This is a genomic window from Collinsella sp. AF05-9, assembly GCF_003465595.1.
GTDB lineage: Bacteria > Actinomycetota > Coriobacteriia > Coriobacteriales > Coriobacteriaceae > Collinsella.
In genome coordinates, this window is sequence record NZ_QSBB01000005.1 from 15,096 (window position 1) to 105,009 (window position 89,914).

The 89,914-nt window shown below is 60.7% G+C and carries 74 protein-coding genes, 1 tRNA gene, 1 other RNA gene and 1 pseudogene; 59 read left to right on the plus strand and 18 right to left on the minus strand.

All coding sequences use genetic code 11. The features are described 5' to 3' along the window. Positions 1-393: 393 nt before the first annotated feature. The gene (locus DWV43_RS02685) at positions 394-945 is read right to left on the minus strand and encodes a LemA family protein (RefSeq protein WP_082421874.1); all 552 of its coding nucleotides are present in this window, start codon (positions 943-945) and stop codon (positions 394-396) included. Between the two features lie 211 nt (positions 946-1,156). Between DWV43_RS02685 and DWV43_RS02690 the strand changes: the two genes are divergently transcribed. Continuing rightward, positions 1,157-1,741 (plus strand): TetR/AcrR family transcriptional regulator, encoded by a 585-nt coding sequence (locus DWV43_RS02690; protein ID WP_158558641.1) that lies wholly within the window; start codon positions 1,157-1,159, stop codon positions 1,739-1,741. A gap of 3 nt (positions 1,742-1,744) precedes the next feature. Here DWV43_RS02690 and DWV43_RS02695 read toward each other — a convergent pair. Continuing rightward, positions 1,745-1,834, minus strand: a tRNA-Ser gene (locus tag DWV43_RS02695). A 51-nt stretch (positions 1,835-1,885) separates the two neighbouring features. Between DWV43_RS02695 and tadA the strand changes: the two genes are divergently transcribed. The 11 genes from tadA (at position 1,886) to DWV43_RS02750 (ending at position 18,526) form a co-directional block, all read left to right on the plus strand. Further along, complete coding sequence (gene tadA, locus DWV43_RS02700) at positions 1,886-3,667, plus strand: tRNA adenosine(34) deaminase TadA (RefSeq protein WP_117817025.1); 1,782 nt, start codon at positions 1,886-1,888, stop codon at positions 3,665-3,667. 453 nt (positions 3,668-4,120) lie between these two features. After that, positions 4,121-4,216: signal recognition particle sRNA small type (gene ffs / locus DWV43_RS02705), an RNA gene on the plus strand. Positions 4,217-4,454: 238 nt separating this feature from the next. Then, on the plus strand, positions 4,455-6,317 hold the full coding sequence (locus DWV43_RS02710; RefSeq protein ID WP_117629833.1) for an ABC transporter ATP-binding protein: 1,863 nt from the start codon (positions 4,455-4,457) through the stop codon (positions 6,315-6,317). Then, positions 6,318-8,177: an ABC transporter ATP-binding protein gene (locus DWV43_RS02715; protein ID WP_117629832.1), complete on the plus strand. Its 1,860-nt coding sequence runs from the start codon at positions 6,318-6,320 to the stop codon at positions 8,175-8,177. It begins immediately after the preceding gene. A gap of 111 nt (positions 8,178-8,288) precedes the next feature. Then, on the plus strand, positions 8,289-8,840 hold the full coding sequence (bilS, locus tag DWV43_RS02720; protein WP_117629831.1) for a flavodoxin family protein BilS: 552 nt from the start codon (positions 8,289-8,291) through the stop codon (positions 8,838-8,840). Between the two features lie 846 nt (positions 8,841-9,686). After that, complete coding sequence (locus DWV43_RS02725) at positions 9,687-10,208, plus strand: signal peptidase I (RefSeq protein WP_158571976.1); 522 nt, start codon at positions 9,687-9,689, stop codon at positions 10,206-10,208. Positions 10,209-10,279: 71 nt separating this feature from the next. Next, entirely contained in the window at positions 10,280-11,044 is a 765-nt protein-coding gene (locus DWV43_RS02730; protein ID WP_117629829.1) for a SipW-dependent-type signal peptide-containing protein, read from the plus strand. An 87-nt stretch (positions 11,045-11,131) separates the two neighbouring features. Then, positions 11,132-11,779 (plus strand): hypothetical protein, encoded by a 648-nt coding sequence (locus DWV43_RS02735; RefSeq protein WP_117629828.1) that lies wholly within the window; start codon positions 11,132-11,134, stop codon positions 11,777-11,779. A 3-nt stretch (positions 11,780-11,782) separates the two neighbouring features. Next, a complete protein-coding gene (locus DWV43_RS02740; protein WP_117817026.1) occupies positions 11,783-17,254 on the plus strand; it encodes a hypothetical protein in 5,472 nt (1,823 codons plus the stop codon). A gap of 1 nt (position 17,255) precedes the next feature. Next, the gene (locus DWV43_RS02745; RefSeq protein WP_117582958.1) at positions 17,256-17,825 is read left to right on the plus strand and encodes a hypothetical protein; all 570 of its coding nucleotides are present in this window, start codon (positions 17,256-17,258) and stop codon (positions 17,823-17,825) included. A 2-nt stretch (positions 17,826-17,827) separates the two neighbouring features. After that, a complete protein-coding gene (locus DWV43_RS02750) occupies positions 17,828-18,526 on the plus strand; it encodes a hypothetical protein (RefSeq protein ID WP_117582959.1) in 699 nt (232 codons plus the stop codon). A gap of 576 nt (positions 18,527-19,102) precedes the next feature. Here DWV43_RS02750 and DWV43_RS02755 read toward each other — a convergent pair. Next, entirely contained in the window at positions 19,103-21,403 is a 2,301-nt protein-coding gene (locus DWV43_RS02755; protein WP_117817027.1) for an LTA synthase family protein, read from the minus strand. Between the two features lie 214 nt (positions 21,404-21,617). Here DWV43_RS02755 and DWV43_RS02760 point away from each other — a divergent pair, with 214 nt between their 5' ends. From DWV43_RS02760 to DWV43_RS02775, 4 genes are all read left to right on the plus strand, one after another. After that, positions 21,618-22,490 (plus strand): nitroreductase family protein, encoded by an 873-nt coding sequence (locus tag DWV43_RS02760; RefSeq protein ID WP_117817028.1) that lies wholly within the window; start codon positions 21,618-21,620, stop codon positions 22,488-22,490. A gap of 159 nt (positions 22,491-22,649) precedes the next feature. Further along, positions 22,650-24,677, plus strand: coding sequence for a KUP/HAK/KT family potassium transporter (locus DWV43_RS02765; protein ID WP_117817029.1), 2,028 nt, complete (start codon positions 22,650-22,652; stop codon positions 24,675-24,677). 134 nt (positions 24,678-24,811) lie between these two features. Further along, complete coding sequence (locus DWV43_RS02770; protein ID WP_117817030.1) at positions 24,812-26,437, plus strand: ATP-binding protein; 1,626 nt, start codon at positions 24,812-24,814, stop codon at positions 26,435-26,437. A gap of 4 nt (positions 26,438-26,441) precedes the next feature. Continuing rightward, entirely contained in the window at positions 26,442-27,155 is a 714-nt protein-coding gene (locus DWV43_RS02775) for a response regulator (protein WP_199569334.1), read from the plus strand. Positions 27,156-27,249: 94 nt separating this feature from the next. On the opposite strand, the gene rlmKL is transcribed toward DWV43_RS02775, so the two are convergent. Then, positions 27,250-29,808, minus strand: a complete 2,559-nt coding sequence (gene rlmKL / locus DWV43_RS02780; RefSeq protein WP_117817031.1) for a bifunctional 23S rRNA (guanine(2069)-N(7))-methyltransferase RlmK/23S rRNA (guanine(2445)-N(2))-methyltransferase RlmL — start codon at positions 29,806-29,808, stop codon at positions 27,250-27,252. Positions 29,809-30,059: 251 nt separating this feature from the next. On the opposite strand from rlmKL, the gene DWV43_RS10150 reads away from it, so the two are divergent. After that, complete coding sequence (locus DWV43_RS10150; RefSeq protein WP_158558713.1) at positions 30,060-30,209, plus strand: hypothetical protein; 150 nt, start codon at positions 30,060-30,062, stop codon at positions 30,207-30,209. Positions 30,210-30,261: 52 nt separating this feature from the next. Here the strand turns inward: DWV43_RS10150 and DWV43_RS02785 are convergent, their stop codons facing one another. Then, positions 30,262-31,089: an HAD hydrolase family protein gene (locus DWV43_RS02785; protein WP_158565247.1), complete on the minus strand. Its 828-nt coding sequence runs from the start codon at positions 31,087-31,089 to the stop codon at positions 30,262-30,264. Between the two features lie 49 nt (positions 31,090-31,138). Then, positions 31,139-32,002, minus strand: coding sequence for a MurR/RpiR family transcriptional regulator (locus DWV43_RS02790; RefSeq protein WP_117635579.1), 864 nt, complete (start codon positions 32,000-32,002; stop codon positions 31,139-31,141). Positions 32,003-32,329: 327 nt separating this feature from the next. On the opposite strand from DWV43_RS02790, the gene DWV43_RS02795 reads away from it, so the two are divergent. The 10 genes from DWV43_RS02795 to DWV43_RS02840 all read left to right on the plus strand — a co-directional run bounded on the left by DWV43_RS02795 (position 32,330) and on the right by DWV43_RS02840 (position 40,600). Next, positions 32,330-33,505, plus strand: a complete 1,176-nt coding sequence (locus DWV43_RS02795; RefSeq protein ID WP_158565742.1) for an MFS transporter — start codon at positions 32,330-32,332, stop codon at positions 33,503-33,505. A 114-nt stretch (positions 33,506-33,619) separates the two neighbouring features. Further along, positions 33,620-34,474, plus strand: coding sequence for a class II fructose-bisphosphate aldolase (locus DWV43_RS02800; protein ID WP_117786797.1), 855 nt, complete (start codon positions 33,620-33,622; stop codon positions 34,472-34,474). A gap of 10 nt (positions 34,475-34,484) precedes the next feature. Then, positions 34,485-34,913, plus strand: a complete 429-nt coding sequence (locus tag DWV43_RS02805) for a PTS sugar transporter subunit IIA (protein ID WP_117786798.1) — start codon at positions 34,485-34,487, stop codon at positions 34,911-34,913. A gap of 29 nt (positions 34,914-34,942) precedes the next feature. Continuing rightward, positions 34,943-35,446, plus strand: coding sequence for a PTS sugar transporter subunit IIB (locus tag DWV43_RS02810; RefSeq protein WP_117635575.1), 504 nt, complete (start codon positions 34,943-34,945; stop codon positions 35,444-35,446). A gap of 64 nt (positions 35,447-35,510) precedes the next feature. Next, positions 35,511-36,305: a PTS sugar transporter subunit IIC gene (locus tag DWV43_RS02815; protein ID WP_199569337.1), complete on the plus strand. Its 795-nt coding sequence runs from the start codon at positions 35,511-35,513 to the stop codon at positions 36,303-36,305. Next, positions 36,302-37,138, plus strand: a complete 837-nt coding sequence (locus DWV43_RS02820; protein ID WP_117635573.1) for a PTS system mannose/fructose/sorbose family transporter subunit IID — start codon at positions 36,302-36,304, stop codon at positions 37,136-37,138. Before DWV43_RS02815 ends, DWV43_RS02820 begins: the two co-directional genes overlap by 4 nt. 97 nt (positions 37,139-37,235) lie before the next feature. Next, positions 37,236-38,180, plus strand: a complete 945-nt coding sequence (locus DWV43_RS02825) for an aldo/keto reductase (RefSeq protein WP_117635572.1) — start codon at positions 37,236-37,238, stop codon at positions 38,178-38,180. Positions 38,181-38,182: 2 nt separating this feature from the next. Continuing rightward, on the plus strand, positions 38,183-39,262 hold the full coding sequence (locus DWV43_RS02830) for an alpha/beta hydrolase (protein WP_117786800.1): 1,080 nt from the start codon (positions 38,183-38,185) through the stop codon (positions 39,260-39,262). Positions 39,263-39,375: 113 nt separating this feature from the next. After that, the gene (locus tag DWV43_RS02835; protein WP_304650754.1) at positions 39,376-39,684 is read left to right on the plus strand and encodes an HAD family hydrolase; all 309 of its coding nucleotides are present in this window, start codon (positions 39,376-39,378) and stop codon (positions 39,682-39,684) included. A gap of 211 nt (positions 39,685-39,895) precedes the next feature. Beyond that, the gene (locus tag DWV43_RS02840; RefSeq protein ID WP_199569339.1) at positions 39,896-40,600 is read left to right on the plus strand and encodes a transaldolase; all 705 of its coding nucleotides are present in this window, start codon (positions 39,896-39,898) and stop codon (positions 40,598-40,600) included. Between the two features lie 405 nt (positions 40,601-41,005). Here DWV43_RS02840 and DWV43_RS02845 read toward each other — a convergent pair whose 3' ends face one another. From DWV43_RS02845 to DWV43_RS02865, 5 genes and pseudogenes are all read right to left on the minus strand, one after another. After that, positions 41,006-42,139: an Abi family protein gene (locus DWV43_RS02845; protein WP_117786803.1), complete on the minus strand. Its 1,134-nt coding sequence runs from the start codon at positions 42,137-42,139 to the stop codon at positions 41,006-41,008. Positions 42,140-42,319: 180 nt separating this feature from the next. Next, positions 42,320-44,378, minus strand: a pseudogene (locus DWV43_RS10535) (Tex family protein). Between the two features lie 410 nt (positions 44,379-44,788). Then, positions 44,789-45,829, minus strand: a complete 1,041-nt coding sequence (locus DWV43_RS02855) for a Gfo/Idh/MocA family protein (protein WP_117817032.1) — start codon at positions 45,827-45,829, stop codon at positions 44,789-44,791. Between the two features lie 68 nt (positions 45,830-45,897). Next, entirely contained in the window at positions 45,898-47,157 is a 1,260-nt protein-coding gene (locus tag DWV43_RS02860; RefSeq protein ID WP_117817033.1) for an MFS transporter, read from the minus strand. Positions 47,158-47,223: 66 nt separating this feature from the next. Beyond that, a complete protein-coding gene (locus DWV43_RS02865) occupies positions 47,224-48,105 on the minus strand; it encodes an SDR family NAD(P)-dependent oxidoreductase (protein ID WP_117817034.1) in 882 nt (293 codons plus the stop codon). A gap of 232 nt (positions 48,106-48,337) precedes the next feature. On the opposite strand from DWV43_RS02865, the gene DWV43_RS02870 reads away from it, so the two are divergent. Then, positions 48,338-49,216, plus strand: a complete 879-nt coding sequence (locus DWV43_RS02870; RefSeq protein ID WP_117817035.1) for a LysR family transcriptional regulator — start codon at positions 48,338-48,340, stop codon at positions 49,214-49,216. 207 nt (positions 49,217-49,423) lie between these two features. Here DWV43_RS02870 and DWV43_RS02875 read toward each other — a convergent pair whose 3' ends face one another. From DWV43_RS02875 to DWV43_RS02890, 4 genes are all read right to left on the minus strand, one after another. Next, positions 49,424-51,343, minus strand: coding sequence for an ABC transporter ATP-binding protein (locus DWV43_RS02875; RefSeq protein WP_117716362.1), 1,920 nt, complete (start codon positions 51,341-51,343; stop codon positions 49,424-49,426). Continuing rightward, positions 51,336-53,150 carry an ABC transporter ATP-binding protein gene (locus tag DWV43_RS02880; RefSeq protein ID WP_117817036.1) on the minus strand — a complete coding sequence of 605 codons (1,815 nt, stop codon included), beginning with the start codon at positions 53,148-53,150 and terminating at the stop codon, positions 51,336-51,338. The genes DWV43_RS02875 and DWV43_RS02880 overlap by 8 nt, the downstream gene beginning before the upstream one ends. Then, the gene (locus tag DWV43_RS02885) at positions 53,143-53,649 is read right to left on the minus strand and encodes a MarR family winged helix-turn-helix transcriptional regulator (protein ID WP_117582977.1); all 507 of its coding nucleotides are present in this window, start codon (positions 53,647-53,649) and stop codon (positions 53,143-53,145) included. Before DWV43_RS02885 ends, DWV43_RS02880 begins: the two co-directional genes overlap by 8 nt. A gap of 247 nt (positions 53,650-53,896) precedes the next feature. Then, entirely contained in the window at positions 53,897-55,069 is a 1,173-nt protein-coding gene (locus tag DWV43_RS02890) for a Fic family protein (protein WP_117786768.1), read from the minus strand. Between the two features lie 221 nt (positions 55,070-55,290). Between DWV43_RS02890 and DWV43_RS02895 the strand changes: the two genes are divergently transcribed. Further along, positions 55,291-56,115 (plus strand): PfkB family carbohydrate kinase, encoded by an 825-nt coding sequence (locus tag DWV43_RS02895; RefSeq protein ID WP_117779396.1) that lies wholly within the window; start codon positions 55,291-55,293, stop codon positions 56,113-56,115. Next, positions 56,108-56,437, plus strand: coding sequence for a TIGR04076 family protein (locus DWV43_RS02900; RefSeq protein ID WP_199408661.1), 330 nt, complete (start codon positions 56,108-56,110; stop codon positions 56,435-56,437). Before DWV43_RS02895 ends, DWV43_RS02900 begins: the two co-directional genes overlap by 8 nt. 226 nt (positions 56,438-56,663) lie before the next feature. Here the strand turns inward: DWV43_RS02900 and DWV43_RS02905 are convergent, their stop codons facing one another. From DWV43_RS02905 to DWV43_RS02915, 3 genes are all read right to left on the minus strand, one after another. Then, the gene (locus tag DWV43_RS02905; RefSeq protein ID WP_117635561.1) at positions 56,664-57,110 is read right to left on the minus strand and encodes a low molecular weight protein-tyrosine-phosphatase; all 447 of its coding nucleotides are present in this window, start codon (positions 57,108-57,110) and stop codon (positions 56,664-56,666) included. Between the two features lie 33 nt (positions 57,111-57,143). After that, positions 57,144-58,514, minus strand: coding sequence for an ATP-binding protein (locus DWV43_RS02910; RefSeq protein ID WP_117635560.1), 1,371 nt, complete (start codon positions 58,512-58,514; stop codon positions 57,144-57,146). Between the two features lie 195 nt (positions 58,515-58,709). Beyond that, positions 58,710-59,972 (minus strand): MFS transporter, encoded by a 1,263-nt coding sequence (locus DWV43_RS02915; RefSeq protein ID WP_233539190.1) that lies wholly within the window; start codon positions 59,970-59,972, stop codon positions 58,710-58,712. A 153-nt stretch (positions 59,973-60,125) separates the two neighbouring features. On the opposite strand from DWV43_RS02915, the gene DWV43_RS02920 reads away from it, so the two are divergent. From DWV43_RS02920 to DWV43_RS03060, 29 genes are all read left to right on the plus strand, one after another. Next, positions 60,126-61,073, plus strand: a complete 948-nt coding sequence (locus DWV43_RS02920) for an isopentenyl-diphosphate delta-isomerase (protein ID WP_158568702.1) — start codon at positions 60,126-60,128, stop codon at positions 61,071-61,073. Between the two features lie 242 nt (positions 61,074-61,315). Then, on the plus strand, positions 61,316-62,773 hold the full coding sequence (locus tag DWV43_RS02925; RefSeq protein WP_199569341.1) for an SLC13 family permease: 1,458 nt from the start codon (positions 61,316-61,318) through the stop codon (positions 62,771-62,773). 141 nt (positions 62,774-62,914) lie between these two features. Then, entirely contained in the window at positions 62,915-64,402 is a 1,488-nt protein-coding gene (locus DWV43_RS02930) for a UbiD family decarboxylase (RefSeq protein WP_117648415.1), read from the plus strand. Between the two features lie 190 nt (positions 64,403-64,592). Then, positions 64,593-65,186 carry a UbiX family flavin prenyltransferase gene (locus DWV43_RS02935; RefSeq protein WP_117817038.1) on the plus strand — a complete coding sequence of 198 codons (594 nt, stop codon included), beginning with the start codon at positions 64,593-64,595 and terminating at the stop codon, positions 65,184-65,186. Positions 65,187-65,263: 77 nt separating this feature from the next. After that, a complete protein-coding gene (locus DWV43_RS02940; RefSeq protein WP_117817039.1) occupies positions 65,264-66,133 on the plus strand; it encodes a MerR family transcriptional regulator in 870 nt (289 codons plus the stop codon). 195 nt (positions 66,134-66,328) lie between these two features. Further along, on the plus strand, positions 66,329-67,198 hold the full coding sequence (locus tag DWV43_RS02945; RefSeq protein WP_055252426.1) for a hypothetical protein: 870 nt from the start codon (positions 66,329-66,331) through the stop codon (positions 67,196-67,198). 79 nt (positions 67,199-67,277) lie between these two features. Beyond that, on the plus strand, positions 67,278-68,171 hold the full coding sequence (locus DWV43_RS02950; protein ID WP_117786764.1) for an aldose 1-epimerase family protein: 894 nt from the start codon (positions 67,278-67,280) through the stop codon (positions 68,169-68,171). A 256-nt stretch (positions 68,172-68,427) separates the two neighbouring features. Further along, positions 68,428-69,354 (plus strand): transporter substrate-binding domain-containing protein, encoded by a 927-nt coding sequence (locus tag DWV43_RS02955; protein ID WP_117817040.1) that lies wholly within the window; start codon positions 68,428-68,430, stop codon positions 69,352-69,354. Between the two features lie 9 nt (positions 69,355-69,363). After that, entirely contained in the window at positions 69,364-70,512 is a 1,149-nt protein-coding gene (locus DWV43_RS02960) for an amino acid ABC transporter permease (RefSeq protein ID WP_117817041.1), read from the plus strand. 22 nt (positions 70,513-70,534) lie between these two features. Then, positions 70,535-71,320 (plus strand): amino acid ABC transporter ATP-binding protein, encoded by a 786-nt coding sequence (locus DWV43_RS02965; RefSeq protein ID WP_089573110.1) that lies wholly within the window; start codon positions 70,535-70,537, stop codon positions 71,318-71,320. 72 nt (positions 71,321-71,392) lie between these two features. Next, a complete protein-coding gene (locus DWV43_RS02970) occupies positions 71,393-72,808 on the plus strand; it encodes a M20/M25/M40 family metallo-hydrolase (RefSeq protein WP_117817042.1) in 1,416 nt (471 codons plus the stop codon). A gap of 291 nt (positions 72,809-73,099) precedes the next feature. Then, positions 73,100-74,167 carry a peptide chain release factor 1 gene (gene prfA, locus DWV43_RS02975; protein ID WP_055252487.1) on the plus strand — a complete coding sequence of 356 codons (1,068 nt, stop codon included), beginning with the start codon at positions 73,100-73,102 and terminating at the stop codon, positions 74,165-74,167. Between the two features lie 646 nt (positions 74,168-74,813). Beyond that, complete coding sequence (locus tag DWV43_RS02980; protein ID WP_117817043.1) at positions 74,814-76,064, plus strand: HemK/PrmC family methyltransferase; 1,251 nt, start codon at positions 74,814-74,816, stop codon at positions 76,062-76,064. 68 nt (positions 76,065-76,132) lie between these two features. Beyond that, positions 76,133-76,318 carry a type II toxin-antitoxin system HicA family toxin gene (locus DWV43_RS10540; protein ID WP_089573106.1) on the plus strand — a complete coding sequence of 62 codons (186 nt, stop codon included), beginning with the start codon at positions 76,133-76,135 and terminating at the stop codon, positions 76,316-76,318. Beyond that, the gene (locus DWV43_RS02990; protein WP_128620077.1) at positions 76,285-76,776 is read left to right on the plus strand and encodes a type II toxin-antitoxin system HicB family antitoxin; all 492 of its coding nucleotides are present in this window, start codon (positions 76,285-76,287) and stop codon (positions 76,774-76,776) included. The genes DWV43_RS10540 and DWV43_RS02990 overlap by 34 nt, the downstream gene beginning before the upstream one ends. Positions 76,777-76,910: 134 nt before the next feature. Beyond that, positions 76,911-77,654 (plus strand): L-threonylcarbamoyladenylate synthase, encoded by a 744-nt coding sequence (locus DWV43_RS02995; protein ID WP_117817044.1) that lies wholly within the window; start codon positions 76,911-76,913, stop codon positions 77,652-77,654. A gap of 13 nt (positions 77,655-77,667) precedes the next feature. Next, a complete protein-coding gene (gene glpK, locus DWV43_RS03000; RefSeq protein ID WP_117817045.1) occupies positions 77,668-79,209 on the plus strand; it encodes a glycerol kinase GlpK in 1,542 nt (513 codons plus the stop codon). A 123-nt stretch (positions 79,210-79,332) separates the two neighbouring features. Beyond that, positions 79,333-79,980, plus strand: a complete 648-nt coding sequence (gene upp, locus DWV43_RS03005; protein ID WP_117716379.1) for a uracil phosphoribosyltransferase — start codon at positions 79,333-79,335, stop codon at positions 79,978-79,980. A gap of 282 nt (positions 79,981-80,262) precedes the next feature. Next, entirely contained in the window at positions 80,263-80,574 is a 312-nt protein-coding gene (locus tag DWV43_RS03010) for a hypothetical protein (RefSeq protein ID WP_117637669.1), read from the plus strand. A gap of 3 nt (positions 80,575-80,577) precedes the next feature. Further along, the gene (atpB, locus tag DWV43_RS03015) at positions 80,578-81,381 is read left to right on the plus strand and encodes a F0F1 ATP synthase subunit A (protein ID WP_022094263.1); all 804 of its coding nucleotides are present in this window, start codon (positions 80,578-80,580) and stop codon (positions 81,379-81,381) included. Positions 81,382-81,505: 124 nt separating this feature from the next. Next, on the plus strand, positions 81,506-81,700 hold the full coding sequence (locus DWV43_RS03020) for an ATP synthase subunit C (protein WP_022094262.1): 195 nt from the start codon (positions 81,506-81,508) through the stop codon (positions 81,698-81,700). Positions 81,701-81,715: 15 nt separating this feature from the next. Further along, on the plus strand, positions 81,716-82,318 hold the full coding sequence (gene atpF / locus DWV43_RS03025) for a F0F1 ATP synthase subunit B (RefSeq protein ID WP_117716380.1): 603 nt from the start codon (positions 81,716-81,718) through the stop codon (positions 82,316-82,318). Beyond that, positions 82,308-82,784: a FoF1 ATP synthase subunit delta gene (locus DWV43_RS03030; RefSeq protein ID WP_006235713.1), complete on the plus strand. Its 477-nt coding sequence runs from the start codon at positions 82,308-82,310 to the stop codon at positions 82,782-82,784. Before atpF ends, DWV43_RS03030 begins: the two co-directional genes overlap by 11 nt. Then, entirely contained in the window at positions 82,784-84,382 is a 1,599-nt protein-coding gene (atpA, locus tag DWV43_RS03035; RefSeq protein ID WP_117716381.1) for a F0F1 ATP synthase subunit alpha, read from the plus strand. The genes DWV43_RS03030 and atpA overlap by 1 nt, the downstream gene beginning before the upstream one ends. A gap of 5 nt (positions 84,383-84,387) precedes the next feature. Beyond that, entirely contained in the window at positions 84,388-85,296 is a 909-nt protein-coding gene (gene atpG, locus DWV43_RS03040) for an ATP synthase F1 subunit gamma (RefSeq protein WP_006235716.1), read from the plus strand. Further along, the gene (gene atpD / locus DWV43_RS03045) at positions 85,296-86,750 is read left to right on the plus strand and encodes a F0F1 ATP synthase subunit beta (RefSeq protein ID WP_006235717.1); all 1,455 of its coding nucleotides are present in this window, start codon (positions 85,296-85,298) and stop codon (positions 86,748-86,750) included. Before atpG ends, atpD begins: the two co-directional genes overlap by 1 nt. 3 nt (positions 86,751-86,753) lie before the next feature. Next, the gene (gene atpC / locus DWV43_RS03050; protein WP_006235718.1) at positions 86,754-87,146 is read left to right on the plus strand and encodes an ATP synthase F1 subunit epsilon; all 393 of its coding nucleotides are present in this window, start codon (positions 86,754-86,756) and stop codon (positions 87,144-87,146) included. A gap of 88 nt (positions 87,147-87,234) precedes the next feature. Continuing rightward, a complete protein-coding gene (gene murA / locus DWV43_RS03055) occupies positions 87,235-88,518 on the plus strand; it encodes a UDP-N-acetylglucosamine 1-carboxyvinyltransferase (protein WP_117817046.1) in 1,284 nt (427 codons plus the stop codon). Between the two features lie 12 nt (positions 88,519-88,530). Further along, positions 88,531-89,766 (plus strand): LCP family protein, encoded by a 1,236-nt coding sequence (locus tag DWV43_RS03060; RefSeq protein ID WP_117716383.1) that lies wholly within the window; start codon positions 88,531-88,533, stop codon positions 89,764-89,766. Positions 89,767-89,914: the final 148 nt, after the last annotated feature.

Sequence of the window (89,914 nt, forward strand, 5' to 3'; positions counted from 1 at the left end):
GCAATATAGATCTGAATTAAAGATGGCGCGCGGCCTTTTAGGCCGCGCTTTTGTTTTGGTTCGCGCCATGTGGGGGTGATGGCGACGTGCATTTTTGCGAGTATTCTGCAACCGAAGGCCCCTGCATACCGACCCCGGGCAAAAAATCGGGATTTCTCGATGTTTTCTACGAATGACGGGCGGGGTTATGGGCTGACAGCGTTTGATTTGCAGGGATATTCGCGGTCTTTGGCATTTATCGTAGCGCCCGAAGCTCTTGGTTATGTTGAATACTCCTAAAAATGCACGGCGCTATGAGGGGGACCTTCGCGAAAAAGGAAACCGCCCCGTCGAAGTATGCGTTCGACGGGGCGGTTTATACATTTGGCCGATTAAGGATGCGCTGCCAAACTACTAGAACTTGACGGTCGGGGCCTGGCGGGCTGCTTCGGCGGCCTCGAAGCCCTGGCGCTCCTTAAACTGGAAGATGCCGGCAAAGATAACAGCCGGGAACGTCTGGATGGCGTTGTTGTAGCTGAGCACGCAGTCGTTGTAGCTCTGGCGTGCATAGCTAATCTTGTTCTCGGTATCCTCGAGCGATGCCTGCAGCTGCGTAAAGTTGGTGTTTGCCTTAAGATCGGGGTAGGCCTCGGCCACGGCAAAGAGCTGGCGCAGCGCACCGGTCAGCACGTTGTCGGCTTCCATCTTGGCCTCGGGCGTGGTGGCCTTGACGGCGGTGTTACGCGCACTGATCACGGCGGAAAGCGTCTCTTGCTCGTGCTTGGCGTAGCCCTTGACGGTCTCGACCAGGTTGGGGATCAGGTCGTTGCGGCGCTGCAGCTGCGTATCGATGTTCTGCCAGGCGTTGTCGATGCGGTTACGCTTGGTGACCATGTTGTTGTAGATGCCGGCGATGGCGCAGACAATCACAATGACAACAACGATGCCGATGATGACGGTAATCATGATGTCTCCGTTTCGAATGGCCGCGGCGGCATGCGCCAGCTGCCGTTGGTATAACGCTACTAGTATACCCGCAACGTTTTGCCGTGCCGAACTTTCCGGTAAGCGTTATGTTTTCGGTGAGGTTGGCACCGGGGCAAAGCGCGCGAGGTACAGGTGTAAGATATGCGACAGATTGACGAGTGTTGTCTTTGCCCTGAGGATGGCGATACGGATGGACCTTCGCATCAAGAAAACCTACCGTGCCCTGTTCGATGCCTTCACCGAGCTTCTCGAGGAGCATCGTTTTGAGGACCTGACGGTTGCCATGCTGTGCGACCGCGCCATGATTCGCCGCACGACGTTCTACAAGCACTTTCGCGACAAGAACGATTACTTTGCCTTTTATATCGATGAGCTCATGTCGAGCTTGCCGCAAAAACAGCCCGATGAGGCCGGCGCAGTGTCTGCCGAGGACGTGCGCGCGCTTCGGCATGCGATTTTGGACGATGCCATGGATTTGATTCTGGCGCACGAGCGGCTCATGGATAACATTTTGGCAAGCAGCATGTCGGGCATGTTGACCAACGTTATTTGCGACCGCATTGCCCGCTCTATCCGCGAGCGTGTGATGAACGTGCTTGCCGAGGATGCCCTGGCCCCCGTGTCGCTCGAGACGACGTCTGAGTTTGTCGCCGGCGGTATTATTCGACTTTTCACGATATGGTGGGAATCGGGCCACGATCTTGAGCGTCGACCCGAGATGGCCGACGTGGTCGATGCACTGTTTGAGCGGACCATGACACCGGTGCATCACTAGAAGTGGCGGAGAGAGGGGGATTCGAACCCCCGGAACGCTTTCGCGCTCAACGGTTTTCAAGACCGCCGCATTCAACCGCTCTGCCATCTCTCCGTGAGTCGTAATGATAGCATCGTTTTGAATTTGCAACAGGGAAGGCGAACGATGACGATCACCGAAATCGACGAGAAGTTCATGCGCGAGGCGTTGGCGGAGGCGCGAGCCGCCGCGGCGGTGGGCGAGGTGCCCATCGGAGCCGTAGTGGTGCGCGCGGGTGAGATCGTCGCGAGGGCGCACAATCGGCGCGAGCTCGACCAGGACCCTTCGGCTCATGCCGAGTTTGCGGCCCTGTGCGCTGCCGCTCGGTCGCTCGGTCGCTGGCGCCTTTCCGACTGTACGGTCTACGTGACGCTTGAACCCTGCTGCATGTGTGCGGGGCTTATGGTCAACGCGCGCGTGGGGCGCTGCGTGTATGGCGCGAGCGATGCCAAGGCGGGCGCGTTGGGATCCCTATACGATTTGAATGCCGACCCGCGCCTGAATCATCGGTTTAATGTGACCGCCGGCGTGCTGGCAGACGAGTGTCGTGAGGTGTTGAGCAGCTATTTTAGTGGGCTGCGTGGCACCGATGGTACTGGCTGCGGTTGTGGGGCCGATCTTGAGGCGCATGCCGCTCATGCCGAGGCGCTCGCGTGTACCGAAGATATTGCCGTTGAGGCGGTCGATTTTGGTGCCGCGTGCCGCCGGCCCCGCCGTGTGCTGCTGGCGATCGACTCCTTTAAGGGCAGCGTTTCGAGTGCGCAGGCGGAGGCGGCGGTTGCCGAGGGCATGCGCCGTGTGTGGTCCGATGCCGAGGTGTGCACATTGCCGCTGGCAGATGGTGGCGAGGGAACGCTCGACGCCATCGCCGCATGCGGTGGCGAGCTTGTGACCTGCGAGGTCGCAGGCCCCTTGGGCGAGCGTGTGCCTGCCCGGATGCTGGTTGATGTCGAGCGCGAGTCAGCGGTCATCGAGATGGCCGAGGCGGCCGGCATTGGGTATTCGCCTTGCACGGAGTTGTCGGCGCTGGCCGCTACAACCTATGGCGTGGGCGAGCTCATGCTTCGCGCGGTTCGCACGGGCGCAAAGACACTCTATATTGGTCTGGGCGGCAGTGCTACCAACGATGGTGGCGCCGGTATGCTGCAGGCGCTGGGCGCGCGCGTGGTCGATGAGTGTGGCTGCAATATCGCCCCCGGTCTTGCGGGTCTCGAACACGTGGTGAGTATCGATTTGGCGCCAGCGCTTCGGGCGCTGAACGGCGCGCGTGTCGTGGCGCTTTCGGATGTAGAGAATCCGCTCGTGGGACGCCGAGGCGCTCTGGCGGTGTTCGGTGGGCAGAAGGGCCTGCCGACAGATGACGCCGAGGCGCTTCACAAGTGCGACAGCTGGATGGTCGGCTACGGCCGCCTGCTCGATACGGCGATTGCTAGGGCGCGGGCTCAGGGGTTGTTGCGCACACCCGAGGGCGCACGGACATTTGGCTCGGTGCTCGGCGTGCCCGGCGCCGGTGCCGCTGGCGGTCTGGGCGCCGCGCTGCTAGCGCTCGGTGCAGAGCTACATTCGGGCGTGGAGACGGTGCTTGATCTGATTGGGTTTGACGAGCGCGTGCGGGATGTCGATCTGGTCATAACGGGCGAGGGCAATATGGACGAGCAATCCGCCGCCGGCAAAGCGCCGGTGGGTGTGGCCCGCCGTGCCAAGCGCTATGGCAAGCCGGTGGTCGCCGTCGTGGGCGGTCGCGCTGACAACCTGGATGCGGTGTATGAGCAGGGCGTCGACCTGGTTTTGACGATCTGCCGCAAGCCCATGGGCCTTGAGCTGGCGCTCGATCCCCAAGAAGCCATAACCAACCTTATCTGCGCCGGCGAGTCTGCCGCTCGATCCTACGACCTCGCCCGCCTCTAAAACCCATCCCCTCGATAAGTTGCGGTGAAATACGGAGTGTTTTTGCCTTTAAGGTGCCAATTCAGTCCGTATTCCACCGTAACTTCGTGAATGGTCATCCGAGGCTGGTCGACATGGGTTTCGAGTCGGACCGTTTGCCACGAAACACGGCTATCTACTACGTTTAACCGACCACCCTCGACTATCTCGGAATTTGCAAAAATGAAACCGCAGGTAGAGAGCTTGCCGATTTCCGAAAAAGTCGGCTATGGTCGACCCCTGCGACCAAAACGTAGTAGATGGGGCCTTTTCGTGGCGCAGCACCAGATCAGTCTTTTTGGGACGGGGCTTTCTTGGCTACTTTCGTCACCCTGATGTCCCCAGTCAAAAAGTAGTCAAAAAAGCCCCGTCCCAAATTAGCTGTCTTGCCCCATCGGGCGGGAGCAGGTAAGATATATCGAGCGCCTAGCGCGTTCGATGGGTTCGGATGACGACATGTTCCGAATCTGGTCAGGTCCGGAAGGAAGCAGCCATAAGGAGCCTCTGTCGGGCATCCGAATCCATCGAGTGCGCAGGCGCTTTTTCGTGCCGCGGCTACCCGCGAGTGCCGGCAGGGTCACATTTATCTGATAATTGAATCCCTGGCGTTATGTCGCTCGCTGGCGTTGCCAAAACATCGGCTGCTACGTGCCTTGGGCGCTAGCGGCCGTTGCCCTTACATCTGTAACGAGTTGCTTACGCATCTTCAGGGTTCGCCGTACTATCATGAATCAGATTGAAGAGAGATGATGATAGGGAGCGCCTTTTTATGATTGAGCTGCTCAGGCGTTTTGGTGGTAAGTTTCGCCGATATATGGTGATCGGCCCTGCGTGCAAGTTGATCGAAGTGATCTTTGACCTGCTGACGCCGCTGGTGATTGCCCAGATGATCGATAAGGGCATTGGCTCGCACGACGTTAATGCCGTTATCCACTACGGCATGGTACTTGGCGCCATGGCTGTGATCGGCATCTCGTTTACGCTCGTCTGCCAAAAGATGGCGGCGCTCACCTCGCAGGGCATGGGTACCGATATCCGTGGTGCGCTCTACCAGCACATCAACAAGCTGAGCTATGCTGAGCTCGATCGCTTTGGCACGCCGTCGCTCATCACGCGCATTACCAACGACGTCAACCAGGTGCAGCTTGCCGTGGCGCTGGGCGTGCGCATGCTCATCCGCTGGCCTTTCCTGGCGGTGGGCTCCATGGTCGCGGCCCTTGCCATCGACCTTAAGCTTGGCGTGATTTTCTTGATTTGCACGCCCGCCATTGGCCTGGTGTTTTGGTTTGTCATGGCGCGCTGCATTCCGTACTACAGGCAGCTGCAGGCAAAGCTCGACCGCATCGCGCTTATTTGCCGCGAGGGGCTTTCGGGCGCCCGCGTGGTTCGTGCGTTTGTGCGCGAAGACCACGAGCGCGAGCGCTTTGCCCAGGCCGCCGACGACCAGGCCAATACCGCCATCGTGGTGGGCAAGCTTTCGTCGATTCTCAACCCCGTCACCTTTTTGGTGATGAACCTGGGCGTGTGCGCCATCCTGTGGGTGGGCGGCATCCAGGTCAACGTGGGCGAGCTCACGCAGGGTCAGGTCATGGCGTTTGTGAACTACATGACGCAGACCCTCACCTCCATCGTGTATGTCGCCAACCTGGTCGTGGTCTTTACCAAGGCGAGCGCCAGCGCGTCGCGCATCAACGAGGTGCTCAATTGCGAGCCGAGCATCACCGACGGGGACAACCAGCCGGTCGCGCTGCCCAAGCCGGGCAATGTCGCTCCAGTTCCTGCGCTGAGCTTGAGCCATGCGAGCTTCTCTTTTGGCGCGGGCGCGGCAAATGCCATCAACGGTGTGACGCTGGAACTCCCGCTGGGCAAGACGCTCGGCATTATCGGCGGTACGGGTAGCGGCAAGTCCACGCTCGTCTCGCTTATCCCGCGCCTGTACGATGCGGGCACCGGCAGCGTGAGCGTGATGGGCGCCGACGTGCGCGCCTGGCCGCTCGACCAGCTGCGCCATGTGGTCGCAACCGTTCCGCAGCGTGCGTCGCTGGTGAGTGGCACCATCCGCAGTAACCTGACCTGGCGCGACGAGGCGGCGACCGACGATGAGCTCTGGGCGGCGCTCGATATGGCGCAGGCCAGCGAGTTTGTGCGCAACAAGCCGCAGGGGCTCGACGCCCCGGTCGAGGCGGGCGGCAAGAACTTTAGCGGTGGTCAGCGCCAGCGCCTGACCATCGCGCGTGCCCTGGTGGGCTCGCCCCAGATTCTGATCATGGACGACTCCGCCTCGGCGCTCGACTTTAAGACCGACACGGCGCTTCGCCATGCCATCCGCGAGCGCAGCGTGCGCGGTGCCGCCGAGGGCGGGCTGCCGCTGACAACCGTCATCGTGAGCCAGCGCGTATCGACCGTGCACGACGCCGACATGATCTGCGTACTCGACCACGGCTCGGTCGCGGGCCTGGGCACGCATGACGAGTTGTATGCAAGCTGCCAACTCTATCGTGAGATTTGCCAGTCGCAGCTGCGCCGCGAGGAGCTCGAGGGCCAGCAGGGGAGCACGACGCCCACGCCCACCCCAAGACCCGCGTCCGCTCCGACCGTCCCCGCATCTGTCTGCGCAAAGGAGGGCTGCTAAATGAATCCGTACACTTCCTCCGGTTCGGTCGCCACGATGGCGGCAAACGTGTCCGGTAACGATAACCTCAACGACCTGGGTGACGGCCCACGCCAGCCCGGCGATCCCGAGCGCTATCCCGTGGGCGCGGTGACCCGCCGCCTGATGGGTTATGTTCGCCCGCACCGCGTCTCGTTTGCGGCGTCGTTTGTGAGTGCCGCCATCTCCGTTATCTTGCAGCTCTACACACCTATTCTCATTGGCGAGGGCATCGACCTGATTGTTGCCGCGAGCCAGGTGGATTTCGATGCACTGCTGCCGCTCGTCACCAAACTCGCGCTCGTTGTGGTGGGAGCCGCGGCCTTCCAGTGGCTGCAGGGCTATTGCGTCAACCGCCTGTCCTACGAGACGGTGCGCGACATGCGGGTGGAGGCAAGCGACAAGCTCAGCCGTATGCCGCTCAGCTTTATCGACAGCCACGCCCACGGCGACCTTATGAGCCGCGTGGTCAACGACGTCGATCAGGTGGGCGACGGTCTGCTGCAGGGCTTCACGCAGCTCTTCACCGGTGTTATTACCATCGTGGGCACGCTCGCGTTTATGCTCTCCATCAACCTGACCATGACGCTCGTGGTGGTGCTCGTCACGCCGCTTTCCATTTTTGCAGCCGGTGCTATTGCCAAGCTCTCCAACAAAAGCTTTACGGCACAGCAGCGTATTCAAGGGCAGCTCGGTGGTCATATCGAGGAGTACGTAGGCGAGCAAAAGCTTGTCGACGCCTTTGCCTATGGTCCCAACGCCCAGCAGCGCTTCGATGCCCTCAACGCTGAGCTCTACACCGCGGGCGAGCGTGCGCAGTTTATGGGTTCGCTCTCCAACCCCGGCACGCGCTTTATCAATAACATCATCTATGCCGTGGTCGCTGTGATCGGCTGCGTGGGCGTGATCACGGGCGTGCCCGCGGCGCTTACGGTGGGCGGCGTGCAGATTTTCCTGTCCTATGCCAACCAGTACACCAAGCCGTTCAACGAGGTCACCAACGTCATTACGCAGATCCAGACCGCGTACGCCTCGGCGCGCCGCATGTTTGCGCTGCTCGATGCGCGCGAGCAGGAGCCCGATGCGACGGATGCCGCGGAGCTTGCCGCCCCGAAGGGCGAGGTCGCCTTTGAACATGTGGACTTTAGCTACGTTCACGACCGCAAGCTGCTGCAGGACATTTGCATCGAGGCCAAGCCCGGCATGCGCTTTGCCCTCGTTGGTCCCACGGGCTGCGGCAAGACGACGCTCATCAATTTGCTGCTGCGCTTTTACGATATCGATGCCGGTCGCATTGCGGTCGATGGCCGGTCTTCGCGTGACTACACGCGCGCAAGCCTGCGCCGCGCCTTTGGCATGGTGCTGCAGGACACCTGGCTGTTCGAGGGCACGGTGGCCGAAAACATTGCCTACGGTTGCCCGGATGCCACGCGCGAGCAGGTTATCGAGGCTGCCAAGCGCGCGCATGCGCACAAGTTTATCGTGCAGCTGCCAGGCGGCTACGATACGGTAATCGGCGAGGACGGCGGCACGTTTAGCCAGGGTCAAAAACAACTGCTGTGCATCGCGCGCGTCATGCTCACCGACCCGGCGATCTTGCTGCTGGACGAGGCGACCTCGAGCATCGATACCCGCACCGAGCTGCAGGTTCAGGCGGCATTCGACGAGCTCATGGCAGGTCGCACAAGCTTTGTCGTGGCGCACCGCCTGAGCACCATCCGCAACGCCGACTGCATTCTGGTGATGCGCGACGGCGAGATTATCGAGCGCGGCACGCACGACGAGCTGCTAGCGGCAGGCGGCTTCTATGCCGAGCTCTACCGCAGCCAATTCGCCCAGTAGGGAATACCGATTAGCGGCAGATGGTTTACATCTGCGCCGTTAGTACTAAGATATGCTTCTAACAAATTGCATTAATGGCTCGAGTTTCGGGGGAAACGAGGCAACGTGACTATGACATGCTCTATGGTGGTCAACAGCAAGAGCGGTAATACCAGGATGGTTACGGGGGCGATCAAGCGCGCTCTGCAGGCTGCGGGCGTTGAGTTTGTCCACGCCGCGGCGTTGAGCGACGATGCGGACGCAGATCAGGTTGCGCTCGAGGCGCAGGGCGCCTGCGCGGCCGACACGGTGCTCGTCGGTTTTTGGTGCGACAAGGGCGCGTGCACGCCTTCGGTCGCGGCGTTGCTCTCCGCCTTGCACGGTAAGCGCGTCTTCCTGTTTGGCACCTGCGGCTTTGGTGCCGACCAGAGCTATTATCAGCAGATTATCGATCGCGTGACCTCCAATTTGGCCAATGATGCCGAGCTTGTAGGCTGGGCGATGTGCCAGGGCAAGATGGGTCCCGCGGTTAAGCAGCGCTACGAGGCAATGCTCGAGCAAGATCCCGAAAACGCCCGATTTAAGATGCTGCTCGACAACTGGGTTGCCGCGAAGGACCATCCCACCAAGGAAGATATGGATAACATGGCTGCAGCCGCAAAAAAGGCCGTTTTGGGCGAATAACTTCGCCGCTTGCGGTGCCGCGCGTTCAATCGTACAAACGTGAAAGCCTCGAGATTCTCGGGGCTTTTTTCATGACACGAGGGCGCCCCTTTATTGATGGAAGGCCTAATAAGCTGATTGTTCTATGCCCGGATGTGTGCGGAGTGGGATGGGATTTCCGGATGGGTGGGGTTGCGGAAGCTGCGTCCCGGAATTTGCCTTTGGAATGGGATGCGGTTTCCCGGTGAAGGGCTCTGTGGAAACTACATCCCAGCATTCGGTCGAGAAATGGGATGTAGTTTCCGGTTGAGGGTCTTGGCGGAAAGTGCGACCCGGAATTTGTGATCGAAGCGGGATACGGCTTCCCAACGGGGCCACAAGCGGAAGCCGCATCCCACTCCGGACGGGAATTCTGGGACACGGTTTTCAGAGGGTTATGGGCTGCGAACTACATGAGGTTGTCATAAAAACTCTAGTAAAAGGGGTCGGAAATAAATGGCGCTTCCAGCAGTTTGTTTTAATGTGGGGGGGGGTACCATTATTTTAGTTTCGCAAAAAAATGATCCCTCTATGGGGAAGTTGCGTAGGGGGTTAGTCACAGATATTGGATAAAACAGACTAATTTGGTGATAAATGACCACTTACGCCAAAATAGGTAGCATTTAGCGACAAAACATTGAAAAATGTGTAGCACATCGCTATGTTTTTATTACGAAAAGATTCCAAATTGGCTTATTTCGGACTCACTTTTCAAGCGCCTTGCGGTTCCTGTTGAAACTTGCTGACCTTTGGATGGGTCGAATAGGTCCTCAAGGGGGATGAATTATCACTTTGGCTGCGCGTAGACTCAAACGATTTATTGCACTTTTGAGTAGCTTGGCGTTCGCGCTTGTCATAGCCCTTGCCGTTGTTTCTTTTGTGCCTCGCGCATTTGGATACATGCCCTTTGCTGTGCTTTCGGGCTCTATGGAACCCGATCTTCCCGTTGGCTCCATGGTGTTTGTCCGCCAGGTTGAGCCAACGGATATTACCGTGGGCGACAATGCAACCTTTTACCGATCGGACGGCGCCGTGGTGACGCACCAGGTGTACGAGATCGACCCTGCCGCGCAGACGATCGGCACGCAGGGAATCGCAAACAAAAATGCAGATGGAACCATCATGCACGATGCCGAGCAGACGCCTTTTTCACGCGTGATCGGCACTGTCTCTTTTTGTGTCCCTTACCTGGGCTTCGTTAACGCATATTGCACGACGATGCCCGGTTTGCTTGTTGTGGTGGCCGTTCTGGCGCTGCTGGTCGCGGCGTCGATAGTGCTCGATCGGGTGGTTCCCGACGAGCCTGCGGGCAAGCATGCCCGCGCGCATGCGAGGGAGCGGCGTTCATAGCGGCAGGGGAGAGGTGTCGGCAACGGCAAGGGCCGTTGCCGGGGAAGTCGATTTTCGAAAGGAAGAGAACGATGGAAAACAAGAAGAAAAAGCGCTACGGCATCATTGCCGCCCTGCTGCTGTTGGTGATGGCCGCCGGTGTGGGTACCTATGCATGGCTGACGGCGCAGGAGCACATTGACAACGTGTTCACGGTGGGTAGCTTTGGCCACCCGGAAAACAAGCCTGATCCGACCGATCCCGAGAAACCGGACCCCGATAATCCGAACACTGAAAAGGCCTACCTGTTCGAGACCCAGTGGGTTGCCAACTCCAAGATGGTTCCTGGCGCCACTGTGGCCAAGAACCCCAATGTCGGCATCAAGGCTGGCTCTGATGATGCATACGTATTCATTTACGTAAAGAATGCCATCGTCAAGCCTGGCACCAGCCTTGAAAAGACCCCGTACTTTACGCTCAAAAATACGAATTGGAAGCCCGTTGAGGGTCAAGTCAAGACCAACCAATCTGACAACTCTGGCAACCAGTACGTGAGCGGTCTGTTTATGTACTCCAAGAACTCTGCCGCAGAGAACCTGCCTGCAAAGCTCGAAGCCAACAAAGCAGAGCAGGACGTTTATACCGATGAGCTTTTCACTGCCGTGACGATTCCCTCTGCCATGAACAACACCGATGTTGTCGAGACTACTACTGACCCGAAACAGGCTCCCACGATGACGGTCTCTGCCTACATCTTTGGCGCGGGCCAGAATGGCACCGAGCAGGGTGAAAATGCTGACGCGCAGAATGCCCTTAAGCAGGCCAAGGAATGGGCTAAGACTCAGGCTCAGGCTTAATCCCCCCACTGAGATCCCGGCCCGCCCCCACCCCTATATTCGGGCTGGGATCTCGGTCCCCCTTTTTATCGACGATTGGCGAACGTAATGCTCAACAATCTTTCCGACAATCAGAAACGCACCTTGGCGCTTGCCGCGATTGCGCTGTTGGCCCTGGCGTGCATGTGTGGCACGCTGGCTTTTACCGTTGATATGGTTCCGGCGAACAACGTCCTATCGTTTGGCAGCGTGAAGGTACGAGTCTGCGAATACACCCTCAACGAGCGGGGCGAGGAGATTCCGTTTGAGGCCAACGAGCGCGGGGACTATCCCGACACCAAGGCCGGGGGCTCTGACATCAGCCGCATTGTACGCGTGGAGAACGCCGGCGCGCAGCCTGAGTACGTTCGCGCTCGTCTACGCATGACGTCAGTGGCACCCGACGGTTCGAGTGCGGATGCCTCGGGCAGCGTTGCGTTTCATGTGAACGCGGACGAGGGGTCCCCGTGGATCGACGGCGGCGATGGGTGGTACTACTACCGTGGATTGGCCGGGCGTGGCGGCATGCTCGACCCCGGCGCCATGACGGAAAGCCTTATGGACTCGCTGCGATTTGTGGGCGACTACCACGATGCCGCGCGCGGCGGCTCATTCAAGCTCGATATCGATGTTCAGGCCGTGCAGGCCAAAAACCAGCAGACAAGCGATACCGCCCTCGACGTACTTGACGTTGTGGGTTGGCCGGAGGCGAACTAGCCTATGAAGATCAAGAATATGAACCGGGGTATGCTTAGCAGGCTGGTTGCCGTCGCAGCGATTGCCCTTTGCTGCGTTATGGCGCTGCCAACGGTGGTGCATGCCGAGGATGTGCCCGAGGCCAAAATCGAATTCCACATCAAAAACGAGGCTGACTTTTTGTCGTGTGTGGCGCTGTCGCGCGAGCGCGATACGTCCGGCTGGCACGTTTATCTCGATAACGACATTGAGCTCGACAGCGACGACATGAAAACCATCGTTGCAGACACCGTTAAGCATCTGTCGTTTGGCAACAAGGAGCATCCGTTTAAGGGCGTGTTCGATGGTCAAAACCACGCCGTTGAGGGCCTGAACTACGATAAAGACGCTTTTGACCCCGAGCGCGATACGGGATTTTTTGCCGAGACCAACGGCGCCACCATCAAAAACTTCCTGGTCAAGGACGCCAACGTGTGGGCGGACTTCCGCGGTGGCATTATCGTGGGCAAGGCCGTCAAAACGCGTTTCGAAAACGTTATGGTCATGGAGAGCACGCTGCACGTGACCTGCGCCAACAATGCTCTCAACCTCATTACCAACGCAGGCTTTGAGGGCGGTCTCATCGCCGGCGAGCTCGACGGCTGTACCCTCTATAACTGCGAGGTACGTGGTGGCCGCGCCGTTAACAACACGACCTCGGGCGTGCAGGCGCTCGGCGGTGAGGGTCTGTATATGGCGGCGTTTGCCGGCTACGTTACAAATTCGACGATTGAGTACTGCCGCGTTACGCCTACGCGCAAAGATGATGGCTCGATTGGCATGACCGACGTCACCAATAAGTACGACGTGGCCATTGGCGCCCTGGGCGGCAACAACGTGTACGCCTCGGGTTTTGTGGGCTGCATGGCGGGCGAGGCCAAGATTATCGACTGCTTCTCGACGGCGCAGTGCTACAGCTATGCCGCGTCATATGTGGGCGTCGTCGCCGTGACGCGTGCGTGGACGGGTGGCTTGGCGGGTCGTATTCTAACCGAAAAGGGCAACGAGCTCGTTCGAAGCCATTTTGCGGGTGACTTGAGCTCGCGTCAGTACAATCCCATCGCCGTGATCCCCATCATTCAAAACGATGTGAACCTGGGCGGTATTGCCGCGCGTGCCAACAAGGATGATGCCACGGTCACCGAGTGCTACTTTAAGCCGAGCGTGAGCCTAAAAGGCAGCAGCCAGGGTACCGCGGCTAAGAAAAAGATCCCCTCTTTTGGCGGCGACGGTACCACTAAGGGCGACGGCTATGGCCCGTGGGACGACGAGCGCTATACCACGCGTGAGCTGTGGGAAGAGCACGACTACGATTTTTGTGCCGGTACCATGCGCTCGACTGCTAACGACGGGGCTCTGGGTGGCACGCACGCCAATGAGTGGGCGATGGACTACAAGCTAAATATTCCCGTGCATGGCCAAAGCGTTAAGGCGACGACCGATTTCCCCGGCGCGGGTACCGCGACAATTGCGGCAACCAAACTCGGTATTGATCAAGCGACCTCGGATCCGTACACCTTTGCCGTGAGTGCTGTGCTGGCGGGAACGGCCCAGGGCTTGGCCCAGGGCGATACGTCGGTTACGTTTAAGCAGGATACCTCCGCGAAGCCTGAAGGTTTGACCGAGGCCAACGAAGGCTATCGCTTCATGGGCTGGTTCCGCGAGTCCGGAGTCAATGTGAACCGTATCGATGCCGATAACGCCTGGTTTAACGGCAAGACCGATGCCGATGCCGTTAAGGCTGGCAAGCAGGTCCAGAAGAACGAAGCGCACGAGATAACGTCGACCTATACCGCCGATAACGCGAAGGGGGCCGAGGCCTTTAAGGGCAACGACCTGTTTATTGCTTCGTACGAGGCGCAGGTACTGTTCTATAACGTCAAGGGCGAGACGCTCGCGTGGCAGAGCGGCGAGGAGCACGACAAGTCGACGGACTGGTACCGCTATGGCGTCGGTTTAACGCCGGCTGCCCCTGCGGACCGCGGCACTCTTTCCGCCAGCGCCACCTTTATCGGTTGGACGACGCAGCCGAGTGGCGAGGCCGGGATGCATGGCGGTTACGCGGCCATCACCTCGCCTAAGCTTGCCGAGCTAAAAAACGCCGGTGCGTTCTATCCTGCCGGCACCGAGATCACTGTGCTTGGTCCTACCGATTTTTATCCGGTGTACACCGACTATGTGTCGAACATCATGACGGTGTTTGAGGGCAATGAGCAGGATGCAACCGACGATCAGACTCGGCGCGACGGTGTGGGCAAAACTGACGTTAAGGTTGAGACTGCCGAGGATGGCACAAGCGCGTATACCGTACGGGTGCTCGACGTATCCGGTAAAGCTATATCCGAGGAGGGCCAGCTGCCCGACGGCTATCGTTTCCTGGGTTGGTATGAAAACAAGGGAACCGAGGATGCCCCGCTCGAGGTGCGCGTAAGCCGCGACCCCAGCTATACGCTCCCCGCCGATGTCGATTTAACCGCGCCGCATACCTACATCGCCCGCTTTGAGTACCGAGTGGATTATTACGTTCGGGCTTATACCAACCATGAGTTTACGGACAGCAAGCTACTTTGTTCCGTTTGGAATCGCTATCAAACGCCCTTTGAGGAAAACGTCGGTAGTACCTTCGTGCGTGAAAACGTCGTCCACTGGGGCCCGGAGCATGTTGACCACGGTATAAAGGATAGTTATGAAACGTGTGGCACGCGCTTCACGAAGGAAACCCTTGTCGTGAGTCCCCTTAACGCGTACTCGCACAACGTTAAAAACGATACGGGAGCCGATACTCTAAAAAACCTCTATGCCGATACCGATTTTCCAGGCGCTGCAACGCTAAGCGATACTTGGACTTCGGCTTCGCTGAACGTAACGGTCAAACCGGTGAATGATCGCTATCGCCTGAATTTCTGGACGCTTGAGCGCGATGGTGAATATTGGACATATGTGAAAAATCCCATCGAGAGCATGGTGCGTACAGATAAGAAGTACTACGTTCGCGCGATGATTACCACGGACGTTAATTTCTACAACAAGGGCGATAATGTCGTGAGGACTGCCACGCGGCGCTATGAGAGTAACTTGCTGCAGACCAAGGTGAACGGGGCGGATCCGACGTTCACGTATTACTACCCGCATGTTAATAAGTCGGTTAAAGTGGCCGAAAAGCCAGAAGATGGTGAGAAGGGATCGTATGAGAGCCCCCTGACCCTCGAAGCTTCCCCGACCGATGCCGACATGGCCGTGCCGGGCTATAAGTTCCTGGGCTGGATTTCGACCGCCGAGGTTCAGAAGGATTCTGACGTCTGGAAGTATATCTACGACGTCGCCGGCGACTCCTATGTGACGAGTGATCCGGATAAGGCAGAGCCGTATCTGGCGACCGACGAGTCCAAGGTCACCCAGTGGCAGGATGCCTATCCCGTCTACGCAAAGTACGACGTCAGCTACACCACCAACCTGCATCGCGCAGGTTTTGAGGGTACGGACAAGGTCAATGTGCCTAGCTACAACATCGCTCCCGTTATCAACGCGGACACCAATCCTGCTACGGCAACGGTGACCCCTGACGTTACGACGCCGGTTTATAAAGCAGGCGGTGAGCTGTATAAGTTGCAGAAGGTTGAGATCGAGCTTCCGAACGGCGAGATCAAGACGCTTCCCTACGATGTGGAGCATGGTACTTGCTCTTATCCGGTGGAACCTGGCGGAGCCTATACATTCGTGGCGTACTATTCGCCGTTGGCGGTTGTGTACCATCTCAATGCCAGGGATGTGGACGGTAAGGTAGCCCAGCAGGGCGATTCTCTCGGCAGCCTTAAGGACGGCATCCCGCTGCCAACGTATAACGTCGGCGATATCGATGCTGCAACAAACGCATACAATGCCTTCGTGGGCTGGACGGAAACTAAGCCGGTAGCTGGCAACGGTTATGTCGTTTGGTCGGACGACGTTTCCATGGTGAATAAAAGCACCGTGGTCAAGGCCCCCATGGAGTTGTATCCGGTCTACCGCGCCAGCGCGGTGCGTGTTCAATCGAATATCGATGCCAATCTGGATGACCCCGGTTCTGTGCGTTATCTTTCGCGGACCGACTCTGGTGATCAAATTTCGCTGGAGGTAAAAGCTGCAACTGAGGTTGTCGGCAAGGATGGCACCAAGTACGACTTTGTCTGCTGGTCGCGTGACTATGAATCCGATAACAAGTACACCCTGATGACCGGTGACGACAAGTATCCCCTCGAGGGCAATGAGCCCTTTAAGAGCGCGATGTACACTGCGGTGTACAAGATTGCGCCGCATAAGGTGCGCTATCACGGTGTCGACGGGTCGGTTCTCTTTACGGCGACGGTCGACTCGGGCGACGAGCGTGCGCAGGACGGCAAGTCCGGCTTCGTCTATACGGTTGATGTTCCCAAAATGGATGAGAACGGCCGCCCCGTCTATGACAACAGCGGGAATCCCATGATGGAGCAAAAGTCCGTGGCATACGACCCGGACGCCCATTCCAAGATCGTCGCGCTGCTCGATGAGCGTGCGGCCGCCAATGGCGATATGCGTGAGCTCTTCTTGGAGTGGCGATATGTGGGCGCCGATGGTGATACGAAGCCTTGGGATGTGTTTAAGGACGAGCCAATTAAGGGCGACATGGACCTGTATCCCGTTACATATCGCGTGGTTGCCAAAGATACGTCTGATCCCGCGAAGTCCGAAACCATGACCGCCCAGCTTAAGTGGCTGCTCGATCCCGCCGCCGCCAACACCGTCGATGACAGTGCCGACAAGGCGCCGTTTAAGGTCTGCTTTGCCAAGCCGTTTATGGGAACGCGGCTGACCGTTACGGTAATGCGGGCAAGCTACGGGCCTGGTACAGAGGGTGTTTCTGTGGCGGAAGAGCCCGTAAACGGCAAGTTTGTCTCGCTCTACAGCCTTGGTTCGGGTGACGGCTCGTTCGACCTGGCCAACCGTCTGGAGTCCAAGAAGACGGGCGAGGGCGATCAGGGCCCCGGCAAAGCCGTGTTCAACTTTGCCCAGACTCATGCGCTGACGATCGTTAAAAAGACGACCGATGCCAGCGCTATGGGGCAAACGTTCCGCTTTAAGGTAACGCGAAAGATGTCGCAGGATTCTCCTGCCGAGACGCGCATGGTCGAGGTGAAAGTTAGCGAGCAGCGCGACGAAAACGGTGAAACTTGCTATGTCGGCAGCGTGCAGTTCGCCGCTCCGGCTGGCATCTATACCGTCGAGGAAGATACGGCTTGGGCATGGCGCTACCAGGGTGAGCTGAGCACGCCGGGCAAGGCGCCCGGTAAAACTGCCGAGCTGACGATTTCGTCTGCATCGAGCGCGAACGATGCCACGTTCACCTGCACGAACACGCGTGTGAACGACAAATGGATCGACGGCAGCGATCGTGCCCATAACGTTTGGAGCAACGGCAACGTAGCAAAGAAGGAGGATTAGCATGTCCAAGCGCAAGCGCATCATCGCCTTGCTGGTGGGGGTTATCCTCCTGGCCGGTACGGCAGGCACGTTGGCCTGGCTTTCGGTTACGGGCGTGCTGGTCAACCAGTTCGGCATCGGATCGGTGACGCCATCGGTTCAGGAAACGCTCAACGGCAAAGTGAAAAGCGATGTCAAGGCGAAGAACACGGGTACTGCGCCCGCCTATATTCGTGCTGCAGTGGATATCTACTGGCAGGACCAGGATGGCGCACGCCTGTGGGATGAGCCAGTTGCCGGCACCGACTACGTCATTGACTGGGGCAGTGTGTCCAAGGCATCTGCTTCCAACACCGCCTCGTCTTGGGTTGTCGCGTCCGACGGGTACTACTACTGGACGTCTCCCGTTGCTCCGATGGGCAAAACCGATGTGCTCATCAAGAGCGTGACTGAGCAGAAGGCAGATGGGAAGAACCTGGTCGTTGACATTTCGACCCAAGCAATTCAATCCACGCCCGACGATGCAGTTGCAGAGGCATGGGGCTGTACAGTCAAGGATGGCGTGCTGGTGCCGCCGCATGGAGGTGCGTAGGTATGGCTTCTCCGATTCGTAAAGACGTTGTGTGTTCCTTGCGCTGCGTGATGGCGGCAATCGTCTGCCTTATCGCGCTTGCCGTTCCTGCACGTGCGTTTGCTGACGTTCCCACGATTGCCTATGACGGAAATGCACGCCAGCTAACGGTATCGGGAGCGACGGACTCCTCGGGGGAGCCCGATCTGTTTCCAGCCTTTAAAGATCTAATGCCCGGCGATGTACGCGAGCAACAGATTGGGGTTCGTACCACGGGTGTAAAGTCCCAGGTACGTGTGTTTGTGCGGGCTGTTGTCGATCACGAGACGGCACATCTGCTATCGCCCATCACCTTAACGGCGACTGTGGGCGATGCCTCTGCAGGTTGGCTCCAGACAGGAACACCGGGCAGCGTGTTCGCCTATCCCACGCAAATCGCCACGTTTACGAGCGATGACAGCACGGTGCTTAATCTGCAGCTAAGCGTTCCGACGTCGGTGGGCAACGAGCTTGCCGACGCAAACAAGACCATTCGCTGGGAGATTACCGCCGAGGACGATGGCGAGAAGATTCCCGTGCAGTCTGCTGACAGCAAGAAGCCCGGCTTGCTTGGTCTGGCGGCAACGGGCGACAACACGCTCACGTTGCTTTTAGTTTTGCTAACTCTTGCCAGCATCGCTTTTATAGCCGCGCTACTTTTGTCCCGGAGGGATAAGTACTAGGTCCATCTTCTAAACGCAACGCCCTCCCGGGCGGCTGGCACGAAGTTCCCTGCTCTACAGTCCTGCGCAAGACGAAGGCCACATTAAGTGGCCTTCTTTGCGTGCGGAACTCGCGATGAACTTCGAGCCCGCCGCTCGGGAGGGTGTCTCTTTATTGATAGAAGGCCTAATAAGCTGATGATTTTATGCCTGGATGTATTCGGAGTGGGACGGGCTTTCCGGATGGGCGGTGTTTCGGAAAGTGTGTCCCAGAATCGGCGCTCAGAGTGGTCCCCACTTTCCGGTTGATGTCTTGTCCGGAAACTATGTCCCGGAATTAAGGCTTGGAATGGGATGCACTTTCCGGTTGAGAGCCTTAGCGGAAAGTGCGACCCGGAATTTACTCTTGAAGTGGGATGCGCTTTCCCAACAGGCCCTCAAGCGGAAACTGCGTCCCATTCCGAAGGCAGATTCCGGGACACACTTTCCGAATACAAAGAAGGCCACTTAATGTGGCCTTCGTCTTGCGCAGGACTGTCCGAGCAGGGAACCTTACGTTCCGCGCCGCCGGGCAGACGAACCAGTTAAGACGTGTCGCTATTTGATCTTGGTCGTGCCCGGCGCCAGGTTGGGGTCGGTCTCGTTGGCCTCGGTCTGGAAGTGCTCGGTGTAGACGTTCTTGCCGTCGCGGAACATCTCGTAGTACTGCATCTTGGCGTAATCCTCGCGCGCCTTGGTGGCGGCTGCGGCAGCGGCGTCGTCACCGGTGACGTTGGAGGAAAGCGCCCAACGCAGGCTGGCGTCCTCGTAGCCGACGGAGTTGATGGCGGGCAGCGACTCGCGCAGTGTCATATGCGCCTTCTGATAGTCGGAAAGCGGGGCGCCGATCAGCTGCATCAGCTGGGTGGACAGGTAGTTGGTGGACAGGTCGTCGACCTCACTCGTCTGGTCGCAACCGGCAACGTCGTAGTTAGCCCAGATGATGTAGTCAGTCTGCCACAGGCGTTCCTGGTGCGTGGCATCATCCTCGCCGGTAAACCACTTGTCGTTGAACTTGGACGGGAAGAACGGCTGGTGGTCGCCCCAGAACACCACGACAACCTTACGGTCGAGCTTGCTCAGGGCGTTGAGGAAGTAGCGAAGCGCCTGGTCGGACTGCTCGATGCACGAGACATACTCGTCGACATCGGAGAGCGTACCGTCCTCGACGGTCTTGGCGTCCAGGTCCGTCGTGTCGATGTTCAGGTGCATCTGCTTGTCGACCGGCAGCAGGCCCGTGTCGTAGCCCGAGTGGTTCTGCATGGTCACGTCGAAGATAAACTGCGGATCGGCGTTCTGATCGAGCAGCTCAAGGATCTTGTCGTAGGTTGCCTGGTCGGTCACCATGCCGCGCAGGGTGTCGGCTCCCTGGAAGTCGTTGATGGACAGGAACTGGTCAAAGCCAAAGTCCTTATAGACGTTCTCGCGGTTCCAGTTGGTCGCGTGGTTGGGGTGCATGGCCGTGGTGGAATATCCGAGCGACTTGAACTGCTCTGCCAGGTTCCCGGTCGTCTCCATGTTGTAGATGGTGTAGGGGTACACGCCCGAGCCCAGGTTAGCCATGGAGTTGCCGGTCATAAACTCAAACTCGGTATTGGCGGTACCGCCGCCGTAGGCGCTCACATAGAGCTTGCCGCGGCTGAGGCAGTTGGACAGGTTCTTAAAGTACTGCGGGCCCTCGTAGCCGGCGCGCATGTTCTGGTAGATGGACAGGTCCGAGAAGGTCTCGTTCATGATGGCGATAACCGTGGGCTTCTCGCTGTCGAATTGCTCCTTTGCGGCGGTGCGCTCGTCGCTCTTGGCGGCGTCGGACTTGTCGTAGGCCTTGGCGTACTTTTTGAGCGTGGCCTTGGCGTCATCGACAGAATAGTCGGCGGGTTTGGGCGGCTTGATGGACTGCGCTGCACTAATAAAGGCTGGCAGATAGCCCTCGCGCCAGTAGCTCTCGAGCGGGCGCCAGGTGTAGACGGTGATGCCGAGGGTGTTGTAGTAGTCGATGAGGGTGACGTGCGCGGTCACGCCGCCCAGGCACAGCACCGCCACGAGCAGGTTGGTGAGCAGCATGCGCTTGGCGTTGGCGGCGCCCTTCTGGCGATGCGGCGCGACCAGGCCGGCGTACTCGCACAGCAGCATGGCGATGGCGGTAAAGCTCATGGACAGCACGCAGAACAGCGAGATCGAGAAGGTGTAGCCGTTGCCGGCGACCGCGGCGGCGGTGGAGATGGCCGAAAGGTCGCCCGGCTGGATCGGCATGGATTTAAACGTGATGACGAAGAACTCGGCAATGCCCAGGACAAAGAGGGCAAAGGCCAGGACCGCGGGAGCTGCGCCGTGGCGCTGGAATAGGAAGAACAAGCCGGTCATGAGCACGGTGATGATGGCCCACTCGAGCAGGATGCACAGGGGGTAGACCCAGGTAAAGTCGTGGTTGGACGAGACCTCCAGGCCCAGCAGCGCAAAGACGCCGGCGAGCAACAGGCACAAGACGGCGGCGACGAGCGGTTTGCCCACAAAGGCGCCGCGCAGGCGGGCGAGCTTGCCGGTGGGGGCGGGCGCGTCGGGCTCGGCGAACGCAAAGACGCGCGGGGCGATGCGGTCGCGGGCGATGCTGGCCCAAGCGCATCCGGTGAGGATGGCATTGGTCAGGATGAGCATCACAAAGGCGAGCGGCTCGTTTTGGGCGACGAGGCCAATGGCGCCCCAAATGGTCAAAAAGAGCTGGAACAGGCCGAAGGCGACGCTCCACCCAAGAGCGCTTTTGGCAACGGTGCCCGACTTTGCGCAAATGGCCTTGGCCTCGCGCAAGACAAGGTAGACGGTCGCCGCAAGACCGACGAGCGAGATGGCGGCAGCGAACATGCTGAGACTCCTCACAAACTTAAAACCTACGAAAGCGGGGATTAACCCGATTGTTACCGAGATATGCGCAGCATTTGACGGCTGCGTACAACAACCAGCCATAATAACGCGCGAGTATGGCGGTGTTGCGCAATGGAGTGCCCACCTGCGCGATAATGGACGGGAATTACACGGAAACGTAAAGGCTTCTTAAAGAAATGGCGAGGGTAGGGCGATGAGCGAGCAGGTTTGCAAGGCGGACATGGGCGGCGACGGAGCTGCGGTCGTGGATACGTACGGCTATCCGGTCGAGACTACGGGCAACGCGGTACTGGACATTTTGGAGCACCGTTCGTCCACGCGCGCTTTTGCGCGCGATGACAGCGACCGTCCCGTGGCGGTGACCGACGAACAGCGGGCGGCGATTCTGCATGCGGCGAGTCGCGCGCCGTCGGCAGGCGCCATGATGATGTATTCCATCGTGAGCATTCGTGAGCAGGCTACGCTCGATCGTCTTGCCGACCTGTGCGACCACCAGCCCATGATCGCCAAGGCGCCCTGGGCACTCATATTTGTGGTCGACTATGCCAAGTGGATCGATCTGTTTGAGCACGTGGGCTGCTTTGAGCCCGAGTTTGTCGAGCGCACGGGCAAGGTGCCCCGCCGCGCGCCGGGTTTGGGCGACTTTGCCATCGCGGCGCAGGATGCCGTGATCGCTGCGCAAAACGCCGTGGTTGCCGCCGAGGCCCTGGGGCTGGGGAGCTGCTACATCGGTGATATCGTCGAGAATGCCGAGGAAGTCGCCGAGTTGCTGGACTTGCCTGCCTATACCATGCCGCTGTCGATGCTCATCATCGGCACGCCCCGCAAGGAGCGCCCGGCAATCGCGCATCCCGTGGTGAACCTGGTGCACGAGGAGCACTACTGCCGCGCCGATACCGCGACCATGGATGCGCAGGTGGCCGAGATGGACGCGATGTTTCGCCCGCACGCCCGCGAGGTGGGCGAGCGCGTCATCGACATCTACACCCGTAAGCACACGAGCCCCTTTATGGCCGAGATGAGCCGCTCTATGGAGTGGTGGTTCAAAAACTGGCTCGGAAAATGACGAATGTGACAAAGGGGGCGTCCCCTTGTCGCATTCCATATCGCCGTGGTGGCCTAAAGGCCGCATAAATGTTTATCTAGCTGGGAAAACGGTGCCATTAAAATATGGGCTGATTACATATAATCCCGTCGAACGTTAAAATTGGGAGGAAACCGGCTTATGGAACAAAAGGCAAAGGAAGTAGCCTCGCACGCTGCGATTCCTGTGAGCATCTCGGCGATGCTCGTCACGCTGGGCGTGGTGTATGGCGATATCGGCACCAGCCCCATGTATGTAACCAAGGCGCTCGTTGCCGGCAACGGCGGCATCGGAAGCGTCACGCAGGAGTTCGTGCTCGGCGCGCTCTCCCTTGTCGTGTGGACGGTCACGCTGCTGACGACCGTCAAGTACGTGCTGATCTCGCTGCGCGCCGACAACCACGGCGAGGGCGGCATCTTTGCCCTGTACAGCCTGGTCAAGCGCTGCGGCAAGTGGCTCATCATCCCCGCCATGCTGGGCGGCGCGGCGCTCCTCGCCGACGGCATCCTGACGCCTGCCGTTACCGTCACCACGGCCATCGAGGGCCTGCGCACCATCCCGGCGGTCCATGCCGTGCTCGGTGACGACCAGGGTCGTGTCGTCGCCATCACGCTTGCCATCATCATCGCGCTCTTCTTGGTGCAGCGCATCGGCACGGCCAAGATCGGTCACGCCTTCGGCCCCATCATGACGCTGTGGTTTTTGTTCTTGGGCGGCACGGGCCTGTTCTTTGTCTGCCAGTATCCCGCGGTGCTGCTGTGCCTCAACCCGTTGCGTGGCATCGCTTTTCTGCTGAGCCCCAACAACCATGCGGGCATCATGATTTTGGGCAGCTGCTTCCTCGCTACCACCGGTGCCGAGGCACTCTATTCCGACATGGGCCATGTGGGCCGCGGCAACATCTATGCCACCTGGCCGTTCGTTAAGTGCTGCCTGCTGCTGTCCTACATGGGCCAGGGCGCGTGGCTTATCAACAACGCCGGTAACCCGGAGCTCATGGGCATCGCCGACCTCAACCCCTTCTACCAGATGCTCGCCCCGGGTCTGCGCCCCTTTGCCGTCGGCCTTTCCACCGTCGCGGCCATCATCGCCTCGCAGGCGCTCATCACCGGCGCATTCTCGCTGGTGTCCGAGGCCAGCCGCCTGGACCTCATGCCGCATATGCAGGTCTTCTATCCTGCCGAGACCAAGGGCCAGCTCTACATCCCCATGGTCAACAACGTCATGCTCGTGGGCTGCGTCGTCGTGGTGCTGCTGTTCCAGAACTCGGCGCATATGGAAGCCGCCTACGGCCTTGCCATTACGCTGACTATGATGTGCACCACGCTGCTGCTCTTCTTCTACCTGCACGAGGAGCGCAAGCTCAAGGTCGCGCCGTGGATCTTTGCCGCCTTCTTCCTTATGCTCGAGGGCTTCTTCTTTGTGAGCTCGCTCACCAAGTTCTTCCACGGCGGCTATTTCACCATCCTTATGGCCGCGCTCATCATGGGCATCATGGTGTGCTGGTACAACGGCACGGCGGTCGAGCAACGTCAGTTTACGCTGCTGCCGCTGCGCAGCTATCTGCCGCAGCTCAAACGCCTGCGCGACGACGATCGCTACGAGCTCATGAGCGACAACATCGTGTACCTGACCAAGGACACCAACACCGACTATATCGACCGCGATATCGTCTACTCGATTTTGGACAAGCACCCCAAGCGCGCTCGTGCCTGGTGGTTCGTGAATGTCGAGACCATGGACGAGCCGCATACCTTTGCCTACTCGGTCGAGACGTTCGGCACCGACTACGTATTCCGCGTGCATCTGTACCTGGGCTATAAGATCAACCAGCGCGTCAATGCTTACCTGCGCCAGGTTGTTCAGGACCTGGCTGCCAGCGGCGAGCTGCCGGCGCAGACGCACGATTACTCGGTCTACAAGGATCCGGGCAACATCGGTACGTTTAAGTTCGTCATGATCCGCAAGCTGCTGGCGCCCGAAAGCGACGTGGAGCCCAGCGAGCGTACGGCCATCACGCTCAAGTACATCATCCGCCGTGCTGCCGGCACCCCCGCGCGCTGGTACGGCCTGGAGAACTCCAACGTGAGCTTTGAGTACGTGCCGCTGTTCACCAAGTTTAAGGCCGTGAACAAGATGCAGCGTCTGGCCCCCGACGAGCGCCCGTAGTCGACGTCTGCTGTTTGTCTAGCGACCGCACGCTGCAAGGCTATACACTTGGAACCACCACAAGGAGGCCACCACCGCAAAGGTGCCAGTCCCCTTTGTGGTGGTTTCTGTTTTGAGAGAGGGGCGGGGCGCTGATGGACGTCCGTGCGGACGGCGATATTGCCGAGAACTTTTGGTGGCGGCGTACAACGCTGACGCGTCGCAGCCCTCTGTATGACGCCTGCGTATCGGCGGGGCTGCTAGCCGCGGCGACGATTGTGGGCGCGCTGCTCGACCATCCGGGGCTCGCGCCGAGCATCATGATCGTCTATGTGTTCGCCGTGCAGCTGTGCGCATTCTTTACCTGGAGCCGCCTGTATTGCCTGCTGAGTTCGGCTGCCGCCGTGGCGCTCTACAACTTCCTGTTTGTCGACCCGCGCTACTCGCTGTCGTTTATCGACCGCGTCTATCCTGGCATGTTCTTCATCATGTTTTCGGTCTCGCTCGTGTCGAGCTCGATTTCGCTTGCCCTGCGTCGTGCCTTGGCGCAGGCCGCCGCCAGCGACCGGCGCACGCAGATGGTGCTCGAGACCAACCGCATGCTGCAGCGCTGCGCCGATCAGCAGCAGATTGTCCATGCTATGGCAACGCAGCTGGCACGTCTTTCGGGCTGTCCAGTCGTGTGGTACAGCGCCGACGCCGAGGGCGATGACCTGCTGCCGCGTGCGACATACACGGCCGTGGGCGATGTCGCGCCGGTGCATGAACTGGCGCCGCAGATGCCGCCGCGGCTCTCGGCGTCCGCCTATGTGGGAACGCCGCTCGATGCCACCTACGGCGGCTCGGCGTTCTACGGCATCTACCTGACCGTGCGCTCGGGCGACACCATGGTGCGCGCGGGCGATCCCGCCTCGGTGGTGGGCGTGTTGGCTATCGTTGCCGAGCCCGACGTGCTGACGCACGAGGAGCGGACACTTTCCGATGCCATCGTGAGCGAAGGCGAGCTGGCACTCGATCGCGCCCGCGCCATGGAGGCCCGCGAGGAGGCGGCGGTGCTTGCCAAAAATGAGCAGCTGCGCGCCAATCTGCTGCGCTCCATCTCGCACGATCTGCGCACGCCGCTTACCAGTATTTCGGGTAATGCCGACGTGCTGCTCGATCAGGGTTCGACCGGCACCGCGGTGCTCGATGCCCAGACGCGCCGCGGCCTGCTGCTATCCATTCGCTCGGATGCGCTGTGGCTCAACGCCACCGTCGAGAACCTGCTTGCCATCACCAAGCTCGAGGGCGGCGGCATGCATCTGTCGACCACGCTCGAGCTTATGGACGATATCGTCGAGGAGGCGCTGCGCCATGTAAATCCGGCCGTGCGCGAGCACGATCTTAAGGTGGTGGCGAGCGATGAGCCGGCGCTCGTCAATGTCGATGCGCGCCTGATGGTGCAGCTGGTGGTAAACCTGGTGAACAATGCCATTACCTACACGCCCGCAGGCTCGCATATCGTGATCTCGATTGATGCCGGCGATGGACGCGTGGCGTGCTCGGTGGCCGATGACGGCCCGGGCATTGCTTCCGAGGACCGCGAGCGTATCTTTGAGTCGTTCTACACCGCCAACCATGGTTTGGCCGATAGCCGACGCAGTGTGGGCCTGGGGCTTTCGCTTTGCCGCTCCATTGCGCTGGCGCATGGCGGTAGCATAGAGGTTGCCGCGGCGGACCCGCACGGCTCGGTCTTTACGATCGAGCTTCCCGCCGCCGACGTTTCGTTTGATAAGGAGTAGCGCTGTGCCGAACTCTGCCGTGAAACCGCTCATCTTGGTCGTTGAGGACGATCCCGCCGTCCGCAACCTTATCGTCGCCGCGCTCGAGGCGCACGGCTTGCGCCATATGGCCGTGGAGACCGCACATGCTGCCATCGCCGCCGCCTCGTCGCAGGCGCCGAGCATTGTGCTGCTCGATCTGGGCCTGCCCGATATGGACGGCGTCAAGGTGGTGGAGTCGGTGCGCACGTGGTCGGGCATGCCGATCATCGTGGTCTCGGCGCGCAGCGAGGACGCGGACAAGATCCGCGCGCTCGATGCTGGTGCCGACGACTACCTGACCAAGCCGTTTTCGGTCGAGGAACTGCTCGCGCGCATTCGCACGACGCTCAGGCGCCTTTCGTATGCGCAAACGGGCGGTGTTGCCTCCGAGGGCTCGTTCGATACCGGCGAGCTGCATATCGATTTTGATGCCGGCATCGCCACGATGGATGGCGAGGAACTGCATCTGACGCCGATCGAGTACAAACTCCTATGCCTGCTGGCACACAACGCCGACAAGGTGCTGACGCACCAGTTTATCCTGCACGAGATTTGGGGTACGGCGACTAAGAGCGACCTGGCGAGTCTACGCGTCTTTATGGGCACGCTGCGCAAGAAGATCGAGTCCGACCCCGCGCATCCGCGCTATATCCAGACGCACGTGGGTATCGGTTACCGATTGGTCATCCAAGGCTAGATCGCCAACCACCATCCCAATATGAGTTGCGGTGAAATACGGTCTAAATTTGCCTAATTCCAGGCAAAACAGTCCGTATTCCACCGCAACTTTGTTATTTGCCCTTGGGCTTGCTGGCGTAGAACTTCTTCTTTTTGGGCTTGCCGGCGGAGTCAGGCTTGCCGTTGCCGCGCGGCCCCCGGTCGCCTGCCTGCGCGTGCGCGGGCGCCGCTGCGCGAGGCTTGCGGGCTTCGGGGTTGCGCAGCTCCTCGACGCGCTCGGCAATTTCCTCGGCGCTAAAGCCGACTTCGGCCATGGCGTCCTCGATGGGCAGGCGGCGCACGATGTAGCAGTGGTGCACCTTCTGGTTGCGCGCGAAGTCCTCGGGGATGGTCTGCGCCGTAATGTCCTCCAGCACCACGCCCGCGCGGGCGAGCTTGCGCGTTTCGGGGCGGAAGCCGCGCAGGTTGCAGCTAAAGATGGCATGGCCGCCCTGCGCGAGCAGGCGCGATACGCCGGCCAACAGCTCAACATGGTCGCGCTGGACATCCCAGGTGCGGCGGCCCATCTTGGAGGAGTTCGAGAACGTGGGCGGGTCGACAAAGATCAGGTCCCAGCGGTTGCGCGTCTGGCGCTGGTCGCGAATCCAGGCGAGCACGTCGTCGCGCACAAAGTGGTGTTGCGATCCCACAAAGCCGTTCTGGCGCATGTTGCGCTCGGCCCAGTCCAGGTAGGTGTTGGAGAGGTCGACCGTCACGGTTTCCTCGACGCCGCCGTCGGCCGCATAGCAGGTAGCGGTGCCGGTGTAGGCGAACAGGTTGAGGAAGCGGCGTGCCTGCTTGGCGTGCTCGCGCACCAGATCGCGCGTGACGCGGTGGTCCAAGAAGATGCCCACGTCCAGGTAGTCGTCAAAGTTGACGGCAAAGGTAAGACCGCCTTCCTCGATGAGCGGCAGGCGACGGCGCGCGATGTTGGCGCGCTCGCCCGAGCCGCCCTTGCCGGCGCCCTGCTTGCCGTACTGCGAGCCGCCGCGCGAACGCATGCGTGCCTTGGCGTGCACGTGCTCGGCCGGAACATCCAGGATGCGCGGCGCGATGGCCAAGATATCGAGCATGCGGGCCTGGGCCAGCGCGGGGTCGATGGTCTTGGGCGCGGCGTATTCGGCGATGACGAGCCAGCGGCCCGGCGTCTGCGGGCATCCCTCGTACAGGTCGATGGCGGCGGAGTAGTCGGGTAGGTCGGCATCGTAGACGCGGTAGCAGCTCACGCCCTCGCGCTTGGCCCACTTACGACGCAGGCGGGCGTTCTTGCGCAGGCGGTTGGCGAACTGCTCCGACTCGGGGATGAGCACGGGCAGCGGCTTGCCGTCGCCTAGGTCGAGCGTGGCGGCGGGCTCGGGCATGGGGGCGTCGGCGGCTTCGTCTTGGGCATTTGCGGTCTGCTCCTCGGCATCTGCGTTGGTCGCAGCCTCAAACGCTGCGGCGGCGTGGTCGAGCGAGGGCCAAACCTCGATAGTCGCCTCTTCGTTGTTGGGCATGACGGCAATGGAGCGCACGGGCTCGGCATGGAGCGCGCGGGCCATAAGGCCGTCGCGGGTGAGGGCGGCGACCGGCGCGGCGGTAAGCTCGGGCGCGCGACGCAGCTCGCCGACCAGCGTCATGGCGTCATGCATAAGCGACAGCGGTGTCTCGGTCGTATCCGCGACGAGGGCGGCACCGGCGACGGCGCCCGCGTGGTCCAGTACGGTGGCAGATTTGGCGGCGCAAAAATCGACAAAGCGCTTGTAGCCGGCACACGTAACCATGCGCTCAGCGGTCTTGCGTGCGGCGGGGTCAGCATCTACGGCAACGATGCGCGCCTGGCGCTCGCGCGCTGCCGTCTCGCGCTCGCGTGCCTCGGCACGCAGCCGCTCCCACAGGTCGGCATCATGCAGCTGCCAGCCCTCAAAGCCCCAGCGCTCGCGGGCGGCGCCCGGGGCGCGGTCGTTCAGAATATTCACGGCTTCCAGCAGCAGGCCGCCGCCGGCGCACGAGGCGTCGATCAACGTGGGTAGAGCCTCGTTCTCGTAGTCGTCGGCCGTCAGCTCGCGCTCGCACAGCGCGGTCCAGCCGACCTGCGCCAACACCAGGGCGGCGTAGTCGGGGCGTAGCACGTGCGTGCCCTCGCCAGCGCGGGTCGCCGCGGGCGGCAGACGCTTGAACAGCGGGTCGCCTGAAAGGTCTAGGCTGATGCTCGCGCGACGTTGGCGCAGCGAAAGCAGCAGGTGGACATCGGGGTCGGCAGCATCGACATCGGCGCGACGGCCCGTGGTCTCGGCCAGGCGGTCGCACAATGCGTCCTTGGCGCGCAGGGCCGAGAAGCGCGTGTTGCGCAGCTGCTCGGTCACACCACGGGCAGTGATGGCAATGGTGGCGCCGGGGCGGACGATGTTTTCCCAGGCAATGTCGTAAACGCCGTCGTACAACGCATCGGCATCCTGCGCCTCAAAGCGCCCAAGCACCACAAACACGCGGCTGGCCAGGCGCGACCACAGACAGGCGCGGTAGCCTTCTTCGATCTCGCCCTCAAACGTAGCGCGGCCCTTCAGGCGGCGTACATGCGAAAGCCCGAGCCGTTTAAGCTCGTCGGCGAGTGCGGACTCAAAGCCCTCGGGGCAGCTTGCGTAAAATTCCATGGGTGACCTCTCTGGTTGCGTCGCTCCATTATATGATGGATGCTTCGTTTGCCATCGCCCTCGAAAGGAACCCATATGATTGATGCGTGCCCCTTGATTCCCATTTTCATTGCAACAGCCTCAGGACTCGGGGCCTCGCACAGGCTCCCGCCGCCTTACAGAACTGAAAGCTGGGCGTAGGGCAAATCCATGGCACGTGACCTGCGATTGCTCGGCCATAGATGGCGTAATCGAGGCTAAGGGAGGGCATCATGCGCAAGGGAAACGAGAGCTGGTTCTGGCACGCGAACGACATGGTGGTGGCGGGCGACATGAACCCCGTGGTCCGCGTCCTGTGGGCCGCGCTCATCGTAGGCATCGGCGTCGCGACGATGGCCACGCTCTGGATCGTCACGAGGTAGCGCGCCACGAACGGATGACGAGGCACGCGGCGCATGCCACGCTGGCGGAACCCTAGCCTCGCTGCTGGACAATCTGTTCGATGAGCTTCGCGACGGAGTCCTCGGCTGCGTTCCCGATCAGGTGATGGGCCGCGGCCTTCGCCTCTGGCATCGCGCCCGCGACTGCGTAGGAGTTCGGCACCTTATCGAGGAGCGTCACGTCGTTTTCCGAGTCTCCGATAAAAGCGACCTCGTCCAGCGTGACCCCAAGGCTGCCGAGAAGCGCGTCGAGTCCGTTTACCTTGCTCCAGCCAGCCGGAACAACATCGAGGAAGAATGGGACGGGCGAGGGGAAATCAAGTTCTGGGCAGGCTTCCTTGCATCGACTCCGAACGACTTCCGTCGGGGCGGAGCTGACGTTGACGAAGATGCCGGCGGTTATGACGTCACGGTTCGTGGGCACGTCTCCGAGCGCCATGTCTCTTCCGGAGTCCTTAACGACTTCCAGGGCGAATTCGTCGCCAGGCTCGACGGCGCAGAGGAACTGCTCGCAGCGCTTGCCTGTCTCATCGACATCGGCGACTAGCCAGAGTGACGTCCCCGCGTAGGGGCGTACAGCGCTATCGAGCTTGACGAGGGCCTCCGTCGAGAGCGTCTTTTTGAACACGAGTTCGCCGCTGGAGAAGACCTTCTTTCCGTTGGCCATGATGCCGGTCGAGAAACAGCGCGCGTCGCCGTCAAAGGCATCGGCCAGGTCGGCGTAGTCGCGCCCGCTTGCGGGGCCGAACGCGATGCCCGCATCGAGCGCCGAAAGAATCGCGCTGTGCGTGCGCTCCGATACGACCCTTGAGCCAAACGGCAACAGGGTCCCATCCATGTCTGCGAGGATGAGCTTTATCAAGGGGTCCTCCCGTTTCGGTCTGGGCATCGGTGCGCCGGCGTGCGTCGTCCTAGCTGTATTGCTTGTCTCCCATGAGATTCTTCGAGATGATCCTGTTAAACTCTACCGGGTCATCCCAGCAAGAGGTCAGGAAGAGGAACAGCAGCTCGATGACGAAGTTGATCGAGCTGTGCGAGAAGGCGATCTCGGTTCCGGTGATGGCCTGATCTCGCGAGATGGCTCGGATGATATGCGTGGCACGCTTCGCGAGCGGCGTATCCGGGTTGTCTGTGATCATGATGATGGGGGTGTTCGAATCCTCGGCAGAGTCGAATATGTTGACGAGGCGCTTCGAGTATCCGGACGTCGAAATGACGAGCAGAACGTCATTCTCCTTGAGGCTGGTTGCGACGGAGACCATGGCTTCGGTGGTACTGGGGCAAAACGCTCTGACTCCAACCTGCGAGAGCTTGAACGCCGCGTTTACGCCCATGTTAATCGAGTTGCCGACGCCCGCGATCAGGACGAGGTTGGCGTTGTGGAGCAGATTGACGACTGCCGAAAAGTCATCGGAGTCAATGAGCGAGGCGGTTTGGGAGAGCTCCTTGACCTTGTGAGACAGGACGTACTTGATGGAGCCCTCGACGTCGTCCAGAGTAATCCTGCCGTCCGTGGCCTTTTCTTCGCCGGATGCCCTGCTGATGGATATGCCGAGCGCCAGACGCATGTCCGAATAGGTTCGGTAGTCAAGCGTCCTTGCGAATCTCGAAACAGACGCCGGTGACGTACCGGTTTCTGCGGCGAGTTCGCGGACGGTCATCGTTGCGACATCCGACGGGTGGTCGAGCACATACGTTGCGATTGCCTTCTCCGAGGGGGATAGGCTGCTCATGACCGCGCAGATGTGGCTGAGCACATCCCCTGTCTTATCCATGGTTACTCCTTGGTCCTAGCTTGCTTTGTATCTTAGGTCAAGAGAGGTGAAAAATAAGCGAAATGTTTCATCAGCGGTGAAATAGCGTTTCACCGCTGATTTCCTACCGTTCACGGTAAATCGGTACTTCCTCGGCGCAATCTCAGCTTGAGCTGCTATCTTATGAGCCGTGAAACAACGGCACGAAAACGATGAAACAACAGAACATTGTTTCAACGCCTCGCAACTCCGTTTCACGCTAGATGGTGAATCACTTCGAAGCCCAGACAGGCACCCGGCGAGCAAGAAGGGAGAAGCACGATGCACAACGCCAAGACAAACGCAAGCATGACTTCGCTGTTCTTCGCGAACGTACTCTACTGGGTCTGCGCGGGCGTGTACTCGCCGTTTCTCTCCGCTCACTACACGAGCCTCGGCCTCAGCGCGGCCCAGACCGGCATTCTCCTCGCGGCGACCCCGGTGTGTGCGCTCGCCATCCAGCCGCTCTGGTCGACGATCGCCGACAAGCTCGGGCGCCGCCGCGCGGTCATCGTGGCCCTCTGCCTTGCGGCGGCGGTACTCGCTCCGCTGTATTACCTGGCGTCGACGTTCGTCCCGGTCCTTCTCGTAACCTTTGCATTCTCGGCGTTTTTCTCGGGGCTCCTGCCCCTGAGCGACTCCCTCGTCATCGAGCTCGCGGATCGCTCTGGCCTGGACTTTTCTCGCATTCGCATGGGTGGCACTATCGGCTATGCCATCGTCGTCCTGATCGTCGGTCGGCTGCTCGACATGGCTCCTCAAATCCAGTTCACGGTGGTCTCCGCCGCGCTGGTGGTCTTCGCGGCTCACATGTGGCGCCTCCCCGAGGCGGGAATTCGCGCCAATGCCGCGGACGATCCCAAGGTCTCCCACGGAAAGGGCCTCCTCTCGCTGTTCACCAGCAATGAGATCGCCTTCGTCTTGGTCTTCGCCTTCATCAGTTCGGCCGCGATTGGCTTCATCGGGGCGTTCTTGGGCCGCTACGCGGTCGAGCTTGGCGAGGGTCAGAACCTCGTGGGCGTCCTGAGTGCGGTCTCCGCTGCGAGCGAGATCCCCATCCTGCTCGTTTCCTCCAAGCTGGTCAGGCGCTTCGGCGAGATGAACCTCCTGATCTTTTCCTGCTTCATGGCGGCGCTCAGGCTCGTGCTTGTGGGCACCGGCATCGTCCCGGTCATGGTCTGCGGCCAGCTGCTGCAGAGCGTGAGTTACATGACCGTCTACTACTCCTGCGTTACCTACATTGCCAACCACACTTACGAGGATTGTCGCGCTCGAGGTCAGAGCGCCTTCGCGATGGTCCAGAGCGGTCTGTCCGTCGTGGTTGCGAACCTGTTTGGCGGTTGGGCGTGCGATGCGCTCGGCACGCACGCGGGTTTCCTGGCCTTCGCCCTCGCTTCAACGATTGCTGCAGTCGCTGCTCTTGTGGCGTACGTGCTATGGCGTCGAAGCGCGGCGCCGCAGCCTGAGGGCCAGGCGGCCGCATAGGCTCCACCGCGCCTCGCAAGCGCCTGCCTGCCTCGCGCTTCGCTTCGTGTTCAACCAGCTGACGAGCTGAGAACTGTCCGATCCAATGATTATTCAGGTGAAAGGAAGACAAAGATGTCACTCATCAAGGTCAACGAGCTTCTTCAACATGCGACCGAGCACCACTATGGCGTGCCCGCGATTAACGTCATCAATACGGAGACCATCCGTTATGCGATCCAGGCCGCCGAGGATGAGCACATGCCCATCATCATCCAGTACTGGCCTGGCTTCGAGGACCACTGCGCCCTCGACATCATCGCCTTCGCCGCCCGCTATTACGCCGAGCGCGCGAGCGTGCCCGTCGCCGTCCACCAGGATCACTCCGCTGGTTACGAGATCGCCGTCAAGGGCGTCAAGGCCGGCTTCCCATCCGTCATGGTCGACGGCTCCTCACTTTCCTATGAGGAGAACTTCCAGCTCACGAAGGACGTCGTCCAGGTCGCCAAGATCTTCGACGTCGACATCGAGGCCGAGCTCGGCCATGTCGGCAACGGCTCTGACGCCAACGACTTCGTGAACAGCGACCACTACACCGACCCGAACCTCGCCGAGGAGTTTGTCGAGGGCACCGGTTGCGGCTCGCTCGCCATCGCCGTCGGCAATGCCCACGGCCCCTATGTCAAGGTCCCGAACCTCGACATGGAGCGCATCAAGGCCTGCAGGGAGGCCGTCAGCGTCCCCCTCGTCATGCACGGATGCTCCGACATCCCCGACGAGCAGCTCCAGGAGGCCGTGAACCTCGGCATGAGTAAGTTCAACATCGCCACGGAGTACTTCCGTTCCATGTACCGCGCCTTCGAGAAGGACATCAACTCCGGTAAGAACGACGGCAACGGCATAGGCCTCCTGATGGACGCCGCCCCCGACATGCGCGCGTTCGTCGTCAGCAAGATCCAGCTTCTGAACCCCAACCACTATTCGCTCTAGGAGAGACTCGATGAAGAAAGTTCTTGTCGCGTCGCACGGCCACCTCGCAAGCGGAATCAGGAGCTCGATCGGAATCCTGACCGGCATGGCGGACATGGTGGAGGCAGTTGACTGCTACGTGGACGACTCCGATTTCATCCCTCGCATCCAGGCCTTTATTGACTCGGTGGGCCCTGAGGACGAGGCCATCATCTTCACCGACATCTACGGTGGTTCCGTCTTCCAGAAGGTCGTCCTTATGGAGCCGGAGAAGCGCGGGATCGTCCACGTCACCGGTATGAACCTCGGCCTCGTGATCGAGACGCTCCTCGGCGCCGAGCCGGTCACGGCAGATTCGATCAAGCAGAGCGTCGAACTGGCGAGGGCGACGATGCAGGTCGTCGAGCCTCCGAGCAAGGCCGCGGACAACGAGGAGTCCGAGGGAGACTTCTTTGATTAGAGAGTACTAACAAGTAGAGAGAGGAAGCAATGATTGTTCAGGTTCGAGTCGATGACCGTCTGATTCACGGACAGGTCGCCCTGGTGTGGACCAAGGAGCTCAACACCACCAGGATCATCGTCGCCAACAAGCACGCCGTGGAGAGCGACGCCCTTCGCATGACGCTTTCCATGGGTACGCCGGCGGGCCAGAAACTCCTCGTCAAGGACGTTCCGGATGCCTGCCGCATCGCGAACGATCCGCGCGCGGACTCCATGCGCATCTTCGCGCTCACCAACTGCGTGCGTGACGTGCTTGAGCTCGTTAAGGGCGCGCCGGGCAAGATTGAGGGCGTGAACGTTGCCAACGTCGGCCGCTTCGACAAGTCCGATCCGGATAGCAAGGTCGCCCTCAACTCCACGATCATGCTCAACCCGGATGAGCTCGAGGCCGCGAAGGAGCTTTGCGAGCAGGGTATTCCGGTTTTCCATCAGCTTATCCCGTCCAATCCCAAGACTCCTCTCAAGAGTCTGATCGAGGCGGCGGGGAAATAAGGGGATTTGGCCAGGCGGCCAAATGAAATGAAAGAAAGGAAGTCAAATGGTTGGGTTGGCAATAATGGCCTGGTTGACCGTGCTGATTTGCTACGGCGGCAACTGGGTTCTCGGTCAGTGCATGATCGAGCGTCCTCTCGTGGTAGGTCTCGTTGCGGGCCTCCTGATGGGCGACGTCAAGACCGGTGCCATCATCGGTGCCTCTCTCGAGGCGATCTTCATGGGCGCGGTTAACATTGGTGGCGCTATCTCCGCCGAGCCTGTTACCGCGACCGCCCTCGCCGTCGCCTTCACCGTTGGCGCTGGTATCGACCAGGGTGCCGCCATCACACTGGCCGTTCCCGTGGGCGTCGTCACCGCATTTCTCTCGATCTTCATGAACAACGTGTTCCTCGCGTTCTTCGCAGCCACCTTTGACAAGATGGCCGCCGAGGGCAACGAGAAGGGCCTCGCGCTTCAGCACTTCGTTCTCTGGTTCGTTAAGTACGCCGCCTTTGGCCTCATCGCCTTCCTCGGCGTTTACCTTGGCGCCGAGCCCGTTGCCGCCATTGTCAACCAGATTCCGGCCAATGTCATGAGCGGCCTCAACGCCGTGGGTGCCCTCCTGCCCGCCGTTGGTATGGCGCTCCTGCTCCAGATGCTGTGGAGCACCGAGCTCAGCATCTACTTCTTCTTGGGCTTTACGCTCTACCAGTACCTCGGCCTCCCGATGATCGCCATCGCAGTTCTCGGTGTCATCATCGCGGTTGCCTCCGCCCTCCGCGACAAGGAGATCTTCGATCTCACCAAGAAGGGAGTGGCCACCCAGGCCGTTTCCGGCGACTCTGTAACCAGCGACGAGGAGGATTTCTTCGCATGAGCAACCTGACCAAGAATGTGAGCCCTGAAGACAAGAAGATGCTCAACAGCATTTTCCTGCGCTCCTTCTCCGTGTTCGCTTCCTGCGCCGGCGGTTCCGTCAAGGCTGGCGCCGACGGCTGGCTGTACTCCGTCCAGCCCGCGCTTAACCGCTACTATGCCGATGACCCCGAGGCTCGTGCCGACGCCATGAAGCGTCACACGACTTGGTACAACATTACCCAGAACGTCGGCACGTTCGCCATGGGCCTCGTCGCCTCCATGGAGAGGGAGAACTCGCAGCACGAAGACTTCGACACCGAGTCCATCGACGGTATCAAGGTCTCCCTGATGGGCCCGATGTCCGGCATCGGCGACGCAATCTTCTGGGGCGTCCTGCGTGTTATCGCCGCCGGCATCGGCATTAACCTCGCCATGAGCGGCTCGCCCCTCGGCGCGATCATGTTCCTGCTGATCTACAACATCCCGTCGATCCTCTGCCGATACTTCATGACCTACCTCGGCTTCAGCATGGGCACCAACTTCATCTCCGAGATGTACGAGGGTGGTCTCATGAAGCTCATCACCAAGGCGACCTCCACGATCGGCCTGGTGATGATCGGCGCCATGACCGCGGCGAACGTCCAATTCAACACGATCCTGTCCATTCCGGTTCAGGACTCCGACCCCGTCATGATCCAGACCTACCTCGACTCGATCTTCAAGGGCATCGTGCCTCTGGGACTTACGCTCGTCGTCCTCTGGCTCCTGCGCAAGAAGAACGTGAACGTCAACATCATCCTGGTCGGCATCATGGTTCTGGCGCTCGTCCTCGGCCTCGTGGGCATCGTGTAAGGCGGTTTCCGGATCATCCGAAGCCTGTTCAAGGCAATTCCTGGCGGCACGCGATCGAGGACATTCGACGCGTGCCGCCCCATTAGAAGGAGAGAATATGCGCTACACGCACCTCAAGAACTCCGACGTTGACGTCTCCCAGCTCGCCGTGGGCACCTGGGCGATCGGCGGCGACTCCTTTGGTGAGAACGATGACGCCGCCAGCATGTCCGCCATCCGCACCATGCTCGATCACGGCGTCAACCTCATTGACACCGCGCCGTGCTATGGCAACGGCGCGTCCGAGAAGGTCGTCGGCAACGCGCTCAGGGGCGTCGACCGAGAGAGCTACCTGCTCTCGACCAAGGTTGGCCTGATTACCAGCGCCGCCGGCTATGACCGCGACTCTTCGTTCAAGAACATCATGAGGGAGGTCGAGAGCTCGCTGCGCAATCTCCGCACCGACTACATCGACTTCTACTTCGTGCACTGGCCCGACGCCAAGACCCCGTTCTCCGAGACGATGTGCGCCCTCCAGCTCCTCAAGGAGCAAGGCAAGATTCGCCACATCGGCGTCTCCAACTTCACGACCGAGATGATCGAGGAGTGCGAGAAGGTCGCTCAGGTCGACGTCCAGCAGCCGCCCTACTCCATGGTCGACCGCTCCTCCGAGGACCTTATCAAGTGGGGCTACGAGCGTGGCATCGACTCCTTCACCTATGGCTCCCTTGGCGCGGGCATCCTGTCGGGCAAGTTCCGCGAGCTGCCGAAGTTCGAGGAGGGCGATGTTCGTGGCGGCTTCTACGACTACTTCCAGGAGCCCAAGTTCTCGCGCGTCCAGGAGCTGCTCAAGGTCATGGACGAGATCGCCGAGGCTCATGACAAGCCCGTGGCACAGGTCGCCGTGAACTGGAGCACCCAGAAGGAGTACGTGGGCACCGCGCTCGTTGGCGTGCGCACGGACGCCCACGCGATTCAGAACTGCGAGACGTTCGAGTGGGAGCTTTCCGCCGATGAGATGGCCAAGCTTGACGCCAAGCTTGACGAGCTGAAGATCGGCTAGCCATGGGCACCGAGGAGAGGAAGTACCCCACTTCCGAGCTTGAAGTGCTTGAGCGTGGATCTAGGGAGGTCGTGGAGCCCAACGGGCTGAAGCTCCTGCTGAAGCCCGTGCCGGGAGACGAGCGCGAGCGCGTGCTCGATCCGCGCGTCTACGCGCGCGCCCATGCGAAGCTCGCCGCCGGCCCGGCGCCGGCGGGGCCGGTGGACGTGATCGCGTGGCGCTCCGCTCCCAACAAGGAGACCCATGTCGTGAGGGGCTCGAACGTCGCCAAGAAGACCGTCGTCATGAACTTTGGCGACAGGGGCATTCCCCTGCACGTCTTCACGCCCGAGGGCCACGGGTGCGGCTCCGCCGCGCTCGTGTTCATCCACGGCGGCGGCTTCATGGTGGGCAACATTGGCCAGTACGAGAACTGCCTGCGCGACATCGCGGAGCGAACGGGCTGCGTCGCGATCTACCCGGAGTACCGCTTGTCTCCCGAGACGATGTTCCCCGGTGGTGTCGAGGACTGCGTGAAGACGCTCGACTGGCTTGTCGAGCATGCGGATGAGCTGGGTGTCGACGCGACGCGGGTCGCCGTGGCTGGCGACTCCGCGGGCGGAAGCCTGACCAACGCCGTCGTCCTCGACGGGTCCCATGCGGACAGGATCAAGCTCGTGGCCGAGCTGTATCCGCTCGTCGACGGCGGCCCCGTTCCGGAGGAATGGTCCTATGACCTCTATGAGATTGTGAACGACCAGAGGATCGAGGCTTTGAGCAGGGTGGATCGCATTCGCAATGCCAATGATGACCTGCCGCTGATGTACACCAACGGCAATGCGGAGGAGATGCTCGACCCGAGGGTGTCTGCCCTGTTCGCGGAGGACGTGAGCGCGTTCCCCCGCACGGTCATCATCTCTTCCGAGTATGACTACCTGCGCTATCAGGATGAGCTGTTCGCGAAGAGGCTGCAGGATGCGGGCGTTGATGTCACCGCGATTCGCTATCGCGGCTGCGACCACGGCTTCTTCGAGATGTACGGCGTGATGCCTCAGGCTGAGGACGTCTGCCGCGTCATCTCCGAGGAGCTTGCGAAGATCTAGAGGTTCGTCGCGGTGGCCTCCTGGACGAGTGACGGTCCGGCGGGATGCTAGGTGCGTCCCGCCGGACCTTTGCGTTGGCGGGCGCGTGTGGGGTTTGCCTCGGCGGTGCCGGATTGACTGGGAGACGCGTTTACCGCCGAGCTTCCAAGCGAGCCCAGCAAGCAAACCGCGAGCTGAGCCCCAAGGGCATCGACAAGGGCGTGGGCGTGGCGCGAGCGCTGGCGTATCTGGGCCGCGAGGGAAATGCGCGCACTTTTGGCTTCGGCGATTCGGGCAACGACCTGGGCATGCTCGCCGCCGTCGAGACGGCTGTTGCCATGGGCAACGCCATGCCCGAGGTCAAGGCGGTCGCCAACTACGTGACCGACGACGTCGCACACGACGGTACCGTCACCGCCATGCGCCACTTTGGGTTGATCTAGCGGGAACCGTCCAATTACCGTTCACCCGCGGCGGGCGGCTCAAATCGGCTCGCCCTGCAAAATCGTTTTGCCGCTGGAGGGTGTGCTCAAAAACGCTAAAGCGTTTATGCCGTTCGCCGAGAAGATAAAAAACCGCAGCTCACGCCTTGATAAACGTAGGTAAAGTGTTTAGCAGTTTAACGCCCATGTGCAAGCGAAAGGAATCAGGCAGATGGCAATCAAGGTGTTCGCTGACGGTGCAAACCTCGAGGGCATGCTCGACATGTACGAGAACGGCAACGTTCAGGGCTTCACAACCAACCCGTCCCTTATGAAGAAGGGCGGCGTGACGGATTACCGCGCATTTGCCAAGGAGGTCCTGGCCCACATCACCGATGTGTCCGTTTCGTTTGAGGTTTATGCCGACGACGTAGAGACCATGGAGGTCGAGGCACGCGAGATCGCTACCTGGGCCGAGAACGTCTACGTCAAGATTCCGTGCGTGACCACTAAGGGCGAGTCCACCGCCGAGCTGGTGCGCAAGCTTTCCGCCGACGGCATTAAGGTCAACGTCACCACCATCTTCACGCCCGCGCAGGTCGACGAGATGGTCGAGGCCGTTGACGCCGAGACGCCGTCCATCATCTCGCTCTTTGCCGGCCGTATCGCCGACACCGGCGTCGATCCCATTCCGTTTATGACGGAGTCGGTCAAGAAGGCCGCCGCCAAGCCAAACTGCGAGGTCCTGTGGGCGTCCACGCGCGAGCTCATCAACATTTACCAGGCCGAGGCCTGCGGTTGCCAGATCATCACGGTGCCCAACAGTATCCTGGCCAAGCGCAAGAACATCGGACGTGACCCGTACGAGGTCTCGCTCGATACCGTGCGCGGATTTGCCAAGGATATCGCCGCTCTGGGCTTCCATATCCTGCCGTAAGCAAGGGTACCCCCTGCGGCGACGTGCAAAATCGCGAATATTCAGCACGGTAAAGGCTTTTACCAGCTGGTTGAAGCACGGAACGGCCCCCGTTTTGGCTCTAATTGACGCTAAAACGGGGGCCGTTTTTGCTTTTATGGCTCTCTGAGGCACCGCGGGGCTATCGAGAGATGCTGAATATTCGCGATTTTGCACGTCGCCAAGAGGGGGAAGTCGGGCCCTACTCTGACCACTCGGACGTACTCTTACCCGAACCCGCTGCTTCATGGGACGGCATGTCATGCGTCTGAGCTGCGGTTTTCATGCAGCGGGTAGTCGGATTGCTGCTGAGTTGCTCGAACCTACTCGAACCTACTCTGTTCGAGCGGGGCCCAAATGGTAAGGGGCTATTAGGGGGCTGAAGAGCTATAGGGAGCTCGAAGAGATGACATCGGCTCCCGAGCGCATGACTTCCCCCAGCATCCTGATTCCTCGGTCAAGCTCGATCTGCTTTTCGAAATAGTCGGCGTGCTCAAGGAAGCGCTCGCGCAGGGTGCGCAGGCCTGCCGCCTTTTCCGACCTCGCGTCCGCATCGCTGACAATTCTATCGAAGCAGAGCACGAGTGCGGTGAAGTCGTGGATGACGGGGAAGCGCTTCGTAAGGGCGACGAGCTCCTGGTCGATTCCGAGCTCCTCCCGCGCGGCCGTCGCGATGGAGCCGACGGGCTTCTGTAGACGCTGCCCGATCGTGTTCAGAACGTTGCCGTTATGAGCGGCCGCGTTGCGCAGGGCCTTCACGGGGAACAGGAGCTGCTTGACGGATTCGGCCTCCTGGCTGCGTTCCCTCCTGAGGTCGTAGAAGTAGAACTTGTAAAGCGCGATGATTCCCCCGAAGGAGACGAGTTCCAGGTAGTTCCAGACGTACATGTCCTCGCGTCTGCCGTACTTATTCGCGAGGTCCCGGGTGTAGTTCGAGTCTCCGAGGTACGAGACGCTGCGCTCGAGGTGCTCCGGGTCTATCCCCAAAGTCTGATCCTCGGCGATGTGGAGCATCTCGAGGAAGAGCATCACCCGATCGCTGCCGCCCACCCCATCTAGCCGGTCGGCGATGGCCTTCATCCTCTCGACGGTGGCTTCTGACCCGCTTGGATCGAACCGCTCCTCCAGCATCCTCTCCTTACGCAGCCTTTCGTGGGCGAAAAGGAGGTCGAGGACCTCCTTCCCGTCGGCGCCGTCGTCCATCATCGTCCGGTTTAGATGGACCTTCATGTAGTGCTCGATGTCAAGCGTCATCGAGAGGATGTGCTCGCGGAGGTGGTGGTCGAGTCTGGTGAGCTCGGTGAGGTAGGCGAAGTCTAGGTTGACGTAGCGTCCGTAGCCCTCCGACGCGGGGCTACGATACGTTGAGAAGCACTTCGCAAACGCCTTGACCTTGAAGAAGAAGTTCTTGTCGCGGAGGAACGCGACTGCATCCTTGGGGCTCATTATGTCGAAGCGGACGCCCCGCTCTGCGAGGTGGGCGACCTGTTGTTCTGCCGGGATGAGCGGGCGCTCCTTCATGATCGTTCCTCCAAAACGAAAAATGCGGCTGTAGGTACAGGTACCCGCAGCCGCTAAAAGCCCGAAGGCTTTTCACACTGCGGACAGTATACCCCACTTTGCCGAAGGGGCAAAGAGCGCGGGGAACGCCCGCCCTCTTTGCGACACTTGCCGCGAAGAGGGGATATCCGCTTTGGCGGTTTACTTTCCTTGCACCATGGTGAGGGAGATCTTCTTGCGGTCGCGATCGACCTTCTCGACCCACACCTTGACCGTGTCGCCGACGCGCACCACGTCGCTCGGGTGCTTGACGAAGCGGTTGGCCAGCTTGGAGATATGTACGAGGCCGTCCTGGTGCACGCCTACGTCGACGAAGGCGCCAAAATCGACAACGTTGCGCACCGTGCCCTTGAGCTCCATGCCGGGTTCCAGGTCGTCGATGGAAAGCGCCGAGCGGCTAAAGACCACCTCGGGCGCATCGTCGCGCGGATCGCGGCCGGGTTTCTTGAGCTCGTTGACGATGTCGATGAGCGTGAGGGTGCCGCAGTCCAGGTCGCTTGCCAGCGCCGAGATGCTGCCCAGGCGGCGCTCGATATCGGGCACGCCGCCTCGGCTGAGCTCACTGGCCGCCACGCCGGCGCGTTCCAAGACGGACGTGGCCACCTCGTAGCTCTCGGGGTGGACGCTTGTCGCGTCGAGCGGGTTCTTGCCGCCGCTGATGCGCAGGAAGCCCGCGGCGTTGAGGTATGCCTTGGGTCCCAGCTTGGGGACCTTCTTGAGCTGGCGGCGATCGGTAAAGGCGCCGTTTTCCTCGCGGTATGCCACGATGTTCTTGGCCACGCTCGGCGTAATGCCCGACACGTAGCCCAGCAGGCTTGCGCTCGCGGTGTTGACGTCGACGCCCACACGGTTGACGACGTCTTCCACCACGTGGCCCAAGGTGCGCGAAAGCTCGGCCTGGTCAAGGTCGTGCTGGTACTGGCCAACGCCGATGGACTGGGGCGGAATCTTGACGAGCTCTGCCAGCGGGTCCTGCAGGCGGCGGCCCAGGCTCATGGCGCCGCGCACGGTGACATTCAGATCGGGATACTCCTGGCTCGCGAGCTCGGAGGCGGAGTACACCGACGCGCCCGCCTCGTTGACGATGGTGTAGCGAAGGCTGGGCGCCTGCTCGGCAATAAACTCCGAGACGACTTCCTCGGTCTCGCGGCTGGCGGTGCCGTTGCCGATGACGATGGTGTTGACGCCGTTCTTCTTGACGAGGCGGGCGAGCTCACGCTTGGTGCCGGCGACGTCGTGGCGCGGCTTGGTGGGGTAGACCACGCCGTGGTCGAGTAACTTGCCGGTCTCGTCCATGATTCTTGGCAAAGACGTTGATGGCCTCGGTCTGCGCGCGAACGGTGAGTTTGGCGCGGGCTTCGCGCTCCAGCGAGGGAGCCATGAGGCGCTTGTAGCCGTCGGCGATAGCGGCGTCAAAGACGGGCGCGAACACGCCCTGGCGACGGGGCCAGCGGCTGCCGAGGCGCGCCGTGGCGGCAGCGCCGTCGACGTTCACGCGCACGCGGAGCTTGCCCTCGCGCTCACCGCGGTCGATAGCCAGCACGCGGTGGTTGGGGATGCGGCGCAGCGGTTCGTCATAGCTGTAGTACGGCTCGTAGGGGGTCTTCTCGGCGGGGTCGGTGGCCTCAACGACGATGTCGGCGGTGTTTTGCGTAAAGGCGCGCAGATCGGCGACGTTCTCGGGGTCCTCGGCCACCGTCTCGGCCACGATATCAGCTGCGCCGGCGAGCGCCTTCTCGGGCGTGTCGAAGCCGGCCTCCTCGTTGATGTATGCCGCGGCGGCGTCGAGTGCGCTGCCCTTGGCCGAGGCCTGCATGATGATCATGTTGGCGAGCGGCTCCAGGCCGGCCTCGCGGGCCTTTTGCGCGCGGGTCATGCGCTTCTTTCGGTAGGGCTTGTAGAGGTCCTCGACACGCTGGAGCTGCGTGGCCTCGCGGATCTGCTGCTCGAGCTCGGGCGTGAGCTTGCCCTGGGCGTCGATGAGCAGCATGACGTCTTCTTTGCGCTGCTCAAGATTGCGCAGGTAGGACAGGCGCTCGTCGAGTGCGCGTAGGGCGACGTCGTCCATGCCACCGGTGGCTTCCTTGCGGTAGCGCGAGATAAAGGGGATGGTGTTGCCCTCGTCGATGAGCTTGACGGCCGCCTCGATGTTGGCGGCCTTAAGGTTGAGCTCGCGGGCGAGCTGGGCGATAAGATCCATGAAACTCCTTGCGTTTGAGGTGCGTTTGCGGCACAGGGCTACCAAGGATACCACCCGTCCCAAAAGACTGTTTTGGGGCCGCGCCATGAAAACGGCCTATCTACTACGTTTGAACCGTATGGGTCGACCATCCCCGGTTTTCCGAGAACGCGCAACCTGTCTACCTGCGGTTTTTATTTCTCGAAATTTGGCATGGTTGAGGGCAATCGGTTAAACGTAGTAGATAGGCCCATTTCGTGGCGAACGAATCAATCCGAGGTACAAAATGGCTCCTGCTCCAGAAAAATCGTCGGCAAGGTAGCAAAATGCCCCGCGGGCAGGAGGATGCTCGTGGGGCAAAGAAGAGGGGCTTATTTGTGACGGACCGAGGGACTCGGCATGGGGTTTCTGCCGCGGCCGCTCTTAAGGCATTACAGCTCGACGAGCTGGCCGGTCTCGGCGGCCTCCTTGATGGCGTTGAGAAGCGTGAGCGTCTTGACGTTGTCGGCCGGCGTCACGACGGGCTCGACCTCGCGGCGGACAACCTTTACAAAGTGCTTGAGCTGCATCTTGTGCGGCAGCGCTGGGTCGACGGCCGGAATCTCCATCTGCAGCGGCTTGTGCCAGTTGGAGGCGCCGTCGTAGGAGAACTGGTGCAGGCGGGGCAGCGAAAGGGCGCCCAAGGTTCCGCCGATAAAGTAGGCGTCGGCGTCGAAGGGACGGTACTGCGGATCCTCGCGAGCGGTCGCCTCCCAGTTCCAGGGGCTGGCGGTGGCGTCGGAGATGGTCATGCTCGCGAGCGCGCCGTCGGCAAAGCGAACGTTGACCACGGCGGAGTCCTCGGTCTCAAAACCGCGGGCGGCGCTGGACTGCATGCCCTGGACGGCAATGGGCTCGCCCAGCAGGTAGCGGAGCAGGTCGACGTCGTGCACCAGGTTGACCAGGATCGGGCCGGCACCCTTCTTGCGGCGCCACTCGACATCAAAGTACTCGTCATTCTTATAGATTATGTAGTGGAAGCTCGACACGGTGAGCTTGCCCAGCTCACCGGACTCGATGATCTCCTTGGCCTTGTTGACGAAGGGGTTGTGGCGACGGTGCTGGCCCACGAGCACGGGCACGCCGGCGGTCTCGGCCTCGGCGGCGAAGGCCTGGGCATCCTCGAGGTCGTTGGAGATTGGTTTTTCGACCAGCGGCACGATGTTGCGCTTCACGGCCTCGCGGGCAACGCCCAGATGCAGGTCGTTGGGGGTGGCGATGATGACGGCCTCGGGCTTGACCTCGTCCATCATCTGGGCGGGATCGGTGTAAAACGGCACGCCGGCGGCCTCGGCCGTGGCACGGGCGCCCTCAAAGGCGTCGGCGATGGCGACGAGCTCGGCTTCGGGCTCCTCGGTGACAAAGCGGATGTGGTTGCGGCCCATGGCACCGGCGCCGATAACGGCAATGCGGACGGGGTTGAGCTCAGACATTTCGACTCCTTAATACTGGTGACCGGTGGAATGCGGCAAGAGAACGGCCCTTGCCGCGTCAAGCAAAACTAAGCGGACTTCTTCTTCTTGCTGTCGGAGACCATCATGTAGACGGTGAGTACGACGGCGATGACGGCAATCACGATGGCGCCGTAGAAGGACTGCTGGTAGGCGGCGCTGCCGGCCTCGGCGTGATACAGCACGGCGGTGATGGGCTGGCTGATCCAGGTAGAAGCGGCGTAGCCCAAAAACATGATGCCGTAGTTGACGCCGATGTTGCTGGTGCCAAAGGCGCCACCGGTGAGCGGCGGGTAGATGACGAGCAGGGCGCCAAAGCTAAAGCCGAGCAGGGCGAGCGCCACAAAGAACATGCTCTGCGTAAAGCTCATCGACATGATGACGAGTGCGACGATGGTGACGACAAGGCTGATGAGCAGCGACTTGTAGGCGCCGAGCTTGTCGATGATCTGACCAAAGGACAGACGGCCGACCAGGTTGGCGCAGGTGTTGACGGAGACGACCACGCCGCCGAGGGCGACAGCCGCGGCGCTCGTGGGGTCGGCGAAGAGCTGGACGGCGGCGATGGAGGCAACCTTGCCCACGAGCAGGGTACCCGCGGTGGCGGCAAAGGCGAAGGTGACGATGAGGACCCAGAAGCGCGGGGTCTTGACCATCTCGCCCGGGGTGAGGTCGCCGAAGGTACCGGCGTGCGCGCCGCCCTTGGGGGCCTCGAAGCCCTCGGGCAGCCAACCGGCCTCGGGGGCCTTCAGGAACAGGGCGGAGGCGGCGATCGTCACAAAGAAGATGACGCCGAGTGCCTTGAGGGCGCCAAAGATGCCCAGACTCGGGATGAGCAGCGAGGCGAGCACCGGGGACAGCACAGCGGGGCCGGCGGTCGAAGCGGCCAGGGTGATGCCGGAGGCGAGGCCCTTTTTGTCGATGAACCACTTTTGGCCGGTGGTGAGCGCGGGGTTGTAGCCCAGGCCGTTGCCGATGGCGGCGACGAGCGAGAACCACAGGTAGAACTGCCACGGCTCGGTGACGGTGCCGGACATGAACCAGCCCACGCCGTAGCACACGGCGGCAGCGATCACGACGTTGCGCGGGCCGATCTTATCGGAGATGCGGCCGGCGAAGATGCCCGTCACGGCCATGATGGTCTGGAAGACCGGGAAAGCCCAGGTAAGTGCGCTGGACCACTCGGGGTAGACGGCGAGCAGGTTCTTGGACACGACGGAGTACAGCGCGATGGAGCTGATGAAGAACATGGTGACGCACGCGGCGGAAAGCACGACGGCGCGACCCTTGTTGGAGTTGGTGGAAGCCATGGGACTCTTTCTAATCGATACGGGGGAGGAGCGGGCGTGTCCGCGGTGCCTCCCTGTCAGGTTGGTTTACTGGTCAGTCGGCTTTGCGACGCCGGACTCGTCGGACCAAAGCTCGACGCCCTTGTTCTTAAGATAGTTGTCGGCATAGGCGCGACGGCCGCCGGGCTTGGCGGTGAGGTCGCCCATCATGTTGGAGAAGCCGCCGTCGACCTTGATGGCGTCGCCGGTGGTAAAGTCTGAGCGCGTGGACGCCAGGAACATGACGGCGTTGGCGATATCGCTGACCTCGCCGATGCGACGCGCGGCGATGAGGCGGCTGCGGCTCTTCTCGACCTCGGGATCGGCGTAAAAGCTTGCCGACATGGGTGTCTTGACAAAGCAGGGCTCGACGCAGTTGGAGCGCACGCCGTAGGGACCCCACTCGGCAGCCAGCATCTTGGACATCATGTTGACGCCCGCCTTGGTGGAGCTGTACACGCCCGAGAACGTTTCGGGGGAGTGACTGGCGACGGTGGAGATGTGAACCAGGCGGCCCTGGCCGGCCTTGATCATCTCGCGACCAAAGCGCTGCGAGGTGATGAAGTAGCCGGTGAGGTTGACGTTGATGACCTCGTTCCAGTCGGAGAGCGGCAGGTCCTCCATGGCTGCGAAGCGCAGGATGCCGGCGGTGTTGACGAGAACGTCGACGCGGCCGAAGTTGGCGATGGAGGCGTCGACGGCGGCCTGAACCTCGGCCTCGTCGGTGGCGTTCATCTTGTAGCCCTCGGCGTGGATGCCAAACTCGGCAGCGAGGTCGGCGGCAGCGGCCTTGACCTTCTCCTCGTCCAGGTCGAGCAGGACGACGTTGGCGCCATTGCGGGCGAACTCGCGGCAAATCTCGACGCCCATGCCGCCGAGCGCTCCAGTCACAGCGCAGACATCGCCCTCGAGCTTAAGCCAATTGCTCATAGGAACTTCCCTTCTTATGCCTCCCGGTGGGTCGCTCCCATTAACCGACCCACGTGGTTTTCGCTGGTTATCGTATGCTTTGCATTTGCGCAGGTGAATTGCATATTTGTTAGAATGGCATTAACTATAGGTTTATACTATGCATTGAGGTTTGTTCTCAATTGAGCGCGTGACCTGCGAAAACGACCCCCTGCGGTGCTGTGCGCCCGCGCGTGCGAAACGGGAGATTGACGTGTACGATCGACGACTTGACGCTATTTCGGCCGCCGCGGAGCTGGGAAGTTTCTCGCGCGCGGCGGCAAAGCTGCGCGTGTCGACGCCGGCACTCGTCAAGCAGGTTTCGGGCTTCGAGGCCGAGTTCGGCATCACGCTGTTCGAGCGGTCGCACTCGGGCGTCAAGGTGACGCCGGCGGGCGCGCTGTTGGTGGACGACGCGCGCTCGATCATGCGCCAATCCGAGGATGCGTTGCGCCGCGCCCGGCGAGCGGCGGGCGATGGCGGTGCGGTGCGCCTGGGCGTATCGATGATGTGCCCGGGGCGCCACACGCTCGCGCTGTGGCCGCAGGTGCACGACATGGAGCCGCGCTTGCGTTTTGAGATTGTGCCGGTGGGGGACCTTTACGATGAGCGCGAGACCGTCATGCGCAGTCTGGGGCGCGAGGTGGATGTGGTGCAGTCGAGTTTTTCGACCCCGCGCTGGGGCGACGCCTGCCAAAAGCTCCGCATCGTTACCGTGCCGTTTTATATCGACGTGCCGCGCACGAGCCCGCTTGCGCGCAAGACGCGCATCACAGTTGCCGACCTGGAGGGCATGCGCCTGCGCGTGCTCCGTCACGGCAACGACGCCATGGACAGCCTGCGCATCGACCTTTTGGCCGACGGCGGCGTGGACGTGATCGACGTGGATAGCTTTGACTTTGCGCTTTTTAACGAGGCGGAGGAAAAGGGCGACGCGGTGCTCACCTGCGGAGCTTGGTCAGGCGTACACCCGGCCTTTGTAGGCGTGCCGTTCCTGTGCGGCCGCGAGGTGCCAGTCTATTTGCACTACCCGCTCGAGCCTACCCTCCAAGTCCAAAAATTCGTCAACGCCATGGCCCAACTCCTCAAGTAGCTTACACAAAACGAGGCCCTGGCCAAACGGCCAGGGCCTCACTAACTTTTATTCCGTTTTAAATGACGGGCTAATCGCGTACAGGAGGGTGCCCCGGGGACGGGCGGGGTATTTCCTCCGCGCGCAGTTTCGCAGCGCAGCGAGAATGTTTGAGCACGGAGGAAATACCCCGCCCGTCCCCGGGGCACCCTCCGTCAGTAATCGGTCCTACTCCAGCTCAAACGCTCCGGTGTAGAGCTGGTAGTAATACCCGCGCTTGGCGATCAGTTCGTCGTGGTTGCCGCGCTCGATGATGCGGCCGTGGTCCAGACAGATGATCGCGTCAGAGTTGCGCACGGTGGACAGGCGGTGTGCGATGACAAACGTCGTGCGGCCTTCCATGAGTTTATCCATGCCCGCCTGCACGATGGCCTCGGTGCGGGTGTCGATGGAGCTCGTTGCCTCGTCCAGAATCATTGCCGGCGGATCCGCGACGGCAGCGCGGGCTATCGAGATCAGCTGGCGCTGGCCCTGCGACAGCTGGGCGCCGTTGCCGGTGAGCATGGTGTCATAGCCGTCGGGCAGGCGGGTGATAAAGTCGTCCGCGCCCGCGAGCTTGGCCGCCGCGATGCACTCCTCGTCGGTCGCATCCAGGTTGCCGTAGCGGATGTTATCCATCACGGTGCCGGTGAACAGGTTCACGTCCTGCAGCACGACGCCCAGGCTTCGGCGCAGGTCGGCCTTGCGGATCTTGTTGACGTTGATGCCGTCGTAGCGGATCTTGCCGTCGGCGATGTCGTAGAAGCGGTTGATGAGGTTGGTGATGGTCGTCTTGCCGGCACCGGTGGCGCCGACAAACGCGACCTTCTGGCCCGGCTTGGCAAACACGGACACGCCGTGCAGCACCTCGTGGTCGGGCGTGTAGCCAAAGTCGACGTTGTCCATGACCAGGTCGCCGCGCAGCGGTACGTACTCGATCTCGCCGGTTGCGCGGTGCGGATGTTTCCACGCCCACATGCCGGTGTGGTGGTCCGCCTCCTCGAACTCCCAAGTCTCGGGGTTCACCTGCGCGTTGACGAGTGTCACGTAGCCTTCGTCGGCCTCGGGCTTCTCGTCGATGAGCTCAAAGATGCGGTCGGCGCCGGCGAGGCCCATGACCACGGCGTTGATCTGCTGTGAGATCTGGCCGATCTGTCCGCAGAACTGCTTGGTCATGTTGAGGAACGGCACCACGACGGCGATCGACAGCGCCATGCCCGAGATGCTCAGGTTGGGCACGCCCAGCGCCAGGAAAATGCCGCCCGCCAGTGCGACCAGCACGTAGAGCAGGTTGCCCAGGTTCATAAGGATGGGCATGAGGATGTTGGCGTACATGTTGGCCTTCTGGGAGACCTCGAAGAGCTTTTCGTTGCGCTCGTCAAAATCGGCCTCGGCGGCAGACTCGTGGCAGAACGCCTTGACGACCTTCTGGCCGTTCATGACCTCCTCGATATGGCCCTCGACCACGCCGAGCTCGGTCTGCTGCGCAATGAAGAAGCGCGCGGAGTTGGAGCCGAGCAGCTTGGTCATAAAGGTCATAAAGGCGACGCCGGCGATGATGACCAGGCACATCCACACGCTGTAGTACAGCATGATAAAGAACACCGTGACGATGATGATGATCGTCATGAGCAGGTTGGGCAGCGACTGACTGATCATCTGACGCAGCGTGTCGATGTCGTTGGTGTAGTGGCTCATGATATCGCCGCGCTGGTGCGTGTCGAAGTAGCGGATCGGCAGGTCCTGCATGCGGTTGAACATCATCTCGCGCAGCTTCTCCAGCGAGCCCTGCGTGACGATAGCCATGGCGCGGTTCCAGAAGAGCGAGGACAGGACACCGACGCCGTAGATGCAGGCGAGGGTGGTCACGAGCTGCAGAATCTTGGGCTGTGCGGCTTCCCAATCGCCCGACTGCCACGATTCGCTAATAATCTGCAGGGCGCTCTGCAGGAAGGTCGCGCCGATGGAGTTGATGATGGCGCAGAGCACCACGCCGGCGACGACAAGGGGCAAAAGCACGGGATAGAAGCCAAAGAGCGTCTTGATGAGGCGCGACATGGTGCCGCCCTTACGGTTGAGCGCGCGCTCGGCGGTCGTTGCCTTACTCATGTGCCTCGCCTCCTTCCTGGGTCTGAGCTTGCGTTGCGGATGCCTCGGTGTCGGCCTCGACGGCCCCTTCGCCCTCGGCAGACATCTTGTTTTGCGAGGTAAAGGTCTCGCGGTAGATCTCGCTCGTCTTGAGCAGCTCTTCGTGGTTGCCGATCTGTGCGATGCGGCCACCCTCCATGACAATGATGCGGTCTGCGTCCTGCACGGAGCTGATGCGCTGGGCGATGATGAGCTTGGTCGTGTTGGGCAGATAGCTTGCCAGCCCCGCGCGGATCTTGGCGTCGGTCTTGGTGTCGACGGCGCTGGTGGAGTCGTCCAGGATCAAGATCTTGGGGCGACGCAACAGGGCGCGTGCAATGCACAGGCGCTGCTTCTGACCGCCCGAAACATTAGAGCCGCCCTGTTCGATCCAGGTGTCGTAGCCCTTGGGGAAACCGTCGACAAACTCGTCGGCGCAGGCCAGATGCGCTGCCTCGCGGACTTCCTCGTCGGTGGCGTTCGGGTCGCCCCAACGCAGGTTCTCGGCGATGGTGCCGCTAAACAGCACGTTTTTCTGCAGCACCATGGCGACCTGGTGACGCAGCGCGTCCAGGTCGTAGTCGCGCACGTCCACGCCGCCCACGCGCACAGCGCCTTCGGTGGTGTCGTACAGGCGGGCGATGAGGTTAACGAGCGTGGACTTGGCCGAGCCGGTGCCGCCGATGATGCCGATGGTCTCGCCGCTCGTAATGTGCAGGTCGATATCGTCGAGCGCCTGGCGCTTCGCATGCTTGGAATACTTAAAGCTCACGTGGTCAAAGTCGATGGAACCGTCGGCAACCTCGAGCACGGGCTCGGCGGGATCGGCGATCGTGGGCTCGGCGGCCAGCACCTCGGCAATGCGGTGTGCCGATTCGTCGGCCATGGTCACCATGACAAAGATCATCGACAGCTGCATCAGGCTCATGAGAATCTGGAAACCATAGGTAAAGGTCGAGGAGAGCTGGCCCACGTCGAACAGCGTGCCCTGGCTCGTGATGATGAGCTTGGAGCCCAGGTAGATGATGACGACAAACGCGCAGTTGACGCAGATGTTCATCATGGGGTTGTTAAAGGCGAGCAGCTTCTCGGCGCGGGTGAAGTCCATCTGGACGTCGCGTGCGGCGGTCGCGAACTTCTCCTTCTCAAAGTCTTCGCGCACATAGCTCTTGACCACGCGCATGCCGGTGACGTTTTCCTCGACGGACTCGTTAAGGGCGTCGTACTTGTGGAACACGCGCGAGAAGATGGGACGCACCTTAAAGATGATAAAGAACAGTCCAAAGCCCAGCAGCGGAATGATGACCAGGTAGACCATGGCGACGCTGCCGCCCATGATAAACGCCATGGTAAAGGCGAAGATCAAGACAAGCGGCGCGCGCACGGCGATACGGATGATCATCATAAAGGCCTGCTGCACGTTGTTGATATCGGTGGTCAGGCGCGTGACGAGCGAGGAGCTCGAGAACTCATCGATGTTGGCAAAGCTGAACGTCTGGATCTTGTAGAACAGGTCGTGACGCAGGTTCTTGGCGAAGCCGCAACTCGCATGGCTGCAGGTGACGCCGGCAGCGGCGCCAAAAGCAAGCGACGTAAGCGCGATGAGCACCAAAAAACCCGCGGTGGGAAGCATCTCGGCTACGGTGGCGCCGTCTTTGATGGCGTCGATCAGGTTGGCGGTGATAAATGGAATCAGCATCTCGCAGAGCACCTCGCCAAGCACGAGCAGCGGCGTGGCAACAGTGACTTTCATATAGTCGCGGATGCTTCCCATGAGGGTTTTAATCATCCAGTTCCTCCCAGGTTACGCGGATTTTATCGAGCATTTCGGCGAGGTCCTCGCGCTCGTCGTGGGTGAGCGCGCTAAAGGCCCGTTCTCTAAAGCGGATGCGGGCCGCCTGGTCGATGCGGGCGTTTTCCCGGCCGGTTTCGGTCAGGCGAATGGTGAGTTGCCGTCGATCCTTGGGGTTACGGCTGCGCTCGATGAGGCCGTTGAGCTCGAGCTTGGACAGGATCTCGGAAAGCGATCCCGGCTTGAGGTCAAAGTGCATGCCGAGCTCCTGCTGCGACATCTCGCCGCCGGGTTGCTTGGCCAGCAGGCAGATGATGGGCGCCTTGCCGGATACGCCTCCGCCATGAAAGTGCATGTAATGGCCGCAGAAGCCAAGCCCGTTAAGGATGCGCTTGGCAAGTGCATCCGATTGCGATTGCGCCTCGGGCGAATCTGCAGGCTCGATGGGGTCGCCGCCCGGCGTATGGGGGCAGAGGTCGATGCATTCGTCGCACATGGTGTTGCTCCTTTCTTTAGTTAGGTAGAGAAATTGTTTTGTACCTAAGTGATTCTAGAGGTACCTAACTGATTGTCAAGGTACCGAATCGATTTTGTGGCAGTGCTGGGGTGCCGGTGCCAGGGGAATCTTGGACAGTCTTCGCAGCGTAGATTCAGCGGGCCACGGCGTATCCCGGAGTTTTCGATAGGTTCATTAAGGGGGCGAGACTGGCAGCTGCCGGTCTCGCCCCTTGGCTTTCCGAGACTTAGAGCGGCTCGTCGCCGGTTCGGAGGATGGCGAGATATGGCTCATATGAAAACGTGCGGTATCGTTTCCTGCTCGTATCACGTTGGACAAGAATGCTCCAATCGGTAAATTGGGATATAAGGTTGTTTGCGCTCGATCTGCTAATCTGCATTCGTTCAGACACAAAGGCGGTGTCGACGATCGGATTGCCCTCGAGAAGGTCGAGTAGCATAAGGGCGTTCGTCGTAGCCCTTCCCGCCTTTTCGCGAATCAGCCTTTCGGTTTCCGAATGGAGGTCGACAAGCTTCCGCATCGAATCCCGCGCCTCGCGTGCGCTTGCAAGCAAGCAGGTACTGAAAAACGAAACCCATCCCTCAAAATCGCCTCTCTGCCTTACGCGCATAAGCCAATCGTAGTATTCGCTCCTGTGTCGTTTGAGTTCATACGAGGGGTAGATGACCGGCTTGGTGAGCGCCCCATCATGTATGAGCGAAAGGAGGATGAGCAGACGCCCGAGGCGTCCGTTGCCGTCGAGGAACGGGTGCGCGGTTTCAAACTGGTAGTGCACCAAAGCGGCCTTGATGACTGGATCGATGTCGTCACGCTCGTTGATGAAAAGCTCGAGGTCGCCAAGTGCCTCCTTCATATCCTCCGTGTTGGGAGGGACATACGGGGCCTCATTGAGCGTGCAGCCGTTTGGTCCGACCCAGTTCTGAGTCGTCCTGAACTGGCCCGGCGTCTTGTCGGAGCCTCTGCCATTTCCAAGCAATGTGGCATGGACGGATTTGAGCAGCCTCATACAGAGTGGCAGTTCCTCCATGAGCGTGGTCGCCTGCTGCACCGCTCGAGTGTAGTTGACGACGTCGGTTAGGTCCCGGCTCGCATTGGATTCGTTTGACGGGTCAAGAACATCATCGAACGTACATTGCGTACCCTCGATTTGAGAGGACAAGAGCGCTTCCTTGCGAACGTACATAGAAAGGTACATGTCGATGTTCGGAACAAAGCGAGACATGCCCTCAACCTCGCCGAGTATGGCGCGGCAATCGGAGACAAGCCGCATGGAATCAGCGGATAAATTGATTGGAAAGAATGAATCCATATTGGCGGGTCTAAACGAATCATAGGCGAGGGCTCCTGAAAGGTTGTGCCTGACGTTTCCCTGTCGTCCGGGTGTGATGGGTGCGAGCATCGTTAGTGTCCTAAGAACAAATTTGAGCCAAAACTTGTTCTTAGAATTTTATAGCGCCTTCTAAGGCCAAGTTTCTGCAATAAGAAGCGTCAGAAAAACTCTAAGAACAAAATTACGCCCAAACTTGGTCTTACATCCGAAGGCAAGACTTAGATTGCACTGCGCTACACTTAGTCGCATTATGGCGACATCGCGCCGCGCCCGACCCAAGGGGGACACTCATGAAGAACACTCAGCTGCTGCTGATCAACGATATGTGCGGCTACGGCAAGGTCGCGCTCTCGGCCATGCTGCCGGTACTGTCGCACATGGGCTATCGCATCCACAACCTGCCGACGGCGCTCGTTTCCGATACGCTCAACTATCCCAAGTTCTACATTCACGACACCACGGAGTACGTGCGCCAGAGCCTCGCTATCTGGGAGGAGCTCGGCTTTGAATTTGATGCTATCTCGACCGGCTTTATCGTGACCGAGGAGGAGACGCGCATCATCTCGGACTTTTGCCACCGCCGCGCTCAAAAGGGCACCAGGGTGTTCGTCGATCCCATCATGGGCGATAACGGCAAGCTCTATGCCGGCGTGCCCGAGTCGACCATCGGACTCATGCGCAGCTTGGTCGAGTGCGCCGACTACGCGGTGCCCAACTATACCGAGGCGTGCCTGCTCACCGATACGCCTATCGCCGAAGAGATTACGGCCGATGAGGCCCGCACGCTCGTGGACGCCATGCTCGCGTTGGGCACCAAGTCGGTTGTCATTACGAGTGCGAAGGTCGATGGGGCGAGTGCCGTCATCGGCTACGACCATGTGGCGGGGGAATACTTTGAGATTCCGTTTGAGCTGATCCCGGTGTACTTCCCGGGTACGGGCGATACGTTCTCGGCCGTGCTCATGGGCCGCGTGATGAACGGTTGGAGCCTCCAGCGTGCCACGGCCGATGCCATGCGTGTGGTGGCCGAGCTTATCGAGCGCAATGCCGACCAAGAGGACAAGTCGGCTGGCCTTCCCATCGAGGCCTGCCTGGATGTGATTGACCATGAGTAACGCTGACGAGGGCGGCGCCAAGCCTGCAGGCGAGAGCAAGCCGCTCGGCGCGCCGCGTGGCAAGCGTCCGCGTATCCGCATTAGCTGCGTGGACCAGTTGGGAACGTGCCGCTGCCATCATGGTCACAAGCCAGGCGATGTCTTTGACTTTGACCGAGACCGCGGCAAGATGTGCGCTATGGCCTGCCATGTGGGCTTTCCTTACATTGACATCTTGCGTTACGGCGGAACCGTGCCCGGCAACGAGCCCGGCACGGCAAAGTTCTGCTGCCCCGAGGTCGATACATTGAACGTCTGGCTCGCCGAGATCGTCGACGAGTAGTCGAGCGAGGATTTTCTCCCGCCGAGATAATGAGCGTGGATTTTTCCCGTTTTGGACGCAATTTCGCGCTCAAAGTGGGAGAAAATCCACGCTCGATTTGTATATGGGAATCCCGATCTCGTTTATGCCCGTGCTTAGGCGTTATCGTCGTTGTCCTGCGTGCGAGTAAGGTCAAATTTCTGCATTTCATCCGATTTGTGGCTCTAAAAACTCTGCATTTCATCGATTACAGCTGCTCGAGCATAGCGGTGCAACCGGCGAGCACGTCGCGGTAGGTGGCATCGAAGTTGCCGGTGTACCAGGGATCGGCCACGTCGCCGGGGCGCTCGGTCCAATCGAGCAAGCGCGTAATCTTGCCGTCGGGGTCGTCGTCAAAGATGCGACGCAGACCGCGCGCGTTCTCAGCATCCATATAGACAATGCGATCCCAGTTGCCATACTCCGCGCGCCGCACCTGACGTGCGCGATGTGCGACGACGGGAATCCTGACTTCGCGCAGCTTGGCGACCGTGCCATGATGCGGCGGGTTGCCGATCTCTTCGGTTGAGGTTGCTGCAGAATCGATGACAAACTCGCCCGCGCGTCCAGCGCGGCGCGCTAGCTCGGTAAACACGGACTCAGCCATCGTCGAGCGACAGATATTTCCACAGCAGATAAAAAGAATGCGTTGCATGAGCGGTTTCCTTTCTGGGCGGTCGCGCGGGGCTTACAGGCTGCCCTTGAGACAGTTTGCTCCGATAAAACCCGCTGCGTACAAGGGGAGGTGGCGCAGCTCGCGCCCGTCATCAGTTTCGCTGCGGGCAAAATTGTTCTCGGACAAAATGTAGGCATATGGCGACCGGGCTTTGTCCATAAACGACCCGAGGGTTCTTGCGCGCACGTTGCGTGCGGACTTTACCTCGACGGGCACAATTTCCATACGGTCGGTCTGAAGTAGAAAATCGAGCTCACCGCTCGTCTTCCAAGACGACGGCGGCACCCAATAGTACGTCCGCAAACCATTGCTCGAAAATGCCTGCATGACCGAGTTTTCGGCCAGGGCACCTCGAAAGTCGGAAGACAGTGCTATGGCGGAATCCTCTTTGAGGTCGAGCCAGAGCCGCGGGTTGATACCGAGTTTGTAGAACATGAGGCCCGTATCGAGAAGATAGACCTTAAAGAAACTTCCGTCTTCGTCGTCGAAGGGAACGAGGGGAGGTTCGATGCCTTCGGTCAGGTTGTTGACCGATATGATGGCGGCGCCTTCGAGCCAGTCGAGCGGCTCGATAAGCTTGGCGCGACGGCCTCCGCGTTCGACCTCGGAGTACTTGAATTTCTTTGTGGACGATCTCAGCAACTGGGACGGAATGGAGCGCCATACCTTGCGCGCCGCCACGCCACTGATCCCGTTTTCGGGGTCGGTCATGTCGGCGGTGTAGGTCTCGTCGATTTCGCGCTGCTCGACGCGCGCGTCTTCGATGGATAACGTCTTGCGATATGCGTTGACGGCGGCGGGCATGCCGCCTACGACCTGGTATCGATGAAACAGGCTGAGCGCGGCTTGGTGCGCGGCGTAAGCATCGAGCGTGCCGGCGTGGGTACGAACAGCATCGGCCATCTGCTCCTCATCGAGCGCCCAGAGAAACTCCTCGAACGACATGGGATGCATGGTCTCTTGACGAACGCCGCTGGGAAAAGGCAACTTGCGCTTGCGCGTGGCGACACCGAGTTGGCTGCCGGTCGCGCATATGCGCCAGCCCGAACCCGAGAAAAAGCGAAGCGAGTTGAGCGCCCGTTCGCAGAGCTGCACCTCGTCAAACAGGATGAAGGCGGTTTCCTTGCGAATGGGGGTGCGTTTATAGTCTGAAATTCGCGCCACGATGGTGTCAACGTCGTCGGTGGGACAGTCGAACAGCGGAGCAATCAGTTCAAGATCGGTCTGAAAGTCGAGTTTGACAAACGCATCGCCGGCGATTCGCCTGCCGATTTCCTCGGCAGCGTACGTTTTGCCTACGCGTCGCGCACCACGGATGAGGAGGGGGCGTGAGGCGTCCTTTGTCGCCCATGATTCGATAACGGATTCGATTGATCTGCGCATGGGGCCACCTTTCCGATTTCGTGTACTTCAGATACATAGTTTAGTACGATTTCGTGTACTTAAAATACACGAAATCGTAGAAAAGCGTGTATCTGAAATACACGAAATTGCACTGCCGGAGCTTGCAGGCGGATAAACACTACTAGTATGGGACGGTTTTCACTGGTTGCTCGCCACCTTGGGCTGTGTTCGTCCCTATGCCTGCATCCGGGGCTGTGCTGATTGACGACGGCGCTCCCAGCGGGCGAGCTTGATCGTCACTAGCGCAAGCGCCCAGGCTACGAGCGAGAACGCAGCGCCCACGGCACCCACGTACGCAATGCCAATTCCGTTTACCACGGCGCCGCCCACTGCGGTGCCAAACGAGATACCGACGTTAAACGCCATGGGCTCAACCGAACTCGCGAGCACCATCGACTTGGGATGGCGGCTGCGCGCCACGTCCATAAAGTGTGTGATGCACGACACCGAGAACAGGTACATGAGCATCGCCAAGCTAAAGACAAAGACCAGCGCGAGCGGCATGGTGCCGCCCACAGCAAACAACCCGAGTAACGCCACAGCCTGCAGCACAAACGTCACGAGCAGCGCCTTCATGCCAAAGCGCGCATCAATCCATCCGCCCAGGATGTTCGAGATCAGGCAGAACGCGCCGTAGGCCATGAGCGTGGTGCTGGCTTCGACCGTGCCCATGCCCAGCACCTGCTCCAGATAGGGCGTCACATAGCCGTAAAACACATAGACCGATCCCACGCCAAACAAGAAGATGAGCATGCCGGTGATGATACTCGGTTCGCGCAGCAGACCCGCCTGTTCGCGGAAGGTGGCGGGTTCGTCGGTCTGTCCGGCGCGCGGCATAAACACCACGAGCGCGGCGCAGATCAGAACGGCAAAGGCCAGCGTGCCGTACATGGCAACGTGCCAGTCGAGCGTGTCGGCCACAAACTTGCCGATCGAAGTGACAAAGACCATTGCTACGGAAAACGCACCATATACCACCGAGATGGCAAGCGAAGTTTGCTGCGGGGACAGCAGCTCGGGGATGTACGTCACGCCCACGGCGAGCAGTGCGCCCGAGACGGATCCCAGGACAATGCGCGAGATAAACAGTACCTGGAAGTTGGGCGCCAACGCCATGACCAGATTGCCGAGCACAAAGATAATGCTGTAGCACACGAGCAGCTGGTAACGACGGAAGCGCCCCGTGCTGAGCGCAAGCACCGGCGTCGCGATAGCGTAGACCAATGCAAAAACGCTGATGAGCTGGCCCGCAGTGGCAAGCGATATGCCGAGTTCCGTCGCCAAGTCACTTTCGATGCCGATGACCACGAACTCCGAGCAGCCGAGCGAGAAGCCCAGCAGCACGAGCAGCGCCAGGCAGAGCTTGGTGCGCGCGGGGGAGAGCGCGGCGGCGGTTGACTTACTTTTAGGCGTGGTTGCGGCGGTCAAGGTTGTCACTCCAATGTCGCATGAATAAGCGGGATTCAATCCCTGCAACTCTAACAGAATGTGTCAGGTGCCTGCCCCCCTTTGTCGCAGGCTGCGCTTGCCTGTATAGTCGCAATACAGGCGAAGATGGTCTCAGGTACATCGCGGGCGACAGGAGATCCCATGGGTATGCACACGACAAAGGTTGCAGTGGGCGAGGGCAAGTTTGCGCTCGAGGCCCAGCTGACGGTGACACCGCGAGGCATGGCGGTGTACGCCTGCTCGCCGGAGTTCGCGCACCTGGGCGCCACGGCGCAGGCCATTCCGCGCCCCGAGCCCGGCCGCACGGCGACAGTGAGCATCCTGGCTGTTCCGTGCCATCGAGACGAAATTCCGGCGCACGATATCGCGGCGGCGCTGGCCACGCGCTTTGGCGTGCCGGTCGTTGCGAGCACGGGCTTTCATGTTGAACAGGCGAGCGGGGGCGACCTGCAGCGCGTGCTCGACACCACCAAGGAGCTCATCGCCGCGCTCGAGGAGGCCGCAGCCCGCATTCTGCGCGCCGGCTGGGATGAGGGCGGCGCGGGCGCCGAGGTCGTGGCGGTCAATGCCGCGACCGGCGAGACGCTTAGCCCCGTCGACCGCATCGATGCCCATGCCGGTGAGGGCATTCTGCATCAGGCATTTCTGACGCTTCTGGTCGAGGGCCAGGGCGAAGACGCACGCCTGCTGCTCTGTCGTCGCAGTCCGCTCAAACGCCTGTGGGGCGGGGTGCTGGCCGATAGCTGTGCCGGCCATCCGCTCCCCGGGGAGGACGTTGTCGCCGCGACGGCGCGCCGCATCAACGAAGAGCTCGGCATCACGCGCGCACCCGACCAGCTCAAACACCTCGGTCACGTGACCTACCGCGAGGACCACGGCGACGGCCGCTGCGAGTGCGAATGGTGCGAGGTCTACCTTGCCCATGTTGAGCCGGGCGAGCTGCATATCAACCAAGAGGAGATCTCGGAAGTGCGCCGCGTGGCCCCGTCCGAGCTTAAAGGCTACCTGCAGGGTCACCCCGAGCAGCTGGCCCCCTGGCTCCGCGAGGCTCTGGAGGTTCCCTCCATCCGCGCAGCCCTCGCTATGTGAAAAAAGACAGTCCCTTTGCCACATCCAAACCGTCACAACATTTGATGAAAATCTCGAAAACGAGGAAAAGCGTCGAATGTTGTGACGCTTTTTGTCCAGAGGATCGCTTCTCATCCAAAAATCCCGCTTGACTGTATTGCCACAACACAGCGCAACGTAAGGGGTGTCCGATAACGGGCGCCCCTTTTTAAGTGGCAACGTGGCCGCGAATCCGGAGCGCCCCCAACAAGAAAGGTGGGGAGATGGAAGCGGAAAAGAAGGCGTTTAAGATCACCAAGCGCGAAATTGGCTTTGTGCTGGGTATCGTTGTCTTTTTGCTGGTGAAGTTTCTTCCTTTGGCGGAGCTGAGCTCGACGGTCGAGCTTACGGTCGGCGGTCAGACCTGTCTGGCGTTGACGCTCGCCACGGTGGTGTTCTGGGCGTGTGGCGTGGCACAGCCGGGCTTTGTGGGCCTGCTCTATTGCGCGCTGCTCGTTCTGTTCAAGGTGTGCGTGGACGACACGGGTGCCGCGAGCATCTCGGCGACGGTCGCCTCCACGTTTAGCTCGTGGACCAAAGCCACCATGTGGCTCGTCATCGGCGCCTACCTCATCGCCAGCGCGGTCAAGGAGTCGGGCCTGGGCGAGCGCATCGCCTATGCGTTTATGCTCAAGTTCGTGCGCGATGCCAAGTCGCTCATCATCTCAATCTTCGCGCTCACCTTTGTGCTGTCGCTGCTGATCCCGCATCCGTTCCCCCGCGCCTTCCTCATCCTCGCCGTCGTCTCGGTCATCGCCGAGTCCGCCGGCTACGGTGACGACGACCGCGGCAAGCTCGGCTTCCTCGTGTTTGCCGCTGCCGCCCCGGGCTCCATGTTCTTCCTGACGGGCGACTCCACGCTCAACCCGCTCGTTGCGCAGTACAGCGCCGAGGCCGGCGGCATGAGCCCGTCCTTTGTCGACTGGTTCCTGTGCATGAGCGTGCCTATGCTGGTCGCGCTGCTGTGCACCCTGTTCCTGGGCCTCTTCCTCTTTAAGCCCAGCAAGGAGCTCGTCTACGATCGCGAGCAGATCGTGGCCAAGCAGGCCGCGCTCGGCAAGCTCTCCGTCAAGGAGATTCGCACCATCGTGTGGCTTGTCATCGCCATTGCGCTGTGGCTCACCGTCTCGGGCGATTACATCGGCTGGGTCACCCTGGCCATCGGCGTCTCTCTTGCCATGCCCATCATCGGCGAGGTCCTCACCCCCGCCAGCTGGAATGCCGTCGACATCAAGTCCCTCATGTTCCTGACGGCCGCCATGGCCGTGGGCTCCGTGGGCGGTGCCACCGGTATGAACGCCTGGATCGCCGATGTTGTGCTTCCCAGCTCCGTGCCCGAGAACATCTTCCTGTTCGCCCTGCTTGTCGCCGCGCTTTCCATGATCATCCACATGTTCATGGGCTCGGTCATGGCCGTGCTCGGCGTGTGCGTGCCGGCGTTCATCAGCTTTGCGGCCGGCTCCAGCGTGAGCCCGCTCGCCGTGGCGCTCATCGTCTTCACGTCCATCAACATCCACTACATCCTGCCGTTCCATAACCTGCCGATCCTTATCGGCGAGGGCAAGGACGCTGGCGGCTACACCTCCAAAGAGGCTATGCGCATGGGCATTCCCCTCACTGCGGTCGTCTTTATCGTCGTGCTGGTCGAGGCCGCCTGGTTCCACCTCTTTGGCCTGATGTAAGCAGTCGAGTGCTTGGCTGTAATTAGCCGAGTGCTTGAACTGCGAGTGCCCGAGCGCCCCATCTATGAGCGCTGCGGCCCCATTACGTTACCAAGCCGGCGGCACTCCCGCCGCCGGACACTCTCCCGAAAGGAGCACGCTATGTCCACTACCGATGCTTCCCAGATCCACGATCTGCGCTCCGCGCTCGACTTTTTGCGCGAGATGCCGGGCCAGCTGCTCGAGACCGACACCCAGGTCGACGCGGACGCCGAGGTCTCGGGCGTCTATCGTCGCGTCGGTGCCGGCGGCACCGTTATGCGTCCGACCAAAGAGGGCCCGGCGATGGTCTTCAACAACGTCAAGGGCTTTGACGATGCCAAGGTCTGCATCGGCATGCTTGCCAGCCGCAAGCGCGTTGCCGCCCTGCTCGACCTCGACGAGGAGCACCTGGGCCTCGAGATCGGCAAGCGCTTCGAGAACCTGATCGCGCCCGAGCAGATCGCCGAGGGTGCGCACGTCGACTGCCAAGAGGTCGTGTACAAGGCGACCGACGAGGGCTTTGACCTGCGCAAGATCGTTCCCGCTCCCACCAACACGCCCGTCGACGGCGGCCCCTACATCACCATGGGCCTCGCTTATGGCACGAGCCCCGACGGCTCCCAGTCCGACGTGACCATCCACCGCTTCTCCTGCGTCGACAAGGACAAGCTCGCCATGTGGATCACTCCGGGCAGCCGTCACCTTGGCGCGTTCTTTGACGAGTACTGCCAGCGCGGCGAAGACATGCCCATCTCCATCTCCATCGGTCTGGACCCCGCCGTGTACATGTGCTGTGGCTTCGAGGCGCCAACCACGCCGCTCGGCTTTAACGAGCTGCAGATCGCCGGCGCCCTGCGCGGCCACGCCGTCGAGCTTGCCGACTGCGTCACCGTTCCGCAGAAGTGCATCGCCAATGCCGAGTACGTGCTCGAGGGCTACCTCATGCACGACGAGACCATCAACGAGGACGTCAACGGCCACGGCTACGCCATGCCCGAGTTCCCCGGCTACACCGGCGGCGCCAAGGTCTGCCCGGTGATCAAGATCACCGCCGTCACCACGCGTGTCAACCCCATTATGGAGAGCTGCATCGGCCCTTCGCACGAGCACGTGTCCATGGCCGGTATCCCCACCGAGGCTTCCATCTACAAGATGGTCGAGACCGCTATCCCGGGCCGCCTGCTCAACGTCCACGCTGCACCCTGCGGCGGCGGCAAGTTCGTTGCCATCATGCAGTTTAAGAAGTCGAGCAAAAATGACGAGGGCCGTCAGCGCAACGCCGCCATGCTCGCCTTCTCGGCATTCTCCGAGCTCAAGCATGTGATCTTGGTTGACGAGGATGTCGACATCTTTGATATGAGCGACGTGATGTGGGCCATGACCACGCGCTTCCAGGCCGACGTCGACCTCATCACCATCCCCGGCTGCCACTGCCACGTGCTCGACCCGTCCAACGACCCTGCGTTCGACCCCACGATTCGCGAGCACGGCATCGCCTGCAAGGCCATCTTCGACTGCACGGTTCCGTTCGACCTCAAGAAGAATTTCATTCGCTCGCAGTTCATGGAGATCGACACAGACAAGTGGGCCAAGGAGATTGCTTTCTAAGGTTCCGGCGTTCTACCGAACGTCGGACCACTCGACGCTGCGCCCGCGCCTGGCGGGCAATCTGCCCCTCAACTGCGAAGGCATGGGCATAAGCCCTATGCCTTCTTGTTTCGGGGCACCTTGCCTCGCCAGACGCGCGCTCGCTGACATTGCCCGACCTATAGCTGCCATTTTGTTGTTAGGAGTTGTCATGCCTGAGTCTTCTGTCCGTCCCCGTCGCATTGTCGTTGGCGTGTCTGGCGCCAGCGGTGCCGCGCTGGGTCTTGAGTGCCTCAAATGCCTGCGTCAGGCCGGTGCCGAGTCGGCGCTTGTCGTCACGCGCGGGGGAGAGATCACCATCGAGCAGGAGCTCGGCATGACGCTCGACGAGTTTGCCGCGCACGCCGATGTGGTCTACGACAATAAAAATATCGGCGCCGCCATCGCAAGCGGCACCTATCCGGTCGATGGCATGATCGTGGCGCCCTGCTCCATGAAGACGCTTGCCGGCATCGCGAGTGGTTACAGCGAAAACCTGTTGCTGCGTGCGGCCGACGTGCAGATGAAAGAGCAACGCCGCCTGGTACTCATGGTGCGCGAGACGCCCTTCAGTGCGATCCATGTCGACAACATGGCGCGCCTGGCGCGCGTACCGGGCGTCATGCTCATGCCGCCCATGCTCACGTTTTACAACGGCCCCGCCACGCTCGACGACGCGGTGCATCACATCGCCGCCAAGGCGCTCGAGGCCGTCGGCGTGTCATGCGCAAACTATAAGCGCTGGTCATGGGCGTCTTTAGGGTAGGATACGAGTAGTGTTTGAGCCCGCTGCCCCTGTGGGCGGCGGGCTTTGTGCGCTAAAAGGATGTGTCGGGAGGACTTATGCAGACGGGCATGTATGCGATTAGCGAGATGGCGAGCTTGTTTAACGTTTCGCGCCAAACGCTCATCTACTACGACAAGATCGGCCTGTTTAAGCCCGCCGTGGTGAACGAAAAGGGCTACCGTTTCTATTCGCCTACGCAGATCCCGCTCATGCGTCTGATCTGCATGCTGCGCGACCTGGGGCTCGAACTCGACGAGATTGACCGCCTGACCTCGACGTTCGACATTGGCGAGATGACCGATCACCTGCGCTCGCGGGTGCAGGCGCTCGACAAGCAGATTGCCGGGCTCAAGGCTGAGCGCGCGAGCGTGCAGGAACGCCTGAGCTTTTACGACGAGGCAGTCTACTGGCGCGAGCGCGAGGGCAGTCCGGAACTCAAGCAATTCGAGCGCCGCTACGTGGTCTTTGAGGAGTTTCCGGGCGATATCGAGCGCGGTCGCTCGATGCTTCACCCCACGCTCATGCGGGCAATCCTGCGCATGCGCACGCTGACGGGCACGCGCCCCATGCGCGGTTGGGGCGCCATGCTGCGTCGCGAGGCGCTGCATTCCGACGATCCCATCGCCGGTGCCGGCTCCTTTGCCGTACTGCCGCGCGGTGCCGAGGAGCTGCTGCCGAGCGACGCTGCCGAGCTGGCAGAGATCGGCATCGAAGTGCTGCCCGAGGGCACATACCTGTGCATGAGCCGCTGGGGCATGCCGTACGAGCCCGAAGGCATCCGCGCCATCGTGGCCTGCATGGACGAGCACGCGCTCCAGCCCATCGGCAACGCCTTCGACTTTTGCTACCTCGATACCACGAGCTACGACGAGTCCCACCAAGAGGACTTCTGCTGCATCCAAATCCCTGTTACCCTCCAGATGTGACAAGGGGACTGCTCCTTCGTCGCATTCGTGGTGTGGCTGCTGCCTAAACCGTCACAACATTCGATGAAAATCTCGAAAACGAGGAAAAGCGTCGAATGTTGTGACGCTTTTCCTGTCTGTGCCGGCGAGCTCCCGTGCCATCTGGGGGTATAAGGCTGGCAAGTGTTTATTTGCGAGGCTTAAGGGGCGCCCCGTATGGATATCGATAACTTTGAATGGTGGTATAGCGAGGGCGAGGCTCCGGACGAGGAGTGGGACGAGCCCGCGCCGCGTGACGTGTCGAGCGACGAGGACGAGGCCGGCAACGATGCTGCTGTCGAGCCTGACGCCGCCTCCGATGCCGCCGAGCCCCTGACCTTTGAGCAGGCTTGGGCCCAAGCCGAGGCCGATGAAGCTAAGGCCGATGCCACGGCCACACTCGGTGAGCCGGCGGACATGTCCATCTCGCCGGCCAAGATCCCGCAGCCGCGCCATAACATCGACCCCGGCAGTACGGCATCCTTCAGCATTCTCGACGTGCCCTCGCAGGGTGCCCAAGCACCCGCGCCCACACGTCGCCCCGACCTGGCTCGCGAGGAGGACGCGGGCCGTCGCTCTCCGCTCGGCCCCATCCTCATCGCCTTCATGGCCGGCGTTATCGCATGCTCGGTAATTGGAAACGTCTGGAGCCATGTTGAACAACAACGAAAAGACGCCGCCAAGGTCGAGATGTCCGTCGAACAATCGCTCAGCCGCACGCGCTCGGTGCATGTATCGGTCGAGGTCAAGGACGGCGCGACGTGGGACACCGCGCGCGGCGACAGCCAGATGCTCGTCCATATCGTGGGTCGCACGCTCAAGGGGCAAGCGATCGACGAGTACCAATACGTCAATTCCGAAGGTGACGGCATCGAGCTCAAGCCCGGCGACTACGAGCTCACGGTCGATGAGCCGCCCGTCGCCACCGACGGCACGCGTTACCGTGCCTCAAAGCGCATGGTTCCGGTGAGTTTTAATTCACAGGCGCCCGATACGGTCGATAGCACGCCGCAGGGCGGGTTTGACCTTTACGCTATTGCTCAATAACTGCACCTGTCGCTCAACCCCGCCGCCAAGAGTGGGACAATAGCCCTCGACACCGTTGTTTACTATTGGAGGAAGTAGCATGTCCACCGTCACTACCATCAAGCGCGGCGGCCTCACCGCGGCCATCGATTCCATGGGCGCCCAGCTCACGAGCCTTGCCCTCAACGGCAACGAGTATCTGTGGCAGGGCGACCCGGCCTTTTGGGGCAAGCATGCGCCTATCCTGTTCCCCATCGTGGGATCGCTGCGCAACAACATGGCGACATCTGCGGCCGGCACCTGCGAGATGCCGCGCCATGGACTCGCTCGCATCGTCGAGCACAAGTTGGTCGAGGTTTCGGAGGACGGCTCCTCGGTAACGTACGAGATCACTGACACGCCCGAGTCGCTCAAGGCGTTCCCGTTCCACTTTAAGCTCAACATGACCTATGCCCTGACCGGCGACGCCACGCTCACGCAGACCTTTGCCGTCACCAACACCGGCGACGTGGCCCTGCCGTTCTCGGTGGGCGGTCATCCTGCATTCAACGTGCCCGCCCCCGGTGCCGAAGACGAGGCGTTCGAGGATTACGAGCTGGCGTTTACCGAGGCTTGGACTAACGAGGCCCCCATCATCACGCCCGACGGTCTTATGACGTTCGAGGGCAGCTACAAGGCTCCCGATAACTCGGACGTGCTGCTCATCACGCACCGCAGCTTCGATAACGATGCCATCATGTTCACCGATGTCCCGGGTTCCACGCTCACGCTGCGCGGCCGCAAGTCGGGCCACGGCGTCAAGATCGACTTTGAGGGCTTTAAGTACATCGGCGTGTGGTCTGCCGCCAACGACGCCCCGTTTGTGGCGCTCGAGCCCTGGACCGGTCATACCACCATGGACACCGAGGACGACGTCTTTGAGCACAAGGTCAACACCATTACCTTGGCACCGGGTGAGACGGACGTTCGCAGCTTTAGCGTTACCCTGCTCTAGAGGTTCCGCCGTTCTAACGAACGACGGACCGGTCGACGCTGCGCGCCACCCAGAGCGACAATTTGGCATGAAAAAGGCAAGGCATGACCAGAAGGTCTATGCCTTGCCTTTTTCATGCCAAGTGGTACATGGGGACAGGTTACTTTGTGCCAATCGTCCTCGTGTGTCTATTAATTTTTCGCGCACATGCCGCGCTGCTGGTTGTTGACGTATATCCTGTCTTATTGTCAGCAAAACGACATAGGGAAGGCATCAGATGCAACCTCGACTACAGCGCGACGCGCAGGCCCAGCCGGTGTGCAGTCGTCGCATCTTCTTGGGTAGCGCCCTCGCTGCGAGCGCAACCGTTGTCGCCGGCGCGCTTGCCGGCTGCCAGCGTCCGTCCACACTCAAGGTGGTCCAGCCCACGACGGGCGGCGGTCGCGATGACCTGTCCGATTCCGTTATCGGCAAGGATAAGATCCGCATCGGCATGGAGGCGGCCTACGCCCCGTACAACTGGCAGGTTTCCGAGGCCAGCGAGTTCACGATCCCCATCGACAACGTGCAGGGCGCCTATGCCGATGGCTACGACGTGCAGATCGCCAAGATCGTCTGCAAGGCTCTCGGCGGCGAGCCCGTTGCCGTCAAGCAGAGCTTCTCGGGCCTTATCGACTCGCTCAACAACGGCCAGATTGACCTCATCATCGCCGGCATGAGCGCCACGCCCGAGCGCGAGGAGTCGGTCGGCTTCTCCGACCCGTACTTCATTGGCTACTTTGGCCTGTTCGTAAAAGAGGGCTCGCCCTACCAGAACGCCACCAAGCTCAGCGACTTCAGTGGTGCCACGGTACTCGGCCAAAAGGACACCATGCTCGACACCGTCATCGACGAGATCCCGGGCGTCGTCCACAAGAACCCGGTCGATTCGGTTCCCACGGTGTTCTCGAACCTGCTGCAGGGCACGTGCGATGCCGTGACCTACAACACCGAGAACGAGAAGGGCTATATGGCCCAAAATCCGGGCATTGTCCCTATTCATTTTGCCGAGGGCGAGGGCTTTAAGCAGGAGGTCGCGGCAAACGTCGGCTGCCGCAAGGGCTCGGACAAGCTGCTTAAGCTCATCGACAAGACACTCAAGGGCATTAGCCAAGAGGAGCGCGACCAAATGTGGGACGCGTGCCTCGATCGTCAGCCGGCATAGGGAGGCAGCATGAAAACCATCAATCGTCTGGCCTCCTTTACCAAGGCCGACCACCGCTATGTGTACCTGGGCACGAGCGTTATCGCGGCGCTCGGCCTGGTGTTTAGCCAGCGCAACCCCACGCCGCTGAGCTTCTTGGCGCCTACGGGCGTGTTCCAAGACTGCCTCTGGGCAATCCTTTGGGCCTGGCTCGTCGTGTCGGCGGCGGCGCTCGTCACCAAACTCATGCACTGGAATGACTATCGCGAAACGTCGCCGTTTGCTTCCGAGCGCTTTCGTCGCGGCGCGCGCCTGGGCAGCTATGTCGTGGTCGCCATTGCGGCGATCTTCTTTATCGACCGTTGCGTCATGTCGTTTATCGACCTGGTGCAGGTGAGCATTGTCTCGGATTCCAACCCCAGCGACTTTTTGTCGAGCCTGGTCTACATGACCTACAAGAGTGGCGACTTCTTTATCCGCGGTATCGAGATCACCATCGCGCTTGCGACCTTCGGTACCGTCATCGCATTCTTCCTGGCGCTGCTCTTTGTGTTCCTGCGTATTCAGACCTTTGACCGCGTGGACAACGACCTGGTGCGCTTCTTTAAGAGTATCGGCCGCGGCTTTGCGACCATCTACTCCACCATCGTGCGCGGCACGCCCATGATGGTCCAGGGCCTGCTCATCTATTACGCGGGCTTTACCGTTTTGCGCGGCATGGGCTTCGAGACCGCTCAGGCCAACCAGATCTGGAGTACCTTCACCGCCGGCCTCGTCACCATCTCGCTCAACTCCACCGCCTACATGATGGAGGTCCTGCGCGGCGGCATCGAGTCCATCGATCCCGGCCAGGCCGAGGCAGCGCGCTCGCTGGGCCTGTCGCAGTGGCAGGCCATGCGCAAAGTCGTGTTCCCCCAAGGCATTAAAAACGCGATTCCGGCGCTCACCAACGAGCTCATCATCAACATTAAGGACTCGTCGGTGCTCTCGGTCATCGGCGTGTTCGACCTTATGTACGCTACTACCACGGTCGCCGGCGTGTACTACCGCCAGATGGAGGTCTACTGCGTGGCGCTCGTGGTCTACCTGATCCTGACACTCGTGGCGAGCCGCCTGCTCGAAGCCTTTGGCAAAAAGCTGGGCGCCGAGGCCCCTGCCACGCTGCCCAGCTCCAACTAGGCGCAAGACGAGGAGAATCATCATGGCAGATACCGCCACTACCGGCACTGCGGCAGCCGTGCAAAACCAAGAGCCGCTTATCCGCGTCGAGGGCCTGCGCAAGAGCTTTGGCTCACTCGAGGTACTCAAGGGCATCGACCTGTCCGTCAATTCCGGTGAGGTTGTCACCATCATCGGCGCCTCGGGCTCGGGCAAATCGACCTTCCTGCGCTGCCTCAACCTGCTCGAGACCCCGGACGCGGGCCACATCTGGTTCCACGGCCAGGACCTCACGGCCGAGCGCTGCAATATCAATAAACTGCGCGAGGACATCGGCATGGTGTTCCAGGGCTTCAACCTGTTCAACAACATGGACGTGCTCGACAACTGCACGCTCGCGCCCGTCACGCTCAAAAAGATGAGCAAGGCCGAGGCCGAGAAGGTCGCGATGGAGCATCTGACGAGCGTGGGACTCGAAAAGTTCGCGCACGCCGCCGTTGGTCGCCTGTCCGGTGGTCAAAAACAGCGCGTGGCCATCGCTCGTGCCCTATGTATGAATCCGCAGATCATGCTGTTCGACGAGCCGACCTCCGCGCTCGACCCCGAGATCGTGGGCGAGGTGCTCGAGGTCATGCGCAAGCTCGCCGCCGACGGCATGACCATGGTCGTCGTCACGCACGAGATGGCCTTTGCCCGCACGGTGTCCGACCGCGTGGTCTTTATGGACAAGGGCGTGGTGCTCGAGGATGCCGCGCCGGCCGAGCTCTTCGGCAACCCCAAACACCAGCGCACTCGTGAGTTCCTCTCTCGCTATCTCGAGGACAAATAACCGACCGCAAACGCTTACGTTGCAGGGCCGCTCCCGTGGGGCGGCCTTTGTCGTCACAATCGAAAGGATGTCATGGCCGAGGTTTGGCGCTTCTTTGCGCATGAGGACGATTTTGCCGATATAGACGAGGCCGGCGCGTGCGAGCGCTTGGGCCGCGTGCTGTCGTTTCCGACCATTTCGAGCATGGATGCCGAGGCGGTGGATTGGCAGCCCTTCGATGACCTGCGCGCCTATATGCAGCAGGCCTGGCCGCGCGTGTTTGCGGCGGGCGAGGTCGAGCTTATCGATCATTCGCTATTGGTGACGCTTGCCGGCAGCGATCCGGCTCTCAAGCCCGTTATGCTCATGGGTCACATGGACGTGGTCCCCGTGGTGCCCGGCACCGAGGCTGACTGGACGCACGCTCCCTTTAGCGGACATGTGGACGACACCTACATTTGGGGTCGCGGCGCCATCGACATGAAAGACCAGGTCGCGGGCATTCTCGAGGCGGTTGAGTATGCGTTGGCGCACGGTTGGGAGCACAAGCGTTCGCTGCTGCTGGCTTTTGGCCAGGACGAGGAAACCACGCAGTACGGCGCGGGGGCGATCGGTCGCGTGCTCGAGGAGCGCGGTATTGAACTTGAATACCTGATCGACGAGGGTGACTACCGTATCGTTTCGGCTGCCGAGTACGGCGCGGGCGAGGGCTGGCTTATGCATGCCGACCTTGCCGAGAAGGGCTACGCCGATATTGTGCTCAAGACGAAGAGCGAGGGCGGGCATTCGTCCAACCCCTACGGCGGCACATCGCTCGAGGTACTGAGCCGCGCTATCGCCGCAATCTGCGATATCGAGTGGCCGACGCGCATGGCCGATCTGCTTGCCGCACAGCTTGTCGAGCTGGGGCTCTACTCGGCCGACGAGATTGCCTCCAACAAGGACACCATCGTGTGCGAGTGCCTCGCCAGCAAAAAACTCTACCCGCTCGTGACCACTACCTGCGCGCCCACGCAGATCGAGGGCGGCAGCGCTGGCGCTAACGTGATGCCACAGGATATGTGGGCCAACATTAACTTTCGCATGCTCGAGGGCACGAGCGTGGCCGACGTTGTGGCGCGCTGCCGTGAGGCGGTTGCCGGGGCGGACCTTGCCGGTCGTGTCGAAGTGGAGCTGGGCCCCGGCAGCTCCGAGCCCTCGCCGTCCCCGCGCATCGGTGGTCCCGGCCTCGAGGCGGTTCGCTCCATCGCCGCCCGCTATTTCCGCGATCCAAAGGGGACGGAGGAAAACGGATCATCCGAGCCGTTGGCGATTGTCCCCTCGACCGTGATCGGCGCGACCGACGCTGCCAACTACCAGCACATTTGCTCCGAATGCATTCGTTTTTCGGCGTTTGTGGTCGACGATGACGAGTGCGACCGCGGCGTCCACGGCACCAACGAGCGCATCACCCGCCGCGCCTACCTCCAGGGTGTTCGCTTCCTCATCGCCCTGCTTCAAACGCTCTAGAATGTGACAAAGCGACAGTCTCTTTGTTAGCCGTTGGGGACGCTCTTAAACGACTAGCCGTTAAGGAACGTCCCCAACGGCTACGTCCACTCATTCCGTGCGGGTTATATGCAGGTTTGCCTGCGCACGCTATCATGTATGGGTTAGACCGCAACTATGTACCCCATACGCGAAGGGATGCGCATGTATCTGAAGATCGACATGTTCTAGCCGGGCTTACCCCCGCAGTGGCGCCGTGCGCCCCATCAGCTCTGCCGATTTTCACCTTCACGCATATAAAGGAGTCCCGCCATGCGCGACAAGCTCGAAAAGATTATCAAGGCCTACGAGGAGCTCGAGAAGAAGCTTTCCGACCCGGCCGTCGCCTCCGATATCAAGGAGTTCACGCGTCTCAACAAGGAGTACGCGCACCAGTCCGACCTCATCGCCGCCTCGCGCGAGTACATCGGCGCGCTCGATGACATCGAGGCTGCCAAGGAAATGCTCCACGATACTACCGATGCCGATGAGAAGGAGATGCTCCAGATGGACATCTCCGAAAACGAGGCCAAGCTTCCCCAGCTCGAGGAAGACATTAAGTACATGCTCATCCCGAGCGACCCCAACGACGACAAGAACACCATCGTCGAGATTCGCTCCGCCGCCGGTGGCGACGAGGCGGCCATCTTCGCCGGCGACCTGTACAAGATGTATCAGCGCTTCTGCGAGTCGCGCGGCTGGAAGACCACCGTGCTCGACTCCAGCCCCAGCGAGGCCGGCGGCTTTAAGTCCATTGAGTTCAAGGTCGAGGGCGACCGCGTCTACTCCGTCATGAAGTTCGAGTCCGGCGTGCACCGCGTCCAGCGCGTTCCCAAGACCGAGTCCCAGGGCCGTATCCAGACCTCCACGGCAACTGTCGCCGTGCTTCCCGAGGCCGAGGAGATCGACGTCCAGATCAACCAGTCCGACCTGCGCATCGACACCTACTGCGCCTCCGGCCCTGGCGGTCAGTGCGTTAACACCACTTATTCCGCCGTGCGCATCACCCACCTTCCCACCAACACCGTGGTGCAGTCGCAGGAACAGCGCTCCCAGATCCAGAACCGCGAGGTCTGCATGCAGATGCTGCGCGCCCGCCTGTACGAGATGGAGCTCGAGAAGCAGCAGGCGGAGCTCGGTGCCGAGCGCCAGAGCCAGATCGGCCACGGCAACCGTTCCGAGAAGATCCGTACCTACAACCAGCCCCAGGACCGCGTGACCGATCACCGCATCGGCTTCAACTCCACCTACAACGGCGTCCTCCTGGGCGACCAGCTCGGCACCGTCATCGAGGCGCTCGCCGCCGCCGAGCGAGCCGAGAAGCTGGCTCAGGCTGTCTAGTGGGTTACGGCGTTTTACCAAACGCCGTAACAGCTCGACGCTGCAAACGCCCCTAAGCGGCAATCTGACGTTCAATCGTCGGTCGCGTACAAAAGTACGCTTCCCTCCTCTTTCACGTCACCTTGCTCGCTTAGGGGCGTTTTCGCTGACGTATGCTCAACCTGTGGCGGGGCACTCATTGGGGACAGACTTAAATGAGTAGTCGTTGGGGACGTTCTTAAACGACTAGTCGAATAAGAACGTCCCCAATGACTAGGTTGGGTAAATTACTAATTGAATTTATTTAATCTGCTTTGTTGGAAATTAAGCTATTTACCTGCTTAAGGTAATTGACGGCATAAGTCCGCTATCGAAAATATTGCTCAAAATATCGTTCAAGAAGTCGCGGGGCGATTTTTGATGCGTCGCGCGTCAAGCGATGTGGCAAGTTCTTGGTTAGATATTGGTCAGTTTTGGGGCAACCTTGCCAAAAGCTTGACGGATGCAGATTTAGACGTCGACGAATGAACACTCTAGGCAGGCTCCAAGCAAAATTCTGGGCTGATTCTCGATAATCGCCTTCAATCGCCCCTTGCCAAGCGCTGGCCTCGCTTACAATCTGCTCCGACATTCGCGCGCCGTCCGGCGCTTAAGAGGGGAGGGCCCCATGGCAAACGAGATCTGGACCATCAAGCGTTGTCTCGAGTGGACCAAGGAGTACCTGGCCGAGCGCGGCGAGGAGCACCCCCGTCTTTCTGCCGAGTGGCTGCTGTGCGCCGCCACGGGCCTGGCGCGCATTGACCTATATATGCGTATGGACGAGACGCTTAACGCGGCCCAGCTCGAGACCATGCATGCGGCCGTTGTCCGCCGCGCTAAGGGCGAGCCGCTGCAATACATCACGGGCAGCACGCAGTTTCGCATGATCGACGTCGCGTGCGCCCCCGGTGTGCTCATTCCGCGCCCCGAGACCGAGATGCTCGTCGAGGAAGTCCTCAATTATCTGGATGCCGAGGTACTGAGCCCCGAGGCCGCTGCCCGTCAGCGTGTTGAGCTGCCTTGGAACGATGAGGTCGAGGAGGCACGCAAGGCCGAGGCCGCATTGGCCGACGAGCGAGCGACGGCCGAGCGCCGTGCCGCCAACCTCACAGCTGCCGACGAGGCGGCGCTAGGCGGCGATGTGCTGGGCAGTCGCGCTTATGCCGAGGAACTGGCCGATCGCGAGGCCGAGGAAGCCGCCGCGCAGGCGGCAGAAGCAGAGGCCATGGAAACCCCCGAGCCCGAGCTCGACGAATACGGCATCGCCATTGAGGGTGCCGACCAGGAGACGGTTTCAGCTCAGGATGCCGCTGCGCCTGCCCCAGCCGAGCCCCGCACTGCTCGCGTTCTCGAGGTCGGCTGCGGCACGGGCTGCATCTCGCTCTCTCTTGCTTGGGAGCGCCGCGGCCACGTTACCTGCACCGCTACCGATATTGAGCCGCGTGCTATCGATCTGGCCACCAAAAACCGCGACGCGCTCGGCCTCACGGCAGATGAGGTTGCCTTCAGCCTCACCAACCTGGTGAGCTCCATTCCCCACGACGAGTGGGGCACCTTCGACGTGCTCGTCTCCAACCCGCCTTACATCCCGACCGACGTTATGCGCTCGCTGCCGCACGAGGTCAAGGACTTCGAGCCCGATTTGGCGCTCGAGGGCGGTGCCGATGGCCTGGATATCTTCCGCCGCCTGCTCAATGCGGCGCCCTATATGCTGCGCGCCGGCGGCCTGTTTGCCTGCGAGCTCTACGAGGGTGCCCTCGACGCTGCCGCCGAGCTCTGCCGCCAGGCGGGTCTATCGGATGTGCGCATCGTCCGCGACCTCACCGATCGCCCCCGCATCGTTCGAGCCGTCGTCACCGAGCCCAAGCAACGCCAGTAATATTTATTAACTGGTTAGCAAAAATTATAAAGTAGTTTATAATTAGGACGGCTGAAAGAGGTCGGCCCATGCAACCTCCTACCTTTCGGGAAATCATTGCCCTACTCAAGCACGATGGATTCGTGAAGGTCGCGCAAGTCGGTAGTCATGCTAAGTATGTTTCTGGTGACCGCGTTGTCACCGTGAACGGCTCTGGTGGTGATCGACCAAAGAAGGGCACGTGGGCAAGTATTCGTCGCCAAGCTGGATGGTAGTTGGAGGCAAAATGAGGCAGCGATTTACCTATGACTGCGTTCTCATAAAAGAAGACGATGGTTACTGCGCTAGCTTCCCGCAGATTCCCGGCGCCTTTGCCGATGGCGATACGCGCGAAGAAGCGATTGCCCATGCCACCGAGGCACTGATGGCGTTTTTGGCCGACGACCTCAACAACGGTTTGACTCCGGCAGGGTACGAACGCTCGGCCGAGGTCGTGGCCCTTTCAGTCGAAATCGACCACGAGGACGCTCGGGAAGCGGCGTGCCGAACATTTAAAGACGCAGCGCTGGACCTCAAAGTCTCCGCTCCGCGGATTACCGCGCTGGTCAAAGCCGGAAAGCTCGATGTTGAACTCGTCGACGGCCGTCGGATGATAACGATAGACAGTATCGAGCGTTACGCCGCCCAAGAACGTCACGCCGGCAGGCCAAAGAAGTTCGTCGCAGTCCAATAACCCCCTCACTTTCACCGACTACTAGAGCCGCTCACCAAACCAACATGCGCTCTGGGCAAATAGGTTGAACGTTTCGTGCGAGAATGCCCCACAGTAAACAAACTTGCACCAGAACGTAAGGGGCTGGCATACACATGCAGACGGTCTATCGGGTATACGAGGGAACGCGCGAGCCGCATCGGCTTGCCGTCGAGCGCACGGCCGAGGTGCTCGGCCGCGGCGGCCTGGCTTTGATCCCGACCGAGACCGTCTACGGTGTCGCCGTGGCAGTCAACGCCTTCTCGGACGCCGTGCCCCAAGATACAAGCGAATTCCCATCGTGGCCGCGCGATCCGCAGGCTGCCGTCAATGGCGCCGCAGTTCCTGCGCTCGGCACCGGCTATCGCCGTATCTTCACTCTCAAGCAACGTGAACTCACGCAAACCGTCGCTTGGCTGGTCGATGGCGTCGAAGCACTCGACCGCTATGGCGTGGATATCCCGGAAGATGCCCGCATACTCGCGCGACGATGCTGGCCGGGAGCCCTGACTATCGTGGTCAAGGCAGCCCCCTGCGTGCCGACCTTTATGCGCGCTGCCGACGACACGGTGGCACTTCGCGCTTCGGCCTCGCCCGTGGTGCAGGCGCTCATTCGCGCCTGTGGCAGCCCCCTTGCCTGCACCAGCGCCAACACGCATGGCGCGCCCGCGCCGGCAAGTTTTATCACGGTGGAGGGTCGCATCCTGGAGGGGGTCGATGTTGCCGTCGACGCCGGTGAGACCCCGTGTCGCGACGCCTCGACCATCGTGTCGTTTCAGCACGGCGGGCTCCAGATCCTGCGCCAAGGCGCACTTCCCGCATCAGAGATCGAACGGGTCCTGTCCGACCCGATGCAATAGAAAGGTATAAGCGATGTCGTTGAATCTGGGCAGCCTGGGCATGGAAGATGCCTCGTTTGACTTTGGCGGTTCCTACATCATGGCGCTCGACTGCGGCACCACCTCGGTACTTGCGACCATCGTCGACGAGTACGGATGCATCGTCGCGCAGGCACGTCGCAGCGTCAAAACCAGCTTCCCGCGTCCCGGCTGGGTGGAGCAAGACCCCATGGCGGTCCTTGCTAGCCAGATCGCCGTCATGATGGAAGTCCAGTTTAAGAGCGGTATCCACTCCGACCGCATTGCCGCCATCGGCATCTCCAACCAGCGCGAGACCACGGTGGTCTGGGACCGCGTGAGCGGTCAGCCGATCTATAACGCCATCGTATGGCAGTGCCGCCGTACCGCGCCGGCAATCGACGCGTTGGTTGAACAGGGTTGCGAGGAGCTGGTGCGCTCCCGCACGGGACTCACGCTCGACCCGTATTTCTCGGCCTCCAAGGTGCAGTGGATTCTCGACAACGTCGACGGCGCACGCGAGAGCGCGGCGGCGGGCGACCTCATGTTTGGCACCATCGACACCTGGCTCATCTACAACCTCACCGGCGGCCAGGTCTTTGCCACCGACTACACCAATGCCAGCCGCACGGCACTCTTTAATATCCATACGCTCGATTGGGACGACGACCTGCTGGCACTCTTTGACGTTCCACGTTCCATGATGCCCGAGGTTCGCTGGAGCTCGGGCGACTACGGCCGCGTCGCGAGCGACATCATGACCAACATGCCGCCCATCATGGGTGTGGCGGGCGACCAGCAGGCATCGCTGTTCGGCCACTGCTGTTTCCGTCCCGGTCAGACCAAAAACACCTATGGCACGGGCTGCTTTATGCTCATGAACACCGGCGACGAGATCGTCGAATCCAAGAATGGCCTGGTCTCCACCATCGGTATCGCTGCGGACGGCAAAGTCAGCTATGCGCTCGAGGGCTCTATTTTTGCCGCCGGCTCAACGATGAACTGGCTTCGCAACAACATGGGCATCATCTCGAGCGTGAGCGAGTCGGCACAACTCGCCGCTTCGATTAGCGACAACGAGGGCTGCTACTTCGTTCCCGCCTTTGCGGGTTTGGGTGCTCCCTGGTGGGACCCGCATGCCCGCGGTATCGTGTGCGGTCTGACCGGCGCCTCGAGCCGTGCGACCATCGTACGTGCCGCCTGCGAATCCATGGCATATCAGAGCTACGACGTGTTGCGCGCCATGGAGCAGGACGTGGGGCTTTCGATTGAGCGCCTGTCTGTCGATGGCGGTGCCTCGCGCAACGAGTTCATCATGCAATTCCAGGCCGACCTGCTGGATATCCCCGTGCTGCAATGCGAGACGGTGGAGACCACGGCAATCGGTGCCGCGTACTTGGCGGGTCTTGCCGTCGGCTATTGGGAAGACCTAGAAGAGCTGGAGCAAAATGCCCAGATCGTTAGGACCTTCCTTCCCCACATGTCCGCCGAGCGCCGCGAACAAAACCTTGCGGGCTGGCGTGATGCAGTCAGGCGCTCGCTCAGTACCGCACAGTAGGGCTGCGATGGGCTGCTCGATACAACAAACCGCTAAACTAATGCATGGCGTGCGGCGGCAACATTGCTGCGCGCCTTGTCAGCAAGGCCGTATTGCGGCCGCAACGAAAGGGGCAATCAACCCATGACCGTCACCTACGATACGTCCCGTGTGACGCTTGTCGATCACCCGCTCGTCCAGCACAAGCTGTCGATCCTGCGCGACAAAAACACCGGCACCAACCAGTTCCGCCAGCTCGTGCGCGAACTCGCGCTTTTTGACGGCTACGAGGCCATGCGCGACCTGCCTATGGAAGACGTCGAGGTCGAGACCCCCATCACTACCGCCACGTTCAAACAGCTCGCCGGCAAGAAACTCGCCATCGTGCCCATCCTGCGTGCGGGCCTTGGAATGGTCGACGGCATTCTCGACTTGGTGCCCTCCGCTCGCGTGGGCCACATCGGCATGGAGCGCGACGAGGTCACCCACGAGCCGCACGAGTATTACTGCAAGATGCCCAAGGATATCGACCAGCGCATCTGCCTGGTTGTCGACCCCATGCTCGCCACGGGCGGTTCGGCCGAGATGGCCATCAGCTACCTGCGCGAGCGCGGTGTCAAGGACATCCGCATGCTGTGCATCGTCGCGGCCCCCGAGGGCCTCAAGTCGCTGACTGAGAAGGATTCTGATGTGCATATCTATACCTGCGCCATCGACGACCATCTCAACGAGGCTGCCTACATCGTTCCCGGCCTGGGCGACGCCGGCGACCGTATCTACGGCACGCTCTAGTCGCTGGACTAAGACGACCGCGGCTGCAAATACGAAGAAACGGTGCGCGCGGACGAACAGAAGGCGACCGCGCGCACTCCTGTTAACGGACGTTTTGCCCTGCAGGGTTCGAGAAAAACGTATTACCGTACCTGCGGCATAAAGAAGGTCTTAAGAAAACGAACAGGTGCGTATTAACCGATGCTTTTTCGGTTGTACTTTAGCGATTGGCTCGTACAATAGTCACCAATGTTTGGCGGGAACTGTTCTGTGAAGCGTTAAAAAGGGAAAGTGAGGACGCCAGTGTTTCAGATAGCCGATTTGCTCGCTATCGTTGCAGGTGCCATCGCGGGCGCGATCGCCTTCCTTCCCTTTGTCTTTACGCTCAAGCCGGTTCTTGACGATAGACAGAATGCGGACATGCTCAAGGGTATGGTGAGTCTGGCGGTCTCGGCAATCGCCCTGCTCGTCTTTACCTTGGTTGTGTTTGTGTTGTTCGGAGAGGCATTTCGCATGTTCCTCCTGGGCGAGGCGATCGGCTTCGTGGCCTTTATGGCCGCCTGCACGGTTCGCGTCGCCAAGGCGCTGCGAGATCCTCATGAGGTCGAAAGGTAAGTCGTGGAAATTTTTGAAAAGCTGCCTGATGAGATTAATCATCTGGTCAGCGAGTTCAGCTCCACCCCTGTCGTGGGCGATCTGAGCTGCGGCATCACGCAGTACTCGTTTTGGCTGATCGTCTCCACGATCGTGCTCCTGATCGTCCTGGCCGTGTTCAAGAAGAAGCAGACCCTGGTTCCCAAGGGCTTCTTCGTCAACGGTTTCGAGTACATCATCGAGTACGTCGAGAACGATATCGGCAAGGGCGTCGTGGGTGAGAACTGGAAGAAGCACTTCCCGTTCCTGTGCTCGCTTTTCCTGTTCATCCTGATCAATAACATGATCGGCCTGATCCCGGGAATGAAGCCCGGCACCGGCGCAATCGGCTCCACCGCCGCGCTCGCCATCTTCGCCTTCGTGTACTTCATCTACTACGGATGCAAGGCTCACGGCGTGATCGGCTACATCAAGAGCCTCGCCCCGCAGGGCGTGAGCTTCCCGATGAACGTGCTCGTGTGGGTCGTCGAGCTCTTTTCGACCTTCCTGCGCCTCATCACGCTCGCCGTCCGTCTGTTCTGCAACATGTTCGCAGGACACGTGGTCATGGGTTCGTTCGCCATCATGGCGAGCATGTTCATGCAGCCGCTGCTTCAGCAGGTTTCCGCGGCGCACGCCGTCGGCGCCCTGCCTTCGCTGGCCTGGCTTGCCATCCTCATCCTGATCTATGCGATCGAGCTTGTGGTCGGCGCCATCCAGGCTTACGTCTTCACGGTCCTTACCGCCGTGTATGTCTCCGAGGCAGAGGAGGTTGCGGAGGAGGAGTAGGCTTCCGTTCGCGTCTTCAAGGTAAGGCAATTCGTTAAACCGCCGGTGCCCGTACCCATGGAGCCCGGCAGTTATAAAAAGGTTATCCTGCGTGAAATAAGACACGCACGACAAAGGAGGAATCGTGGGAGTTATCGGTTACGGTCTCGGTGTTATCGGCGCTGGTCTTGCTATCGGCCTGTCTGCTCTGGGTGCTACGGGTGCTATGGCCCGTCAGCCTGAGGTCCAGGGCCGCGTGTTCACCGTCTTCATCATGGGCTCCGCCTTCGGCGAGGCTCTGGCTCTGATCGGCTTCGTTGTCGCGCTGATCGTTAAATAGCACGGAGCGTCAAGTATGAATCTTTCATCCCAGAAGAGCGCGATCGCACTCTCCGCGTCCGCGGCCGCGCTGCTCATGCCGGTTTCCGCGTTCGCCGAGGACGGCGCTGCCGGTGCGGACATCCTCATCCCTAAGATGGCGGAGTTCATCCCGGCGCTTATCGCCTTCCTGATTATCTGGATCGTGCTGGCCAAGGTCGCCCTGCCGGGCATCATGAAAACCATGGAGGAGCGCGGCAAGAAGATCGAGGAGAGCCTCGACGAGGCCGAGAAGACCAAGCAGGAGGCTATCGCCAAGCGCGCTGAGTCCGACTCGATCGTCACCGACGCCCGTCGTCAGGCTGCCGACATCGTTCTCGAGGCCCGTAAGGACGCCGAGTCCGAGCGCGCCCGTATCATCGAGGCTGCTCACAAGGAGGCCGAGGAGATCATCGCCAAGGCCCATACGACCGTCGAGGACGAGCGCAAGTCCATTTACGCCGGTGCCGCGAGCTCCATCGCCGACCTGTCCGTTGCCGTCGCCACCAAGATCGTGGGCGAGGCACTCGAGGACGAGACCGAGCAGAAGAAGCTCATCGAGCGCTACATCCAGGAAGCAGGTAGCCTGAATGCCGACTAGCCGCTATCAGGACAAGGTGCTCGAGACCTACGCGCGCTCCCTTCTGGAAGCCGCTAAGGCCGAGAACCATGTGTTCGAGGACCTCGAGATGATCGAGCGCTTGGCTTCTGCCAGCCCCGAGATCATCGCCGTGCTCGACACCATGTCCAAGCGCGACCAGCTCGACCTTCTTCCCAAGGTGGCAGCTGCCTTTAAGTATGTTGCCGAGGAAGACGAGGATGTAGTGGGCGTGACCGTCACCACGGCGATCCCGCTCGACGACGAGCTGCGTCAAACCATCACTAAGAAATGCGAGCAGGACTTCGGCCGCAAGGTATTCCTTATCGAGCAGGTCGACCCGTCTATCGTGGGCGGCCTGGTGCTCGAGGCCCGCGGCGAGCGTCGTGATATTTCCGTCAAGACGCAGCTGCGCATCGCGCAGGAGACCCTCGCAAACTCTGCTAATTCGTACGGAGGTGAAGCCTAATGTCCGAAACCCTCAATGCCCAGGATATCGCCAAGAAACTGCAGGAGCAGCTCACGAGCCTCTCCGCGACGGTCGATACGCATGAGGTTTCAACGGTCGACGAGGTAGGCGACGGCATCGCGCGCGTCTCCGGCCTCAAGAGCGCCATGGCAGGCGAGCTTCTGGAGTTCAAGAGCTCCGATACCGGTGAGACCGTCTTCGGCCTTGCCCAGAACCTTGACCGTGACGAGGTCGGCGCCGTTCTGTTCGGTGCCGTCGACTCCATCAAGGAAGGCGACGAGTGCCGCACCACTGGCCGCATTATGGATATCCCCGTGAGCCGCGCCATGCTCGGCCGCGTCGTCAATCCGCTCGGCCAGCCCATCGACGGCCTAGGCGACATCGTCGCTACGCACCGTCGCCCCATCGAGTTCAAGGCCCCCGGCGTCATCGACCGTACCCCGGTGTGCGAGCCGGTTCAGACCGGTCTGCTCGCTATCGACTCCATGGTGCCTATTGGCCGCGGTCAGCGTGAGCTCATCATCGGCGACCGTAAGACCGGTAAGACCGCCATCGCCATCGACGCTATTCTCAACCAGCGCGGCAAGGGCATGGTCTGCATCTATGTCGCCATCGGCCAGAAGGCCTCCACGGTTGCCAACATCCGCGAGACCCTCGCTCAGCACGGTGCGCTCGACTACACCATCATCGTTTCGGCCACCGCTGCCGATTCCGCCCCTATGCAGTACATCGCGCCTATGGCCGGTGCCGCTATCGGCGAGTTCTTCATGTACAACGGCGAGGACGGCAAGCCCGCCAGCGAGACCAACCCCGGCGGCCACGTGCTCGTCATCTACGACGACCTGTCCAAGCAGGCTGTGGCCTACCGTCAGATGTCGCTGACGCTGCATCGTCCGCCCGGACGCGAGGCCTATCCTGGCGACATCTTCTACCTGCACTCTCGTCTGCTCGAGCGTGCCGTCAAGATGTCCAAGAAGAACGGTTACGGCTCCATGACGGCACTGCCGATCATCGAGACCCAGGACGGCGACGTCTCGGCCTACATTCCGACCAACGTCATTTCCATTACCGATGGTCAGATCTACCTGCAGTCCGAGCTCTTCTTCCAGGGTCAGCGCCCGGCAGTCGACGTGGGCATCTCCGTGTCCCGCGTCGGTGGCGATGCGCAGACCAAGGCCATGAAGCAGGTCGCCGGCAACCTCCGTCTGGACCTCGCTTCGTACCAGGAGCTCGCTGGCTTTACGCAGTTCGGCTCCGACCTCGACGAGGCTACTCAGAAGCAGCTGACCCATGGTGCTCGCATGACCGAGCTCCTGAAGCAGCCGCGTTACAAGCCGTTTGAGGTTGGCGAGCAGATCGTTACGCTGTTCGCTGGCAACGAGGGCTTCCTGGATGACCTGGAGATCGCCGACGTGCTGCCCTTCCGTGCCGAGCTCATCGAGTACATGGACAATGGCTTTGGCTCGCTGCTCGACAAGGTTCGCGCCAAGAAGATCGATGATGACATCAAGGCTGAGCTCTTGCGCGTCATCGGCGACTTCAAGCAGCAGTTCATGGCCAAGCACCATTCGGATGTTTCTGGATCAGAGGAGAACTAAGCCCCATGGCCAACCTTCGCGACATTAAGAAGCGAATCTCCTCGGTTACCACGACCAAGCAGATCACGCGCACGATGGAGATGGTCTCTACGGCCAAGATCCGTCGTGCCCTCGATCGCTCCAAGCAGGCCGAGCCCTATAAGGAGGCGCTGACCGACGTCATGTTGACGGTCGCCGGCGACGCCTCCTGTTCGGGCACCGATCCCATGCTGCAGAAGCATGAGAGCGTCAAGCATGGCCTGATTGTCGTTATTGCCTCGGACCGCGGCCTTGCCGGCGGTTTCAATACGACGGTGGAGCGCACGGCCGAAAAGCTCGCCGCTTCTTGGGCGAACGACGGCATCGAGTGCGAGATCATCGCGTGCGGGCGTAAGCCGGCCACGTATTTCCGTGACCGCGCAAACGTTGTCATGCACTTTGAGGGCAACTCCTCTGAGCCCGATTTCAATCAGGCCCGCATGATTTCCTCTCATATCTGCGATGCGTATCGTGCCGGTGAGCTTGACCGTGTCGAGCTTGTCTACCACCACGCCAAGAACCGCGTGGATCAGGAGCTTCGCGTCGAGCATCTGTTGCCGCTCGACCCCGAGATGATCGCTATGGCCCACGGTCCGCGTAAGAACGAGACCGACGCCCCTAAGCGCATCTCGTCCACGTTCGAGTTCGTGCCCTCTCCTGAGCATGTTCTCGGCAAGCTTGTGCCGTCTTATATCCTGACGGTCATCTACCAGGCCCTGATCGATTCGGCGGCTGCCGAGCAGGGTGCACGCCGCAAGGCCATGCACTCCGCGACGGAAAACGCCACCGCGATCATCTCGACCCTTACCCGCACGTATAGTCGCGTGCGCCAGGCTTCGATCACGACCGAGATCAACGAGATCGTCGGCGGAGCCTCAGCATTGGAGGAACAGTAATGGCTAATAACACCGTAAAGCTTGCGGTCGAGGAAGCCACCAAGAAGACGACTGCCGGTGATGGTCGCATCGTGCGAATCATCGGCCCTGTCGTCGACGTCAAGTTTGACGGCGCGGTGCCCCCGATCTACAACGCGCTCACGGTCGAGGCCGAGACCCCGATCGGTCATCTGAGCACGATCCTTGAGGTCGAGAGCCAGCTTCCGGGCGGCGTCGTCCGCACGGTCGCCATGTCCTCGACCGATGGCCTGCAGCGCGGCCTCATCGCCACCGATACCGGTGAGCCCATGAAGATGCCCGTTGGTCCCAAGACGCTCGGTCGCATTTGGAACGTCATGGGCAAGCCCGTCGACGGCAAGCCCATGCCCGAGGTGGAGGAGTTCTACCCCATCCACCATGCAGCGCCCCGCTTTGACGAGCTCACCACCAAGACCGAGATCTTCGAGACCGGCATCAAGGCCGTCGACCTGCTCGAGCCCTACATCCGTGGCGGCAAGACCGGCCTGTTCGGCGGCGCCGGCGTCGGCAAGACCGTTCTGATTCAGGAGCTTATCAACAACCTCGCCCAGGAGCACGGCGGCACCTCGGTGTTCACCGGTGTCGGCGAGCGTACCCGCGAGGGCACCGACCTGTTCCTCGAGATGAGCGAGTCTGGCGTTATCGACAAGACCTGCTTGGTTTATGGTCAGATGAACGAGCCGCCTGGAGCGCGTCTGCGCATCGGTCTGGCCGGCCTTACCACCGCTGAGTACTTCCGCGATCGCGGCCAGGACGTCCTGCTGTTCATCGACAACATCTTCCGCTTCTCCCAGGCGGGTTCCGAGGTTTCCGCATTGCTGGGCCGTATGCCGTCCGCCGTTGGTTACCAGCCCACACTGGCAACCGAGATGGGTGACCTCCAGGAGCGCATTACCTCGACCAAGACGGGATCCATTACCTCCGTCCAGGCTGTCTACGTCCCCGCAGACGACCTGACCGACCCGGCGCCTGCCACGACGTTTACGCACCTCGACGCTACCACGGTTCTTTCGCGTAGCATTTCGTCGCTCGGCCTGTTCCCGGCTATCGACCCGCTCGCGTCTTCCTCCGACGCTCTCGATCCCTCGATCGTCGGCGAGGAGCACTACCGTGTCGCCGTCAAGGTCCAGGAGCTCCTGCAGGAGTACTCCGACCTTCAGGACATCATCGCCATTCTGGGTATGGACGAGCTGTCCGAGGAACAGCGCCTTACGGTCAACCGTGCCCGTAAGATTCAGCAGTTCCTCTCGCAGTCCTTCCACGTCGCCGAGAAGTTCACCGGTAACCCCGGTGTCTACGTCCGCGTCGAGGATACCGTTCGCTCTTTCGCCGAGATTGTCGACGGCAAGGCCGATGACCTGCCCGAGCAGGCTTTCCGCTATGCTTCCACGATTGAGGACGTGCGCGAGCGCGCCCGCAAGATGGGGGAGAAGTAGGTTATGCGTATCCGCATCGTGTGCCCCGTGAGCTGCGCCTATGAGGGCGACGCTGCGTTTGTGTCGATTCCGTCCACGGATGGCGAGTTTGGCGTTCTGCCTGCTCACTCCAGCGAGATCTGCACGATCGACCGCGGTTACGTTCGCGTTTCCGATAAGGCCATGGGCACTGTCGACCACACGTTTGCCGTGGCCGGCGGCTATGCCCAGGTTGCGGACGATGTCGTGACCGTTCTCGCCGAGCGCGCTTGCGATTTGGCGACCGTCGATGCCGACAAGCTTAAAGCTGATATTCAAGGTTTTGAAGAGAAGCTGGGTAATTTGTCGGAGGATGATGCACGCCGCGCCTACCTCTATAATGAAATCGCATGGTGTAAGCTCAAGCTTGCCCAATAGTCAAACGATTTAGCGTTCGACCATTTGCGAACACATCATGCCCGGGATGGCTTGGCCACCCCGGGCATGCTTTTTGAAAGGGTAGACCTTGGATATTATCCGCGTTGAGGGTGGCCACGCCATCGGAGGCTCCGTGCCCGTCTCGGGTGCTAAGAACTCCGCGCTCAAACTCATGGCGGCAACGCTTCTGGCGCCGGGCAAGACGACGCTGCAGAACGTGCCCGATATTTCCGATGTCCACGTGATGGGCAAGGTGCTCAAGGGCATGGGCGCTACGATCGATGTTCTCGACGAGCACACGCTCGAGATCGATACCTCTCAGGTCGATTCCTGGGAGGCTCCCTATGAGCTCGTCGCTAAGATGCGTGCTTCCACCGCCGTCATGGGGCCCCTGCTGGGTCGCTTCCATCGCGCCAAGATCGCCATGCCGGGCGGCTGCAACCTAGGTGCCCGCAAGATCGACATGCATATTCTGGGTCTCGAGGCCCTGGGCGTCGAGTTTGATACCGCCCACGGCTACATCAACGCCAGCGCGCCTCAGGGCCTGCGCGGTACCACCGTCACGCTCGAGTTTGCCAGTGTCGGTGCGACCGAGAACCTCATTATGGCATCCGTGCGCGCGCAGGGCACCACGGTTATCGACAATGCCGCCCGCGAGCCCGAGATCGTCGATCTCGCCAACATGCTCAACGAAATGGGTGCCAAGATTGTTGGCGCCGGTACGCCTGTCGTGACCATCGAGGGCGTGGAAGAGCTGCATCCTGTTACCCATCGCGTAGTGGGCGACCGCATCGAGGCCGGTACCTTTATCGTCGCCGGTGCGTTGATGGCAGACGATCGCGGTGTCGATGTCACGGGCTTTTGCCCCATTCATTTGGGCATGGTGCTCAAGAAGATGGAGCTCATGGGTATCGACTGCGAGCGCGTCGAGGATGGCGTCCATGTGAACCGTGCCGAGCGTATCAAGCCGGTCGACATCCAGACGCTTCCGTTCCCCGGTTTCCCGACCGACATGCAGGCGCAGATTATGGTGCTCTCCGCCCTTGCCGACGGCAGTTCCGTTATTACCGAGAACATCTTCGAGAATCGCTTTATGTTTGCCTCTGAGCTGGTGCGCATGGGTGCCGACATTCGTATCGAGAGCCATCATGCCATGATTCATGGCGTCAAGGGCTTCTCGGGTGCACAGGTTACCTCGCCCGATCTGCGCGGCGGAGCGGCCCTCGTCGTAGCGGGCTTGATCGCCGACGGGACGACCGAGGTTTCGGCTATCCATCACATCAAGCGCGGCTACGAGCAGTTTGTCGAAAAGCTGCAGGCGCTCGGCGCGCATGTCGAGCATGCTACCGTCCCCGATCCCGTCATCTACTAATACAGGTTGCCTATGTTTAATAAAAAGCCCCTCGCAGATACCACCACCCGAAGACCCTCAACTGGTGCGCAGGCCAAGATCTACAGTCGCGATAACGTGGCTCGCTATTCCGAGCGCGCTCGCCAACGTCGTCGTAGCCACACGATTCGTCACGTCGCGCTCATTGTCGTGCTTGGCGTGCTGTTGAGTGCCACTACCGCTGCCGGCCTGTGGTTTGCCACCATTATGGGCAAGCTCGGCGATTCTAATGTCATTACCGACAATCTGCGTCGGGTTCTGGTTGACACCGATGAGGCAAAGGATCCGTTCTACGTGCTGCTTCTTGGTACCGACGGCCGTCCGGGCGAGGATACGTATCGTGCCGACTCGATTATCCTGGCACGCATCGACCCCACGCAAAAGCAGGCGACGCTCATTTCCGTTCCGCGCGACACCAAGGTCGAGTACAAGGGCGAGACCATGAAGATCAACGCCTGCCATACCGTTGGCGGCGCCGAGGCCATGGTCGAGGCGGTCAACGAGCTGTGCGGTGTTCAGATTTCCCACTATGCCGAGGTCAGCTTCGACGGTATGCAGGCGCTGATTGATTCGGTTGGCGGTATCGACATTAACGCAACCGATGATGTTGACGACCCCGAGCACCTGGATATTAAGATTACCGCTGGCCAGCAGCATATGGACGGTGCCACCGCCCTTACCTATGCCCGCTGCCGCTACACCTATGCCGACGGCGATTACACGCGCATGCGCCACCAGCGTCAGGTGCTTGGCGCCCTTGCCAACCAGATTCTCAATAACTTCGATGCCACGAAGATCTTTGGCCTGGTTAATTCGCTGTCCGATATGCTCGTAACCGATATGAGCGTTCAGGATATCGTGGCTACGGTCAACGCCATGCGCGGTATGGATGTCGACGGTATCTACTCGGCCAACCTGCCTTCGTACGCCGACGACAGCACCATGATTGACGGTGTGAGCTACGTCTTTGTCTACGAGGACGAGCTCAAGGAAATGATGGAGCGCGTCGATGCCGGCAAGGATCCCAAGGGTCCCAACACCATGGGTCTTTCCGACGGCTCCAGCTCTACGATCGGCGACCTCAGCAACAACACGTCTGACGACTACGCAAACGGCACCGCAACCTCATCGGTCAGCTCTGACGATTCCGATGGCTCAAGCGATTCGAGCGATTCGGACTACTACGAACAGCCCACCGGCGACGGCAACGGTTACGAGGCCAACTATTAGGGTTACGCGGGCTTACCAGCCCGCGTAACCAGTTGACGCTGCAAACCCGCCAGAGCGGCAATCTGCCTTTCAACTTCGGCGGCATGATCAAAAGATCAATGCCGCCTCGTTTCAAGGCACCTTGCTCGCTCTGGCGGGTTTTCGCTCA

Excerpts from the sequence above, each read along its gene's own strand:
- atpA (WP_117716381.1), top strand. The coding sequence starts at position 82,784 with ATGTCCGAAACCCTCAATGCCCAGGATATCGCCAAGAAACTGCAGGAG.
- DWV43_RS02925 (WP_199569341.1), top strand. The coding sequence starts at position 61,316 with ATGGAAGCGGAAAAGAAGGCGTTTAAGATCACCAAGCGCGAAATTGGC.
- DWV43_RS02905 (WP_117635561.1), bottom strand. The coding sequence starts at position 57,110 with ATGCAACGCATTCTTTTTATCTGCTGTGGAAATATCTGTCGCTCGACG.
- DWV43_RS02890 (WP_117786768.1), bottom strand. The coding sequence starts at position 55,069 with ATGCTCGCACCCATCACACCCGGACGACAGGGAAACGTCAGGCACAAC.
- DWV43_RS02825 (WP_117635572.1), top strand. The coding sequence starts at position 37,236 with ATGCGCTACACGCACCTCAAGAACTCCGACGTTGACGTCTCCCAGCTC.
- atpD (WP_006235717.1), top strand. The coding sequence starts at position 85,296 with ATGGCTAATAACACCGTAAAGCTTGCGGTCGAGGAAGCCACCAAGAAG.
- DWV43_RS02760 (WP_117817028.1), top strand. The coding sequence starts at position 21,618 with ATGAGCGAGCAGGTTTGCAAGGCGGACATGGGCGGCGACGGAGCTGCG.
- DWV43_RS02880 (WP_117817036.1), bottom strand. The coding sequence starts at position 53,150 with ATGATTAAAACCCTCATGGGAAGCATCCGCGACTATATGAAAGTCACT.
- DWV43_RS02740 (WP_117817026.1), top strand. The coding sequence starts at position 11,783 with ATGAAGATCAAGAATATGAACCGGGGTATGCTTAGCAGGCTGGTTGCC.
- DWV43_RS02815 (WP_199569337.1), top strand. The coding sequence starts at position 35,511 with ATGGCCTGGTTGACCGTGCTGATTTGCTACGGCGGCAACTGGGTTCTC.
- DWV43_RS03060 (WP_117716383.1), top strand. The coding sequence starts at position 88,531 with ATGTTTAATAAAAAGCCCCTCGCAGATACCACCACCCGAAGACCCTCA.
- DWV43_RS02940 (WP_117817039.1), top strand. The coding sequence starts at position 65,264 with ATGCAGACGGGCATGTATGCGATTAGCGAGATGGCGAGCTTGTTTAAC.
- DWV43_RS02810 (WP_117635575.1), top strand. The coding sequence starts at position 34,943 with ATGATTGTTCAGGTTCGAGTCGATGACCGTCTGATTCACGGACAGGTC.
- DWV43_RS02955 (WP_117817040.1), top strand. The coding sequence starts at position 68,428 with ATGCAACCTCGACTACAGCGCGACGCGCAGGCCCAGCCGGTGTGCAGT.
- DWV43_RS02750 (WP_117582959.1), top strand. The coding sequence starts at position 17,828 with ATGGCTTCTCCGATTCGTAAAGACGTTGTGTGTTCCTTGCGCTGCGTG.
- atpG (WP_006235716.1), top strand. The coding sequence starts at position 84,388 with ATGGCCAACCTTCGCGACATTAAGAAGCGAATCTCCTCGGTTACCACG.
- DWV43_RS02765 (WP_117817029.1), top strand. The coding sequence starts at position 22,650 with ATGGAACAAAAGGCAAAGGAAGTAGCCTCGCACGCTGCGATTCCTGTG.
- DWV43_RS02840 (WP_199569339.1), top strand. The coding sequence starts at position 39,896 with ATGGCAATCAAGGTGTTCGCTGACGGTGCAAACCTCGAGGGCATGCTC.
- atpC (WP_006235718.1), top strand. The coding sequence starts at position 86,754 with ATGCGTATCCGCATCGTGTGCCCCGTGAGCTGCGCCTATGAGGGCGAC.
- DWV43_RS02950 (WP_117786764.1), top strand. The coding sequence starts at position 67,278 with ATGTCCACCGTCACTACCATCAAGCGCGGCGGCCTCACCGCGGCCATC.
- DWV43_RS02690 (WP_158558641.1), top strand. The coding sequence starts at position 1,157 with ATGGACCTTCGCATCAAGAAAACCTACCGTGCCCTGTTCGATGCCTTC.
- DWV43_RS02960 (WP_117817041.1), top strand. The coding sequence starts at position 69,364 with ATGAAAACCATCAATCGTCTGGCCTCCTTTACCAAGGCCGACCACCGC.
- prfA (WP_055252487.1), top strand. The coding sequence starts at position 73,100 with ATGCGCGACAAGCTCGAAAAGATTATCAAGGCCTACGAGGAGCTCGAG.
- DWV43_RS02685 (WP_082421874.1), bottom strand. The coding sequence starts at position 945 with ATGATTACCGTCATCATCGGCATCGTTGTTGTCATTGTGATTGTCTGC.
- DWV43_RS02795 (WP_158565742.1), top strand. The coding sequence starts at position 32,330 with ATGACTTCGCTGTTCTTCGCGAACGTACTCTACTGGGTCTGCGCGGGC.
- DWV43_RS02895 (WP_117779396.1), top strand. The coding sequence starts at position 55,291 with ATGAAGAACACTCAGCTGCTGCTGATCAACGATATGTGCGGCTACGGC.
- DWV43_RS02770 (WP_117817030.1), top strand. The coding sequence starts at position 24,812 with ATGGACGTCCGTGCGGACGGCGATATTGCCGAGAACTTTTGGTGGCGG.
- DWV43_RS02945 (WP_055252426.1), top strand. The coding sequence starts at position 66,329 with ATGGATATCGATAACTTTGAATGGTGGTATAGCGAGGGCGAGGCTCCG.
- DWV43_RS02865 (WP_117817034.1), bottom strand. The coding sequence starts at position 48,105 with ATGAGCAATTGGCTTAAGCTCGAGGGCGATGTCTGCGCTGTGACTGGA.
- DWV43_RS02970 (WP_117817042.1), top strand. The coding sequence starts at position 71,393 with ATGGCCGAGGTTTGGCGCTTCTTTGCGCATGAGGACGATTTTGCCGAT.
- DWV43_RS02935 (WP_117817038.1), top strand. The coding sequence starts at position 64,593 with ATGCCTGAGTCTTCTGTCCGTCCCCGTCGCATTGTCGTTGGCGTGTCT.
- DWV43_RS02745 (WP_117582958.1), top strand. The coding sequence starts at position 17,256 with ATGTCCAAGCGCAAGCGCATCATCGCCTTGCTGGTGGGGGTTATCCTC.
- DWV43_RS02755 (WP_117817027.1), bottom strand. The coding sequence starts at position 21,403 with ATGTTCGCTGCCGCCATCTCGCTCGTCGGTCTTGCGGCGACCGTCTAC.
- DWV43_RS02730 (WP_117629829.1), top strand. The coding sequence starts at position 10,280 with ATGGAAAACAAGAAGAAAAAGCGCTACGGCATCATTGCCGCCCTGCTG.
- DWV43_RS03030 (WP_006235713.1), top strand. The coding sequence starts at position 82,308 with ATGCCGACTAGCCGCTATCAGGACAAGGTGCTCGAGACCTACGCGCGC.
- DWV43_RS10150 (WP_158558713.1), top strand. The coding sequence starts at position 30,060 with ATGCGCAAGGGAAACGAGAGCTGGTTCTGGCACGCGAACGACATGGTG.
- DWV43_RS02885 (WP_117582977.1), bottom strand. The coding sequence starts at position 53,649 with ATGTGCGACGAATGCATCGACCTCTGCCCCCATACGCCGGGCGGCGAC.
- tadA (WP_117817025.1), top strand. The coding sequence starts at position 1,886 with ATGACGATCACCGAAATCGACGAGAAGTTCATGCGCGAGGCGTTGGCG.
- DWV43_RS10540 (WP_089573106.1), top strand. The coding sequence starts at position 76,133 with ATGCAACCTCCTACCTTTCGGGAAATCATTGCCCTACTCAAGCACGAT.
- DWV43_RS02820 (WP_117635573.1), top strand. The coding sequence starts at position 36,302 with ATGAGCAACCTGACCAAGAATGTGAGCCCTGAAGACAAGAAGATGCTC.
- DWV43_RS02715 (WP_117629832.1), top strand. The coding sequence starts at position 6,318 with ATGAATCCGTACACTTCCTCCGGTTCGGTCGCCACGATGGCGGCAAAC.
- DWV43_RS02910 (WP_117635560.1), bottom strand. The coding sequence starts at position 58,514 with ATGCGCAGATCAATCGAATCCGTTATCGAATCATGGGCGACAAAGGAC.
- DWV43_RS02900 (WP_199408661.1), top strand. The coding sequence starts at position 56,108 with ATGAGTAACGCTGACGAGGGCGGCGCCAAGCCTGCAGGCGAGAGCAAG.
- glpK (WP_117817045.1), top strand. The coding sequence starts at position 77,668 with ATGTCGTTGAATCTGGGCAGCCTGGGCATGGAAGATGCCTCGTTTGAC.
- DWV43_RS02860 (WP_117817033.1), bottom strand. The coding sequence starts at position 47,157 with ATGGCTTCCACCAACTCCAACAAGGGTCGCGCCGTCGTGCTTTCCGCC.
- DWV43_RS02920 (WP_158568702.1), top strand. The coding sequence starts at position 60,126 with ATGGGTATGCACACGACAAAGGTTGCAGTGGGCGAGGGCAAGTTTGCG.
- DWV43_RS02965 (WP_089573110.1), top strand. The coding sequence starts at position 70,535 with ATGGCAGATACCGCCACTACCGGCACTGCGGCAGCCGTGCAAAACCAA.
- bilS (WP_117629831.1), top strand. The coding sequence starts at position 8,289 with ATGACATGCTCTATGGTGGTCAACAGCAAGAGCGGTAATACCAGGATG.
- DWV43_RS02980 (WP_117817043.1), top strand. The coding sequence starts at position 74,814 with ATGGCAAACGAGATCTGGACCATCAAGCGTTGTCTCGAGTGGACCAAG.
- upp (WP_117716379.1), top strand. The coding sequence starts at position 79,333 with ATGACCGTCACCTACGATACGTCCCGTGTGACGCTTGTCGATCACCCG.
- DWV43_RS02710 (WP_117629833.1), top strand. The coding sequence starts at position 4,455 with ATGATTGAGCTGCTCAGGCGTTTTGGTGGTAAGTTTCGCCGATATATG.
- DWV43_RS02845 (WP_117786803.1), bottom strand. The coding sequence starts at position 42,139 with ATGAAGGAGCGCCCGCTCATCCCGGCAGAACAACAGGTCGCCCACCTC.
- DWV43_RS02805 (WP_117786798.1), top strand. The coding sequence starts at position 34,485 with ATGAAGAAAGTTCTTGTCGCGTCGCACGGCCACCTCGCAAGCGGAATC.
- DWV43_RS02995 (WP_117817044.1), top strand. The coding sequence starts at position 76,911 with ATGCAGACGGTCTATCGGGTATACGAGGGAACGCGCGAGCCGCATCGG.
- DWV43_RS02875 (WP_117716362.1), bottom strand. The coding sequence starts at position 51,343 with ATGAGTAAGGCAACGACCGCCGAGCGCGCGCTCAACCGTAAGGGCGGC.
- DWV43_RS02930 (WP_117648415.1), top strand. The coding sequence starts at position 62,915 with ATGTCCACTACCGATGCTTCCCAGATCCACGATCTGCGCTCCGCGCTC.
- DWV43_RS02830 (WP_117786800.1), top strand. The coding sequence starts at position 38,183 with ATGGGCACCGAGGAGAGGAAGTACCCCACTTCCGAGCTTGAAGTGCTT.
- DWV43_RS02790 (WP_117635579.1), bottom strand. The coding sequence starts at position 32,002 with ATGGATAAGACAGGGGATGTGCTCAGCCACATCTGCGCGGTCATGAGC.
- rlmKL (WP_117817031.1), bottom strand. The coding sequence starts at position 29,808 with ATGGAATTTTACGCAAGCTGCCCCGAGGGCTTTGAGTCCGCACTCGCC.
- atpF (WP_117716380.1), top strand. The coding sequence starts at position 81,716 with ATGAATCTTTCATCCCAGAAGAGCGCGATCGCACTCTCCGCGTCCGCG.
- DWV43_RS02855 (WP_117817032.1), bottom strand. The coding sequence starts at position 45,829 with ATGTCTGAGCTCAACCCCGTCCGCATTGCCGTTATCGGCGCCGGTGCC.
- DWV43_RS02735 (WP_117629828.1), top strand. The coding sequence starts at position 11,132 with ATGCTCAACAATCTTTCCGACAATCAGAAACGCACCTTGGCGCTTGCC.
- DWV43_RS02800 (WP_117786797.1), top strand. The coding sequence starts at position 33,620 with ATGTCACTCATCAAGGTCAACGAGCTTCTTCAACATGCGACCGAGCAC.